This window comes from Stenotrophomonas sp., assembly GCF_059505245.1.
Genome location: NZ_JCACKF010000011.1, coordinates 1 through 112900, shown reverse-complemented (window position 1 = coordinate 112900; position 112900 = coordinate 1). Strand labels below are relative to the sequence as shown.

Sequence of the window (112900 nt, the reverse complement as noted above, 5' to 3'; positions counted from 1 at the left end):
CCTGCGCAACCAGATTGCCTTTGCCACCGAAGGCGATGACACCGCCCTGTTAGAACACGGCATCGCCAGCATCGAGGCCACGACCCGCAAGGCGCAGGCGCAATTCAATCGCTGGCTGGCACTGGACGAAGCTGAGAAGACCCCCACCCAGTTGGTGGAGATGCTGGGCTTTGACTACTTCACCCTGTTGGACCATCTCACCATTGCCCGCTCCAGGCGGCATGTGGAGAAGTACTACGGCACCAGCGAGACCGGCCGTTTCCCTGACCGACTGCCGCCCATCAACATCAAGGCCGACGTAGACCTTGCGGGCGAGTTCCGTGCCATCCGCGACATCAACCAGGAAATCCGTCGACTCACCCTCGCCAGCTACGCGCCGCTGCGCTATGTGCTGCCCCACAAGCAGGCGGCCTACGACGCCAAGTACAGCACCCAGGTGCGTGGCGGCGAAGGTTTCTTCCGGCAGGCGGATCGTGAAGAAAGCCTGATCCATCTGCTGCGTGTGAACGTGCTCAAACGCATGGAAAGCTGTGTGTCGGCCTTCACCCTGACCGTACAGCGCCAACTCAAGGATGTAGAGAACACGCTGGCACGCATCGAGTCCCATGCTGAAGCGCTGGAAGAAATTGACATTGCCGACGTCGATATCGACGACCCGGCGTTTGAGGCCTTGCTGGTAGGCCGCAAAGTCAAGGTGCTGCTGGGCGATGTGGATCTGATTCGCTGGAAGCAGGACCTACTGGAAGACCGCAACCGCTTGGCGACCCTGCTGGCGGCGGCGCGCCAAGTGGATGCCGTGCGCGATGCCAAGCTGGCAGCCTTGCGCGACATGATTGCCCGCAAATGCTCCCAGCCCATCAACACCCACGATGGCAAAGCCAACCGCAAGATCATCGTGTTCACCGCCTTCTCTGACACGGCGCACTATCTCTACGCCCAACTTGCCCCCTGGGCCAGGGACACGCTGGCTGTGCATTCGGCGGTCGTCACAGGCAGCGCCGGCATTCAAACCACCATGCCGGGTTTAAGTAAGCGCATGGGCGACGTGCTCTCGGCCTTCGCGCCGCGCGCCAAGGAGCGCCCGCAAGACCTGGCGGATGAAGGCGAAATCGACCTGCTGATCGCCACCGACTGCATCTCCGAAGGGCAGAACCTCCAAGACTGCGACTGGCTGATCAACTACGACATTCACTGGAACCCGGTGCGCATCATCCAGCGCTTCGGGCGTATCGACCGCATCGGCTCGCCCAATCAGCGCATCCAGCTCGTGAATTTCTGGCCCAACATGGAGCTGGAGGAATACATCAACCTGGAGCAGCGCGTCAGCGGCCGCATGGTGCTGCTCGATGTCTCGGCCACTGGCGAAGAAAACCTGATCGAGCAGCAGTCCGGCAACGCCATGAACGACCTAGAGTACCGGCGCAAGCAACTGCTCAAGCTGCAGGACACGGTGATCGACATGGAAGATCTGTCGACTGGCGTGGCGATCACCGATCTCACCCTGACCGACTTCCGCATCGACCTGGCGCAGTACCTGAAAGCGCACCCCGGCAAGCTGGACACCCAGCCGCTGGGTGCTTACGCGGTCACCACCACGCTGGATGCCGACATTCCGCCCGGCGTGATCTTCTGCCTGCAAGCCTGCAGCCCGGCAGCAAAGCCCGCCACAACGTCCGACTACCCGCTCGCACCGCACTACCTGGTGCATGTCAGCGATGACAGCACCGTGTTGCTGCAGTACCCGCAGGCCAAGCGCATCCTGGATCGCCTCAAGCGCCTGGCGCTCGGGCGCGAACGGCCAGATGATAGTGCCTGCGCGCGCTTCGATAAGGCAACCAAAGGCGGCGAGGACATGCGCCACGCCCAGAAGCTGCTCGCTGCGGCGGTGGCCTCCGTCGCCGGGAAGCAAGAGGAACGGGCCGTGGCCAGCCTGTTCACGCCCGGTGGCACGCACGCCATGAAAGGCGAGTTCGCCGGCAGCGGCGACTTTGAGGTGGTGGCATTCCTGGTTGTGCTGCCCGATCAGCAAAGTATTTGATTGCAAGGACCAGCATGAGCTTTCGCACCGCAGAACCTGCATTGAAAGATGTCCTCGATGGAATTGCATCGGGGCAAATCCAGCTTCCTGACTTCCAACGCGGCTGGGTGTGGGACGACAACCATATTCGGTCGTTGATCGCGAGCCTCTCGCTCTCCTACCCGATTGGTGCGGTCATGTTTTTGGAAGCAGGCGGGGTGCCATTCAAACCCCGACTGTTTGCCGGTGTGAACCTGCAGCCTGCGCCTGCTCCTAAGACCCTCGTGCTTGATGGTCAGCAGCGCCTGACCTCCATGTACCTGGCGCTGCGCAGCGGCCAGCCGGTGCCGACACGCACGGAGAAAGGCGCGGATATTCGTCGTCTTTATTTCCTCGACATGAGCAAATGCCTGGATGAATCGGTAGACCGCGAAGAAGCTGTTCTCTCGGTGCCAGAGACGCTGCAAGTCACGTCGGATTTCGGCCGAAAGGTCGATCTGGACGTCAGTACGTATGAATTGCAATTTGCCCAGCGCTTGCTCCCGGTTGCCCTTTTGTTCGATGCCGAGGGCTACATGACCTGGAAGATGGGGTTCGCACAGCAACACGCTCAGAATCCTGAGGCGGCCATGTTCTTGATGCGCTTTGATCAAGCCATCTGGCTGCGCTTCCAACAATTCAAGGTGCCCGCCATCGAACTGACCCATGACACGCCACGCGAAGCCGTGTGCCAAGTCTTCGAGAAGGTCAATACCGGTGGTGTCACACTGACCGTGTTCGAGTTGATGACCGCCACCTTCGCAGCGGATGAATTCAACCTCCGCGATGACTGGGACGCGCGGCAGGAGCGACTAACCGCCAAGCACGATGTGCTTACGGCGGTGGATGGCACCAGCTTTCTCACCGCAGTGACGCTGCTTGCCAGCTATCGGCGGCACAAAGCGCACGGCACATCCGTCAGTTGCAAGCGTGCAGATGTGCTGAAGTTGCCGCTGGCGGACTTCAAGACTCTGGAATCCGATTTGGAGAAAGGCTTCAAGCGGGCTGCCGAGTTGCTGGCAGAGGAGAAAATCTTCGATGACCGAAGCCTGCCGTATGCCACGCAGCTCGTTCCGTTGTCGGCCATCTGTGCGCACCTGGCAGACCGCACGACGCAACATGGCGTCAAGCAAAAGCTGCTGCGCTGGTACTGGAGCGGTGTTCTGGGCGAACTGTATGGCGGCGCCAACGAAACCCGTTTCGGCATGGACATCCAGGATGTGGTCGCCTGGGTCGAAGGCGGCAGCGAACCGCGTACGGTGCGCGACGCCAACTTTGCGCCGACGCGCCTCCTGTCCCTGCAAAGCCGCCTCGCAGCGGCCTACAAGGGGCTGGCCGCCTTGCTCATGAAACACGGTGGTCGGGATTTCGTCAGCGGTACGCCGATCGACCTCAACACCTACTTCAACAACGCCATCGACATCCACCATGTGTTCCCCCGTGCCTGGTGCGAAAAGCAGAAATTGCCCAAGGAGAAGTGGAACAGTGTGGTCAACAAGGCCCCTCTGGCCGCTGGCACCAATCGTTTCATCAGCGGGGATGCGCCCAGCGTGTACCTCGCCCGCATCCAGAAAGCCAAGCAGGTGGCCCCCGATAGCCTGGACGAGTTTCTGCTCTCCCACGTGATTCCGGTGCCTGCGCTGCGATCGGATGATTTCGATGCGTTTGTCCGCCAACGCGCTACCGCACTGTTGGAGCTGATCGAGCAGGCCATGGGCAAAGCCATTGCCGGGCGCGACAGTGAAGAAACGGTCAACGCATTTGGAGCGGCACTCTCGTCATGAACTGGTCGTATGTCGTCAGTGCACTGTGTCTCCCGGATAGCGCGCGGGTGGATCAGCGCGTGCCCAAGAAGCTGTTGCTGGAGAAGGGTGCGCCCACCGCCTCTGACAAGCGCTTGATTACGGATGCGATTGAAGACATACAGTGGCTGGCCGCCCTCAAACCCAACACCATCGGCGTGCCCGAGTACCGCGATACGCAGCGCGAATACCTGGAAGTTGCGGTGCTGGCCGTCACCTTGCGCGGAGCCATCAAGCCAGCCAGCCTTTCACGCCTTGCAGAACTGGTGCACCGGGCCGTGCCTTACCCGGTGCTGTTGCTGCTGGATGAAAAACGGGCTGAAGGGCCAACACTGACCCTCTCGCTGGCGCATAAGCGCTGGGCGCAGAACGAGGCGGGCAAGATCGTGCTCGATGACGATCTCGTGTCGGCCTCGCTGCTTCAAGCAGCCGATGGCACACCTGGAGCTGATGCGAAGGTGGCTTCCGACATCGAGCGGGATTTCATGCAGTCGCTTGCAGTTTCGCGTCAGCCCCAAGCATCGCTACATGCCCTCTATGAGGGCTGGATCGTATGCGTGCAGGCCCTGCACGCCGCGCGGCGGACACGGATTTATCGAGCCGCAGCAACCCCGGAACAGGCTGCCGCGCGACGGCAAGCACTGGCTGATTGCCAGCGGCTGGAAGGCGAAATCAGTCGCCTGCGGGCCGAGGCGGCCAAAGAAAAACAACTGGCGCGCCAGGTGGAGCTGAACCTGATGTTCAAGCGCCTCCGGGCCGAACTGGCCGCCGCACAACAGCAGCTTTGAAGATTGAACGAATGACGGAGAAGACCATGGAAAAGTTCACGGCAGCTAGCCCCGAAGCCCAGTCCACCGATCTGGTGGCGGGCAACATCGAGCAACTCAAGGCGCTGTTTCCTGAACTGATTACCGAGGGAGCGGGCGGTCCGGCAGTGAATGTGGACGTGCTGAAGGCTTTGGTGGGTGATGCCAGCGTCACCGATGCCGATGAGAAGTATGGCCTCAACTGGCACGGCAAGCGCCGTGCCCGCCAACTGGCGCTCAGGCCCAGCACAGGCACACTGCGCCCCTGCCCGGGAGAAAGTGTGGACTGGGATACCACCAAGAATCTGATGATTGAGGGCGACAACCTTGAAGTGCTCAAGCTGCTGCAAAAAAGCTACGCCGGCAAGGTCAAGCTGATCTACATCGACCCGCCGTACAACACCGGCAAGGATTTTGTGTACCCGGACAACTTTCAGGACAACATTAGAAACTATCTGGAGTTGACCGGCCAGATGGAAGGTGGGCAGAAGATCAGCAGCAATACCGAGGCCAGTGGGCGATTTCATACCGACTGGTTGAATATGATGTATTCGCGCTTGAAGGTGGCGAAAGTCATGCTTCATCCGGCAGGAGTAGTCATGGTGTCCTGTGACGACAATGAACTGTCTCGACTCCTGCTTGTGATGGATGAGTTGTTTGGCGAAGAAAATTTCGTTGCTCAAGTTATTTGGCAGCGATCAAAGAAAGGCGACGCCAAGCTCATAGCTGCTGTGCACGAGTACATCGTCTGCTATGTGCGTGACAAGGCGGCAGTCCTTGAGAAAGGCGTGTGGCGTCGACCGAAGGAGGGAGCAGATGAGGTGCTGGCGAAGTACGTAGAATTGAAAACTGCGCTGAATTCAGATCATCAGGCAATCAGAACCGCCATGATGGAGTGGTATCGCCAACTGCCAGATGGCGATCCACGAAAGTCGCATAAGCATTACAGTTGGTCCGATGACCGAGGTCTGTACTTTGCGGCTGACTTCGCTGGTCCGGATGATGGGCGTGAGTCACGTCCCCGACACGACATACTGCACCCGACAACTGGGAAGTCGTGCAAAAAGCCATCCACTGGTTGGCGATGGGACGAAGAAAAGACGAACTGGGCATTGGCCCAAGTGCCGCCGCGCATTCACTTCGGATCAGACGAAACCACGATTCCGACTCGTAAAAGCTATCTTTTTGAGATTGATAGCGAGCCATTCTCGTCTGTTTTTTATAGAGATGGCCGCTCGGCGACGCTCGAAGTGGAAGATCTCGTTGGCAAAGGATGGTTCCAGTTCCCCAAGAATACCGATGTACTGGCTGAGCTGATCGAGTTGACTACGAAATCCGACGACATCATTATGGATTTCTTCGCTGGTTCGGGTAGCACGGGTCATGCGGTTTACAAGGTGAACGCGGCCCAGGGATCAAGGCGGCGATTCTTACTCGTCCAGTTGCCAGAGCCAACGGGTAAAGATCAGTTCAAAACCATCGCGGACATTACTCGCAAGCGTTTGCGGGAGGCGAGTGCCAAGATCGGGAAAGCTGGTGATGCGGAGGCTGGCAAAACCGGCTTTCGCGCGTTCAAGCTAGACACCTCTAATATCCGTGCCTGGAATCCGAAACCGGACGATCTGGAAGCCACGCTGTTCGACCATCAGGATCACCTGCTCGAAGGCCGCAGCGAGGCCGATGTGCTTTATGAGCTATTGCTCAAGCTCGGCCTCGACCTGTGCGTGCCCATCGAAAAACGCTGCATCGAAGGGCTTGATGTGCATGCCGTTGGCGGCGGTGTGCTGCTGGCTTGCCTGGCCGAAAAGATCACCCGTGAGCAGGTGGAGTCACTTGCCCAAGGCATCATCGCCTGGCACAAGGAGTTGGCGCCCGCTGGCCCGGCTGGAAAAGAATGCACCTGCGTGTTCCGCGACGGCGCGTTTGTCGACGACGTGGCCAAAACCAATCTCGCCGCCATTCTGGAGCAGCACGGCATCCAGAACGTGCGCAGCTTGTAAGGGAGGGCTCGCCATGAAACTGCACTTCGAGCCCAATCTCGACTACCAGATGCAGGCCATCGAGGCTGTATGCGATCTTTTCCGTGGTCAGGAGGTCTGCCGCACCGAATTCACGGTGACCATGAAATTGCCTGAGGACGCGCAGATGTCATTGGGTGTGGCACAGTCCGACCTTGGCGTTGGCAATCGCTTGACGCTTTTGGACGATGAACTGCTCAAGAACCTCGCGGAAATCCAGTTGCGCGGTGGTCTGCCGCCTTCCAGCTCGCTGACTTCGGGCGACTTCACGGTGGAAATGGAGACCGGCACCGGCAAGACCTATGTGTACCTGCGCTCGATTTTCGAGATGAACAAGCGTTACGGCTTCACCAAGTTCGTGATCGTGGTGCCGTCGGTGGCGATCAAGGAAGGCGTTTACAAGACCCTGCAAGTCACCGAGGAGCATTTCAAGGGGTTGTATGCGGGCGTGCCCTTCGATTACTTCCTGTACGACTCGGCCAAGCCCGGACCGGTGCGCAACTTCGCCACCAGCGCCAACATCCAGATCATGGTGGTGACGGTGGGCGCCATCAACAAGAAGGATGTGAACAACCTCTACAAAGAGAGCGAGAAGACCGGCGGCGAGAAGCCTATTGATCTGATCAAGGCTACCCGGCCGATCATCATCGTGGATGAACCGCAAAGCGTGGACGGCGGCCTGGAAGGCCGTGGCAAGGAAGCACTGGATGCCATGAACCCGCTCTGCACGCTGCGCTACTCCGCCACCCATGTGGACAAGCACCACATGGTGTTCCGCCTGGATGCCGTGGATGCGTATGAGCGCAGGCTGGTCAAGCAGATCGAGGTGGCATCGGCCACAGTAGAGGACGGGCACAACAAGCCTTTCGTGCGCCTGGTGAAGGTGGAGAACAAGCGTGGGCGCATCAGCGCCAAGGTCGAGCTGGATAGACAAGCCGCCACTGGCGTGCAACGGGTGGAGGTGACGGTCAGCGATGGTGACGACCTCCAGCAGAGTGCCTGTGGCCGTGCGATCTACGCCGATTTTCGGGTTGGTGAGATCAGTACGGCCAAGGGCGAAGAGTTCATGGAGCTGCGTTACCCCGGCGGCGAAGTGTTTTTGAAGCCCGGCCAAGCCCACGGTGATGTGGATGCGCTGGCCGTGCAACGCGAGATGATTCGTCGCACGATCAAGGAACACCTGGACAAAGAAAAGCACCTGCGTCCATTGGGCATCAAGGTGTTGAGCCTGTTCTTCATCGACGCGGTGGACAAGTATCGTCAGTACGATGCGGACGGCCAGCCGGTCAAGGGCGTGTATGCACAGATGTTCGAGGAGGAATATCGCCGTGCTGCCAAGTTGCCGGCTTACCAGAGCTTGTTTGCCGAGATCGACCTCGCGTCCGCTGCCGAGGAGGTGCACAACGGCTATTTCTCCATCGACAAGAAGGGCGGCTGGACCGACACCGCCGAGAACAATGCAGGTAACCGGGAGAACGCCGAGCGGGCCTATAACCTGATCATGAGGGAGAAGGAGAAGCTGCTGTCCTTCAGCACGCCGCTAAAGTTCATCTTCTCCCATTCCGCCCTCAAGGAAGGCTGGGACAACCCCAACGTGTTCCAGATTTGCACCTTGCGCGACATTCAGACCGAGCGCGAGCGCCGCCAGACCATTGGCCGCGGCCTACGCCTTTGCGTCAACCAAGATGGCGAGCGGGTGCGCGGTTTCGAGGTCAACACCCTGACTGTGGTAGCTACGGAAAACTACGAACAGTTTGCTGAGAACCTGCAGAAGGAAATCGAGAAAGACACGGGCATCCGCTTTGGCATTGTGGAGCCGCACCAATTTGCCGCCATTGCCGTGACCGGCGCTGAGGGACATGTCGCACCGTTGGGCATGGTGCAATCGAAGGCACTGTGGGAGCACCTGAAAGCTGCCGGACATATCGATGCCAAGGGCAAGGTGCAGGATTCACTGAAAACGGCGCTGAAGAATGGCGTCCTGGGACTGCCGGCCGAGTTTGATGCGCAGAAGGCCCAGATTGCCGAAGTGCTGCGCAGGCTGTCTGGCCGGCTGGACATCAAGAATGCCGATGAGCGCAGGCAAGTGCCGGTGCGCAAGGGCAAAGATGGCAAGGCCGTTTATCTGAGCGACGAGTTCAAGGCACTGTGGGACCGGATCAAGCACCAGACAACGTACCGCGTGCAGTTCGATAACGCCAAGCTGGTGGCGGATTGCATCGCAGCGTTGCAGAAGGCCCCGGTGATTGCCAAGGCACGGCTGCAATGGCGCAAGGCCGACATCTCTATCGGCCAGTCAGGTGTCGCCGCGACAGAGAAGGGGGGCGCGGCGACCGTGGTGCTGGACGAGGCGGATATCGAGCTGCCGGATTTGCTGACCGACCTGCAGGACCGCACCCAGCTCACCCGGCGCAGCCTCGTCAGCATCCTGACGGGAAGCGGCCGCCTTGACGACTTCAAGCGCAATCCGCAGCAGTTCATCGAATTGACCGCCGAAACCATCAACCGCTGCAAGCGCTTGGCCCTGGTCGATGGCATCAAGTACCAGAAGCTGGGTGACCAGCATGTCTATGCGCAGGAGCTGTTCGAGAAGGAAGTGCTCACCGGCTATCTCAAGAACATGTTGCTGGATACACAGAAGTCGGTCTATGAGCATGTGGTATACGACTCGACCACCGAACGCGACTTCGCCGATGGGCTGGAGAAGAACGACGCCATCAAGCTCTACGCCAAGCTGCCAGGCTGGTTCAAAGTGCCCACGCCGCTGGGTACCTACAACCCCGATTGGGCCGTGTTGGTAGAAGAAGACGGAACTCAGCACCTGTACTTTGTGGTGGAAACCAAGAGCAGCCTGTTCACCGATGACCTGCGCGACAAGGAAAGCGCCAAAATCGAATGCGGCAAGGCGCATTTCACTGCGCTGGGGGTTGGGGAGAACCCAGCCCGGTATGTGGTTGCGCGCTCGGTTGGTGATCTTTTGACCGAAGCGGCAAAGGGCTAGTATTTCGCTGCCACGCAAGGGATCAGAAAGGTCGATTAGTATGCGTCTCAAGCGTCCTTCGATGGATGCTTGAGACGCTGATTCTCTAGCTGCTGGACTGGAAGAATGAGCGTTACAGGCCTGAATCTAACCTGGATCGAATGCTATTTGTCGACGGGTCTTAGTGTCTTGGAAGCGCACTAGCCACGTCCCGGCGGCTGTTAGTCTGGTCGAATTTCCCGACAAGCCCACTCAACCAACCCCCGGCAAGCCAGAAACAACCCATCAACCACTCCTTCATCCAAATGCCGCTCCGGCTCCGCTGCCACACGGCAGCGATCCGCCGCGTGCAGCAGCTCCAGGACCGTCAGCGCCCCCACCATCGCGCGCTCGCTCCGCGCCAGGCTCACGCGGCGGCCGGGTGACACATCGGTTTCTGGCCACGGATGCCCATCAGCCCCCTCGCAACCGCGCATGCGCTTGAGGATGCCGAGCAAGGAGTTCAGGTCGGGCAGGGGAGTGTCGTCGTTGATGGGCTCAACAACGGTGTACGAGGTGAAGGTATCGGATTCGTTCATGGCGTCGGCTTCCGTGGCTGTGCTTAACAGCGCCACCGCAAAGAGGTGGCGGACGGTGCGGGTTCCAAACCGGGACAGACAGTTGTCAATAACCGGCGGGTCCGAAGACCCCCACGCACCGTCCGCCATAAAGGCCGACGGATTGCCCGCCGGCACCGGTTAAGGACGGTGCCGACGGGCAAGCGTAAACAACTATCTGTCTCGGGTTTGGACGCCCGCTGCCACCCGTTGTCGGTGGCGCGCCATGGTGTTTACGCAGCCGCTTCGAATGCCAATAGAAATTCGCTAAGGAATCTCTGAATCCGAGAGCGAAGAACTATTGTTGCACGCACCATTCGTGCAGCACGCGACGCCAGCAGACGCATTCGCGCAGCTACTCTGTTAGTTGCGAACCAAAGTGGCGTAATCGCCCTTGCCACAAGCGAATAGCGCGACAGCCTTCTTTGCAACAGTTCTTAATTCGCACCGAGTGGCAACGGCGCGCGGCCAGCCGCACGCGCCCAAAAGCGGTTCAAACCCGACATCGCCAGTGCGCCTCGCGGCCTCAACAAGTGCGATCCTCAGCCGCATTCCCCACCAGCAACTCAATCATCGCCCGTGCCGCCGCCGACTGCCGCCGATGCGGCGCATAGATCACCGAGAACGGCCTTGACCGCCCTCGCAGCTGCGGCAGCACTTCCACCAGCTGCCCGCGCTGCAGTCGCTCGCGCACGATGAACTCATAGCTCTGGCAGATGCCAATACCCTGTTCGGCCAGCGACACCACGCCCAGCACATCGTCGGAGGTCTCGATGGACGAACGCGGCAGCCAGTCCACGTCGCGTCCACCGTCGCGGAAGATCCACGGCGCCAGCCGCCCGGTGCGCGGCCTCACAAACGGCAGGCACAGGTGCTGCTGCAGGTCGTCCAGCGTCTGCGGCGTGCCGCGGCGCTGCAGGTAGTCCGGCGCGGCCACCAGCAACAGCGGCGCGTCTTCCAGCTTTCGCGCCACCAGCCCACTGTCCGGCAGCTGGCCCAGGCGGATGGCCAGGTCGAAGCCTTCGGCCACCAGGTCCACATTGCGGTTCGTGATGTTCAGTTCCACCTGTACCTGCGGGTACTGCTGCGCAAAGCGCGCCAGCACGGGCGGCAGCCGGTAGTGGCCATAGGTGGTGGGCACGCTCAGGCGCACGCGGCCGGCCAGCGCGCCGTCCTGGGCCAGTACGTCGCGCTCGGCGTCGTCCAGCAGGCCGAAGGCGGTGCGCACCTGTTCCAGATAGAGCCGCCCGGCGTCGGTCAGGCCCACGCGGCGGGTGGTCCGCTGCAGCAGCTGTCGGCCCAGCCGCGCTTCCAGGCGGGTGACCGCGCGGCTCAGCACCGAGGGCGTGGTGGACAGCGCCACCGCGCCAGCGGTGAACGAGCCGTGCTCGACCACCGCCAGGAACACCTCCACATCGCCCAGGTAGTCGAACTTGCGGCTCATTTGGCTCTCCGGGGAACAGATGTTTTGCGATGGGGCCAATTTATCGCCGCTGGGGCGATGAATAAAGTGGCGGCCATTCCCCAATAGGAGCTACCCCATGAACCTGATGACCCGGCTGGCCGCAGCGCTGGCCCTGACCCTGGCCGCCAGCGGCGCGCAGGCCGCCAACGTGCTGGTGGTGCTGTCCGACGAGAACCACCTGGACCTGAAGGGCGGCAAGGTGCTGTCCACCGGCTTCTATCTCAACGAGCTGATGCAGCCGGTGAAGCTGCTGCTGGACGCGGGCCACGAAGTGACCTTCGCCACGCCGCAGGGGCGGGCGCCGACGGTGGATGCGTCTTCGGTGACGCCGGCCTACTTCGGCAACGACGCCGCGCAGCTGAAGCTGCACAAGGATCTGCTGGAGAAGCTGGCGCTGACCTCGCCGACGGCCTCGCCGGTGGTCAGCCTGGCGCGCATCGAGCAGCAGGGCTACGCGCGTTTCGATGCGGTTTACATTCCCGGTGGCCACGCGCCGATGCAGGACCTGCTGAAGAGCCCGGCGCTGGGCCGGCTGCTGGCCGACTTCCATCAGCGCAGCAAGACCACCGCGCTGGTCTGCCACGGACCGATCGCGCTGCTGTCCACGCTGCCGGATGCGGCGGGTTTCGTGGCGAAGCTGGAGGCGGGTGGGATGCCGGCCGCGCCGAAGTGGATCTACAGCGGCTACCAGATGACGGTGATCAGCAACCAGGAAGAAGAGCAGGCCAAGCCGCTGCTGGGCGGCGGTGAGATGAAGTTCTACCCGCAGACGGCGCTGCAGCAGGCGGGGGCGAAGTTCAGCAGCAATACCACGCCGTGGACCGGGCATGTGGTGGTGGACCGCGAGCTTATTACCGGCCAGAACCCGGCCTCGGCGCTTGAGGTGGGGCAGCGGTTGGTGGAGCGGTTGAAGTAAGGGGGCTACGAAGCAGGGTGCCGGCCTTGTGGGCCGAGGGGGCCAGCGCCTCGGCCTGTCTGTGGAGGTGCCAGCGTGGTCGGCAGAGCGGGCATCAGCCCTTCGCGAGCGCTGCCCCTGACAGATCTTCAATCTGGGAAAGCGCGTGACGCGTCGCGGCCCAATCGCCGGCGTGCCTGATTGCTACGCCTCCGGCCGCTGTCCAGGCGTCACAGTTCTCTTTGAAATCATCGATCAGAACATCGCCCGGCTGGTGCATGAAGAGCGGCTTGTGCCTCCCGCCAAGCACAGGCAGCACCAGGCAGGTCGCCGACAGGTGTTCGCGAACCCACAGCCGCTTCTGGATGGCAGCGAGCGGATAGTTTGATTTCGGGCAGGCGGTGAGAATCACCGGGTTCAAGTGGTGGATGCTGTGGAAAAACTCCACTGCACCTTGCATCGGCGGAAGGTCGCGGAAGAATGACGGGTGGTTGTTGATGTGCCCCCACATTTCATCGTCGGCAAGCACGCGGTGGTCCAGGCCAAACACGGCGGGGAATGCCGCGTCGAAGTCGGCCATGACACCATCAAGGTCTACGTAGATGGTGCGTCTGGATGCACTCGATCCATCTGTGCACCGCTTCGCATGCGGGCCCATCATCGGTTTCGACTCCACATCATCAGCGTTCATTAACGCGTTCTCCTCTCAAGAGTGGGCTTTCTTCTTCATCGGTTCCCCAGTAGCGGGGCAAAGTGCTTGGTGATTGCGACAGATATGGCAGCAATCGCGATGCTGCCGGCGTCGGTCCAGGGCGAAAGAGTGATGGCCTGCAACCCCGCCAATGCGGAACGCCAGAGTGCCTTTTGAGTCCATCAGGCGCTGTTGCAGCGGAACGGTGCACCGCGCCGTAACAACACAATACGGGCACCGCCAACCAGAATTGAAACTGAGATGGGCATCGCCTCACGGCGATGCCGCCCGGCAGATGCCGTAATCGGCACGCTTGAAATGCGGTATATATCGCGGCGATTCTTCAAAGGCGTGCCGAGTGGCTGCTCTGGCCGTTGCCCAAGACGCATGGCCCCAGCCACTGGCTCATCTCGCGAACCAAGGAGCAATCTGGCGCGCTGGTGATTGGATAATCCCAACGCGCTACGGAAAGGCCGAACGGGGATATGCCTGTGGCGCTCGTTCCAGACTGATCCAGGAACGTCACTGAACATGCATGTCCAAGCGCACTCAATATATCACGCCGACCAGCGCCAGCGGCTTGAACCCGCTCGATCTCCAGCAGTTTGATTGGGCAGGGCAAGGCTGGCATGGCACCATGATGGGCTGGCCTCGTCCTTCCGGCCGGGGCCGTTTTCCCAGGGAAGCCCACCAACACGACATGCGAACGTCCATCCTCTTCACCTTCTCCGCCCTGTGCCTTGGTCTGCTGTCCGGCTGTGCCAGTGGCCCGGAGGAGCACGCCTCAAGCCGCGAGATCACCAGTGCGTTCGTGGCCGACGACGGCCAGCTGTACCTGTTGCCGCGCTATGACGAGCCGATGCGCTTCAATGCCGCGCCGTTCCGCGAGTACCGCGCGCTGATGGATAGCCCGCTGCGCGAGGCGGTGGCCTGCGCGCAGATGTACTTCCATGAAGACTGGCGCGACCCGGCCAACAAGGCCAAGGTGCACGGCAGCTATGCGCTGCTGCTGCGGCCGGAGCAGGTGACGGCGGAACAGGCCGCGCAGTTCAAGCTGGAGCGGATTGAGGTGCTCCCGCGTGAGGCCAAGGCCGTGGAGGAGCGGGCGCGCTACTACCTGCCGATGGACCGGACCCGTTACGCGCTGGCGTTTGACCGCGCCTGCAATCTTTCAAGGAAGGGCGGCAGCTATTACAGCGCGCTGTTCGAGGGCGACGGCGAGCGGGTGCAGTTGCCGGATGCTGCGGCGCTGGCAGAGAAGGGGAAGCTGGCACAGCCGATCAATGCACGGGCCCAGCGGATCCTGCCGGAGAGGGAGGACAGGCCGGGTGTGGGTTCGGCGGCGGGCAAGGTGCTGGGCGCCGCGTTGATCCCTGTGGCGGTTCCGGTGTTTGTGCTGAGCTTGCCGTTCCTGGGGCCGGATCATTGGAAGTGAAAAGGCGTTGAGGGAGAGCCATCCACGCGTGGCGTGGATCTACTTGGGTATCGCCTGAAAGTTCATCCTGGAGATCTGTGTGCCCAGCACGCTGGAAACTGTTTTGAAGACCGTAGGTTTCATTGTCCTCGCGGCACTTCCGTTGGTGATCCTCTGGTTCACCCTTCGGCGAATGTCAGCAACTGCTCGCTCGTCCGTGAAATCGGGGCTGCGTTTGGATCCCCCTCGCCGGATCTCCGGTACATCCATGACCTTGGTGATGGTGGATGGGAAAGAGGATCGCGAGCACTACTTCTTTGATACAGAATCCTTCTACCTGCGGCGGGGCCCGGTGCCTACGGCCGTTCCGCTCTCGCAGATCACCTCGGTCACACGAACGTCCGACAGGATCTACGGGCGCTATGTCTGGCAGGTGTGCTTCAGCAAGGCATCGGGCAGAAAATGCGTGACGTTCACCAATAACCTGACGCTGTTCAACCGCGATTTCCTGCTGTTCCTGGAGGCGGTGCGGAAGGCCAATCCACTGGCGACTGTGGATCAGGCGGGTCTGTTCTTCTGATTGCGCGGGGACATCAGCGGCGCTGATTGGCAAATGGAGGGGCCAGGGGGGCGGGTTGCCTTGGACACGGTGCTGGGCGATTCAGTCGTGCGGGCGTTGAGGGAGTGAATCCACGAATGGCGTGGATCTACTGGCACCTCTGCCTGCCGCCAGCCACACAGCTTGCCCGCCAGTGCTCCCAGGTCTTGCCATCGATGCCGGCCTTCAGCGCAATGCCCTGCAGCTCGGCCCAGTTCCTCGGCGACGGCGCGGCCAGCAGCCCGCGCATGAAGGCCTGCATCTTCGCCTCACCCACTTGCTTTTCCAGCGAGAGCAACAGCAAGGGGGCATAGACGTAGCGATACATCTCGCCCAGATCGGAGCTGCCGTCGATGGCATCGAATGCGGGCAGCGGCTTGTCCTGCGTGTCGATGGCCGATTGCAGTCGCGCAATATAGCGATCGGCCGCGGCATCGCCACTGATCTCACGCAGCGCCTTGATCGACAGGAACTCGGCGCTGGACTCCAGCAGCACCCAGAAATACGGCCCCTGCGGACGGTTCAGTGTGCCGAAATAGTAATGGCCCATTTCGTGTGCGATGTACTGCACGCGCCGCTCGGCCTGCTCGCCCCCGGCCTGCAGCGAGTCGGCCACATTGCCGATGCTGCCGCTCATGGCGATGGTCGGCCAGGTGGCAAAGCCCCATTCGCTGCCTTCGCGGTCGCGCTCGATCTGGTTGAGCGTGACCATGCGCAGGAAGGTGGGGCGGTCGGCCAGCGGCGCGCCCATGTAGCGGCTGTGCACGTCGGCAACCTTCTGCACCGTGCTGGACAATGCATCGACCTTGGCCGTGGGCAGGGTCTCGTTGAGGATGGTGACCTGCGCAGTGCGGGTGATCGGGCCGCTGCCGCCGAACAGCAGGATCGGTCGGGCGGTGTCGCTGCGGAATCGCCCCTGCGCGCCTTCGATGGCCGGGCTGCCGTTGAGATACAGGAAGCGGCAGCCGGCGCAGTCCACCTGCAGGTCGTAGCGGCTCTCGCTGCTGCGCACGCGCGCCTTGGGATCGAACGCCTGCGGCAGCCATGCGGACTGCTCGGTGAAGCGGGCGCTGTCGCCGTTGAAGGCCATCATGCCCTTGAAGTCGCCCAGGGCATCGTGCTTCGGGTACAGCGGGAACGCGCCCACATACTGCACGCAGAGCGCGGCGGCGGGCTCTGCCAGGGTATAGACACGCGCTTCGCCATCCACACCCGGGTCGTACCAGCCATCGAACCCTACCGGCTTGCCGTCATCGTCGGAGACCCGCGCGACGTTCAGACCGGCGTTGAGTACGAACGCGCCCCTTGATTCGGCTGGGAGGTTGGACATGCAGACCTCGCCCTCGACGCGGCCACTGGCAATGTCCAGCCGCACGCTGCCGGTGGTGAGCGGTGTGGCCGGTTGTGCGGCCGGTGCGGCCACGCTGGTAGCGGGAGCGAGCAGCGCGATCAGGGCGGCAGGCAGTAGGGCGTTGCAGGGGTTCATCGGGCCATCCTTGGGTGGATGGCGTTGACTATAGGGCCAACATCGATGGACGCGGAGAGCCTTCTGGTCACCCGGTCTTGTGGGGCTGGCGCAACGCCCTGGCCTGGTGCAGGCATACTGTCAGCCGGGCGAACGGATGCCCGCAAACAGGAAGGAAGCCTGCGCCATGACGAACATGCCAACCCAGCTCACAACTGACTTCGATGCGGTGCTCGACCGTGGTGACATTGCCGAGGCGCGGCGGCTGTTGGCTCCGCAGCTTGCAAGCGGCTGTGCCGAAGCGCTGTTCCTCTCTTCCTCGATGCCTGTGGGGGAGGACCACGCCCATGCCGAGGCGGACAGCTTCGCGACCCTCAAGCAGGCCGCAGAGAAGGGCTATATGCCGGCGATCCATGCGGTAGGGCTGTGCCTGCTGACCGGTGACCGCGTCGAGCAGGACTTCATGCGGGCGGCCGCGCATTTTGAGCGGGCATCGGAGGCCGGCTATCCGTCGGCCATGTACGAGTTTGGCCTGGCGCTGTTCCATGGCAAGGGTGTCCCCAGCGACGTGCCACGTGCGGTGTACCTGATCCGCGCTTCGGCGCAGGCTGGGAATGAGTACGCCAGGGAGTTCCTGCTGGCGTACTCGTTGGACGTGGGCACATAGGAGGAGGGTGCGGAGGCCGATAACGCTACACTGGCGTCCTACCCCCGATGGAAGCTCACCCATGTTCAGTGGCAAGGTTGCGGTGGTCACCGGCTCCACCAGCGGTATCGGTCTTGGCATTGCGACCGCGCTGGCCCGGCAAGGCGCGGACATCGTGCTGAACGGCTTCGGCGATGCGGCGGAAATCGAACGCATCCGTTCCAAACTGGAAGCCGAGTTCGGCGTGCGCGTGGCGCATGACGGCGCCGACCTTTCCCATGGCGAGGCGGTGCGCGGGATGATCGATCGCGCCGTCGCGACGATGGGCCGCATCGACATCCTGGTAAACAACGCGGGCATCCAGCACACCGCGTCGATCGAGGAATTCCCGGTCGAAAAGTGGGATGCGATTCTGGCGCTGAATCTCTCGGCGGTGTTCCATGCAACGGCGGCGGCCTTGCCCCACATGAAGCAGCAGGGCGCCGGCCGCATCATCAACATTGCGTCGGTGCACGGGCTGGTGGGCTCGGTGAACAAGTCGGCCTACGTGGCGGCCAAGCATGGCGTGGTGGGGTTCACCAAGGTGACCGCGCTGGAGAATGCGGGTACGGGCATTACCGCCAATGCGATCTGCCCGGGCTGGGCGCGGACGGCGCTGGTCGAGCAGCAGATCACCGCGTTGGCCGAGCGCGAAGGCACGGATCAGGAGTCCGCCGCGCGTGCGCTGCTGGCTGAGAAGCAGCCGTCGTTGCAGTTTGTGACGCCCGATCAGCTGGGTGAGATGGTGGTGTTCCTGGCTTCGGACGCTGCGGCGCAGATCACCGGCACGGCGCTGCCGGTGGATGGGGGATGGACGGCGCGCTAGCTGGCTAGCTGCGCTTTGCGCTGCAACATCGGCAGTGCCACGAGTGTGGCGAGAATGGTGAACAGCACCAGCGACGAACCTACCGTGCCGAAGCCCAGGCCGCCCTTTTCCAGCGGCTTGGTGAGCAGGTCGCCGAAGGTGGCGCCGAACGGGCGGGTGAGCACGAAGGCGATCCAGAACAGGATGACCCGGTTGATGCCCTTGATGCGGCTGGCCAATGCGGTGAGCGCGATGAGGCTGCCGATCAGCAGCGCGCCACCGGTGAAGCCCAGTCCGGAATCGTCGGCGAGGAAGTCGCCCAGCGCGGTGCCGAGCGTGTTGGAGAACAGCACGGCGGTCCAGTAAAAGCCTTCGGCGCGGCGCGATGCGATGTTGCTGACCGAGATCGACTTTTCCGACATGCGCCAGGCCAGCAGCACCAGCGCCAGGCAGCCGGCCAGCAGACTGGCGCCGGTGGCGTAGCCCAGGCCGAGCGTGCGGTCGATCAGGTCCGACAGGGTCGTGCCGGCGGTGCTGGTGGCCAGCACCACCGACCAGAACAGCACCGGATGGAAGCGCCGCGCCGACACCTGCATGCCCAGCAGGCCGGCAAAGATCGCCAGCAGGATGGCCGAGCTGGCCACGTAGCCGAGGTTGAGCGTCATCGACAGCAGGTCACCCGCAGTCTCGCCGAGGGTGGTGGCGGCGATCTTCATCACCCAGAAACCGAGGGTGACCGCCGCCACTTTGCTGTGCAGGGAATCTGCGTCTGAAGCGCGCATCGAACGTCGCCTGGGGAGCCCGCGGGTGATGCTGTGGCGGGCGGCGTCGGAGTGCAGTCGGAACCAGGTTTGGCGAGGGTGAGCGTGGGGGCGGCGTTCAGCCGGCGCTGGCGGGGGCCGAAAGGCGCGGCAGCAGGGCGCCCCAGTCGGCCACGAAGCAGCCGTCGCGGCCGCGGTTGCATTCGGTGATCCACGCGTCCAGCGATTCGCTCTGTGCGCGGTAGGCGCTGACATCGCCCAGGACGGCGAAGTGCAGGCGGTAGTTCACCAGCATCTGCAGCCATTGCCCGGCCATGCCGGAGCGCAGCTCGAAGAAGTCTGCCGAAAGGCGCTGCACCGGCACGGCGATCCACTCGGCCTGGTGCCCAAGGGCATCGCCGACCAGGTCGTGCAAGGCGTTGCCATCCAGCAGCGGGCCTGTATCGGCGCTGCGCAGGACGCGGGTGCTGCCGATCTGTTCGAGATGTGTGTGCATGGTGCGCTCTGAAGTCCGCATCGTCCGCCCAGTATGGCCATGGGAGAGGCCGACAGTAAGCAGATGCAGCATGAATCTGGCGAACGAACGCGCTAGGCTGCGCCGGGCGCCCGCACGAGGCGGGTTCACGATACCGGGGAAGGGCATGGCAGGGTGGAGGAGTCGTTCGTTGTTGAGCGCGGTGCTGGTGTGTTCTGGCCTGCCGGTTGCAGCCGCCGAGCTGTGCACGGTCAGTGCCTACGGTGACGGGCAGGGCAACATCGTGGTGCTGGGCGCACCCGCTGCGGCGCCGGCCACAGGCCAGCGCTATCTGATGCTGGACGGGCGACGTGGCGCCACCGGTGATGCCAACGCGCAGGTGAGCTGCAGCGACGATGTGGTCAGCTTCAGGTCGCCTGCGGGAGCGACGCAGCGCTGGCAGCGACTGCCGACCCGCGATACCGAGACGACCTTCAGCAGTGCCGGAACAAAACTGGCCGGGCAGCTGATCGAACCAGCCGGTCCGGCCGACCCCAAACGGCCGTTGGTGGTGCTGGTGCACGGCTCGGAACGCACGATGGCGGTGGCGGCGATCTACCAGCGCATGCTGGTGGCGCAGGGTATTTCGGTGTTCGCTTACCAGAAGCGTGGCACCGGCGATTCGGAAGGCGAGTACACACAGAACTTCGAGCTGCTGGCCGACGACGCGGCGGCGGCGCTTGCCAAGGCGCGCGAACTGGCGAGAGGCCGGTTCGGCCGCGCCGGCTACTTCGGTGGCAGCCAGGGCGGGTGGATCGCACCGCTTGCGGCGACGCGCTCGCAGGCGGATTTCGTGGCGATCGGTTTCGGGCTGGTGGTGTCGCCGATCGAGGAGGACCGCGAGCAGCTGTTCGACGAGGCACGCCGCATGCAGCTGGATGCAACGGCGATGAAGCAGGTCGGCCAGCTTTCAGACGCGACCGCGCAGTTGATGCGCACGCATTTCAATGAAGGGTTCGAGGCGCTGGCGAAGGTGCGTACGCAGATCGGTGCCGCACCGTGGGCAAAGAACATCAGCGGCGAATACAGCGGCGACATGCTGCGCATGAGTGACGCTGACCTGCGCCGGATCGGTCGCGCGCGATTCGACAACCTGGAACTGATCTGGGACTACGACGCCGAGGCCGCGCTGCGCCGCCTGAAGGTGCCGTTGCTGTGGGTGCTGGCCGAGCAGGACCACGCCGCGCCGATTGCCGCCACGCGTTCGATCCTGTCGCGCCTGCGCGCGTCGGGGCAACCGATCGACACCTACCTGTTCCCGGATACCGACCACGGCATGGTCGAGTTCCGCACCGATGCCGAGGGCAACCGGGTGTCGACACGGATCACCGACGGCTACCTGCGCCTGCTGGCCGATTGGATCAAGCAGGATGTGCATGGCAGTTATGGACGTTCGCGCAGATTGAGCGATTGACCGGCCAGGGAGCGCTGGCGGCGGATGGCGCTCCGCCGCCGATTGCGGCACGACTCAGTTCGGCTTCGCAAACACATCCAGCCCCTTGCCCGTCTCCAGCAGCGACTTCAGGCTGGACAGCACGATCGGCCAGCCCTGGCGGATGCCGGTATCCATGCCGCTGCCGGGTTCCAGTTCCTCATGGGTAACCGTCAGCCGCACCATGTCCTGGTAGGGCACGATGTCGAAGGTGACGCGGCTGTAGGCAGCGGGATTGTCGGCCTGCGAGGCGGCGGCCCAGGTGATGACCAGGCGCGAGGGCGGGGTGCTCTCCACCACTTCGCCGACCAGCTCGACCGAGCGCGTTTCATTTGCACGCACGTGCTGCCAGCGCGAGCCCGGTTTCCAGTCCGAGACGTTCTCGTGGCCCCAGTAGCGACTGGCGATCTCGGGGCGGGTGATGGCCTCGAACACCTTCTGTGGCGTGGACGCGATATAGATCACGTGGATGAAGCGGGTTGACTCTGCAGACATCGTCATTCTCCTTCCAGTTCGCGTTTCAGGTCATGCAGCAGGCTCAGGCGCTGCTGCTCGAACTTGCGTACCCAGCGTTCGTAGACTTCATGCAGGGGGACCGGGTTGATGAAGTGCAGCTTCTCGCGGCCACGGCGCACGGTGCTGATCAGGTTGGCGTCTTCCAGCAGGCCCAGGTGCTGGGTGACCGATTGCCGGGCCATCTCCAGGTGTTCGCACAGCTGGCCCAGCGTCTGCCCGTTGTCCTTGCAGAGCAGATCCAGCAGCGTCCGGCGCGTGGGATCGGCCAGTGCCTTGAACACCTTGTCTGCGTCGCGTACGTGGTCTACCGCCATGGGGAGGTCTTCAATTCCAGTTGTCGATCCTGACGTCGTGTGGGTTGGGCTGGCCCTTGCCGGTTTCCAGCAGTGCCTTCAGGCTCATCAGGAACACCGCCCACTTGGTGCTGCAGTGGGAGGTGAACTCGACACGTTCCTTCCAGCCTTCGTGCGTGAACAGCACGATGCAGTAGTCGCCTTCCTGCTTCAGCGCGAAGCGCGCGTGGGTGCCGATCCATTCGGCGGGGCCGGCGTGGAACCGCCACAGCACGAGCTCGCCTGGAACAAGCTGCTCAAGCTTCATCTCCATGGCGCCGATTTCCTGGCCGTTGTTGGTGAAACGGACCTTGACCGTGCCGCCGGCTTCGCGGTCGCCGTGCGCGTCTTCGGCCCACCAGGCGGCCACGCCTTCGGGGGTGGCCAGCGCCTGGTACACCTGGCTTGCGGGGGCCTTGATGCCGACCCTGTGTGCGATATCCACCATTGCAGTTTCCTCGCGATGGGCTGGCAGGCGCCGCCCTCGAGTGGACTATATGCAGGTAAATGCCTGCATGTCAAACCCGCCACGAACGCCCGGGCGTGGTAGTGCCGGCCGCTGGCCGGCATCCCGGTGGCGTTGGGTGCGTGCAGTTGCCGGCCAGCGGCCGGCACTACCGGGGCGATGGCTCAGTTCTCCGCGTCCTGAAGGGCGGCATGCAGTTTGTCGGTGATCCGCTGCAGTGCGGCACGATCATCCGCGGAGAGATGGTCGAGAAAATACCGGCGGACACCGGCGGCGTGTACCGGCCGTGCCGCGCGCAGCTGCGCGTGACCTTCTGTGGTCATGCGGATCACTACGACGTTTTCGCTGTCGGTATCGCGTTCGATCAGGCCACGGCCCGCCATGCGGGTCAGCTGGTGCGAGAGGCGCGTCTTGTCCCATTCCAGGTAGTCCAGCAGTTCGCGCTGGCGGCGGCAGCGATCCTTGGACTGGTTCAGCTCCATCAGCACGATGAAGTCGGCCCTTGAGAGCCCGGTGCTACGGGTGATGTCCTGGACGATGCGGCCGGAGGTGATTTCTGCCATGCGCCGGAAGCCGCGCCAGGCGGCCCATTCGTCGGGTGTGATGCTGGGGGAGGTCATGGCCGAACGTTGCCGGGCAAGGGTTGACATGTCAACCCTTGCGGCATACGGTTGACGTATCAACTCACCTGGATCGCGCCATGCAGCACCCTCCTCGTATTGCCGTCATCGGCGCAGGCCCCGCTGGCCTCACCGCTGCGCTCATCCTGCATCGCGGCGGTCACCCCGTGAGCGTGTACGAGGGCGAAGCATCCGGGCAGCAGCGCACACAGGGCGGCACGCTGGATCTGCACGACGATTCCGGGCAGGTGGCGCTGCAGCGCGCGGGCCTGCTGGAGGCCTTCCGTGCGGTCGCACGGCATGAGGGGCAGGAGGCGCGGATGGGCGACCCGTGGTCCGGGGAGATCACCACCGGCGGGTTCGGGCCGGAAGGGAGCAAGGACAAGCCGGAGATCGACCGCGGCGACCTGCGCCAGCTGCTGCTGGACGCGCTGCCGGCGGACACGGTGCAGTGGGGCCACAGCCTGACCGCGCTGGTATCTGCACAGGCGAACGGGCACGGCCTGCGATTCGCCAACGGCGTGCAGCGCGAGGCGGACATCGTGATCGGTGCCGATGGTGCGTGGTCGAAAGTGCGCGCGGCCTTGAGTACGTGCCAGCCGGTGCCCACCGGCATTACCTTCTTCGAAGGTTGGATCGCACAGCCTGCTGCGGACATCGCAGCGATGGTCGGGCAGGGCAGCCTGTTCTGCTTTGGCGGCGAGGAGGCCTTGTTCGTGCAACGCAACAGCCGCGATCGGCTCTGCGTGTATGCGGCGCTGAAGCGCTCTTCCGAGTGGCTTGATGCGCAGATCGCGCAGCACGGCATACGGACGCTGGTGACAGGCTGCTATACCGGGTGGGCCACGAACCTTCGGCGCCTGCTGGAGGCCTGCACGGACTTCGTGCGGCGGCCGATCTACAGCCTGCCAGCGGATTTTTGCTGGACCCCGCGCGATGGCGTGACCTTGATCGGCGATGCGGCGCATCTGATGCCTCCGGTGGGCGTGGGCGTGAACCTGGCGATGCTGGACGCGTCGGATGTGGCGATGGCGTTGTGCGCGCGGCCGGATGCGATCAGCGCGATGCGCGACGCCGAAGTGCTGGTGCGTGAACGCGCCCGCGCCCTGATGCCGGATGCGATCGAGGGGTTCCAGCGCTGGTTCATTGCCGGAGGGGATGCTCCACGCGGTTGATGAAGCATCGAGTCTGTACGCACCTGCGACACTGGGAACAGCAGCAGATTCCTGGCGGCGCGCTGGAAGTCACATGGACTTCCGACTGCTTTGGTCCGGTACAGGTGGCCACGCTGGGGTACGCGCTAGACTGGTTGAACCGGCCGATGCTCCCCCTGTTTTCCAGGGTTGGGGAGCGTGGTATGACAGGAGCGGAACGCATGACTGAAACCGGAAAGGACGCCTTGAACATCCGCCGCGCCAGCGCGGCCGATGCCCCTGCAGTGTTGGGGCTCTTTGACGAGGTGATCGAGTGGTTCGTGTCGATCGGCAATGTGCAGCAATGGGGCAGCGAACCGTGGTCGACGATGCCGCGCCGGATTGCCCAGGTCACCGAGGCGTGTGCACTGCCAGGCGCATGGGTGGCGCAGAACGAGCAGGGCGACGTGCGGGCGTTCCTGGCACTGGGCGAGTCGATGCCCTATGTGCCGGCGCCCACCGGGCCGGAGCTGTATGTGCGGGTTCTGGTGGCCTCGCGTGATGTGCGCGTGCGTGGCATCGGCCGCCGACTGATGGCGTTTGCCGACGAGCAGGCGCGCGCTGCCGGTGTCGACCATCTGCGTGTGGACTGCTACGCCGGAGGCAGCGGCGACCTGGTGCGCTTCTATGAATCCTGCGGGTATACGCGCATCGCGCCGTTCAACGTGGACGGCTGGCCAGGCATGCTGTTGGGAAGGACGCTCTGACGCGGCTGCGTCATTCCGTCGCAGCCTGCGCGCAGGAAACGATACATCGGATCGGCGCTAGAGTAGGGTCATGACCTGCATCGGATGGCTGTGTCATTCCGCTGCCGGTTCCTGATGACCCCTCCAGGAAGGTGCAACGCATGTATTACAGCAGTGGCAACTACGAAGCTTTCGCGCGCCCGCGCAAGCCGGCCGGTGTGGATGGCAAGCGCGCCTGGTTTGTGGGCTCGGGCCTGGCCTCGCTGGCCGGCGCCGCGTTCCTGGTGCGCGACGGGCGCATGGCCGGTGAACGCATCACCATCCTTGAACAGCAGCAGATTCCTGGCGGCGCGCTGGATGGCCTGAAGGTGCCGGAGAAGGGCTTCGTGATCCGCGGCGGCCGCGAGATGGAAGACCACTTCGAGTGCCTGTGGGACCTGTTCCGCTCAATTCCGTCGCTGGAGATTGAAGATGCCAGCGTGCTGGACGAGTTCTACTGGTTGAACAAGGACGACCCGAACTATTCGCTGCAGCGTGCCACCATCAATCGCGGCGAAGATGCGCACACTGATGGCCTGTTCACGCTGACCGAGCAGGCCCAGAAGGACATCATCGCGCTGTTCCTGGCCACCCGGAAGGAGATGGAGAACAAGCGGATCGACGAGGTGCTGGGCCGCGACTTCCTGGACAGCAACTTCTGGCTGTACTGGCGCACCATGTTCGCGTTCGAGGAATGGCATTCGGCGCTGGAGATGAAGCTGTACCTGCATCGCTTCATCCACCACATCGGCGGCCTGCCGGATTTCTCGGCGTTGAAGTTCACCCGGTACAACCAGTATGAATCGCTGGTGCTGCCGCTGGTGAAGTGGTTGCAGGAGCAGGGCGTGGTGTTCCAGTACGGCACCGAGGTGACCGACGTCGACTTCGATCTGCAGCCGGGCCGCAAGCAGGCCACGCGTATCCACTGGATGCGTGATGGTGTAGCCGATGGCGTGGATCTGGGCGCGGATGATCTTGTTTTCATGACAATCGGTTCGCTGACCGAAAACTCGGATAATGGCGATCACTACACCGCGGCGCGTTTGAACGAAGGACCGGCGCCGGCCTGGGACCTGTGGCGTCGCATCGCCGCGAAGGATGCGGCGTTCGGTCGCCCGGACGTGTTCGGCGCGCATATCCCGCAGACCAAGTGGGAATCGGCGACAGTGACGACGCTGGATGCGCGCATTCCGGCTTACATCCAGAAGATCGCCAAGCGCGACCCGTTCAGTGGCAAGGTAGTGACCGGCGGCATCGTCAGCGTGCGCGACTCGCGCTGGCTGATGAGCTGGACGGTGAACCGCCAGCCGCATTTCAAGAACCAGCCCAGGGACCAGATCGTGGTCTGGGTGTACTCGCTGTTTGTGGATACGCCGGGCGACTATGTGAAAAAGCCGATGCAGGAGTGCACCGGCGAGGAGATCACCCGCGAGTGGCTGTACCACCTGGGCGTGCCGGTGGAAGAGATTGATGCGCTGGCCGCGACCGGTGCGAAGACGGTGCCGGTGATGATGCCGTACATCACGGCGTTCTTCATGCCACGCCAGGCCGGTGACCGCCCGGACGTGGTGCCGGACGGTGCGGTGAACTTCGCCTTCATCGGCCAGTTTGCCGAATCGAAGCAGCGCGACTGCATCTTCACCACCGAGTATTCGGTGCGCACGCCGATGGAAGCGGTGTACACCCTGCTGGGGATCGAGCGCGGCGTGCCGGAGGTGTTCAATTCCACGTATGACGTGCGCTCGCTGCTGGCCGCCACCGGCCGCCTGCGCGATGGCAAGGAACTGGATATTCCCGGGCCTGCGTTCCTGCGCAATCTGCTGATGAACAAGCTGGACAAGACCCAGATCGGTGGCCTGCTGCGCGAGTTCAAGCTGGTGCAGGAAGACTGAGCGGGCAGGGGGAGGCCGCCGGTGAGGGCATCGGCGGCCTCAAGATCTCACGCTACGCCGTCGGTCGAACGGCTCAGCTGTTCCCACGCGTCGATGCTACCGGCCATCGATGCCAGCTTTGCCCTCACCAGCTGCAGTGCATCACTGCCCAGCAGCAAGTGGCGGGGAGGAGCGTCGCTGTCGATGACCTGCAGCATGGCCTGCGCAGCCTTCACTGGATCACCGGGCTGGTGACCACTCTTCGCCTCACGCGCGTTGCGGATGGGATCGAACAATGCGTCGTAGTCGTCAATGCTGCGCGGTGCCCGCACCATCGAGCGGCCTGCCCAGTCGGTGCGGAAGGAACCCGGCGCGACGGCCGTGACGTGGATACCAAACGGCGCGACTTCCTTGCCAAGCACTTCACTGATGCCCTCCAGCGCGAACTTGCTGCCGCAGTACCACGCGATGCCCGGCATCGTGATGAAACCGCCCATGGAGGTGATGTTGAGGATATGGCCGCGGCGCCGGGCGCGCATGTGCGGCAGCACGGCCTTGATCAGCGCGGCCGGAGCGAACACGTTCACCTCGAATTGCTGCCGCAGCTCGGCGAGCGTGGATTCTTCGAGGATGCCTTCGTGGCCGTAGCCAGCGTTGTTGACCAGCACGTCGATGCTTCCGATGTTGGTTTCGATATCGGCGACGAGCGCATTGATGGCGGCGGTATCGGTTACGTCCAGCAGGCGACCGAATGCGCGGCCGGGAGCGAGCGCTTCGAGTACCTGGCGGTCGGTTTCGTTGCGCACGGTGCCGACCACGCGGTGGCCGGCCAGCAGGGCCTGCTGGGCAAGGGCGCGGCCGAATCCACTGCTGACACCGGTGATGAGGAGAAAGCGGGAAGGGGGCATGAGGGGGCGTTCGTGGTGGGCAGGGCTTGCACGTTAGTTCTTGAACGACCGGGGTCACAGGCCTAGGATTCGGCCATTCTTGCCTATTCCTCTGGAGTGCCTGTGCCTGTGGTCGATTCCCTGCAACGGCAGGTGCAGGCGCGCATGGTCGGCCTGCTGAAGACGCTGGCGGTGGAGGAGGGCTATACGCTCACGCGCCTGCCGGGGGTGCGGTTGCTGCGATCGGACCGGCCACTGGCGCGCACGCCGGTGTTGTACGACCCCGGCATCGTGATCGTCTGCCAGGGCGTGAAGCGTGGCTATCTGGGCGGGCAGGTCTACCAGTACGACGCGCAGCACTATCTGGCAGTGTCGGTGCCGGTGCCGTTCACGATGGAAACCGATGCGTCGGCCCAGGCGCCGCTGCTGGCGATCTACCTGCATCTGGATCTGCAGCTGGCGGCGGATCTGCTGATCGAACTGGGTGAACAGGAGGGCACCCCGGCGACACCGGCGCAGGGCATGATGTCCAGCCCGATGCAGGCGCCGATGCAGTCCACGGTGCTGCGCCTGCTGGAGGCACTGGCTGAACCGTTGGAGGCTGCCGTGCTCGGCCCTGCGTTGGTGCGTGAGGTGTACTTCCGCGTGCTGACGGGTGCACAGGGCGGCGCAATGCGCGAGGCGCTGGCCATGCGCGGGCGCTTCGGCAGCATCGGCAGAGTGCTGCGGACGATCCATGCCGGATATGCCACCGCCCTGGACGTGGGGCAACTGGCCACCGAAGCGGGCATGAGTGTGGCGACCTTCCACGACCACTTCCGCGCGATTACCGGCACGTCGCCGATGCAGTACGTGAAGTCGACCCGCCTGCACCAGGCACGGTTGCTGATGCTGCGGCAGGGGATGACTGCCGAAGCGGCATCGCTGGCGGTGGGGTATGCCAGCCCATCGCAGTTCAGCCGTGAGTTCAAGCGCCTGTTCGCGTTGCCGCCGGCGGCCGAGGTCGCGCGGATGCGGCGCAGTTTCGCGCTGCCACCTCCGCCAGCCGATGCGGTGTACGTATCTTCGCATTGAGGGGCAATCAAAGGTCACGTTGCCAGCAAGCCGGCCAGCGGCCGGCTCTGCCGGGAATGATGCCTGGCGGGTGCAGCAGAGAGGGGTTGACAGGGTGTCTACCTACTAGTAGGTTTATTGCCATGAAAGAGTCGCTCTCGCCCAAGGCGCAGGAAATCCTGGCCCATGCCCGTGCGCTGCTGGAAGCCGGTGGCTACAACGGCTTCAGCTACGCCGACGTGTCGGCGCGGGTGAACATCAGCAAGGCCAGCATCCATCACCACTTCCCCAGCAAGGCGGAGCTGGTGCGCACGGTGGTCGAGCTGTACCGGGCCGAGGCGCGCGAAGGTCTGGCGTTGCTGGATCGCCAGCTCGACGACCCGCTGCAGGAACTCAACGCGTATGTGGAGTACTGGTCCAGCTGTATTGCAGGGGGTACGTCCTCGTTCTGCATCTGCGCGATGCTGGCCGCCGAAGCGCCGATGATTCCGGCAGAGATCGCTGAGGAAGTGCGCGGCCATTTCGAGGACTTGAGCGGCTGGCTGGCAGTGACGCTGGAGAAGGGCGTTTCGATGGGCCAGCTGCAGTTGCAGGGCTCGGCGGCCGATGAGGCCAAGGCGTTCATGTCATCGGTGCACGGCGCGATGCTGGCCGCGCGCGGTTTCGGTGATGCGGCGACCTTCGCGGCACTGGCGCGGTTGGCGATCGCGCGGGTGAGCGCGGCGTCCTGAGAGATGTGTGGTGGGCCTGCGGCGACGCGGGCCTTCTTTTTGAGTCCAATGCCTGCCTACTAGTAGGTTCATTCTGTCCCTGGAGATGTCCCATGTCCCACCCTCTGTCCACACTTGGCGTGATCCATACCGCTGTCAGCCTGATCCCGGTGTTGAGTGGCCTGTATGCCTTCATTCGCCACCGCGCAATCGATCTCGCCACGCGCGCGGGCAAGCTGTACCTGGTTGGGCTGGTGCTATCGGTGGCCACCTCGTTCACCGTGTCCAGCACGGGCGGGATCAACCCCGGCCACGCATTCGGGGTGATCGTGCTGCTGGTGGCATTCGGCGGCATGCTGGCCGCGCGGCTGCGCTGGCTGGGGCGCGCCGCGCGTTACCTGTCGACCTTCGCACTGTCGTTCAGCTTCCTGCTCTCGTTGGTGCCCGGCGTCAACGAAACGCTGACCCGCTTGCCGGCAGCGCATCCGATTGCGGCGGCGCCGATGGCCCCGGTGGTGCTGCACACGCTGCTGGCCTGCCTGGTGGTGTTTTTGATCGGCTTTGCCGCGCAGTGCTGGAGGCTGCGAAACCGTGCCTTTGCAGGACGATCCTGAGACGCCGCCGGTCACCCCGGCGCGGCAAGTGCGCCCAGCAGTGCCGCCGGTTCGATCAGTGCAGCCGAGCGCGCCGGATCGAGTTGAATGTGCCGGCTGCAGAAGCAGAACGATTGGCCCGCTGCAGGCTCGGGGGTGTTCGCGCTCGCGTCCGGCGTCTCGATCTCCAGCACTTCGTCCACGGCCAGCGCCAGGGTTGCGGTGCCGGCGTTGATCAACAGCATGGCCGGGCTGCCACCCTCGAATGCCGGTTGGCCGCTCATGCGGCGCAGGTCGACGACGGGTAATGGCTGCCCACGGACCTCCAGGGTCGGCCTGCCGTTGCGGTCTGCAGGGCCGAATGCCTCCGGACCGCGGATTTCGACCGCCGCCTGGATGTCGATGGCGAACAGGACGGTGCCTGCACGCACGACGACGATCTCGAACAGGTCGGCAGGCGATGCGCGTGTTTCCGTTGCAGGGTGGGCGGGTACGGGCATGCGATGGGCGTGGCGAAGACGATGGGAAAGGAGATCTGGATGATGACGCCTGAACGCAGCGCGCGGCCGCGTCGGCGTGCGCGTGCAAGGCGATGGTTCAGTGTCTATCAGGCGGCTGCGCGTGGCGCGCCGACGCTGCCGACGCGTGGAAAATGCGGACGCAGCAGGCCGACGAGCTGGTCCATGCCCGGAATGGAATGGCCGAACTCGTCCCAGCGCGCATTCACCAGGCCGGACACCACGATCTGCCCGGTCTCGATGTGGGTCATTGCCCAGTACGGAACGGCACGCGCGCTGATGGACATGTCCAGTACCGGCACGACGGCAGCATGCGAGCGGCTGTCATGGATGCGGCGCTTGACTGCTTCCAGGGCGTCGGGCGGGCCTTCGATGTACTGGAAAAACCGCTGCCCGTCGACGATCAGCGCACCGGTAACGTCCACCCGGCGATTGAACGTGGCAGATTGCGAGACGATCTGGTGGAGGGCTTGATTGGACAGCCCAGCCGACATGCGGCTGGAGTAAGCAAATGCATGGAGCATGGAAGGGGCTTCTTGTGACGCACGTCACTATACGCACGCAAGCCCGGACCGTCGTGAGGCTTTGCTCACGCCACGCCTGGCTCCGCGCACTGGATCAACAGCCCACCAACCGGTCGGCACCGAGACCGCCGCGATGCTGGCTGCGGTACTCGGTAGGGCTCGCGTCGACCTGACCGCGGAAGTGCCGACGGAACGATTCCTGCGAACCAAAGCCGGCCTGTTCTGCAATCCACTGCAGCGGCCGGTCAGTGGTTTCCAGCAGCTCGCGCGCGAAAGCCACGCGCTCGCGGATCAGCCAGTCGATCGGCGACAGGCCGGTGGCGTCCAGGAACTGCCGCTGCAGCGTGCGTTGGCTGAGCGCGGCCTGCTCGGCGAGGCTGCCCAGTGAGTGGGGCTCGCGCAGGTTGCGGCGCATCCATTCCATCAGCTTTGCCAAGCGGGTGGGCTCGCCGTGGGGAATGGCGCGGCTGACGCGCTGGCTGCGCTCGGCATCACGCCATGGTGCCAGGACCAGCCGTTCGGCCACCAGGTTGGCCACGCGCGCGCCGTAGTCCTTGCGCACCATGTGCAGCATCATGTCCATGCCGGTGGCCGAGCCGGCCGAAGTGATGATGCTGCCGATATCCACGTACAGCGCATCTTCCCGCACATCGATGCGTGGGAACTCGCGTGCCAGCGCTTCGGTGAGGCGCCAGTGGGTGGTGGCCTGGCGGCCATCGAGCAGCCCGGCCCAGGCGAGTACGAACGCACCGGAGCAGATCGAGGCGATGCGCGCGCCGCGTGCGTGGGCACGGATCAGTGCATCGAGCAGTGCCTGCGGTGGGCGCTCGCTGGGTTCGCGCCAACCGGGGATGACGATGATGTCGGCGTCATCAACCGCGCTGAGATCGTAGGGAAGCTGCACCTGCGCATTGCCGAGCATGCGCAGCGCACCGGGTTCGCCTGCGCACAGCTGGGTGCGGTACCAGGCCACGCCGAGTTCCGGCCGCACCGGCGCGAACAGGCCGACCGCGCAGCCGAATTCGAACAGCCCCTGGCCGTGGCAGGCGACGATGGCAACGAGCGGCGCGGTGGGATCGGCGGGTGGGGTGGGCATGGCTTGATGCTACGGGTGGCGGTGCGTGGCGTTGCGTGATGCGCGGGCATGAGGTGATGCCGGGCGGGCATATGGGAACCGGGGTCGGATCCCTTCCGCAGGAAGGGCTGTGACCCCGTGGTGGGGAGGCGTGCGTGGGGTCAGAGCCCTTTCCTATGGAAAGGGATCCGACTCCGTGGGGGACCCCGTGCGTGTGCGCCGCCTAACGTCATTACCAGCGGTCATGTGGGTGGCCGGATGTTACGGCTGGGTGACGCGATCCCGCCTGTCGCACCAGGTGAACAGGCCCTTGAATGGAAGCGTGTTTCCGGCCCACCCCCACGAGCCCCCATGCCTGCCGCCCAAGCCCCTGTCCTGAGCACTCTCGCTGTTCTGATCACAGCCATCCTTGCCGCCTCGCCCAGCCATGCGGCTGAAGCAGACGCAGATCCTGCTGCCACCGCCGCGACGGCCAACGTGGCCGCGTCCACGCTGGATGCGGTGGTGGTGACCGGTTCGCGTACCAGCACGCGCACGGTGAAGAACAGTTCCACGCCCATCGATGTGATCTCTGCAGAGGACCTCGCCGCGACCGGGCAGGGCAACCTGCTGGAAGCGCTGCAGCGCAGCCTGCCGTCGCTGAGCCAGATCGGCGGCTACCAGAGCGACCAGGAGAGCCTGATCCGTGGCTACCAGCTGCGCAACCTGTCACCGGGCTACACGCTGGTGCTGGTGAACGGCAAGCGCCGCAATGCCAGTGCCTATGTGAGCGGTGCCAATGGGGGCGGCTTCCCAGGCCATGCGTGGGCGGACCTGGCGTTGATTCCGGTGTCGGCCATCGACCACGTGGAAGTGCTGCGTGATGGTGCGTCGGCCATCTATGGCTCGGACGCGATCACCGGCGTGGTCAACGTGATCCTGAAATCGCAGGCGCACGGTGGCGATGTGTCGGTGGAGAGCGGGCAGAGCATCGATGGTGATGGTTCGCGTACCAGCGTGCGCGCCAATGTCGGCCTGCCGTGGGGCCAGGATGGCTTCGTCAACCTGTCCGGCGAGAACACGCGGCAGCACCACGCGATCCGCACCCGTCGCTACATCGATGGCTACCTGAGCTATCCGGCAGTAGATGCCAACGGCAACCGGGTCGCACTGCGCCCGAACAATCGCTTGCCGGCGGGTGCATCGCCGAACCCGGCCGAGGCCAACCGCGATGCCGAGGCCAACACCATCCTCAGCTCGCCGTCGTACGCGTTGAAGGCTTTCGCAGTGAATGCAGACCATGGCCTGGGCGAGAGCGCGCAGTTCTACGCCAACGCCACGGCCAGTGACCGCACCGCGCAGGCGATCCAGAACTTCCGCCTGCCGGCGACCATCTTCACCACCTACAAGGCACCCGGCGTGCTGAGCGTGTTTCCCGATGGCTTCCTGCCGGTGCTGGAGACCAAGGAAAAGCAGTACACCGGCACTGCGGGCGTGAAGGGGCAGATCGCGGGCTGGGATTACGACGCCAGCCTGACCGGCAACCGCAGCACGGTGCGCACCTATACCCGCAATTCGGTGAACTACTCGCTGCCGTATCCCGGTTCGCCCACTGACTTCTATGACGGCAAGCTGGACTACCAGCAGGGGATCGCCAACCTCGACCTGCGCCGTGGCTTCGAGGTGGCCGCCTTTGCGTCGCCGCTGGAAGTGAGCGCAGGCGCCGAGTACCAGCACGAACAGTACGAACGCGGGGCCGGGCAGTGGGAGTCGTACACCGGCTTCGGTGCAGCCGCGTTCGTGGGCTACTCCACCGCCGATGCGGTGAAGGCGACGCGCAACAGCAAGGCGGTCTATGTGGGCGCGGCCAGCAACATCACCTCGCGCTGGTATCTGGATGCAGCGGCGCGCTGGGAAGATCATTCCGACTTCGGCAGTGTCTCCACTGGCCGCCTGACCACGCGCTTCGACTTCACCGACGCGTTGGGTGTACGCGCGACGGTCAGCAACGGCTTCCATGCGCCCAGCCTGGGCGCACAGTTCTACCAGGCCACGGGCAGCTGCCCTTGCGGGACCACGCTGGTGGCGCAGGTGTCTTCACCGGCGGCGGTTGCGCTGGGTGCTACGCCGCTGAAGCCCGAGAAAGCCACCAACTACAGCCTGGGCGTGACCTGGGACCCGAGCCCCGCATTCCATCTGGCCGTGGATGCGTACCAGATCGACATCCGTGGCCAGCTGGGCCAGTCCAGCCAGATCGGCTACAACGCGCAGGATCCGGCGCGCATCACCGACAACAGCGGTACGGTGTTGAGCGCGGCGCAGAAGAACACCATCGATGCGCTGCTGGGTTCCGCCGGCATCAGCATCCTGCCGGGTGATGCGTTCTACGCCAGCTACTTCACCAATGTAGGCAATACCCGCACGCGCGGTGTCGAGCTGACCCTGGAAGCCAACCAGGACACTGCGTGGGGCAAGCTGCGCTGGAGCTACGCGGCCAACGTCGGCCGTACCACCATCCAGAAAGTGAGCGACATTCCGGCGGCGCTGCAGGGGCTGCCGAACATCAACCTGCTGACCAAGAGCAGCGAATACGCGCTGCGCTTCCGCACGCCCAGCTACACCCAGGTAGCCGGGCTGGGCTGGCAGAACGGGCGCTGGCGCTCGAACGTCGATTTCACCTACTACGGACCGATCAAGCGCCTGAACAACGGCGTGGAGTACAAGCAGCCGCCGGTGCTGGTGACCAACCTGTCCGGCGGCGTGGAGCTGGGAGCGGGCTGGAGCGCGGCGCTGGGGATCAACAATGTGTTCGACAAGCGCACGCGCAAGGTGCCCGGGTATGCGCGCAGTGCCACCGATGTGGCCAGCATCGAGACGACTTGGGATAGCGGCGATGTGCTGGGCAATGTGGGCGCCTACTGGTACGGGCGGGTCAATTACCGGTTCTGAGGTTCACGCCAAAGGCAGCCGAGCATGGCTCGGCTCTACACGGGAACAGTTCATGTCTTCTGCATTGAAGGTGGTTGCATTGGTGGGGTCGCCGACCAGTTCGGCGACATCGCGCACGTTGCTGCTGGTGCGGCATCTGCTGGCGTCGCTGCAGCAACGCGTGCATGCCAGCGTGGAGCTGGTGGAGCTGGCGCCGATCGCGCGCTCGCTGGGCCAGTCGTTGTCGCGCGATGAGGCGGGGCCGGAGGTGGAGCAGGCGCTGCAGAGCATCGAGGCCGCAGAGCTGCTGGTGGTGGCCGCGCCGGTCTATCGCGGCTCGTATCCCGGGTTGTTCAAGCACCTGGTCGACTTCGTCGGGCTGGAGGCGCTGGTGGATACGCCTGTGCTGCTGGCAGCGACCGGTGGCAGCGAGCGCCATGCGCTGGTGATCGACCACCAGTTGCGGCCGTTGTTCAGTTTCCTGCAGGCGCACACGCTGCCGATCGGGGTGTATGCCACGCCTGCCGACTTCGATGGCGAGCAGATCAACAGTGCAGCCTTGCAGGCACGCATCGCGCTGGCAGCCGAGCGTGCGGCCGGCCACCTGGCGACGCAGGCGCTGGCGGTAGCGGCGCCGCTGCGACGCATCGCCTGACGCCATAACCGGCGGCGCTTTGCTTATGGCCACGCCGCATCTGCATGGCCGGATCTGACCGCCGATTGTCGCCAGGCGTCGCTGCCGCAGCCGTCGGCATCTCTAGCATCGATATCGAAGCGGCATCGCATTGCCGGCCCAGATGAGGACCCCCCAGTGACGCTCGACGCAGCAAGCAAACCCATCCTGTTCCTGCTCGATCGCGAGTTCGAGGACGGCCAGATTCCCGGCCAGCGCTTCTTCTGCCGGCACAGCCTGTTGCTGGAAGGTGCACTGTCGAGCATCGACGGCCTTGATGCGCAGCTGGACGTACGTCGCATCGGCTTCGCGCGGCCACGCCGCGAGGTGATCGCCGAGATCGGCGAGCAGGACCAGTCGTTGCCCAAGCTGGTGCTGCCGCAGGGCGTACGCAGCGACCTGGCCAGTGGCGCGCACCAGGACCGGCAGTACATCTCCGGTGCCGAACCGATCCTGGCCGCACTGAACGGATTGCTCGGCATTCCCGTGGCCCACCCCTGAGCGAGGACGCGACCGTGAGCTATCAGATCAGCGTGCTGGACAAGAGCCCGGTGGCCGAGGGCGCTTCGCCGGAGCAGGCGCTGCGCAACAGCCTGCAGCTGGCGCAGCGCGCCGAACAGCTGGGCTATCACCGCTACTGGTTTGCCGAGCACCATGCCGCACCGACGTTGGCCAGCCCTGCACCGGAAGTGCTGGCGGCCTGGGTGCTGGCGCAGACCCGGCGCATCCGCATCGGCAGTGGCGGGGTGATGCTGCGCCACTACGCGCCGTACAAGGTGGCGGAGAACTTCAACCTGCTGGCGGCGCTGGCGCCGGGGCGCGTCGATCTGGGCGTGGGCAAGGCCCCCGGCGGCCTGCCGGCCTCGACTGCCGCGCTGGCAGCCGGGCGTCCGCCGTTCGCCGACTTCGACCAGCAACTGCGCGACCTGGAGGGTTATCTGGCCGGCGCCGAAAGCGAGGCGCTGGCGCGGCCGGTTCCGCAGCAGGCGCCGGAGCGTTTCCTGCTCGGCGCAAGTCCACAGAGCGCAAAGCAGGCGGCCGAACTGGGCTGGCGCTTCGTCTACGCCGCGCACTTCGATGGTGACCCGAAGCACATCGAGGCCGCGTTCGATGCCTACCGCAGCGTCGCCTCGCAGCCGCCGCTGCTGGCCACGGTGGCCTTCGCCGCACCGACTGCGGAAGCCGCTTCGCGTCATATCGGTGCGCTGCGCGTCTACAAGCTGCACCTCGGTCCCGGGCAGGCGGTGAACCTGCCCAGCGCCGAGGCAGCTGCCGAGTACGCGCGCCAGGTGGGGGTAGCCGACTTCCGCATCGAGGAAACGCGCCCCAGCGTGCTGTCCGGTGATGCGCAGCACGTGCGTGACGAACTGGATGCGCTGCACCGGCGTTTCGGCGTGGGCGAGTTCATCCTCGATGCGCCGGTGGCCGACCTCGACGCACGCCTGACATCCCTTGAACTGCTGTCGCCCGCGCCGCGCGCGGCGGTGGCCTGACCTGCAGGAGCGTTTCCCATGAGCACGACCCCGCGCCACATTCCGTTCGGCATCATGCTGCAGGGCCCCGGCAGCCACATGCATGCCTGGAAGCACCCGTCCAACCCGGCCGATGCCAGCGTCAACCTGCAGTTCTACATCGACATCGCGCGCACCGCCGAAGACAATGGCATCGCCTTCGGCTTCGTGGCCGATGGCCTGTACATCAACGAGAAGTCGATCCCGCATTTCCTCAACCGCTTCGAGCCGATCTCGCTGCTGTCGGCGTTGGCCACGGCCACGAAGAAGATCGGCCTGGCCGGCACGCTGTCGACGTCCTACAGCGACCCATTCACCGTCGCCCGCCAGTTCGCCTCGCTGGATCTGCTCAGCGGCGGCCGCGCCGGCTGGAACGTGGTGACGTCGCCGTTGGAGGGCTCGGGTCGCAATTATGGCCGCCCACATCCCGAGCATGCACTGCGCTACCAGATCGCCGACGAGTACCTGGAGGTGGTGCAGGGGCTGTGGGATTCCTGGGATGACGATGCCTTCGTGCGCGAGCGCGACAGCGGTACGTTCTTCGCGCCGGAAAAGTTCCGCCGCCTCGACCACAAGGGCCGCTTCTTCCAGGTGGAAGGCCCGCTCAACATCCAGCGTTCGCCACAGGGCCAGCCGGTGATCTTCCAGGCCGGTTCGTCCGACGATGGCATCGCGCTGGCCGGCAAGTACGCCGATGCGGTGTTCACCCATTCGCCGTCGCTGGAAGAAACCCGCGCGTTCACCCAGAAGGTGAAGAACTCGGCGATCGCGCATGGCCGCAGCGGCAACGACGTGAAGATCTTCCCGGGCATCGGCCCCATCGTTGGTCGTACCGCAGAGGAGGCTGAAGCCAAGTACCAGGCGATCGCCGCACTGGCCACGCTGGAGGATGCACTGGCCTACCTGGGACGCTTCTTCGACCACCACGATTTCAGCCAGTACGATCCGGATGCTCCCTTCCCGGACCTGGGTGAGATCGGCAGCAACTCGTTCCGTTCCACCACCGATCGCATCAAGCAGGATGCGCGGGAGAAGGGGCTGAGCCTGCGCCAGGTGGCACTGGAAGCAGTGAGCCCACGACCGAACTTCATCGGCACGCCGGAGCACGTGGCCGATGAGCTGATCCGCTGGTTCGATGCCGGTGCCAGCGACGGCTTCATCCTCGGTTTTGCGGCGCAGCGCGAAGGCCTGGACGATTTCGTGACCCAGGTGCTGCCGATCCTGCAGGCGCGCGGCTACCACCAGCGCGAGCTGGAGGGGCAGACCCTGCGCGAACATCTGGGCCTGCCGTACAAGGCCAGCCGCCATTCGACCGATGCCGAGCCGGCGCGGAAGGCGGGGTAGGGCAATGAGCGGAGAAACTGCGGCAGCACCGGGCCATGTCCGGCGGGATTCCCAATCGACGGGCATATTGCCCGAGATCGCGGCACGCGCCGAGGCCACCATCGCGATCCGCCATGACCTGCACCGCCACCCGGAGCTGGCCTTCGAGGAGCACCGCACCAGCGCCCGTGTGGCCGAGTTGCTGCAGCAGTGGGGCTATGAGGTGACCACCGGTCTCGGCGGCACCGGCGTGGTCGGCACATTGCAGCGTGGGCAGGGGGGCCGTCGGCTGGGGCTGCGTGCGGACATCGATGCCTTGCCGATCCACGAAGATTCGGGGCTGGCCTACGCCAGCCAGACCGACGGCCTGATGCATGCCTGCGGCCATGATGGTCACACCGCCATCCTGTTGTCCGCCGCGCATTACCTCGCCCATCACGGCACTATCGACGGCACCTTGCAGCTGGTGTTCCAGCCAGCCGAGGAAACCGGCTCGGGTGCATCGAAGATGATTGCCGACGGCCTGTTCGAGCGCTTCCCGGTGGATGCGATCTATGGGCTGCACAACTGGCCCGGCGTACCGGTCGGCCACTTCGGCTTCGTCGACGGCCCGGCGATGGCGTCGGTCGACTGGGCGCGGCTGAAGGTGATCGGCAAGGGCGGCCACGGTGCCGAGCCGCAGGGCAGCGTGGATCCGATCCTGGTCGCCGCGCACATCATCACTGCATTGCAGAGTGTGGTGTCGCGCAATGTCGACCCGCGGCAGATGGGCGTGGTCACCGTCGGTTCGATCCACGGTGGACAGGCCGCCAATGTGATTCCCGACGTGGTCGAGCTGAAGCTGACCGTGCGCGCCTACCTGCCCGAGGTGCGCGACACGCTGCGCCGCCGGGTGACCGGGATTGCCGAGCAGACCGCTGCCGCTTTCGGGGCACGCGCCGAAATCGAGTTCCCGCGTGGCTTCCCCAGCGTGATCAACCACCCGCAGCAGACTGCCTACATCCGCGACGTGGCCATACAGGGCTTCGGCCACGAACAGGTGGTGCCGGAGTTCGCGCCGCGCACCGCCAGCGAGGACTTCGCTTTCCTGTTGCAGGCACGGCCCGGGAGTTTCGTGTTCGTCGGCAACGGCGACAGCGCACCGTTGCACAGCCCGCGCTATGTGTTCAACGACGCCGCCATTGCACCCGCTGCCAGCCTGTGGGCGCGGCTGGCCGAAGACTATCTGGTGAAGGACGTGGCATGAGCAACAACGAACGCTTCCTCTATACCTCGGTGGATGATCCATTGGCGCGGCCGCTTTTCGATGGCCTGGAACAGGAGTACGACAGCCGCTATGCCGACGTGCGCCGACGCATCGGCGGCAGCGCCCGCGAGGAGCTGCAACGCTATCCGGCGCAGGCCTTCGCGGCGCCGGTAGGCGCGTTCGTGCTGCTGCTGCGCGATGGTGTGGCGATCTCCGGCGGCGCCTTCATGCCGCACCGCGATCCGGACACCGCCGAATTCAAGCGCATCTGGACGCTGCCCGGGCTGCGCCGGCAGGGCATCGCGCGTCGCGTGCTTCAGGAACTGGAAGACCAGGCGGCGCGGCAAGGGTATCGGCGGGTGTTCCTGACCACCGGCTTCCGCCAGCCTGAAGCCGTCGGCCTGTACCTCAGCCACGGCTACACCGCGCTGTTCGACCTGCAGGCCGACCCGGAAACCATCGCGCATATGCCGTTCGAGAAGCACCTGAGCGTATCGGCGCCGGTCGTTGTGCCATCACAGGCCATGCTGCACGGAGCCCACGCATGAGCACGCCTTCGACTGCGCTGGATGGCATTGCCGCACCCCCCGCGCCAGCACCGGCGTTGAAGATCGTGCCGGCCCGGCATCCGCTGCAGGTGGTCGGAACCCTTCTGGCGTTGGCGTTGATCCTGATCGGGCTGCAATCGGTGCTGGGCAATCCGCGCTGGGGCTGGGGCACGTTCGCCGAGTGGTTCTTCGCGCGCCCGGTGCTGGAAGGCCTGGGTCGCACGCTGCTGCTGACCGCACTCGGTACTGGCCTCGGTTTCGCGCTGGGCACCTTGCTGGCGTTGGCCCGCGTGTCCGGCTCGCCGCTGCTGTCGGCGGTGTCGTGGGGCTATGTATGGCTGTTCCGTTCGATCCCGCTGCTGGTGCTGTTGCTGCTGCTGAACAACCTGGGCTACCTGTACAGCACCATCGAACTGGGCGTGCCGTTCACCGGCATCAGCCTGTTCTCGTACCCGACCACGCAGCTGATCGGCGTGTTCACCGCCGCAGTGCTGGGCCTCACCTTGAATCAGGCCGCGTTCTCGGCCGAAGTGATCCGCGGTGGCATCCTCTCGGTCGACCATGGCCAGTACGAGGCGGCAGCGGCACTTGGCCTGCCGCGTAGCCGCCAGGTGCGCCGCATCATCCTGCCGCAGGCGATGCGTTCGATCCTGCCGGCCGCGTTCAACGATGTGATCGGCCTGGCCAAGAGCACCTCGGTGGTCTACGTGCTGGCGCTGCCGGAGCTGTTCTACACCGTGCAGGTGATCTACCGCCGCAATCTGGAGGTGGTACCGCTGCTGATGGTGGCCACGGTCTGGTACCTGGTGATCCTGACCGTGCTGTCTCTGTTGCAGCGGCGCGTGGAGCAGCGCTTCGCGCGCGGCCAGCTGCAGCGCGAGCGCTCGGTGTCGCGGGTGTCATCGCCCCCGCGTGTGCAGAGCGAAGCCGCACCGCGCGTGGCCAGCCGCCCGCGTATCGCCACCCAGGTTGAAGCGGGCGAGGGCGCGGCGGTGTCGCTGCATGGCGTAGGCAAGGTGTTTGGCGACCAGCCGGTGCTGGAAGACGTGAACCTGGACCTGCGCGCCGGCAGCGTGACCGTGCTGATCGGCCCTTCGGGCGCGGGCAAGTCCACGCTGCTGCGGCTGATCAACCACCTGGAACGCGCCGACGGCGGTTACGTGACTGTCGGCGGCCAGCTGATCGGCTACCGCCGCGAGGGCGACACCCTGTACGAGCTGCCCGAGCGCGAGATCCGACGCCGCCGTGCGGAAGTGGGCATGGTGTTCCAGGGCTTCAACCTGTTCCCGCACCTGACCGCGCTGGAGAACATCATCGAGGCACCGATCGCGGTGCGTGGCGTGCCGCGCGCGCAGGCCGAGCAGCAGGCGCGCACGCTGCTGGAACGGGTCGGCCTGGCCGACAAGGCCGATGCCTTCCCGCGCCAGCTGTCCGGTGGCCAGCAGCAGCGCATCGCAATTGCCCGCGCGCTGGCCCTGCAGCCGAAGGTGCTGTTGTTCGATGAACCGACCTCGGCGCTGGACCCGGAGCTGGTAGCCGAGGTGCTGAGCGTGATCGAGGAGCTGGCCCGCTCCGGCACCACGCTGGTGATCGTCACCCATGAGCTGAGCTTCGCCCGCCGCGTAGCCGACCACGTGGTGATGATGGACCAGGGCCGGGTGATCGAGCAGGGCACGCCCGAGGTGCTGTTCGAACGCCCGCGCCAGCAGCGCACCGCCGATTTCCTGGCCAAGACCCTGTAACCGAGAAGGGAACACCATGAGCCCTGCAGCACCGCGTCGTCCCTCACGCAGCACCCTGTTGATCGTGGGCGTGTTGGTCATCGGCATCACCGGTATCGTCTATTCGCGCGTGCGGCAGGCACCGGATGCCGGCACCGTGGCCGCGACCAGCCTGGCCGGTGCGAACACGGCGGTGTTGAAAGGCACGTTCGATCCAGAGGCGCAGTCATTGATCCCCAAGGGGTATCGCTTCGTCACGCCCGGGTCGTTCACCGTGGCCACCCATCCAGGGCAGCTGCCGCTGGCCGACTACGGGGCCGACAGCAAGGACGTTGTGGGCATCGAGCCCGACATCGCGCGCCTGATCGCCGATGCGCTGGGCCTGAAGCTGGTGATCGTGCCGGTGGCCTGGGCCGACTGGCCGCTGGGTCTGGAATCAGGCAAGTACGATGCGGTGCTGTCGAACGTGACGGTTACCGAAGAGCGCAAGAAGAAGTTCGATTTCTCCAGCTACCGTTTCGACCTGCTGGGCATCTACACGCGCGCAGACGGGCCGATCCAGAAGATCGAGAAGCCGGCCGATGTGGCCGGGCTGAAGGTGGTGGTGGGTGCCAGCACCAACCAGGACCAGATCCTGCGGCAGTGGGACCAGCAGAACATCGCGGCGGGATTGAAACCGGTGGAGTACCAGTACTTCGATGACGCCGTGGTCGGGCGGCTGGCGGTGATCACCGGCCGTGCCGATGTGTCGTTCGAGCCCAACGCCACCGGAGCCTATTCCGCACGCGACGGTAAGGTGCGGCGCGTCGGCCTGTTCCCCGGTGGCTGGCCGAACGCTGCGGCGATCTCGGTGACCACGCGCAAGGGCAGCGGCCTGGCTGATGCAGTGACGCAGGCGCTGAACACCCAGATCGCCAGTGGCACCTACGCGCAGGCGCTGAAACGGTGGAATGTGGCCGAGGAAGCCGTGCCGCAGTCGCAGACCAACCCGCCGGGATTGCCGACGTTGCAATGACACCGGGCGTGGCCCGGCGCGACCTCCGCTTTTGTAGAGCCGAGCCATGCTCGGCTGCAGTTCGCGCGGTGCGCGATGAGTCGAGCATGGCTCGACTCCACAGAAGGCAGACACCGCGAGTAGATCCACGCCATGAGTGGATGCTCCTGTAGAGCCGAGCTATGCTCGGCTGCTTTACCAATGCGCCTCCAGCGTTCTGAACGGTTTCGCCAGGCGCACGCCCTCGGCGTCGAAGTCGGAAATGCTGCGTCCGTCCACACGCACCGTCTTCGGCATCGTGCGCGCCGGCCACCAGATCTTCACCGCCGTTCCGCCGCGCAGCCCTTTGCCAAGCCCCACCGTCAGCACCCCGTCGCGCTGCCGCGCCTGCATCTGCAATGTGCCATACGCCGTCGGCAGGCGTTCCACCGCCAATCCATCCCCCGCCACCCACGAGGGCGGTGTGCCCGGCAGCAGCGAGAGCGCATCATCGTCTTCGCGCATCAGCATGCCGAACAGGGTGCGGCCGTATTCGGCGCCGATCCAGGTATGCGGCATGTCGCCGAGGTAGCGCGGGAAGCGCAGCCGTGAATGCACTACTTCGGCCAGCACCTGCCATTCAAGCGGGCGCCGGTCATGAAGCAGGCCCTGCAGCAGCTCGTCAGCCACGTCTGGCTGGCCCAGGTGCACATAGCTCAGCACGTTGCGGATCTCGTACGGCGTGTAGGCATACAGCGCACCGGGCTGGCTGCGCTTGCGCACGTCTTCCAGGTAGCGGGCGAAGGTGGTCCGCAACGCATCTGCCGGCAACACGCTCTGCGCGCCGGTCGGGTCCAGGGCGATCGACACGCCCGTGGGGTCACCATCGCCAAGATCGGCCGATGACGGAATGAAGTCGATGCCCTTCCACGCCATCGTTGCGCGGATCGAGGCACGCAATGCGTCGTACAGCGCTTTGTACTGCTCGCGCGCCCAACGGGCGGTTTCGTGGTCGCCCAGCGCCTCGGCCAGCCACGCGCCGTCGTGCCACCCCTTCAGGCCCCAGTAGTCATCCCAATAGCTGTGGGTGGGTGATGGATAGCCCTCATGGCTGATCGATGGTGCAAGGATGCCCGCAAAGCGTTCCGGGGCAGGCTGGTCAGCCTTGTAACCGGGCACCAGCGTGCGCTCGCGCAGTTCCTGCAGGAAGTGCAGCGCGGCCTTCACCTTCGGCAGGTAGTCACGCACCGACTCGGGTCCGCCATCCAGCCGTGCAACGTCGGCGACCAGCGCCACGTACTGGCCCTGGCTGTCGTACTCGATGTCCGAACCGAAGCCGGTGTTGACGCTGCCATCGTCATTGAGGATCGGCGAGACCAGGCCGTTGGCATGTACGCCGTGTTCGCTGTACCAGGCCAGGTAGTCGCGCGCGACCTTGGCCTCGCCCATGCGCAGCAGCACGGCCGAGGTGGCCATGCCGTCGCGGATGAAGGAGCGGTTGTAGTTGCGCGGGCCGGGCTGCATCGCCGGGCCGGTCTGGTTGATCAGCATGTAGGCGGCCTGCGCGCGCAGCATGTCCACCAGTGATGGGTCGGGCAGGCGCAGGCCGACCTGGCCCAGCCGTGCCTGCCAGTCCGCGGACGCCTGCGTGGCCAGTGAATCGAACGCCGCATTGGCATCGCGGGGAAGCGTGGCCAGATCCAGCGCAGGCGCTTCGGGCAGCACGCCATGGGCATCGGCGGCGGTGGTGCCCAACGGGAACGCGACCACGATGGCATCGCTGGTTCCCGGCGCCAACGAGACGCGGTAGTCCAACGCAGCCGAGGCAAGACCCTGGTCATCATGCGCCTGTTGCGCGGAAGGCAGTTGGCCGGCAGCGATGTCCGCGGTGATTTCCGTTGCGCCATCCCTGCCGAACGGCGCCGCGCCGGACGCAGCCACAGGCGTGAGCGAGTGCAGCAGCGTGCGCCCATTGATGCGCACGGATTGCCTGTCGATGGCCACATCGCGGATCGGCGACAGCCCGCCGTTCTGCCATGGCGGGTTCATCTGCATCGGGCGCACGACCAGGCTGAGCGTGCCGTCGATCCGGGTTTTTCCGGTGTTGTGCAGGCGATGGCGCAGGAACGTTACCGGCTGGCCGTTGCGCTCGATGGCGAATACCTCGCTGCGCAACTCCAGCCCGGGCTGCGGTGACCACGTAGCGGAGGGCATCGGCTTCCAGCCATCCCGCAGCGCGTGCTGTATCGGCTGTCCTGCCGCGCCAGCGGCGCGGCCGTCAGCACTTCGCCAGATCGGCTGCACCAACGGCGCGCCCTTGAAGGCTTCCAGATTGCCGTATTCGTCGAAGATCGACTTCTGCCGGCCCGCATGCACGCCCACTGCGGTCCAATAGGTCTGCTGCATCTGCAACGACGCCGGGAACAACGCGCGCTGCGCACCGCTGGCGGCGATCTGGTAGCGCTTCATCGGCGTCATCACGGCCTTCGGGCCGAGCAGGCGCAGGCGCGCGATCTGCGGTGCAGCGCCGTCCACGCTCAGGCGGAATGTACGTAAGGGTTGTGCTGCAGTGGCGGCCAGCCAGCTTTGTCGATGATTGGCCGCTTGTGCATCGTGTGCGAGGTCCTGCCAACGGACCTGTGCATCCTGCACCTGCAGTCGCGCGGCGCCGCGCGCGCCATCGGCCCAGTCGACGACCAGGCCAGCCGTTGATTGGGCCCGCGGCAGCGTGATCTCGAACGTATGGGATCCATTTGCCCCGGCCGGCATCGCGACGGTGCCGCCCCCTTGCCAGAGCGCCGCTGCCTGCGTTGCATCGATACCGCTGATGCGTGCGCTGAGCGTGCTGTCCAGTGGCTCCATCTCGAAGATCGACACGCCCCAATCGGAGGTGCGCTGCGGGCTGGCCAGCCGCAGGTAGCGTGCCTGCCGCGGCGCGAAGTACAGCGTTTCCACGTCGCCCAGCGAATCGGCCATCGTGTACGCGGTCTGCCACTGCGTGCCGTCCAGCGAGGTCTGCAGTGAATAGCCTTCCGGGTTGGAGACATCCCAGGTAAGGCGCGCACCGGCCAGCAGGGTGGGCGCGCCCAGATCGATCTGGAACCAGTGGCCCGGACTGAAGGCGCCGCCGGTCACGGTCTTCGGGTCGCCGTCGATCAGGTGGCCGATCGCCATCGCCGGTACCTGCTGCGAGGAACTGCTGGCCTGCCATTGGTTGCGCGGGGGGAGGGTCTGTGCCTGTGCGCTGGAGGCCAGGGCGGCCAACAGCAGGGCGGCGGCAGATCGCCATGGGATAGCTGAGCGGGAGACCTTGGAGCGTTCGGCGCGCAACGTCATTACAGACTGCCTCGCAGGTTCGACCGGAATCGGGCGAGCGCTACGCTAGCAAGGGATGTAATCGGTTACATGACGCACTGCAGCGCCGCAGGCCGCTTCTGTGGTCGACGCAGCCGAGCATGGCTCGGCTCTACATGGTTTCCGGCAGGTCAAGCGCACCGCACGCTACAGCTCCACCGTCTCCCACCATCGCGTACCCGCCTGCGGCGCCTGCATGTCCAGTGCTTCGCCCATCATCGGCGTGGCCACCGGCACGTTCTTCGCGGCCGCCAATGCCGTGATGCGCTCGAACGGTTGCTGCCATGCGTGCAGGGCCAGGTCGAAGGTGCCGTTGTGGATCGGCAGCAGCCACTTGCCGCGCAGGTCCAGGTGCGCCTGCAGGGTCTGTTCCGGCTGCATGTGCACGAACGCCCAGCGCGGATCATAGGCACCGGTCTCGATCATGGTCAGGTCGAACGGTCCGTACTTCTCGCCGATGGTCTTGAAGCCATCGAAGTAGCCGGTGTCGCCGCTGAAGAAGATGCGGAAGTCGCCGTCCTGGATCACCCATGACGCCCACAGGCTGCGGTCGCTGTCACCCAGCCCGCGGCCGGAGAAGTGCTGGCCCGGGGTCGCGGTCAAGCGCAGGCCACTGGCTTCAGTCGACTGCCACCAGTCCAGCTGTTCCACCTTGCTGGCGTCCACACCCCATGCAATCAGCTGGTCGCCGACGCCGAGCGGTGCGATGAAGCGCGCGGTCTTGCCGGCAAGCTGCATTACCGCGGCATGGTCGAGATGGTCATAGTGGTTGTGCGAGAGGATCACGCCGGCGATGGGCGGCAGTTCGTCGATGCTGATCGGCGGTGCGTGGAAGCGCGCCGGCCCCATCCACTGCACCGGTGAGGCGCGCTCGGAGAACACCGGGTCGGTCAGCCAGTACTGGCCACGCAGCTTCAGCAGGATCGTGGAGTGCCCAAGCCGGAACAGGCTGCGATCCGGCGCAGCATCCAGGGAGGCGCGGTCCAGCGGCTGCACCGGAATCGGGTGGGCGGGCACGGTCCCCTTGGGCTTGTTGAACAGGAACGTCCACCAGATCTCCGCACCGTCGCGCAGGCCCATCGCCGGACGGGGCAGGGCATTGCGGAACTTGCCGTCGCGGTACTGCGGCGAATCGGGGAAGTCGGGGAGGGACCAGGACTTGCAGAAGGTGTAGGCGGTCACGGCGAGGATTCCAAGCAGGAGGACAAGGAGCAGGCGCTTCATGGGTGACGTCCGCTGGGTACACTGCACAGTGTAGTTTCGCATTTTTCAAAAGTACACTACTGGGTGTAAAATGGTGGCGTCCGTTCAGCTATCCGGTCTCCGCCATGCCCCGTGCCCCACAACGCCTGACCGACCGCAAACGCGAGGCCATCGTGCGCGCGGCGGTGGAGGAGTTCCGTGCATCGGGTTACGAGGCGACCAGCATGGACCGCATCGCCGAGGTGGCCGGGGTCTCCAAGCGCACCGTCTACAACCACTTCCCGAGCAAGGAAGCGCTGTTTTCGATGATCCTGGAGGAGCTGTGGGAACGCAGCGTGGCCAGCGACGCACTGCCGTATCGCGCGGACCAGCCGTTGCAGGCGCAGCTGCTGCAGTTGCTGGGCCAGAAGCTGGAACTGCTCAGCGATGCCAACTTCATCGACCTGGCACGGGTGGCGATGGCCGAGGTCATCCACTCACCGGAGCGGGCGCAGGCCATCGTCTGCCGCATGGGCGAGAAGGAAAGTGGCGAGAGTGCGTGGATCCGCGCAGCGATCGCCGATGGCCGGTTGCGAGAGGTTGATCCGGAATTCGCCGGCCACCAGCTGCATGGGCTGGTGAAGAGCTTCGCGTTCTGGCCGCAGGTGACGATGGGGCAGCCACCATTGACCGCGCAGGAACGCGCACGCGTCGCCGAATCGGCGGTGGCCATGTTCCTGGGTTTCTACGCGGTCTAGCTGGCGGCGAAGCGACGGAACTCGTCGGCCGGCAGTGCGGCCGAGTACAGATAGCCCTGGCCGACATCCACGCCCAGCGCGCGCAGGTGCTGTTCCTGCGCCAGGGTTTCGGTCCCCTCGGCCACCACGATCGCGCCGCAGCGGTGCGCGACTTCGACGATGAAGCGAACGATCGACTGCGACTTGGCGTCGGACAGCGTGGCGATCAACGCCTGCTCGATCTTGACCTCGGCGATGGCCAGCTGCGAAAGCAGGATCAGGGTCGAATAGCCCGCGCCGAAATCATCCAGCGACAGGGTGACTCCGGCCGCCAGCAGCTGTGCGATGTTGGCATCGACCAGGTCACGCTCGACGATCTCGGTCCACTCGACGATTTCCAGCCGCAGCATCGCGCCGGGGATGTCGTGCAGCTGCAGCAGTTCCTGCAGGCGCAGGCCGAAGTCGGGCAGGCGCAGGGATTCGGCTGACACATTGACTGCGATGGTCAGCGCCGCGCCGTCCTGCCGGCAGTGCTGCAGGAAGTGCACCGCCGACTGCAGCGTGGCCCATTCCAGGTCTGCCAGCCGGCCCTGCCGGCGCAGCAGCGAGATCACCCGCATCGGTGCAATCGGCCGGCCTTCGCCATCGCGCATGCGCAGCAGCGCTTCGGCGCCGACCAGCTGGCGGTCCTGCAGGCGATGCTTGGGCTGGTAGCACAGCGGTGCGTCGCCCTGCTGCAGCCAGCGTTCGAGGGCGAATTCGATCAGGGCGTCGATCTCGCCGTCGCGCTGGATCGGGTCGTCGAAGAACACGACGCCGGATTCGATCGCGCTCAGTGCCACGGTGATCGCGCGGAACGGAAGATGTCCTTCGTCGGCATCAACGGGGGGCTTCAATTCAACCACCGCACAACGGAACAGTGGCCGGAAGCCAGGCCAATCGCGGCCGACCCGATCGGCCAGGTTGCTGGCCAGCTCGGTGATCTGCGGTTGTATGCGCAGTTCGGACAAGGTCATGCCGCGCACCAGGATCGCCAGCGCGGCATCACCGAACTGGTAGACCTCCACGTCGTCCACCGCCAGCGATGGCAGCAACCGGTGGACGTCGGCCGGTGTATCGCGCTGCCACAGGCCGTTGTCCTGCAATGGCCCGTAGCGCAGGCGCAGATCGCGCAGGTTGCCCATCTCGGCCACGATCAGGCAGGCCTTGCCGATGCCGTCGTTGTCGCGCCAGTACCGCTGCAGGCGTTCACCGAGCGCACGCATGTTGGGCAGGCCGCTGATCGGATCGATGCGCAGCCACGCCTGTTCGCGCTGGCGCTGCGCATCGATCTGGGCATCGTTGTAGACCAGCGCGAACACTGCGCCGAGTACCAGCAGCGAGACCGGCAGTGCCAGCACACGCTGGATCGCCAGTTCGGCCACCGGTAGTTGATCGGCCCCAATGATCGCCACACCCAGCGCCAGGCCCAGAGCGGTCATCCCGATACGCACGGACCACGCCTGCAGGATCATGCGTGGCGAGAGTTCGTTGAGCATGCGCGGGTGCAGGCGCCTGCGCAGCCAGACGCCGGCCACCATCTGCAACACGGCCTCGAGGCTGGCAGGCAGGAAGAACTGGGTGCCGACGAACTGGTAGCGGGCGAGCAGGGCGGCGGCCAGGCAGGCCAAGCCGCCGCGCCAGCCACCGAGCAGGCCACTGACCAGCAGGATGTCGAAGCCGAGGTGCAGCTTGACCACTCCCTGGGTGTAACGGGCCACGAACCAGGAATTGAACAGGTAGATCAGGCCCAGCGCTACGCCGACATACAGGCGCCGTCCTTCAATGGCGTGCCCGGCGCGACGGGTGGCGATCAGCAGCACGCCGATCATGCCGATCACCGCCGTGGCCTGCAGCAGGTACAGCGGCAGGCTGGGCAGGGCGCTGTCCAGGACCTGGGCCGAGACCCGTGAAAGCGCATCCATAGCAGGTTCCCGCCTGTGACCGACGGCCAGTGACGAGCAGGGTAAACCACAGGCGCCTGTGCGGCCACCAAGGGCCAGGCCAAGGTCCCTGCGGTCAGTAGCGCGGGTCGGCGATGGCGGGCAGCACCAGTTCGCGCACGAAGGAGGACGGTGACAGCTGCAGCAGGGCGCGTACCATCGCCACGACATCATGGACCGGCACCAGTGCGCCGTCGCCGCGCGCTGCGGCGTCCGCTACCGGCACTGACAGTGCATCGTCGGTGTTGAGGTAGCCCAGCTGCAGGCTGGTTACCGCCAGGCGCCGATCCCGGAAACCTTCGCGCAGCGCATCGGCGATGCCGTTGAGCGCGAACTTGGATGCGCCGAACGCCACTTCCGGGCGGCCGCTGCGCGGCAGCGCCGAGGTCGAGCCGGTCAGCACCAGCTGTGGGCGTGCTGCGCCCAGTACCCTCGGCAGCAGGCGCCGCAGCAGCACCAGCGTCGCGGTGATGTTGACGTCGACGAGCTGGGCAAGCGCGGCATCGCTTTCGTCGAGGAAGGCGTACTCGTCGCTGAAGGCCGTCTCTTCCCAGATGCCCAGGTTGTGGATGAGCACATCCAGATCGGCCGGCGCCTGCGCTGCGATGTGATTGGCAGCAAGGGTGGGCTGGGACAGATCCGCTTCGATCCACTGCAGGGTGACGCCCTCGGGGCATTCGAGGTCGTGCGGGCGGCTGCGCGAAACGCCGATGACGGTGTCGCCCGCACTGCACAGGCCTTCGACGAACGCTCGACCGAGGCCCCTGCTGGCGCCGATGACCATCAATTTCATGTGGCATCCTTGTTGTGCTGCGGCGGCCTCAGTCGGCCGCCAGAATGGTGTCCCAATCGGCGAACGCGCGCAGGCCGCTGCGTCCGGCGGTGATGATCGAGGCGGTGTTGTCGAGCTGGCAACGGTATTGCGGCTGCAGCCCGGACGCCCGCGCGGACACGGCCATGGCGTGTACCAGCTGTCGCGCGTGACCGCGACCGCGGGCCTCGGGCAGGGTCAGTACGCCCATATCGGCGAAGGCTGGATCCAGGCTCCAGGGGTACATGCTTCCCGCAGCGACCAGGCGCTCGCCGTCGAAGGCACCGAACACCTGCCAGTGATCCAGCTCGACCCAAGCGGCATCGAGATCGTCCTCGCTGGCCGTGGCCTGGAACGCGTTGAACGCTGCCGCGTCGGTCGCGCCGAGGCGGCGGATATGCGGTGGGGCAGGGTGTTCGGCGAGGGCGGCGAGTGTTGCGGTGGGGAAATAGAAGACACGATCCGCGCCGTGCGTATGCTGGCCGAGCTGCTGCAAGCGCTGTTGCAGCTGCGCCAGTGTCCAGTGCGGTTGCGCACGCAGTTGCAGGCGAGCGGCCAGGGCAGGACGCAACAGCGCTCGGGCGGGGCCCGCGACCGGCTGTAACAGCATGCCGTCCTCACCCTCATCGACATCATCGCTGCACGCCAGGTGCAGCTGCGGCCCCTGCTGCAACGTGCGCTGGCCGGCGAACACGCGCAGCCAGGCAGCATCGATCAACGGGGAAATCGCATCATCCATGACAAACGGTTCGCTCAGTGTCGGGGCAGTTCAACCTGCAGGCCTGCGGCCTTCCATTCGGGATAGCCGGCGGCCAGTCGCTGCGCGCTGAGGCCGGCTTCGCGCAGCATCATCACTGCATCGTTGGACAGCACGCAGTAGGGCCCGCGGCAGTACGCGACAATGTGGACGGCGCGCGGCAGTTCGTCCATCCGCGCGTGCAGTTCCGTAGCGGGAATGTTCAGCGCGCCGGGCAGGTGGCCCAGATCGAATTCCTCGCGCGGCCGCACGTCCAGCAGTACCACGCTGTCGCGTTGCTCCAGCAGCTGCTCGACGGTCAGCCCTTCCAGTGCATCGCGGCGCTGCAGGCTGTCGGTGAGGACGCCCTGCATTTCGCTGCGCTGGTGGTCGGCATAGTCGCGCAGCGCGGCCAGCAGGTTGGCCAGTGGGCCGTCAGCGCTGCGGTAGAGGATGCGCTTGCCGTCACGGCGGGTCTGCACCAGGCCGGCACGACGCAGCTGCTGCAGGTGCTGGGAGGTATTGGCCACCGACAGGCCGCTCAGTTCGGCCAGGCGCTCGACCGCACGCTCGCCCTGGGCGATGTGCTCCAGCAAGGCCAGGCGGTGCGGGTGGCCCAGGGTGCGGGCGATCTCGGCCAGCGCTTCCAGCGGGGACGGCGGCAGCTCGGTTGCAGCGTTCATGCCGGGCACGCTAGCATCGCTCCATCATTCAAGCAAATAATTGAAGGTAAGCGGAATGAGTGGCTGGGCGACGACATTGGTGATCGATGCGGTAGCGATCGGCGTGGGCGCGACCGCGCTGATGGATCTGTGGGCGTTGCTGCAGCGCAGGCTGCTCGGCATTCCGTCGCTGGATTTTGCGATGGTCGGCCGCTGGCTCGGCCACCTGCGGCGTGGGCGCTTCCGCCATGATGGCATTGGTCGTTCGCTGCCGGTGGCCGGCGAGCGCGCGCTGGGGTGGACCGCGCATTACGTGATCGGTGTGGTCTTCGCCGTGTTGTTGCTGGCCGTGGTCGGGAACGGTTGGGTGCAGGCACCGACCCTGTGGCCGGCGCTGGCCTTCGGCATTCTCAGCGTTGCCGCGCCGTTCTTCATCCTGCAGCCGGGCATGGGCGCCGGCATTGCCGCTTCGAAGACCCCGGCGCCTGGCAAGGCGCGGCTGCGCAGCCTGGTGGCACACAGCGTGTTCGGCGCAGGCATGTACCTTTCCGCGCTGCTGTTGGCCGGGGTCCGTGCAGGATGAGCGAGAATCCGTGGGTCACCGGCAACAGGAACATCCCCGCATGGAAGCACCCGATCCCTTCACTGACGGCATGCCGCTGCCGTGGGCGTGGCGGGAAACATTGGCCGATGCGCGCATCGAGCGACAGTCGATCGGCGTATCGCGCGCAGACGTCGCCCGTGTGCATCGCCCGGGACAGGCTGATGCCTTCCTGAAATCGGAAGTGATCGATGCCTTCAGTGAGCTGGGCGATGAGATCGCGCGCCTGCGCTGGCTGCAGGGCCAGGGGCAGCCGGCGCCTGCAGTGATTGCCACCGCCGAAGAAGCGGGCCGGCGCTGGTTGCTGATGAGCGCGCTGCCCGGCCGCGACCTGGCTTCGTCGCCTGAGCTTCCGCCCCAGCGCCTGGTGGAACTGCTGGCCGATGCGCTGCGGGGCCTGCATGCCATACCGGTGGCGGCCTGTCCGTTCGACCAGCGGCTGGCCTCGCGCCTGCAGGCCGCGCAGGCACGGGTCGAGGCGGGCCTGGTCGACGCCGATGACTTCGATGACGAGCGCCTGGGGCAGAGCGCACAGCAGGTGTTCGCCGAACTGCGCGCCACCCGGCCCGATCACGAGGATCTGGTGGTCAGCCACGGCGACGCCTGCCTGCCGAACCTTTTGGCAGCCGAAGGCCGTTTCAGCGGCTTCATCGACTGTGGCCGGCTGGGTGTGGCCGATCGCTACCAGGATCTGGCGCTCGCCGCGCGCAGCCTGGTCCACAACTTCGGCGACACGCGTTGGGTCGCGCCGCTGTTCCGGCGCTATGGCGTTGTGCCCGACGAACGGCGGCTGGCGTTCTACCGTCTTCTCGACGAGTTCTTCTGAAACCGCACAGGGCAGCGTAGGGCAGGGCTGAACGGCGCCCTGCTAGCGGATCCGCGCGCCCTTAAAAATGGACGAACGTTCGTTCACTATTTGTGGCATGAACCGGACTGACCGCAACGAGCAACGCATCGCGCAGATCCTGCAGGCCGCCCTGCAGTGTTTCCTCGTCAAGGGCTTCCACCAGACCAGCATGCGTGACATCGCGCAGGCGGCCGGCGTCAGCCTCGGCAATCTCTACAACCACTTCCCGGGCAAGGAGGCGATCATCCTTGCGGTGGCCGTGGCCGAAGGCGAGGAACTGGCACCGTTGCTGCAGCGACTGGCCGCGTCCGATGGCGAGCGCGCACGGGTGCTGGTTTTCCTTCAGGACTTCCACGCACTGTGCCGGCAACCGGAGTGGGCAACGCTCGCCGTCGAAGTGCTGGCCGAGAGCGCACGCAATCCGGCCGTGGCCGAGGCATTTGCGGCCAATCGCAGGCAATTGCAGGCGACGCTGGCCGAAGCCCTGCAGCAGGTGGCACAGCGCGAACGTCGGCGCCCCGTGCTGGCCCCGGCACTGCAGGCACAGGTGCTTCTGGATGCCATCGAAAGCGATGCCCTGCGCCGAGGGCTGGGCGAAGCCGGGGGCACCGATGAGGCATCGCTGGATCTCGGCCTGCTTGCGCTGCTGCTGGGCGCACGCGCATGAGCGCCGTCGACCGGCGACTGCACGGCGTTGATCTGGCGCGTTACCTGGCCTTGGCCGGCATGGTGCTGGTCAACTTCCGCCTGGCGATGGCCGTCCCAGCAGAGGGCGCCGGATGGTTGGCAGGCGTCTTCCACTTTCTGGAAGGCAAGGCTTCGGCGACGTTCGTTACGCTGGCAGGGTTGGGCCTGGTACTGGGCACGCAGCGGCAGGGTTGGTGGCCGGCCAGTGTGCAGACCTGGCGGCGCGCGCTGTTCCTGCTGGTGCTGGGCCTGCTCAACCTGACCCTGTTCCCGGCCGATATCCTGCATTACTACGCGGTGTATTTCGCGCTGGCCGTGCTGTGGCTCCGGGCCTCGCCGCGGGTGTTGCTGGCCAGTATCGTGGGGATCGCGGCCTGTTCGTTCTGGGCGTTGCTGCACTGGGACTACAGCCAGGGATGGAACTGGCAGACGCTGGAATACGCCGGTCTGTGGCAATGGCCGGGCGCGGCCCGCAACCTGCTGTTCAATGGGTTCCATCCACTGCTGCCGTGGCTGTGCTTCTTCCTGCTGGGCATGCTGCTGGCGCGGCTGCAACTGTCGCAACCGCGGGTCCAGCGCGCGCTGCTGGTGCTGGGCCTGATGCTGATGGTGGCTGGACATGGCGTGCAGCAGCTTGCGCAGGGAACGCCCTGGCAGGCGTGGCTGGGAACGCAGCCGATGCCACCGGGACCGGCCTACGTACTCACGGGTGCGGGCGCGGCCTGCAGTGTCATTGCCGCCTGCCTGTGGCTGACGCGTGTGCGACCGGGTGACTGGCTGGAACCGTTCACCGCGGCCGGGCGCATGACCCTGACCCTGTACGTCGGCCACATCCTGCTGGGCATGGGCACGCTGGAAGGCCTGGGCCTGCTCGATGGCAGTGCGTCGCTGCCGGCCGTGCTGCTGTGGGCATTGTTGTTCCTGATGCTGGCCACGGGCGCAGCGTGGCTGTGGTCCTGGCGGTTCGCGCGGGGCCCATTGGAAGCGGTGATGCGACGCGTCGCCGGCTAGCACTTTGGTCGCGCAGGCACGATGTTGTGACGGACATGTCTGTGTCGCGGCCCGCGCATCTGCGATAGTGGCGGCAGGTAATACTTTCCGCTTGCATCCATGTCATTCGCTTCGGCGCAGCATCTCGGCGAAGTCCTTCAGCAGTCCTATGGCATCACCGCCAATGCCGTGGTGCCACGCCCGGTTGGCGCCGATGCCAACGCCAGCGTGTATCGCATCGATGCACGGCGCGGGCAATGGTGGTTGAAATGCCGCAGTTACCAGGTTGCCCCTGCCGTCTGGGACACCCTGCATTGGCTGCGCGGCACGCTGGGCATCGAGGAAATCGTCGCGCCATGGCCGGCGCTGACCGGTGGAGCGTCAGTGCAGCGCTGGGGCCTGCAGTTCACCCTGTTCCCGTATGTGGAAGGCCAGTCCGGCTTCGAGGCGGCGTTGAGCCGCACGCAGTGGCAACGATTGGGCGAGGTGCTGCGGCGCCTGCACGAGGCGTGCCCGCCACCGGCGCTGCAGGAGGCGCTGCCGAGCCTGCGGATGGAAACCGCGGCGCTTGATACGGTCGGGCAATGGCTGGCCGGCGAGGGCCTGGCGGCCGCCAGGGATGGGCTGGGCCGGGCCTTCGTATCCGTCTGGGACCAGCAGCATGCGCGCATCGCGGCGCTGCATGCGCAGGCACTGCAGCTGCACGCGGCGTTGCAGGATGTCCCGGTGCGGCTGCACCTGTGCCACACCGACCTGCATGCCGGCAATCTGCTGATGGGCAATGACGGGAGCCTGCACCTGATCGATTGGGATGGCCTGTCGCTGGCCCCGCGCGAGCGCGACCTGATGTTCATCGGTGGCGCGGTCGGTGGGCGCTGGGGGCGCGAGAACCCGTTGGGATTCGAGGAAGGCTATGGCAGTGACCGCGGCGATCCACGCTGGATCGCCTGGTACCGGCACTGGCGCATCCTGCAGGACCTGATCGAGTTCCAGCAGGTCCTGCTGGGCAGCGATGGAGAGGACCGGTCGCCGCAGCTGCGCCGGCAGTCGCTGCATTTCCTCAGCGAACAGTTTGCACCGGGCAATGTATTCGACGCGGCAGAGCGGGTGTATCGCGCGCTGTAGATCCACGCCATGCGTGCATGGCATTTTCTACGATGAACCCTCACGCTGCGCGATGAGTCGAGCATGGCTCGGCTCTACAGGGGGCCGCGGTGTCTGCGCGCGGTGTGGAGCTACTCTGCGGGCTTGGCCGCTGCAGAGGCCGCCGCGCTTGCAGCGCGGCGTGACAGCACGGCTTCGCGGTGGGCGATGTAGGCGTTGGCGGCGAGGATGATGCCGGCACCGATGATCGTCCAGCGGTCCACCGTTTCGTTGAACAGCAGCCAGCCGAACAGCGTTACCAGTGGCAGCTGCAGGAAGCTGATCGGGGTCAGGGCGGAGACTTCGCCCAGCCGTAGCGCGCGGGTCCACAACAGCTGGCCGACGGTGCCAAGCACGCCGGTGGCCAGCAGCCACAGCCAGGCCGACCCGGTCGGCCAGACCCAGACGAACAGCGCCGGCACCAGCGACAGCGGCACCCAGAACACGTAGGTATAGAGCACCACGGTATCGGCACTGTCGACGCGGGTCAGCTGCTTGATCTGGATCGCCACCAGCGAGCTGAGTACCGCCGCACCCACCGCGACCAGGCTGCCGGCGGTGAAGCCGGCGGTGCCGGGACGCACGATCACCAGCACGCCGATGAAGCCGACCACGACCGCGGCCCAGCGGCGCACGCGCACGGTTTCACCCAGCCACAGCACGGCGGCAATGGTGACGAACAGCGGCGTGGAATAGGAGAGCGAAACCGCCTGCGCCAACGGCAGGTGACCCAGCGCCCAGAACGCGCACAGCATCGAGCCCAGGCCGATTGCACTGCGCACGAAATAGCGTGGCAGCTGCTGCGTCCTCAAGGGCGCACGGCCGGGCCGCAGCAGCATCGGCAGCAGCGCCAGCAGGCCGAAGGCGTTGCGGAAGAACGCCACTTCCTGGGTGGGCACGTAGCGCGTGGCATAGCGGATCGCCACCGCCATCAGGCCGAACGCCATCGTGCTGCCGAGCATCAGCAGCGCCGCCCGCATCGGGGTGGCGCTGGGGGAAAGGGTGGGGCTGTTCACCACTGTGCGCCGAGCAGGCGGGGCTCCGGTTCGATCGGCACGCCGAACTTCTCCAGCACCGAGGCCGAGATGCGGCGCGCCAGCGCCAGCAGTTCAGCGCCGCTGGCATTGCCGTGGTTGACCAGCACCAGCGCGTGGCTGGGGGCCACGCCGGCATCGCCGTCGCGGAAGCCCTTCCAGCCGCAGGATTCGATCATCCAGGCTGCCGAGACCTTGCGCTTGTCGTCCTGCTCGGCCGGGAACACCGGCAGGTCGGGGAAGTGCTGCAGCAGCACGTCGACCTGCTCCAGTGGCAGCACCGGGTTCTTGAAGAAGCTGCCGGCATTGCCGAGTACCTCCGGGTCGGGCAGCTTGCGGCGGCGGATCGCGATCACCGCATTGGCCACGTCCACCGCGCCCGGCAGCACCACGCCCTGCGCCTGCAGCTCTTCGCGGATGCCGGCGTAGTCCATGCGCAGATCGTGCAGCAGTGGCAGTTTCAGTTCGATGGCGGTGATCAGGTAGCGATCGGGCTGTTGCTTGAACACGCTGTCGCGGTAGGCGAAACCACACTGTTCGTTATCCAGGCGCACCCAGGCCTGCTCCTGACAGTCCCAGGCTTCGACCGCCTGGATGAACTCGCCGACCTGCGCGCCATAGGCGCCGATGTTCTGGATCGGTGCGGCACCGGCGGTGCCGGGAATCAGCGCCAGGTTTTCCAGGCCGGACAGGCCTTCCTGCAGCGACCACATCACCAGGCCATGCCAGGGCACGCCGGCGCCGGCGCGGATCACCGCGTGGTCGGCGCGGTGTTCAAGGAAACTGATGTCGCGGTTGCCGAACACCAGCACGGTACCGGGCAGGTCCTCGGCGATCAGCACGTTGCTGCCGGCGCCCAGCACCAGCAGCGGGCCGTTGGCCACCTCGGGCAGTGCCAGCACCTCCGGCAGCAGCGCGGCATCGTGCAGTTCGAGCAGCTGTTCCGCATTGGCCTGCACGTGGAAGGTATTCAGTGCCTGCAGCGGCGCATTGCGGGTGAGTGTCCAGCGCAGCGGGGCGTTGCCGTCGGTGGTGTCCATGGGCGCGCTCACAGTGGGGCCACCGCGCCGCGGCTCGGCGCTTCGCGGCGGCGACGGATCGCCTCCACGCATTCGGAAACCAGCGCCGGCCCACGGAAGATCAGGCCGCTGTAGCACTGCACCAGCGCGGCACCGGCCGCCATCTTGGCCACCGCGTCGGCACCGGACAGGATGCCGCCGACGCCGACCAAGGGCACCGACTCGGGCAGGCGCGAGCGCAGGCGGCGCAGCACCAGCGTGGACTGCTCCAGCACCGGCGCACCGGACAGGCCACCGGCCTCGTTGGCCAGCGGATCGCCGGCCACCTTGCTGTGGTCGATGGTGGTGTTGGTGGCGATCACGCCGTCCACCTGCAGCTCGCCCAGCACGCGGGCGGCGGCATCGATGTCGCGCTCGCTGAGGTCCGGCGCCACCTTCACCAGCATCGGTACGCGGCGGCCGTGGCGGGCCGCGAGCTCTTCCTGGCGGTCACGCAGCTGGCTGACCAGCTGGCGCAGCGCGGTTTCTTCCTGCAGTTCACGCAGGCCGGCGGTGTTGGGCGAGGAAATGTTGACAGTGATGTAGTCGGCCAGCGCGTACACCTTGTCCAGGCAGGCGATGTAATCGTCCACGGCCTGTTCGTTGGGGGTGTCCTTGTTCTTGCCGATGTTGATGCCGAGCAGGCCGCGGCGGTTGCGCGCGCGCTCGACGTTGCGCACCAGCGCGTCCACGCCCGCATTGTTGAAGCCCATGCGGTTGATGATCGCGTTGTGTTCCGGCAGGCGGAACAGGCGCGGCTGCGGATTGCCGGCCTGCGGGCGCGGGGTGATCGTGCCGATTTCGACGAAGCCGAAGCCGAGCGCGAACAATGCATCGATGTGCTCCCCGTTCTTGTCCAGGCCGGCGGCCAGGCCGACCGGGTTGGGGAACGTCAGCCCGAACACCGTGCTGGGCATCGGCGCGATGCGTGCGGCCAGCAGCGGCGTGGTGCCGGTGCGATAGGCCAGGTCCAGTGCGGACAGGCCAAGGCCGTGGGCGCGCTCGGCGTCGAGCGAGAACAGGAAGGGGCGGGCAAGCGAATACATGCGTCGGTTCAGTCCAGCGTGCCGAGGAAGGCTCGGGTTCGATATTCAAAAGCAACCTGGCCGTCGACCGCGTGGGCGGCGAACAGGTGCTGCAGAGCGTCGATCATCGGTGCGTGGCGCGGATGACCGGGTTGAGGGGCGTAGGAGGAGGACAGCAGGCGCCCGCGCAGGGCGTCGAAGTCCAGGTGCTGCACGTTCGGCAGCTCCACCCTGCCGCGCAGGCCAGCGCCGAACCAGGCCTGCATGGTGGCGTCGTCCTGGTAGCGCTCGGCCACGGCGGTATAGTCGGTGCCGTAGTCCAGCAGCAGCTGTTCGTAGCCGACCAGGAACGGGCTGGCATCGAGCAGGCGAGAATTCCAGTAGATGAGGGCCTGGCCGCCGGGGCGCAGGATGCGCTGCCACTCGGCGCGTACCGCCACGGTGTCGAACCAATGGAAGGCCTGCGCGACGCTGACCAGGTCGATGCTGGCATCGTCCAGCGCGGTGGCCTCGGCGCGGCCATCCACCGCACGGAACTGCGGGTACTGCGGTGCCAGCCATTCTTCGGCCGCGCCGCGCATGGCCGCATTGGGCTCAACCGCGACAACAGGATGGCCGCTGGCCAGGAAAAGGCGGCTGGAAATGCCGGTACCGGCGCCGATGTCAGCCACACGCGCCTGCTGGCTGACACCCATCGGGCCATGCAGCCACTCCAGCAGCGCGGGTGGGTAGTCGGGCCGGTAGCGGACGTAGTCGGCGACTCGGCTGCTGAAGCGTTCAGTGCTGTCGGAGGCGGTCATGGCGTCAGTTCGACACCGCCGCCAGCCACGCCAGGCCGCCGAAGAACAGGATGAAGACCACGATGGCGGCAAGTGCCGCGCCGACCATGACCCAGCCCAGCACCAGGCCGGTGACGGCCAGGCCATCGCCTTCCAGTTCGTGCGGGCGGCGGCGGATTTCGGCGCGGGCCATGTGGCCGGTGATGATGGCGACGATGCTGGCCACGAAGGGCAGGACGGTCCAGCTGGCGATGCCCATGACCAGGCTGACCACGGCCAGGGCGCTTGTCTGTCGGGGTGCCACGCTCATCGGGGTCCTCCTTGGCAGTGTGCACATGATAGTGCCTCTGCCCCGGCAATCCCATGCCCGGCGGATGCGATGGCAGGCGTCGCCCCTGGCCGGCGAAAGGGATTTCGGCCCTGGTCGGCGTCGACCTTGGTCGACGAAAGGGATATCGGCCTTGGTAGGCGTCGACCTTGGTCGACGAAGGGATTTCGGCCCTGGTAGGCGTCGACCTTGGTCGACGAAGGGATTTCGGCCCTGGTAGGCGTCGACCTTGGTCGACGAAAGGCATGCCAACCAAGGTTGGCGGCTACCGAAGTGCCGGTATCAGCCCATCAACACCTGGCCGCCATCCACATTGAGCACGCTACCGGTGACCCAGCGCGCCAGTGGCGAGCACAGGAACAGTGCGGCGTCGGCGATCTCGCGCGGGTGGCCGAAGCGGCCGAACGGAATCTTCGCCAGGGTGCCGTGGTACAGCGCGGGGTCCTCGACGCGACGACGGTCCCAGAGGCCGTCATCGAACTCGATCGAGCCCGGGGCGATGGCATTGACCCGGATCCGGTCCTTGGCCAGCGCCAGCGCCTGTGACGTGGTGTAGTGCGAAAGCGCCGCTTTGGCCGCGGCGTACGGCGCGCCACCGGGGCGCGGCTGCTGCGCGGCAATCGACGACAGATTGAGGATGCAGGCGTCGCTGGAGGCACGCAGCCATGGCAATGCCAGGCGCGAGGCACGCACGGCCGCCATCAGGTCGATCTGCAGGCTGGCGGCCCAGCCGTCCTCGTCGTCGGCCATGCCGTAGCCGGTGGCATTGTTGACCAACACATCGATGCCACCGCGGGCGTCGGCGGCGGCCTGTAGCCAGGCCTGGATCTGGCCGGTGTCGGCCAGATCGGTGGAAAACGCGTGCAGTTCGAAGCCCTGCGCTCGTGCATCGGCACGCAGGGCATCCAGGCCGGCCTGGCCGCGGGCGCAGACCGAGACCTGTGCGCCGGCGCCGGCAAAGGCCAGCGCCATTTCACGGCCAATGCCCTTGCTGCCGCCGGCGATGAGCACGCGGCGGCCGCTGAAATCGAGGGTCGGAGCCCCTGCGGGGATCCGACCCCTCGCTGGGGCCAGATCCCCGGAGGGGCTCTGACCCACGGACGTGTCCTCGTCGTTCGCCATCACAGGTCGAACTTGATGCCCTGGGCCAGCGGCAGCGAATCCGAGTAGTTGATGGTGTTGGTCTGGCGGCGCATGTAGACCTTCCACGCATCCGAACCGGACTCGCGGCCACCGCCGGTGTCCTTCTCGCCACCGAAGGCGCCGCCGATCTCCGCACCGGACGTGCCGATGTTGATGTTGGCGATGCCGCAGTCGCTGCCGGCGGCCGACAGGAACTTCTCGGCAGTCTTCAGGTTCTGGGTGAAGATCGAGGACGACAGGCCCTGCGGCACGCCGTTCTGCATGTCGATGGCTTCATCGAGGGTGTCGTACGGCATCACGTACAGGATCGGCGCGAAGGTCTCGTGCTGGACCACGGCGTCGCTGTTCTTCAGGCCGGAGACGATGGCCGGCAACACGAAGTTGCCCGGGCGGTCGATGCGGCTGCCACCGGTTTCGATGGTGCCGCCGGCCGCCTTGGCCTGGGCGATCGCATCGAGGAACTGCTGCACGGCGCCTTCGCTGTTCAGCGGGCCCATCAGGTTGGCCGCATCGGTCGGGTCGCCGATCTTGCCTTCCACCTGCTTGTAGGCCTTGACCAGGGTGGCCAGCACGTCGGCGTAGATCGAGCGGTGCACGATCAGGCGGCGGGTGGTGGTGCAGCGCTGGCCGGCGGTGCCGACGGCGCCGAACACGATGCCCGGCACGGCCAGCTTCAGGTCGGCGGTTTCGTCCAGGATGATGGCGTTGTTGCCGCCGAGTTCCAGCAGGCAGCGGCCGAGGCGGCGCGCGACCTTCTCGTTGACGGTGCGGCCCACCTGGGTCGAGCCGGTGAAGCTTATCAGCGGCACGCGTCGGTCATCGACCATCTTTTCCGACAGCGCGGTGCCGGCATCGTTGATCAGGAAGAAAATGTCCGGGAAGCCGGCTTCGCGCAGGGCGTCGTTGCAGATCTTCAGCGAGGCGATGGCGGTCAGCGGCGTCTTGTTGGACGGCTTCCAGATGCATACGTCGCCACAGATGGCGGCCAGGAACGAGTTCCAGCTCCACACCGCGACCGGGAAGTTGAAGGCCGAGATGATGCCGACCAGGCCCAGCGGGTGGTACTGCTCGTACATGCGGTGGCCGGGGCGCTCGGAATGCATGGTGTAGCCGTACAGCATGCGGCTCTGGCCGACGGCGAAATCGGCGATGTCGATCATCTCCTGCACTTCGCCATCGCCTTCCGGCTTGCTCTTGCCCATTTCCAGCGCAACCAGCGAACCCAGGGCGTCTTTGTGCCTGCGCAGTGCTTCACCGCACAGGCGCACGGCTTCACCGCGGCGCGGGGCCGGCGTGGTGCGCCAGACCTTGAAGGCTTCCTGGGCGCGGGCAACGACGGTCTCGTACTCGGCCTCGGTGGTCGCGCGGACCTGCGCGATAGGCTCGCCGGTGGTCGGGTTGACCGGGGTGATCAGCTCACCGCTGGTCGCGCTCGACCACTCCCCGTTGCCCAGGTACGTGCCAGCGTTGATCGCGTCCAGGCCAAGGGACTTGAGCAGCTCGGAAGACATGCAGACTCCTGTATTTCGTTACGTTGTTTGGCGCCATCGCGGGCAGGTGGGGGACGCGATGAACTGAATCGCCGATGGTAGCAGAGCGCCCCGGCCGACCATGGTGCAACGCGCCAGCCAGGCCTGGCCGAACATGAATGCTTGGAGGGCAGGGCCCGTTGCCTGTAAACTTCCCGGCTGCATGGCCCCGTAGCTCAGCTGGATAGAGCGTCCCCCTCCTAAGGGGAAGGTCGCCCGTTCGAATCGGGCCGGGGTCACCAGAATCAATAACTTGCGGCAGCTGCTGCGCTGCCATGGGCCATATCGGGCCATCAAAAGGTACTAATTGGTCACAGTGGTCACAGTAGCGAATCAATAGGTTAGCTTCGCCACCGCGCCATCATCGCCCTCAGGGGTGAGGTGTGCGTAGTACTTCTCTGTAGTGGCGTAATCAGCATGACCGGCCAGGAGCTGCACGCACCGCAATGGCACGCCAGCCATAACCATATGGGCGCAGAACGTGTGCCTCAGGCGGTGAAGACTCCCGCCAACGCCTGCCGCGGTCGCATCATCCTTGGACCAGTCGCTCACGGTGTCCTTGTGAACGCTTACCAGCGGATCGAGAAGGGTGGCTAGAGGTGCAGCGGCATGGGCGTTCAACGGCACCTCTCGCCAATTCCCTGACTTCGTGCGTCCGTCGCCGTCCTCGTCCGGATCGCTCTCGACCAGCAGGCGACCAGTAACCACGTTCTCGTGCCTCAGGTGCATCAGATCGCCGCGCCGGATTCCGGTGTGTGCCATGAACCGCCATAGGTTGGCCCGGGAGGCATTGGCCGCGTAGAGCTGCTGCATGGCATCAGCTGTATAGAACCGGACGGCAATGCTTCGCACCCCTCTTGGTGCCTGGATCCCCTCAAACGGGTTCGCATCCATTCCTTCCACTGCACGCCACGGCGGAGCGCGGCCTGCAGCCTGCGAACTTCCTTCCCCACAGTCTCCAAGCAAGCAAGCCAGGTCCACGCCTTCCACCTCGGGCAGAGCGTGCAACCTACCCGGAAGAGACCGAAGTCGATCAGTCTTGAGATTCTTCGCGTTCTTACTGAGAAGCTCGCGTGAACTGATGCTTCCGACGAAAGCGTCTTCGCAGAAATCCGCTCCCAGCCCCATAAACCCATATATCACCATCGTCCGCAGCTGCAACTCCTTAAGTTCCACGTTGCAATAGGCCAAAGCAACTGCTTTCTCACGGTGCCAAGAAAGATGGTCGCAGACACCGCTACTACGGCGACGACAACCGAAGCGTGCAAATGAGGTCGCAAGAAACTACTCGGATATGGCAGCCGAAGCCATTGGAGAACATGCTGCTAGTCCTGGACGCTGAAGTGGTTGCCGGCTTGTGGAAATCTCGCCGACTGCGCCGGCCGGGCGGTTGCTCGGTGCGTGTCGTCGGCGGGCAGCGGTGTTCGTGCTTTCTCTGCCGAGCGCTGCCGCATCTCCTCGCAGAACGCGGGCCATCCGGGCGGCGCCGCAGCACAGGTGATCTCAGTACCTGGCATTGGCTGTGGTTATCGCGATCGCGATGGAATTGCCGACCTTTTTTCTTACCAAGCGATTGGGATAGCATGGACTTGGCTTTCGAGGGGAAGAAGCCTCGATCGCCGATCGGTCTAACATGGAGATGGACAGTGCTTTTGAAATACGCTCTTGCTGGGATGCTTGGATTTGTTGGCTTAGGCGCTCTTGTCGCAGACGTGAATGCTGCCGCTGTCCGATGCGACACCTGTCGAATTGATGGTGACTATCGCGCTGAGGCCGTTCGTCAAGGGCCCGGGACTCACCTGATTTTTAATGTTACTGACAACCAGATTCAGCAGTACTACGTTGGTACAAGCTCCGGTGGCGGCGGTGGTGGCATTGAGCCGAGAGCCGCAGGACCTCTGGTTGTGCGGGAGACTCCACCGGCGGGTGCCGTTGAAGAGGTGAACCGAGCTCATCGCGTACAAGTCGTTGGTGGTGGCACACTTCGTCCCACGTTCATCGTGCCAATCGCGACGCTCGGCCTCAATCCGAGCGCAAGTGCTATGACGGCTTACGAGTACGTATCGGACTACAACCTCCGTGCAATGGTCGAAACTGCGACGGGTAGCACGGATGTCATTTCCAAGGTGGTCGGAACCGACGTTTTCACGGCAATGGCCGACCTACTCCAGCACGTTACGAACTACACAGGCCTGCGCGATCAAGCGAGGATCATAATGAAGGTCGTGTTTAAGGACGGTTCCTCGGTTGTTGTCGTCGTCAACCTCGAGCATCAGAATGGACAGTCCGAAGTCGGTAGTGAGCGTACCGCCGCAGGGCAGTTGATTCCGACCGATATTCAGCAGGTGAATGGTACTTGGACTGACTACGGCGGAGAGAATCTTGCAAGGATGGTCACCCATCTTCAAGGTCTCGGTGCAACGATGTCGGCATCTGGCCCGTCGTCGACGGGTAGTGTCAAGGCAATTACCTGTAGTGGCGCCGGGGTCGCTAAGGTTTGCAACGTCGAATATATGATCCGCTGATGGCGTGTTGGGCGACTTGCAATAGGCAAATGGGGCCGTTTTAGCGGCCCCATTTTGTTTGAACTCTCAATTGGCTTCTTATTTCTTGCGGCGACTGAGCGCAAGGACTATCGCAATAATCGCTACTGGGATCAGGATAACCGCCAGTAGGATGATCCAATGCCAGATGCTGAAACCACCCATGCTTTATATCCCTATGAAGTGACGCTTGGATGGTAGCATCTCGAAGTCGATGCCTCTAAAGCGTGATTCGTATCGAATGACACAGATCAACCTCGCTGCCGCACGCTAGGATGCAGCACGACCGTGGTGCTTGAGCGGCGCCGTGCGAAGGAGCTGAGTCGAGCACGCCCATCGAGTCCACGCCAGCGGCTGCGAGTCGCTCGACCATCCCAGCGAAGGCGTGCAGGTCGATGCCCGATTCGGTCACCGGCGTAAGAGGCAAGGCGCTGAGGCCGTGGATCATGCCGGATCCCGAGGGCAGAAGGAAAAGAGTGGTTGTCAGGTGTGGCGGCGGTGGACGATCGGCATTGCTTACTGCCCTGGGACAAAATTCAAGCGCTGCCGTGCAACGTGATCCGGCCACCGGGATCGCGCACCATGGTGGCCATCCTTCCTTGCGCGCACGCCATGAGTGAGTACCTTCGCCCCGTGCAGCCTCCGCACTTCGCCGCCATCGGCGCGTGGCTGGATTCGGCCAGCGCAACCCGGCGCTGGGCCGGTCCCGGCGTGGCGTATCCGCTCGTGCCGGACGCATTCGCGCAGGCACTGCAACTGCAGCAGCGCCCGGGTTGGGTGCTGTTGGATGCGCATGGCCACTGCCTTGGTTTCGGCCAGTACTGGCCAACGACCTCCGGCACGCTGCACCTGGGCCGCATCATCGTTTCGCCGCGGGCACGCGGGCGTGGACTGGGACGTGTACTGATGCAGGCGCTGATGGCGCAGGCGTTGCAGTCGGCCGGGGCGGAGCGGCTGACCCTGCGTGTCTATCGTGACAACGTCGCGGCGGTGACCCTGTATCGCGACCTGGGCTTTCAGCCGATGGAAGACGCTTCGACGCCGGAACTGCTGTTCATGCAGCACCGTGCCGGCTGAGTGGTGATCACGCGCGCAGCACGGAAGCCTGTTGCGCCTGCCATTGCTCGCGGGTGATGCGGCTGATGTGTTCGGTGCGGTAGTCGCCGAGGAAGCTGTTGAACTTGTTCACTTCGGTATGGTGATGCTGGAAACCGCATTTGCTCTGTACGCTCAGGGACTGCAGGTTGTCGGCGAAGTAGCCGCACCACAGTGCGTCCAGACGCAGGCCGAGGAAGGCGTGCCGCATCACTTCGCGCACTGCTTCGGGCACCAGGCCGCGCCCCCAGTACGGTACGCCGATCCAGTAGGCGATCTCGCCTTCGCGCTCGCCGATCTCGAAGTTGCTGTCGGCACCGATCAGGATGCCGACGCAGCCGATGGCGCGGCCATCTTCGCGGCTCTGCAGGGCATAGACCTCCGGCCGGTTGAACACGGTGCGGATGATCTCGGTACTTTCCTTGACGCTGGTGTGGGCTGGCCATCCGGCGATGGGCCCGACGCGCAGGTCGCGGGCGTATTCGTACAGGTCGGCGGCGTCGGTGTCGCGCCAGGGGCGCAGGATCAAGCGTTCGGTATGCAGCGGCATGGCCGTTCCAGGGACAGGAAGAGAGCGCACAGGCTAGGCCGTGCCTCGTTATCGGCACAGGGCGCGACCTTGATGGTTTCGGTACTTTTCGCAACTGCCTCGTTGGCGCAGGTATGCTGGGCCCCGGAATGCAGCCGGATCGGCCAATGGACCGCATACCCCAGCTTCTGGATCAGGACGAATCGATGCGCCTGGAGGTCAGTACGCTGGCCGAGGGGCAGGGGGTTCCGCTGTCGTTCGGGCACGCGTATCTGGCGGTACTGGTGTGCGTGTCCGTGCGTGCGCGCTTCGCGCTGAACTTCCGTGAGGTGGCGGTGCAGCGGCACGACGTGCTGGTGCTGGCCGAGGACACGCTGGCGCTGCTGCGGAAGCGATCGCGTGGCTTCCTGGCGGTGGTCTGCCTGATGCCGAAGGCGCTGGCGTCGGAGGTGGCCTACGTATTGCCCAACGCGCTGTTCAAGTTCCTGCATGAGCATCCCCATTGCGTGCCGTCGCCGCTGGAGGTGCCGCTCCTGCAGGGCTGGCTGCAGCAGCTGATGGACGCGCAGCATACTGGGGGCCGCTATCGGCACGTGATGCTGCGCAATCTACTGCAGACCTTTTTCCTGAAATTCGCCACGCTGTTGCCGGCACAGAAGGGGGCCGCAGCGCCGGTCAGCCGGCGCGAGCGCCTGGCCTGGACTTTCTGGGAACTGGTCGGCCAGCGCAGTACCCGCCAGCGCGACGTGCAGTCCTATGCCGATGCGTTGTGCATCACGCCGTTCTATCTTTCGCAGCTGACCCGCGAGTGCTTCGGTGAAACACCCAAGGCGTTGATCGACCGCCAGGTGGTGCTGGAGATCAAGGCGCTGCTGAGCTACAGCGAGCTGCCGATCGGGCGCATCGCCGAGCGATTGTGCTTCGAGGATGCGTCCTACCTGTGCCGCTACTTCCGGCGGCACACCGGGCAGTCGCTGACCGGCTACCGCCGTGCGGGGCAGGGCGGCGCTAGTGGGGTACGAACAGCGGTGCCGGCACTTCGGACAGCAGATCCTCGGTAGCCCCGCCCAGCACGCGTTCGACCACGCAGTCGCGGCGGTAGGGCCCCAGCACCCGCAGATCGGCTTCGCCAGGCCTGGCGAAAGGTCAATCCTGCTTCAACAGCTCGACCAGCTGGCGCAGGCGATAGGGCTTGGGCAGGAACTCCACCTGCTCCGGCAGCGGCGGCAGCTGCGAGCGCGCATAGCCGGAGGACAGGATCATGCGTGCCTGCGGCTGTTCGCGGGCGACGTGCTCGCTCAGTTCGATGCCGGACATGCCGTTGGGCATGCTGACATCGCTGAACACCACGTCAAAACGCGCCTCGCCCTTGAGCAGCTCCGCCGCCTCGTGACCATCGGCGGTGGTGGCGACCTCGATGCCGAAATCGCGCAGGGCCAGGCCGATCATCTCGCGCAGATCGTTCTGGTCCTCCACCATCAGTACGCGGATCGGTTCATCGGTCATGGGTTGCTTCCTCTGATGCGGGTAACAGCAGGCTTACCGTCGTGCCGACACCGGGCGTGGTGGACACATCGACGAAGCCGCCGCTCTGGGTAGTGAATCCGAACACCTGGCTCAGGCCCAGGCCGCTGCCCTTGCCGATGTCCTTGGTGGTGAAGAAGGGCTCGCTGGCGCGCTCGGCGATGTCGGCCGCCATGCCATGGCCTTCGTCACAGACGCTGAGGGTGACATAGCCGCGTTGCAGCGTAGTGTCCGCATCCGGGTCGAGTCGATGTTCCAGCGCGGTGCCGATCAGGATGCGCCCGCCATCGATGGTGGCCTCTACGGCATTTGCCACCAGGTTGGCCAGGGCAGCCTGCAGCTGCATCGCGTCGGTGCACACCTGCGGCAGGCCCGGCGTGAGGCAGGCGTCCAGCGTCACCGTGGGTGGGCAGGCGCGCTGCAGGCCCGGCAGCCATTGCTGTACCAGCGTGTTGATGTCCAGCGGTTCGCGGATCAGGGTCTGGCCCGTGCTGAAGGCCAGCAGCTGGCGGGTCAGCAGGGCGCCGCGGTCGGTGGCCGCCTGCGCAGCGTCCAGCAGCTCGGCGGCGCGTGCATCGTCACCGCGGACGCGTAGCGACAGCAGGTCCAGCGCGTTGCCGATGGTGGTCAGCAGGTTGTTGAACTCGTGCGACAGGCCGCGGCTGAGCCGGCCGACCGTCTCGAACTGCTGGGTGTTGCGCAGCGCACGCTGGGCATCGCGCAGCAGTCGCTGTGCCTGCCATTGCTCGGTGATGTCGCGGGTGATCTTGACGAAGCCAAGCAGTTCGCCCGCTTCAACGACCGGCTCGATGACCACGCTGGCGCGGAACGAGGAGCCGTCGCGGCGTACCCGCCAGCCCTCGCTGGCAACATGGCCCTGCTGCGCCGCGAGGCGGAGCAGGCGCTGCGGTTCGCCGGCCTCGCGCTCGGTGGCCAGGTAGAAACGACCGAAGTGCGTACCCACCACTTCATCGGCTGAATAGCCCTTGATGCGCTCGGCGCCCGGGTTCCAGCTGCAGACGATGCCTTCAGGATCAAGCAGGTACAGCGCATGGTCGCGCACGCTGTCGATCAGCAATCGCAGTTGTCGGGAAGGGTCCGTCAGCACGGACGTCGTAGAGGCAGCTGCGTCCACGTGTAGATAAGTGTTACCCCTGTGAGGGACGTGAAGCTAGGCATTCAAGTGTGAAGGATGCGTGCACACCTGACACGTGCCATTTGTCCTGTGCGGCTGAATGCGACACGGAGTACCATCTTCCACCCTTTGCCTTCTGGAACCGACCTGCATGCGTCCTGGTGCGACTACGCGTGACCGCTGGATCTGGATGACCTCTGCCGTATTGCTGGCGGCGACCATCGCGCTGGAACTGGTGGTGCCGCTGGGATACGCGGTCTGGCTGGCCTATTTCCTGGCCGTGGGCGTCACGGTGTTCCAGCGCAGTGCGCGCGCGCCGTTCGTGGTCGCGATGATCGCCTGTGTCCTGCTGGTGATCGGCTTCAACGTGGCGCCCGCCAGCAACAACTCGTCGTTCTCGTTCGTCAACCGCACCATCGGTGGCTGCGCCTTCCTGATGATCGCGCTGATCGTCTCGCGCGCCATCCAGGCCCGCCGCCAGGCCATGCGCGCGCTCTGGCTGCAGGAGGCCGAGAACGCGGTGGCGTCGAGCCTGCGCGGTGACCTGGGGCCGGAGCAGATCGCCGAGGCGGCTGCGACGAGCCTGGCCGGGCAGCTGGACGCGGAGGTCGGTGCGGTCTATCGGCTGGAAGGCGGACGGCTGCAGCTGACCGGTGGCATGGCGCTGCCTTCGGGCGCGCCGGCCTCGCTGGCCCTGCACGAAGGGCTGGCCGGGCAGGTCGCTCGTGATGAACGGATCCGCCACCTGCATGGCGACGATGCCGCGGTGCTTGAACTGCAGACCAGCCTGGGCCGGCTGCCGGTGCGCGAGCGCATCCTGGCGCCGCTCAGCAGCGACGGCGCCGTGGTCGGCATCATCGAACTGGGCCGCGCCCGGGTCGGTGAACAGCGTGATCTGGATCGCGAGCTGCTGGAGCGCTGTGCCGAGACCATCGGCATGGCGCTGCGCGCATCGCTGTTGCGTGCGCAACTGGTGGTGCTGCTGGAAGAGTCGCAGCGCCAGGGCGAGGAGCTGCAGGCCCAGCAGGAAGAGCTGCGCGTGGCCAACGAGGAACTGGAAGAGCAGAGCCGCAGCCTGCTGCAGTCGCAGAGCCACCTGGAAGAACAGCAGGCCGAGCTGGAACAGAGCAACGTGCAGCTGGAAGAGCGCACCCACGAGCTGGAGGCGCAGAAGCAGGCGCTGCTGGTCGCGCAGAGCCAGCTGGTGCGCAACAGCAACGAACTGGCCGCGACATCGCGCTACAAGTCCGAGTTCCTGGCCAACATGTCGCACGAACTGCGCACGCCGCTGAACAGCTCGCTGATCCTGGCCAAGCTGCTGGCCGACAACAAGGACGGCACGCTCACCGAGGAACAGGTGAAGTACGCCCGTGCGATCCTCTCGTCCAACAACGATCTGTTGGCACTGATCAACGACATCCTCGACCTGTCGCGCATCGAGGCCGGCCATGTCGAACTGTCCGATGAAGTGGTGGTGGTCGACAGCGCGCTGCAGCGCCTGCGCGAGACCTTCGAGCCGATGGCGCGGCAGAAGGGCCTGGCCCTGCAGATCGAAGCCGATGCGCTGGCACCGAGCCAGCTGGTGGTCGACAGCCAGCGGCTGCAGCAGATCCTGAAGAACCTGCTGGCCAATGCGGTGAAGTTCACCGAGCACGGAAAGGTCAGCCTGCACGTGCGTGCGGCCGGCAATGGCCGCATCCGGTTCGAGGTCTGCGACACCGGCATCGGCATCGCCCGCGAGCAGCTGGACGTCATCTTTGAAGCCTTCCGCCAAGCCGACGGCAGCACCCGCCGTCGCTACGGCGGTACCGGCCTGGGCCTGTCGATCTCGCGCGACCTGGCCGAGCGCATGGGCGGCCAGATCCAGGTCGACAGCGAGCCCGGGCGCGGCAGCTGCTTCATCCTGGAGCTGCCATTGCAGGGCGCCCCCGCGGCGAGCGCAGCCGAGGCTGCCGAGGCCCCCGTGGCAGTGCCGGCGCCGGCACGGACACCGGCCGTGCTGCCGCCCGCGCCGGTGCGCGCTGCCACTGCGTCGGCGCCGGCCACTGTGTCGGCCGGCGTGGCCGACGACCGCGGCCGCCGCCAGCGCGCCGGGCGCCTGATCCTGGCGGTCGAGGACGATGCCACGTTCGCCGAAGCACTGGTGGCCCTGGCCCATGAACTGGACTTCGACTGCGTGGTGGCGGGTACGGCGGAAGAAGCGCTGACACTTGCCAGTGAGCTGCGTCCAAACGGCGTCCTGCTTGATATCGGCCTGCCGGACGTGTCGGGCCTGAGCGTGCTGGAGCGCCTGAAGCGCAACCCCGAAACCCGCCACATCCCGGTGCATGTGGTCTCGGCAACGGACCGCAGCCAGGTGGCGCGCGAGCTGGGCGCGATCGGCTTCGCGATCAAGCCGACCACGCGCGAGCGGCTGGTGACGGCCATCGAGCAGCTGGAACAGACCAGCCAGCGCGACGTGCGGCGCCTGCTGATCGTCGAGGACGACAGCGAGCTGCGCAGCAACCTGGAACTGCTGCTGGGCCGCGACCAGCTGCAGATCGTCGCGGTGGGCACCCTGGCCGGTGCACTGGAACAGCTCAGCACGGTCACGTTCGACTGCATGGTGATGGACCTGTCGCTGCCCGACGGCAGCGGCTACGACCTGCTTGAACACATGGCCGGCAACGATGAGGTCGGTTTCCCGCCGGTGATCGTCTATACCGGCCGCGCGCTCAGCCGCGAGGAAGAGCAGCGCCTGCGCCGCTATTCCAAGAGCATCATCATCAAGGGTGCGCGTTCGCCGGAACGCCTGCTGGATGAAGTGACCCTGTTCCTGCACAGCGTCGAGGCCAGCCTGCCGACCGACCAGCAGCGCCTGCTGCGCGAAGCGCGCCGTCGCGACACCGTGCTCGATGGCCGTACCGTGCTGCTGGCCGAAGACGATGTCCGCAACATCTTCGCGCTGTCCAGCGTGCTCGAACCGCTCGGCGTCACGCTGGAGATCGCGCGCAATGGCCAGGAAGCGGTGGATCGCCTGGCCGAGCGTGAGGTCGATCTGGTGCTGATGGACATCATGATGCCGGAGAAGGATGGGCTGGCCGCGATGCGCGAGATCCGCGCGCAGCGCCACCTGCAGGACCTGCCGATCATCGCGCTGACCGCCAAGGCCATGCCGGACGACCGTGAGCGATGCCTGCAGGCCGGTGCCAACGATTACATCGCCAAGCCCATCGATGTCGACAAGCTGGTCTCGTTGTGCCGTGTCTGGTGCTCGCGGCAATGAACGAGCAGGCGCTGTTCGACCTGGAACTGAAGGTGCTGCTGGAAGCGCTGTACCAGCGCTACCACTACGACTTCCGCAGCTACGCGGTATCGTCGCTGCGGCGGCGCATCCGCCAGGCCATGCAGCGCTACGAGTGCGAGCGGCTGGCCGACCTGCAGCACCGCCTGCTGCACGAGCCGGACCTGTTCGCGCAGGCGATGCAGTTCTTCACCGTGCAGGTCTCGGAGATGTTCCGTGACCCGGCCTATTTCCGTGAGCTGCGCGAGCAGGTGGTGCCGGTGCTGCGCACCTATCCCTCGGTGAAGCTGTGGGTGGCTGGCTGCAGTACGGGCGAGGAAGTGTGGTCACTGGCGATCCTGCTGCACGAGGAAGACCTGCTCGAGCGCAGCATCGTTTACGCCACCGACATCAATCCGGCAGCGCTGGCCACCGCCGAAGCCGGCGCCTATGGCATCGACCGCATGGCCCAGTTCAGCCGCAACTACCTGGCGGCCGGCGGCACCGCTTCGCTCTCCGACTACTACGCCACGGCCTACGATGGCGCGGTGTTCAACCGCCAGCTGCGCCGCAACGTGGTGTTCGCCGACCACAGCCTGGCCACCGACACCGTGTTCTCCGAAGTGCACCTGGTGTCGTGCCGCAACGTGCTGATCTATTTCAACCGCGACCTGCAGGATCGCGCGGTGGGCCTGTTCCGTGATGCGCTGGTGCATCGCGGCTTCCTTGGCCTGGGCAGCAAGGAGTCGCTGCAGTTCGGGCGCCACCACGGTGCGTTCGAGGTCTGCTCGCGCGAGCATCGCCTGTACCGGAAAGTCGCCTGATGAGCCTGCCGATACGACCGGCCGTGCTGGTGATCGGGGCCTCTGCGGGTGGGGTCGCAGCGCTGCAGACGGTGCTTGGCGCGCTGCCTGCGGCACTGCCGGCGCCGGTGCTGGCAGTGCTGCACCTGCCACGCGATCGCAGCAGCCGCATCGCCGAAGTGCTGGCGCCGTACTGCGCGCTGCCGGTGCGCGAGGCCGAAGACAAGCAGCCGCTGCAGCCTGGCACGGTGACCTTTGCGCCACCGGACTATCACCTGCTGGTGGAAGACGCCGGTTCGCTGGCGCTGTCGGTGGACGCCCCGGTGCTGTTTTCTCGCCCGGCCATCGATCCGCTGTTCGAGTCGGCGGCAGCGGTGTTCGGCGCGCAGGTGCTGGCCTTGCTGCTGACCGGTGCCAGCAGTGATGGCAGCGAAGGCGTGGCCGCCGTGCGCGCCGCTGGTGGCCGCGCCTGGCTGCAATGTCCCGAGGAGGCCGAGGCATCGATGATGCCGGCCTCCGCCCTGCAGCACGCTGGCGCCGATGCCGTGCTGCCCCTTGAACTGATGTGCCGTCGCCTGAAGGAGTTGTTTGCATGAACCTGTTGCCACCGGACCCTGCGCAGTCGCAGACCCCGGTCAACCTGCTGATCGTCGATGACGTGCCGCAGAACCTGGTAGCCATGCAGGCGCTGCTGCAGCGCGAGGGCGTGAACCTGCTGCTTGCGGGCTCGGGTGCGCAGGCGCTGGAGCTGCTGCTGGAGCACGAGGTGGCGCTGGCATTGCTGGATGTGCACATGCCGGAGATCGATGGCTTCACCCTGGCCGAGCTGATGCGCGGTTCGCACCGCAGCCGCGATGTGCCGATCATCTTCCTGACCGCCTCGCCGGATGACCCGGTGCGTGCCTTCAAGGGCTACGAAACAGGTGCGGTCGATTTCCTGCACAAGCCGGTCGCACCGCAGGTGATCCTGAGCAAGGTCAACGTCTTCATCGAGCTCTACCAGCAGCGCCAGCTGCTGAAGGCGCGCAACGAGGCGCTGGAACGTTCGCTCAAGCTCAACGAGACGATGGCGGCCGTGCTCACCCATGACCTGCGCACGCCGCTGTCGGCGATCCTGCTGTGTGCCGACAAGCTGGCGCTGGAGCTTCCAGAGGACAATGCCGGTGCGCAGCAGACCCTGAAGCACCTGGAAGCCAGCACCCTGCGCATGGCGCGGATGGTCGAGCAGCTGCTGGACTTTTCGCGGATCCGCAGCGGCGGCCTGCGCCTGCAGGCAAGTGCCTGCGATCTTGCGGAAGTGACGCGTGCCGTGGTGGCCGAAGCGGGCAGCGCCCACGGCCACGCACGGGTGCATCTCGACATGCAGGGCGATACCCGCCTGCAGGGTGATCTGGATCGGCTTGGCCAGGTCGCCGCGAACCTGGTCGGCAACGCGCTTACCCATGGCAGCGAGGCGAGGGTGGAGGTGGACGGCCGCGATCCGCGCAGCGTGCTGCTGCGGGTAAGCAACGCCGGGCGGATCGACGACGCGCTGCTGCCGCGATTGTTCGAGCCGTTCAAGGCCAGTTTCCACCCCAGCAATGGCCTGGGGCTGGGCCTGTACATCGTTGATCAGTTCGTCCGCGCGCACGGCGGCCACATCGGCGCGCGCAACGAGGCGGGGCAGGTGGTGTTCGAGGCGACGCTGCCACGGCGCTCTGAAAGCCCGGCAACGGCGGCCAGCTGAATCCTTCAGCAAGCGACGCGTGGATCTGAGACGGGCTCGTCCGCAACTGCTACCGTGGCGGCAGATATTGCCAAGGAAGCACCATGCCACTGCGTGCGATCGCCTATGTCAGCCGGGCGCTGCCGGATCTCTCCGCTCGACGGCTGCAGGCGCTGGTCGACGATGCGGCCCGCTTCAACAAGATGGCCGGCGTGACCGGCGTGCTGCTGCACGACGGCGGGCGTTTCCTGCAGTACATCGAAGGGCCGCCGGATGGCATCGGTTCGGTCTACGAACGCATCCTGCAGGCCGGCAGCCATATCGACATCATTGAACTGGCGCGCGGCCGCCTGGGCCAGCGCCAGTTTCCGTACTGGTCGATGCGCGCGCTGGCGGTGGAGGAGGCGCTGTTGCGCCAGCTGTCATCCAGTGACTGGTCGGGCTTTACCCGTACGCTGCAGGGTGATCGCTCCGCGCCGACGCCGGTGGACCTGCTCGACAACGTTGTGCAGCCAGCACTGCACGCCGGCTGAGCGTCAGCCCGAGGTGCCGCCGCCGCAATAGGCGGCATGCAGCGCCTGCAGCACGCCCAATGCGGGCCCTTCCTGCATGCGGTAGTGGATGGCCTGTGCTTCGCGCCGGGTCGCCACGATGTCCATATCGCGCAGCACAGCCAGGTGCTGCGACAGCGCGGACGCACTCAATCCGGTCAGCGCCTGCAGCTCCGGCACCGGCGCTTCGCCTTCGACCAGGCGGCACAGCACGCGCAGGCGGGCAGGATGGGCCAGGCGCTTGAGCAGGGCAGCGGCCTGCGCGGCGTGCTTGCCCATCGCGGCACTGTCGAGCGGGGTGCTGGGCATGGTTGACCTTTTTGTTTAGACGTGTCTAATTTAGATAAATCTAAATAAAAGGGCAATCCCATGAAGGGCGTGAATGAGGGCAGGGCATGAACCTGCCGTGGACTGCGGTAGCCGGCGGTGGGTTGATCGGCGCCGCCGCAGTGCTGTTGCTCGCCACCCTCGGGCGTGTGGCCGGTATCAGCGGGATCGCCGCAGGCAGCCTGCGCGCAGCGGAAGGCGAGCGCGGATGGCGCTGGGCCTTCCTGTCTGGCCTGCTCGCGGCGGCCGGGCTGGTGCTGTGGTGGCAGTCGCTGCCCGACGGGTTGCCGCGGGTACAGTTGCGCGATGCCTTGCCTGCCTGGCAGTTGATCGGCGCCGGCCTGCTGGTGGGCTTCGGCACCCGCTTGGGCAGTGGCTGTACCAGTGGTCACGGCGTCTGTGGCATGGCTCGCGGCTCGAAGCGCTCGCTGCTGGCGGTGCTGGTGTTCATGGCCTGCGCGATGCTGACGACGTTCCTGATCCGCCACGGCGGAGGCCTGGCATGAGCCGCGCGACAGGGGCCGCGGCAGCGGCGGGTGCGCTGTTCGGTGCGGGGCTGGCGCTTTCGGGGATGACCGACGCGCGCCGTGTGCTCGGCTTCCTCGACATTGCGGGTGATTTCGATCCCACCCTGGTGTGGGTGCTGGGCGCGGCGCTGCTGGTCAGTGCGGTCGGCCAGCGCTGGGTGTTGCGCCGCGCGCAGCCGTGGTTCGCGCTGCGCTTCCAACTGCCCAGTGCGCGTGATGTCGATGCGCGCCTGCTGCTGGGTGCCGCTCTGTTCGGTATCGGCTGGGGATGGGCTGGCTATTGCCCGGGACCGGCCATCGCCGGGCTGGCAGTCGCATCGCGTGAAGCGCTGTGGTTCGTGCCTGCGATGCTTGCAGGTTTCTGGCTGCACGATCGGGTCGTACGCTGAGGCTTCACCCCTGTGTCACCCTGCGTGCGGTCAGATCCGGGGTTCACGGGGAAAGGAGCACAACGACATGGTACGGATGAAGTGGACGGGCAGGGCAATGCTGGCGGTCGCACTGGCCGCTGCGGTGGCACCGGCGCTGGCCTGCACGCGCGCGGTGTACCTGGGTGACAACGGTGATGTGATCACCGCACGCTCGATGGACTGGAAGGTCGACGTGGCGACCAACCTCTATGTGCTGCCGCGCGGCATCGCGCGCACCGGCCAGGCCGGACCGAAGTCGCTGGCCTGGACAGCGCGCTATGGTTCGGTGGTGGCCACCGGCTACGACGTGTCGACCACCGATGGCATGAACGAGAAGGGCCTGGTGGCCAACCTGCTGTGGCTGGTCGAATCGGAGTATCCGCAGCAGCGCGGCAACAAGCCGGGACTGGCGATTTCGCTGTGGGCGCAGTATGTGCTGGACAATTTCGCGACCGTGGACGAGGCGGTGGCGGCGCTGAAGCGTGAGCCGTACTCGATCGTCACCGACAAGGTGCCGGGCGAGGACCGCCAGGCAACGCTGCATCTGTCGCTGTCCGACGCGAGCGGCGACAGTGCCATCGTCGAGTACATCGGGGGGCGCCAGGTGATCCACCATGACCGGCGCTACCAGGTGATGACCAACTCGCCGATCTTCGAGCAGCAGCTGGCACTCAACAGCTACTGGCAGCAGATCGGTGGCACGGTGATGCTGCCAGGTACCAACCGCTCGTCCGACCGCTTCGCGCGTGCGTCGTTCTACATCAATGCCATTCCCAAGGCCGAGGACCCGGTGGAAGCGCTTGCCAGCGTGTTCAGCGTGATCCGCAATGCGTCGGTGCCGTATGGCATCACCACGCCGGGCGAGCCGAACATCTCATCGACGCGCTGGCGCACGGTGGCCGACCACAAGCGGCGGTTGTACTTCTTCGAATCGGCGCTGACCCCCAACACCTTCTGGATCGATCTGAACAAGGTCGATTTCGGCGGCCAGGTGCTCAAGCTCGACCTTGGCAAGGACCAGCGCAACACGTTCGCCGGCGATGCATTGGGTCACTTCGTACCCAGTGCACCGTTCGCCTTCCTCGGCGTGAACGGCTAGCGCGAGGCCTGGTCCGGCGCGTCCTTCGGATAGACCGCCAGCACGCTGCAGCCCGGGCGGGCGAAGCGCGGCGTGCTGGCGCGCATGTCGCCGGGGATTCCGGACGGCGTCTCCACGATGCGATCGCCCGGATTGCCACAGATCAGGCCGTTCTGGAAACCGGACTGGAATTCCACCGAGGTCGCCCCGGCCAGGATCGAGCAGCTGCCGGCCAGTTCGACGCGGTAGTAGCGATTGCCGCCATTGCGGCGCGGATTGGTCTCCACCACCACGCCTTGCGGATCCTCGTTCCAGCTGCGCACATGGCGGGTGGCGAAGCAGAACGCTGGCGAGGCCTGGAAGGTATGGCGCGGGCTGCTGCCGCCACGGCTGGGCTTGCCTGTGGCGGTCACGTTCACCCGCGGCAGGGTGGCCGCGTACAGTCGGCTGCTCTGGCGTGCGGTGCTGGCGAACTCCCGGTTGTCGATGGGGGTGACACTGCCGACGCCGCAGCGGCGGCCATCCACCATCACCTGTTCACTGGGACGGCCGCAGGCCCAGCCCGAAGGCGCCTCCAGCCGCAGTGCGCTGGCTTCGTTGACGCCCGGGCAGGCTGCGCTGAAGTCGATGCGGAAGGCCTGGCCCCTGCCATCACGGACCGCGATGGCGGTCGGCGTCTCCTGCTCGACCTGGCGTACGTCACGTGCGTCCAGGCAGTGCGGTGCAGGTGCGATGCGCTCGGCGGCCGATGGCGCGGATGGCGCCTGGGCCAGGGCGGCCAGGGGTAAGGCGCTGGCCAGTGCCAGCGGAAGCAATCGGATCATGCTGTTCATCCTGCCATCCCTGCGTCTGTAACTGGCTGGAACATAGCATGGCCGGTGCCGGGGCCGCGTTGCAGGGAAATGCCAGCACGCGCACACTCGTCATATGGGCGCGATCTTCCACCTGCGGCACTACGGCCAGGCCACCGGCCTGGACCGTCATGACTACGCGCAGTGGGTGCTGCCGCTGCAGGGCGAACTGCAGTTCGAGATGCAAGGCCGCGGTGGTCGCTTGGACCTGCTGCAGGGGGCCTTCGTCGCGGCTGGCGAGGCACACGACCAGATGGCCGATGGCCCGAATGCTTTCGTGATCGTCGACTGCCCCCCGGGTGTGCTCGATGACGGTACCCAGGAACACCTGTGCCGCCAGCGCTGGCTGCATCTGCCACTGGCGCTGCGACAGCGCCTGGCGCAGGTGTGTGAGGGCCAGGCACTGCCGGCCCTGTTGCCGCAGCTGCTCCAGGTGTTCGCACCGGCGGGCAGTGGTGCGCGCCTGCAGGGCCTGTGCGCGGCGGTGCAGGTTGATCCGGGCCAGGCGTGGCCGGTAGCACGCATGGCCGCCTTCGTCGGTGTCAGCGAAAGCCGGTTGCATGCGCTGTTCCAGCGGGAGTTCGGGCTGAGCCCGCAGGCCTGGCTCAGTGCAAGCCGTTTGCGTTGGGCCAAGCACCAGCTGCGTACCAGTGCGGCGCCGATCAGCGATATCGCGCTGGCGGCAGGCTATTCCGAGCAGAGTGCACTGACCCGTGCGCTGCGTCGTGAGTGCGGGCAGACGCCGGCCGCCTGGCGCAGGGGCGCCATATGACCTGTAGAGCCGAGCCCACGCTCGGCTGCCCTTATCTGCACAGCGGCCAATCGCAGCCGAGCATTGGCTCGGCTCTACAGAGATGACAAGGCAATAGCCTCGGTCAAGAGCGCCCGCTGGCCAGCGCTTACACTGCGCGGCCCGTTCTCTTCCCCCGAAGAACCCGAATGCGCAACAACCCGATGGCCCTGGGCATCGCCAATGGCGTTGCCGCTGGCGCGCTGTGGGGCGTGGTCTTTCTCGCGCCCGCCATGCTGCAGTCGTTCAATGCCCTGCAACTGTCCGCCGGTCGCTACCTGGTCTATGGCCTGATTGCCATCGCTCTGCTGCTGCCGCGCTGGAAGCGGCTGGCACCGCGGCTGGGCCGCGCCGAATGGTTCGGGCTGCTGTGGCTGAGCCTGGCCGGCAACCTGGTGTACTTCCTGCTGCTGGCCACGGCAGTGCAGTGGGCCGGTGGCGCGGCGGCGTCATTGATTGTCGGCCTGATTCCGGTGGTGGTCACTGTGGTTGGCGTGCGCGAGCAGGGCGCGGTGCCGTTGAAGCAGCTGCTGCCGGCGCTGGGCCTGTGCGTGCTCGGCGTGGCGCTGGTGGGCTGGGAAGCATTGATGTCCGAACACCTCGCAACACCGTGGCGGCAGCGCCTGATCGGCCTGCTCTGTGCGTTCGGCGCGCTCTTCTCGTGGGCGCTGTACTCGATCGGCAACAGTCGCTGGCTGGCACGCCGGCCGGACCTGTCCAGCCACGACTGGTCGTTGCTGACCGGCGTCACCACTGGCGGCCTGGCCCTGCTGCTGGTGCCGACGGCCTTCATCGGCCACACCGGCAATCACACCGCGGCACAGTGGGGGGGCTTCTGGGTGATCAGCGCCGGCGTGGCAGTGGTGGCCTCGATCCTCGGCAACGCGTTCTGGAACCGCGCCAGCCGCCTGCTGCCGCTGACCCTGACCGGGCAGATGATCGTGTTCGAGACGCTGTTCGCGCTGGCGTATGCCTTCGCCTGGCAGCAGCGCTGGCCCTCGCTGCTGGAGGCGCTGGCGATCGTGTTCCTGGTGGCCGGCGTGATGCTGTGCGCGCATGCCCATCGCTCGCCACGGGCGATCGCCGAACATGCAGGCTGAATGTGGGCGTCAAGGGTGCTGATGCCGGCTTGGTCTCAGATGCAACCAAATGCCGTCACGTTGGCCGATGATCGCCGCAATGATTTTTTGCATCGCAGCACTTGACAGCGGACCGGCGCACAGTGTTTTCTGTGCGTCATGGTCCTTGATGCCGCCCACGCCAGCCTGATCGCCCCCGCCATTGCGGGCCGTCCGACTGCGCCGGTCGCCACCACCACCATTACCACCACCACCGTCACCACTGCCCTGGTGCGGCCCGTCGTCTTCGTGTAACTCCCGAAAACCACGGCCCCGCACCATCCAGGTGGCGGGGAAACTCGACACCTGCATGCGACGGGGCCTCCTAACGAGGTCTGCATGTCTTCCCACGCCCCCGCCCATCCCGTTGCCCCGGCCGATCTGGCTGCACCGTCCACTGTCGTGCACAAGTTCGGCGGCACCTCGGTGGCCGATGCCGAACGCTATCGCCATGTTGCCGGCCTGCTGCTGGCCCGTCCTGAGTCGCTGCAGGTCACTGTCGTCTCGGCGATGAAGGGGGTCACCGACGCGCTGATCGATCTGGCGCAGCTGGCGGCAAAGGGTGACCAGGGTTGGCGCGAGGCCTGGCATGCCCTGCGCGCGCGCCACCGTGGCGCCGCCGTGGCGCTGCTGGGCGAGCAGGTCGGCGAGACGGTCGAATGGATCGACGCCCGCTTCGATCAGCTGGCCGAAGTGCTGGCGGCGCTGGCGGTGATCGGCGAGCTGCCGCGCGAGGTGCTGGACCGCGTGCAGGGCCTGGGCGAAGTGTTCTCCGCGCAGCTGCTTGGCACCCACCTGCGTGCCTTGGGCGAAGACTGTGCGGTGCTCGATGCGCGCGACGTGCTGGTGGTCGGGCATGGCGAGCTGGGCGTCGATGTCGACTGGGAAGCCAGCGCCGACCGCCTCGCGCAATGGCGCCTGCAGCATCCGCAGCCGCGCCTGGTCGCCACCGGTTTCGTCGCGCGTGACCGTGATGACCGCATCACCACCCTGGGCCGCAACGGCAGTGACTACTCCGGCGCGATCTTCGCCGCGCTGTTCAATGCCGATGAACTGCACATCTGGACCGACGTCGACGGCGTGCTGTCAGCCGACCCGCGGCTGGTACCCGAAGCCGTGCAGCTCGAATCGCTCAGCTACGACGAGGCCTGCGAACTGGCCTACTTCGGCGCCAAAGTGGTGCACCCGCAGACGATGTCGCCGGCGATCCGCCTGGGCCTGCCGATCTTCATCCGCAATACGTTCCAACCGGCGCATCCGGGTACGCGCATCAGTGCCGAGCGCTCGCCGCGTGGGCCGGTAAAGGGCCTGACCCTGAGCCCGGGCCTGGCCCTGTTGAACCTGGAAGGCACCGGCCTGATCGGCGTGCCAGGCACTGCAGAGCGCGTATTCGCTGCCCTGCGCCAGGCGCAGGTGTCGGTGGTGATGATCTCGCAGGGTTCGTCGGAACATTCGATCTGCTGCGTGGTGCGCGCCGCCGAAGCTGCACGTGGCCGCGAGGCGCTGCTGCATGCGTTTGCGCATGAGCTGTCGGTGGGCCAGGTGCAGCGCGTGCAGGTCAGCGAGGGCGTCAGCGTTCTGGCGGCGGTGGGCGACGGCATGGCCGGTCAACCCGGCGTGGCGGCACGCCTGTTCGAGGCGCTGGGCCGCGCACAGGTGAACATCCTGGCAATCGCGCAGGGCTCGTCCGAGCGCAACATTTCGGTGGCGGTGGACAGTGCTGATGCCACCCGCGCCCTGCGCGCCGCGCATGCTGGCTTCTGGCTGTCGCCGCAGACCTTCGCGGTGGGTGTGATCGGGCCTGGCAACGTCGGTGCCGCGCTGCTGGACCAGCTGCTGGCCGCGCGCCCGCAGTTGCTGGCCAAGGCCAATGTCGACCTGCGCCTGCGCGCACTGGCCTCGCGTTCGCGCATGCGGCTGGATGCGGATGGGCTGCATGCCGACTGGCGCGAAGCCCTTCAGCAGGCGGGTGAGCCCAGCGATCTGGATCGCTTCACCGAACACCTGCTGGCCGCGCACCTGCCGCATGCGGTGGTGATCGACTGCAGTGGCAGTGCCGAGGTGGCCGAGCGCTATGAGGGCTGGCTGGCAGCCGGCATCCACGTGGTCACCCCGAACAAACAGGCCGGCGCCGGGCCGCTGCCGCGCTACCAGCGCATCCGCGCCGCGGCGGCGGCCAGTGGTGCGCGTTTCCGCTACGAGGCCACGGTGGGCGCGGGCCTGCCGGTGATCACCACGCTGCGTGACCTGGTCGATACCGGTGACGAGGTGCTGGCCATCGAAGGCATCTTCTCCGGCACGCTGGCCTGGCTGTTCAACCGCTTCGATGGCAGCCAGCCGTTCTCGCAGCTGGTCGCGCAGGCGCGGTCGATGGGCTACACCGAGCCGGACCCGCGTGACGATCTTTCGGGCGTGGACGTGGCGCGCAAGCTGGTGATCCTGGCCCGCGAAGCCGGCCACCCGCTCAGTCTTGAGCAGGTGGAAGTGGAAAGCCTGGTGCCGGCGCTGCTGCGCGAGGGCAGCGTGGATGACTTCATGGCGCGGCTGGGCGAGTCCGACGCCATCCTGCTGCAACGCCTGCAGGATGCGCGGGCGCGTGGTGCGGTGCTGCGCTATGTGGCACGGCTGGGTGCCGACGGCGCCTCGGTGGGGCTGCAGGAACTGCCGGCCGATCATGCCTTCGCCAACCTGCGGCTGACCGACAACGTGGTGCAGTTCCGCACCCGTCGCTACTGCGACAACCCGTTGGTGGTGCAGGGGCCGGGTGCGGGTCCGGAGGTGACGGCAGCGGGTGTGTTCGCGGACCTGCTGCGGGTCGCCGCCGGTGAAGGAGCGCGGCTGTGATCGCACGTGCGTTCGCGCCTGCCTCGGTGGCCAACGTGGCAGTGGGCTTCGACATTCTCGGCCATGCCATTGCCGGTATCGGCGATACCGTGAGCGTGCGCCGCATCGACGAGCCGGCGGTGCGGATCGATGCGATCCGTGGCAGTGCTGTCGCGCTGCCACTGGACGCCGCCGGCAACACCGCCGGGGCTGCGCTGATGTCGCTGCGCGCAGGGCTGGGCCTGGATTTCGGATTCGCGGTGGAGATCGACAAGGGCATTCCGTTCGGTTCCGGCATGGGCGGTTCGGCAGCGTCGAGTGTCGCGGCGCTGGTCGCCGCCAATGCGCTGCTGCAGGCCCCGTTGCCGCGCGAGGCGCTGTACCCCTACGCGCTGGATGGTGAGGCGGTGGCCAGTGGTGGCCGTCACGGTGACAACGTCGGCCCGCTGCTGCTGGGTGGCCTGGCGCTGTGTACGGCCGATCGCCTGTTGCCGGTCCCGGTGCCTGCCAGCTGGCACAGCCTGCTGGTGCATCCGCACGCGGTGCTGGAAACGCGCCGTGCCCGCCAGGCCCTGCAGGGCAGCTATGCGCTGGGCGAGTTCGTGGCCCAGAGCGCGAACCTCGCGCTGGTGCTCAGTGGTTGCCATCGCAGTGATGCGACGCTGGTACGCGCGGGGCTGCGCGATGTGCTGGTCGAACCGCGACGGGCCGGATTGATTGCCGGCTTCGAGGCCGCCCGTGATGCAGCGCTGTCGGCCCATGCAATGGGCGCGGGCATCTCCGGTGCCGGACCCAGTGTGTTCGCCTGGTTCGAGGATGCCGACCAGGCCCGTGCCGCCGTGGCGCCGGTGCAGGCAGCGTTCGCTGCGGCCGGCTTCGACAGTGACGCCTGGGTATCGCCGCTGGATGCGCCGGGAGCCCGGCTGTGCTGAATCCTTCCCCTTCTCTGGAAACCGATCCCATGCAATTTGTTTCGACACGCGGGCAGTCTCCCGCCGTTGGCCTCAGCGCGGCGATCGCCGCTGGATTGGCGCCCGATGGCGGGCTGTATGTTCCCGCGCATCTGCCGGCCGCGCGCAAGCTGCAGGCCGGGGCGACCCTGGCCGATACCGCCGCCGATCTGCTGGCACCGTTGTTTGCGGGCGACGCACTTGAGACTGCGCTTCCGGGGATCTGCCGCGAAGCGTTCGACTTCCCGGTGCCGCTGCGTGCACTCGGCGAGGGTGACCATGTGCTGGAGCTGTTCCATGGGCCGACGGCGGCATTCAAGGATATCGGCGCGCGCTTCCTGGCCGGTACGCTGTCGCGGCTGCAGGGCGGCAAGGATCGCGATCTGACGATCGTCGTCGCCACGTCCGGCGATACGGGTGCCGCCGTTGCGGCGGCCTTCCATCGCCAGCCGGGCGTGCGCGTGGTGGTGCTGTATCCGGAGGGTCGCGTGTCTCCGCGCCAGGCGCATCAGCTCGGTTGTTTCGGCGACAACATCCAGGCCCTGCGCGTGACGGGCGCATTCGACGATTGCCAGGCGATGGTCAAGCAGGCGCTGGCCGACCGCGAACTGCAGGCGCAGGTGCCGTTGAGCTCGGCCAACAGCATCAGCCTGGGCCGACTGCTGCCGCAGATGAGCTACTACGCGCATGCAGCGTTGACCCACTACGTCGCGCATCGTCGCCGGCTCAACCTGGTGGTGCCGACCGGCAATCTGGGCAACGCGATGGCGGCCGTGCTGGCGCGCGCGCTGGGCGTGCCGATCGGCCAGATCGTGCTGGCCACCAATGCCAATGTCGTGCTGCCGGCGTACTTCAATGGTGGCGACTACCAGCCGCAGGCCAGTGTGGCGACGGTGGCCAATGCAATGGACGTGGGTGCGCCGAGCAACTTCGAGCGACTGCGCTGGCTCTACCACGGCGACGACGCAGAGCTGCGTGCAGCTTTCCGCGCGTTCGCGGTGGATGACGTGACCATCCGCGCGACGATTGCCGCAGCGCATGCCAGCCGCGGCGAGCTGTTCTGCCCGCACACGGCGACGGCGGTGAAGGTGCTGCAGGATCTGCGCGCGCGCGGTGCCAAGGGCGACTGGGCGGCGGTGGCTACGGCGCATCCAGCCAAGTTCGAGGCTGTGGTCGAGCCGCTGATCGGCGAAACGGTGGCGGTGCCACCTGCGCTGGATGCCTTGCTGCAGCGACCAGCGCACGCCGAACCATTGGCGGCAGATTACGCGGCCTTGCGCGAGGTGTTGCTGCGTTGATCGCAGATGGAGGCGGTTGCCGGCCAGCGGCCGGCACTACCCGTGTTGCATCCGTCCGGTAGTGCCGGCCGCTGGCCGGCAACCCAACCAACCGCGATGCGGTCAGATCAACCCTTCACCGGCCAGCGTGCGCAGACCATCCTCGTCGAGGATCTCCACCACGTTCAGGTGGGGCAGGGCGATCAGCCCCTGCTGGCGCAGCTTGGTGAAGGTGCGGCTGACCGTTTCCATGGTCAGGCCCAGATGGTCGGCGATATCGCCGCGGCCCATCGGCAGCGACACGCGCAGGCCGTCGCCCCCCAGCTTGGCCTCGCGCGCGGCCAGGCGCAGCAGGAAATCGGCCAGCTTCTCGGCCGGCTGCAGGCGTGCCAGCGCCAGCGCAGCATCCTGTGCGGCATCCAGTTCCTGGCAGGCGCGCTGCAGCAGCTTGCGCTCCAGGTGCGGGAAGCGGCTGCGCAGGGCCTTCATCTGTGGCAGCGCGACACGGCACACGCGGCTGTCGGCGATGGCCTCGATGTCGTAGCGATGGTGGTCGCTGCCGCTCAGGCCCAGGTAGTCGCCGGGCAGCACGAAACCGTTGATCTGGCGCCGGCCGTCGGCCAGGGTGCGCACCAGGCGCAGTGCGCCGGCGGTCAATGTATAGACATGGTCGCGCTCTTCGCCGGTGCGGGCCAGCGTGCTGCCCATGCTGACCTGCTGCGAGACGGTGACCTGTTCCAGCGCCTGCACTTCGTCTGGCGACAGCGCCGAGCACACCGCAAGGTGCCGAACCGAGCAGTGCAGGCAGTCCAGCGTGGTGCAGGACGGCGAGGCGGGATCGTTGGTGGCGGGCGGAGCGCCGGAAGGCCGTGACATGTTGCGGGGGGCGTATCGCGGGCGGGGAGGGCCTTATGATACTTCAAGCGGCCGTTCGACCCTGCCGGAGGCGGGGGCGCTAGAATGTTGCCCCCTCCCACGTCCCGTTCCAGCAGGAGTTCCGCCCGTGATCAAGCCCCGTACCCCGCCCGGCACCCTTGAGCTGCTGCCGCGCGAGCAGATTGCGTTCCAGCGCATGCTGGACGTCATCCGCCGCAACTACGAGCGCTTCGGGTTCCTGCCGGTGGAGACGCCGGTGTTCGAGCTGTCCGACGTGCTGCTGACCAAGTCCGGTGGTGAGACCGAGCGCCAGGTGTATTTCGTGCAGTCCACCGGCGCGCTGGCCAACGCGGCCGAGTCGGGCGACCGTTCGCTGCCGGAAATGGCGCTGCGCTTCGACCTGACCGTGCCGCTGGCACGCTACGTGGCCGAGCACGAACACGAACTGACCTTCCCGTTCCGCCGTTACCAGATGCAGCGCGTGTACCGCGGCGAGCGTGCCCAGCGCGGTCGTTTCCGCGAGTTCTACCAGTGCGACATCGACGTGATCGGCAAGGACAGCCTGAGCGTGCGGTACGACGCTGAAGTGCTGGCGGTCATCCATGCGGTGTTCTCGGAACTGCGCATCGGTGACTTCAGCATCCAGCTGAACAACCGCAAGCTGATGCGCGGCTTCTTCGAGAGCCTGGGCGTGGCTGAAGGCGAGCGCCAGCTGGCGGTGCTGCGCGAAGTGGACAAGCTGGACAAGCGTGGCGCCGATTACGTTCGCGAGACGCTGGTGGGCGAGGGCTTCAACATCCCGGCAGAACAGGTCGAGAAGATCCTGGCCTTCGTCGCTGTGCGTTCGCAGGGCCATGCCGATGCGCTGGCGCAGCTGGCCACGCTGGAAGCCGACGCCGGTTCTTCGGAGATCCTGCGTACCGGCGTCGCCGAACTGCGCGAAGTGCTGCAGCTGGTGCAGGCGCTGGGCGTGCCGGAAACCGCATACTGCCTGAACTTCTCCATTGCGCGCGGCCTGGACTATTACACCGGCACCGTCTACGAGACCACGCTGACCGACCACCCGCAGATCGGCTCGATCTGTTCGGGCGGCCGTTACGAAGACCTGGCCAGCCACTACAGCAAGTCGAAGCTGCCGGGCGTGGGTATCTCCATCGGCCTGTCGCGCCTGTTCTGGCAGCTGCGCGAGGCGGGCCTGATCGACGGCATCGAAGCCAGCAGCGTGCAGGCGCTGGTGGCGCTGATGGACGAGCAGGGCATGCCGCAGTCGCTGGACATCGCGCGCCGCCTGCGCGCCGGTGGCATCAATACCGAAGTGCAGATGGAGCCGAAGAAGATCGGCAAGCAGTTCCAGTACGCGGCCAAGGCCGGCATCCGCTTCGTGGTGCTGGCCGGTGAAGACGAGCTCGCGCGCGGCGTGGTGGCGGTGAAGGACCTGCTGCGTGAACAGCAGTTCGAAGTGTCGCGCGACGAGCTGGCCAGCACCCTGCTGGTGGAGCTGGAGCAGTCCAGGGCGATGGTGTGAAGCCGGCCGTCGCAGGGGTACTCACCGTGCTCCTGTTGGCGGGCTGCCAGAGTGACCCGGTGCTGCGCAGTGATCGGCTGGGCCCGGCGCAGTACCGGCTGCAGGTTGATCGCTGTCACGTGATCGACCGCGCGGAGCTTGAGGGCGACCTGCGGGCCCTGGCCTCGCGGACGTGCCCGGCGGGTGCAGGGGCGTTGCAGAACATCCAGTCCCTGCCGAGCCGGCAGGGCAGCCTGTTCGGGGAGTGCCCGCGGCGCGGGACGCTGCAGGCGGAGGTGCGTTGCCTGCCCTGAGTCGAGCCAGGTTGTTGATTTGAAAGCAGAACGCCCGCCCTTTGGTGGGCGTTCTGCATTTCCGGCATCCGGTCCAGGGGTCAGATCCGTTTTCCTTTGGAAAACGGATCTGACCCCATGAGGCTCCGATTTGACGCACTGCGAAAGAATGCGCTAATGTACTAACGCGCTATTACATTGATGCATGGAACCGACCCCGTGAAAGCCCGCCCCGAGATTGCCGCCAAAGACCCGAAGGCCGACCTGGAAGCCCTGGCCCGGGCCTTTGCCGCGCTGCGCGAGCCGGAGCAGGTCGAGGCATTCCTGCGCGACCTGTGCACCCCGGCCGAGCTGGAGGCCATGGCCGACCGCTGGAAGGTGGTGCCGCTGCTGCAGCAGGGCGTGCCGTACCGCGAGATCCACGAGCGCACCGGCGTCAGCGTGACCACCACCGGACGGGTGGCACGCACGCTCGAGCATGGCCATCGAGGCTATGCCGCCGCCATCGACCGCCTTGCTTCGCGCTGATCCGCGCCCCGTTCCGAACTTCGAGACCTCCCCCATGAGTGCAACCCAGGCAGCGCCGGCACGAGACCGGCTGCGTATCGCCATCCAGAAGAGTGGCCGGCTGGCCGAGCCCGCCCGCAACCTGCTCAGCGCCTGTGGTCTGAGCTGGCGCGAAAGCCGCGACAAGCTGTTCTGCTACGGCGAATCGCTGCCGGTGGACCTGTTGCTGGTGCGCGACGACGACATCCCCGGCCTGATCGCCGATGGCGTCTGCGACCTCGGCATCGTCGGTCGCAATGAACTGGACGAGCAGGCCGCAGCGCGTCGCCAGATCGGCCTGCCGGACGCCTACCAGGCGCTGCGCGGGCTGGGCTTCGGCCAGTGCCGGCTGATGCTGGCGGTGCCCGAGGAATGGCAGTGGCAGGGTCCGGCGCAGCTGGCCGGCACCCGCATCGCCACCAGCTACCCGGCCATCCTCAAGCAGTGGCTGGCGGAGCAGGGCGTGGACGCGCAGGTGGTCGAGCTGTCCGGGTCGGTGGAAATCGCCCCGCGCCTGGGTACCGCCGACCTGATCTGCGATCTGGTCTCCAGCGGCGCCACGCTGCGTGCCAACCAGTTGACCCCGGTACACAACCTGCTCGACAGCGAGGCGGTGCTGGCTGGTGCGATGCGCGTGCCGGATGACGCACGTGCATCGCTGCGCGCGATGCTGCTGCGCCGCCTCGACGGCGTGGTGCAGCGCCAGGACCGCAAGCTGCTGATGTTCCGTGCCAGCGAAGATCGCGTCGACGCGCTGGCGCAGCTGCTGGCCGATGCCGAGCCGCTGGTGCGGCTGCCGGCCGATGGTGGCGCGCTGCGCCTGCAGACCATGTGCCCCGGCCCGCTGAGCTGGCAGCGCATGGAAGAACTCGAGCGCGCGGGCGCGCAGGGCCTGATGGTACTGAGCGTGGAGCGATCGCTGGCATGAACCGTCTGATCTGGTCCCGACTTGATGAGGCCGCGCGCAGCGCGGCATTGACCCGCCCGGTGCAGGCCGTGGCGCAGCAGACCCGCGATGCCGTAGCGGCCCTGATCGCGCAGGTGCGTGCACAGGGCGACGATGCGCTGCGTGCGATTACGGCGCGTTTCGATGGCGTCGAGCTGGCCTCGTTTGAAGTTTCCGAAGCCGAATTCGCCGCTGCCGAAGCCGCCGTGCCCGCCGAACTGCGACAGGCGATGGTGGACGCCGCCGAACGCATTGCGCGCTTCCACGCCGCTGGCATGGGCAAAGGCTATGCAGTTGAAACCGCGCCGGGCGTGGTCTGCGAACGCATGCTGCGCCCGATCGGCCGGGTGGGCCTGTACGTACCGGCTGGCAGCGCGCCGTTGCCGTCCACCGCGTTGATGCTGGGCGTTCCGGCGCAGCTGGCCGGTTGCCCGCAGGTGGTGCTGTGCACCCCGCCGCGCGCCGACGGCAGTGCCGATCCGGCAGTGCTGGTAGCCGCCCGCCTGACCGGCGTGCAGCGCGTGTTCAAGCTGGGCGGCGCGCAGGCGATCGCGGCGATGGCCTATGGCACGGCCAGCATTCCGGCCTGCGACAAGCTGTTCGGGCCGGGCAACAGCTTCGTTACCGAAGCCAAGCAGCAGGTCGCACAGGACGGCGCCGCCGCCATCGACATGCCTGCCGGTCCTTCGGAGGTGCTGGTGATTGCCGATGCTGGCGCCAATCCGGCGTTCGTCGCCGCCGACCTGCTGTCGCAGGCCGAGCACGGTCCGGATTCGCAGGTGCTGCTGCTGACCGACGACGCCGTGATGCTGGCGGCGGTCGAAGCCGAGGTTGAGCGCCAGGTGGCCCTGCTGCCGCGCCAGCAGATCGCGCGCCAGGCACTGTCGGCATCGCGGCTGGTGCAGGTCGATGCGTTGGACGAGGCGTTCGCGATCAGCAACCGCTATGCACCAGAGCACCTGATCCTGGCCCTGCGTGATCCGCGCGCATGGCTGGACAAGGTGCAGGCGGCCGGCTCGGTGTTCCTGGGCGATTACACCCCCGAAGCACTGGGTGACTACTGCAGCGGCACCAACCACGTATTGCCCACCGCCGGTGCCGCGCGTGCCTACAGCGGCGTGAGCGTTGCCAGCTTCCAGAACCTGATCAGCGTGCAGAGCGCCAGCGCCGCCGGCCTGGCCGCGATCGGCGGCTGCGCGCGCATCATCGCCCGTGCCGAAGGCCTGGATGCGCACGAGCGTGCCGTTGCGTTGCGCATGGAGGTGGCGGCATGAGCGCGGCGATCGATGAGGTGCTGGCACTGGTGCGCCCGGACCTGCAGGCCTTCGCCGGCTACAGCTCGGCACGCAGCGCGGCGGTGCAGGGCGAGGTCTGGTTGAATGCCAATGAGTCGGCCTGGGCCAATGCGGCCGATCCCGCAGGCAGCAGCCGGCGCTATCCGGAGCCGCAGCCGCTCGCGCTGCGCGAGGGACTGGCGGCGCTGTACGGCGTGACGCCACAGCAGCTGCTGATCGGTCGCGGCAGCGACGAAGCCATTGATCTGCTGGTGCGCGCGCTGTGCGTGCCGGGTCGCGATGGCGTGCTGGTCACGCCGCCGGTGTTTGGCATGTACGCCGTCTGCGCACGCCTGCAGGGTGCCGCCTTGATTGAAGTGCCGCTGGTGGACAGCGAGGATGGACTGCGCACCGATCTGGATGCGGTGATCGACGCGGCCAAGGCGCAGGGTGCCAAGCTGGTGTTCCTGTGTGCGCCGTCGAACCCGGCCGGCAGTGACATCGCCCTGGATGAGGTCGAGCGCGTGGCGGTTGCGCTGCGCGGGCAGGCGCTGGTCGTGGTGGATGAGGCCTATGTCGAGTATGCACAACGGCCGTCGGCGACCACGTTGCTGGCCGCGCACGCCAATCTGGCGGTGCTGCGCACGCTGTCGAAGGCGCACGCGCTCGCGGCCGCCCGCGTTGGCACGCTGATCGCTGCCCCGGAGCTGATTGCCCTGCTGCGTCGCTGCCAGGCGCCGTACCCGGTGCCGACGCCGTGCGCGGAACTGGCCGTGCAGGCACTGCAGCCGGCCGCGCTGGCGCGCACCGCCGAGCGCGTGACCACGGTGATCGCCGAGCGCGAGCGCCTGCGTGCAGCCCTGGCCGGCCTGCCCGGCGTGTGCCGGGTGTATGCCTCGGCCGGCAACTACCTGCTGGTCCGCTTCGCCGATCCCCAGTCCGCGTTCGATACGCTGCTGGCTGCGGGCGTGGTGGTGCGCGACCAGCGCGCTGCGCCGCAGCTGGGTGATGCGCTGCGCATCAGCATCGGCAGCCCCGAAGAGAATGACCGCGTGCTTGCGGCCCTGTCGGCGCGGAGGGCCGCAGCATGACCCCGATCCTGTTCATTGACCGCGACGGCACTCTCATCGAGGAGCCGTCCGACTTCCAGATCGACGCCTACGAAAAGCTGCGCTTCGTGCCGCAGGTGATCCCGGCGCTGCTGAAGCTGCGTGATGCCGGCTACCAGTTCGTGATCGTCACCAACCAGGACGGCCTCGGCAGCGACAGCTACCCGCGCGCCAGCTTCGATGGCCCCAACGACCTGATGCTGCAGATCTTCGAGAGCCAGGGCATCACCTTCCGTGACGTGCTGATCGATTCCAGCTGGCCGCAGGACAATGCGCCGACCCGCAAGCCGGGCATCGGCCTGATGACCGCCTACCTGCAGGACCGCAGCATCGACTGGGCACGCTCGGGCATGGTCGGTGACCGGATCACCGACCTGCAGTTTGCCGCCAACCTCAACATCCGTGGTTTCCAGCTGCGCACCGCGCAGTTTGGTGGGCAGTGGGACTGGCCGGGAATCGCCCATGCGCTGGCCGACGCGCCGCGCACCGCCGTTGTCCAGCGCAACACCAAAGAAACGAAGATCCGCGTTGAGCTGGACCTGGACCGCGCGGGCGATGCACGCATTGCCACCGGCCTGCCGTTCTTCGACCACATGCTGGAGCAGATCGGCAAGCACGGCGGCTTCGCGCTGGACATCCAGGCCGAGGGTGACCTGCACATCGACGAGCACCACACCATCGAGGACACCGGGCTGGCCCTGGGCCAGGCCCTGCGCGAGGCGTTGGGCGACAAGCGCGGCATTGGCCGTTACGGCTTCACCCTGCCCATGGACGAGACCCTGGCCAGCGCTGCGCTGGACTTCAGCGGCCGCCCCTATTTCGTGTTCGAGGGCGAGTTCAAGCGCGAGCGCGTGGGCGATATGCCGACCGAGCTGGTGCCGCACTTCTTCCGTTCGCTGTGCGATGCCAGCGGTTTGAACCTCAACCTGCAGGTGCGCGGCGACAACGATCACCACAAGGTGGAGGCCTGCTTCAAGGCGCTGGCGCGCGCGCTGCGTCCGGCGCTGGCCCGGCAGGGCACGGCACTGCCGAGTACCAAGGGGGCGTTGTGAGCGATGTTGCGCTGATCGATGCCGGTGGCGCCAACCTGGGCTCGGTGCGCTACGCACTGGAGCGCCTGGGCGCGACGGTGCGGCTGGTGCGCGATGCGGACGGCCTGGTTGGTGCGCGGCGGGTGATCCTGCCCGGCGTCGGCGCCGCCGGTCCCGGCATGCAGCGCCTGCACGCTCAGGGCCTGGTGGAACCGCTGCAGCGACTGGAGGTGCCGTTGATGGGCATCTGCCTTGGCATGCAGCTGCTGTTCGAACGCTCCGAGGAAGCGGGCGTAGAGACACTGGGACTGATTCCGGGCGTGGTACGCAAGCTGGTGCCGGCCTGTGGCATCCGCGTGCCGCACATGGGCTGGAACCGCCTGCTGCCGCTGCGCGAATCGCTGTTGCTGCAGGGCGTGCCGGAACGCGCCAGCGCCTACTTCGTGCACAGCTATGCGGCGCCGCTCAATACCCACACCGTCGCTGCCTGCGACCACGGTGGCCTGTTCACCGCCGTGGTGGAGCAGGGGCGCTACTACGGCGCACAGTTCCATCCCGAGCGCTCCGGCGAGACCGGCTCGCTGATGCTGCGCAACTTCCTCGAGGGCACTGCTGCATGAGTTTCATCGTCTACCCCGCGCTGGATATCCGCGACGGCCGCGTGGTGCGGCTGCGCCAGGGCGACTACGCGCAGGAAACCTCCTATGGGGATGACCCTGTGCCGCGCGCGCAGGCCTTCGCCGCGCAGGGCGCGCAGTGGATGCACCTGGTCGACCTGGATGCCGCACGGGCCGGTGGCTACACGCTGGCGCCGCTGTTGGCATCCATTCGCGCGCAGACCCCGCTGCAGGTGCAGACCGGCGGTGGCGTGCGCGGCCGCGACGATGTGGCGCGCATCCTCGAAGCTGGCGCCGGCCGCGTGGTGGTGGGTTCGCTGGCGGTGCGTCGTCCCGATGAAGTGGTCGGCTGGCTGGAGGAATTCGGCGCCGATCGCATCACGATTGCGCTGGACGCGCGCCAGGACGCCCAGGGGCAATGGCAGCTGCCGGTGCACGGATGGACCAAGAATGCCGGGGTGACCCTGGATGACCTGGCCCGGCGCTACGCACGCGCCGGCATGCGCCATCTGCTGTGCACCGACATCGCCCGCGACGGCATGCTGGCCGGGCCCAACATCAGCCTGTACCAGCACCTGTCGGCGCTGTTGCCGGGTGTGGCGGTGCAGGCGTCCGGTGGCATCCGTGACGTGGCCGATGTGGCCGAGGCGCGTGCTGCCGGCTGCGGCGGTGCCATCCTCGGCAAGGCACTGCTGGAGCAGCGCATGGACCTGAGCGAGGCGTTGGCATGTTGAGCCGCCGCATCATTCCGTGCCTGGACGTGCGCGATGGCCGCGTGGTCAAGGGCGTGCGCTTCCGCGATCACGTCGACATGGGCGACATCGCCGAGTTGGCGCAGCGCTATCGCGACCAGGGCGCGGACGAGCTGGTGTTCTATGACATCGGCGCCAGTCCCGAAGCGCGTTCGGTGGACGTGGCGTGGATCGAGCGCATCGCGCGCCTGATCGACATTCCGTTCTGCGTGGCCGGTGGCATCGACAGCGTGGAAACCGCGCGCCGCGTGCTGTTCGCCGGTGCCGACAAGGTGTCGATCAATTCGCCGGCGCTGGGCCGGCCGGAGCTGATCACCGAGCTGGCGGACGAGTTCGGCGTGCAGTGCGTTGTGGTGGGGGTCGATTCGGTGCGCGAGGCCGACGGGCAATGGCGGGTGCGTCGTTTCAGCGGCGATCCGGACAAGACCCAGGCGGTGCCGCTGCGCACGCTCGACTGGATCGTCGAAGCGCAACGGCGTGGAGCCGGTGAGATCGTGCTGAACTGCATGGACAGCGACGGTGTGCGCCGTGGCTACGATGTCGTGCAGCTGCAGCAGGCGCGGGCGCTGTGCCAGGTGCCGCTGATTGCATCCGGTGGTGCCGGAGCGATGGAGCACTTCGCCGACGCCTTCGACCAGGCCGACGTCGACGGTGCGTTGGCGGCCAGTGTGTTCCACAGCGGCACCATCGCCATTCCAGAATTGAAGCGCTACCTGCGCGGACAGCAGATCGAGGTGCGGGATGTCTATTGAAGTGAGGCCATCGCTGGATGCGCTGCAGGCGCTGGACTGGGGCAAGGGCGACGGCCTGCTGCCGGCCGTGGTGCAGGATGCCGATACCCTGCAGGTGCTGATGCTGGGCTATGTCAGCGCCGAATCGCTGGCGGCTACGCTGGCCATCGGCCACATGACCTTTTTCAGCCGCAGCAAGCAGCGGTTGTGGACCAAGGGCGAGCAGTCCGGCAACGTGCTGGTGGTGCAGTCGATCCGTGTCGACTGCGACGCCGATACGCTGCTGGTGATGGCGCGCCCGGCCGGGCCGACCTGCCACACCGGTGCCGAGAGCTGTTTCGACCAGGCGCCGAAGGATTTCCTGGGTGGGCTGGGCCAGCTGGTGGCCATGCGTGACGCGCAGCGCCCTCCCGGCAGCTACACCACCAGCCTGTTTGAAGGCGGCATCCGCCGCATCGCGCAGAAGGTGGGTGAGGAGGGCGTGGAGACCGCATTGGCCGCCGTGGCGCAGGATGATGAGGCATTGCTGGGCGAGGCGTCGGACCTGCTGTACCACCTGCTGGTGCTGCTGCGCGCGCGCGGGCTGTCGCTGGATGATGCGCGCGCGGTGCTGGAAAAACGCCATCGTTGAAGCGTGGTAGTGCCGGCCGCTGGCCGGCAACCAGCCGATGCCCGACGATCATGAGGTTGCCGGCCAGCGGCCGGCACTACCGGGAATGCGTCACCGCGTGCGCGATGTCATCAACGGAATCTACAATAGGCGGTCTTTCTTTCCCGGACCGCCCATGAAACTGCCTGCCGCCTGGCTGTGCTGCCTGTTGCTGACCTCGCCGGCCTGGGCCGCGGACACCGTGGTCAGCGGCAAGGTCTATCTGGAGCGTGACGGCAAGCCCGGCCGCGGTGCGACCGATCCGGGCCTGGCCGGGGTGCAGGTTTCCAACGGCGAGACCATCGTCAAGACTGCCGCTGACGGCAGCTACAGCCTGCCGGTGCGCGACGGCCAGACCGTATTCGTGATCAAGCCCGATGCCTACGCCTTCCCGAAGGCGGCGGACGGCCTGCCTTCGTTCTGGCGCCACTACCGCCCGAACGGCTCGCCGGCGCTGAAGTACGGCGGCATCGCCGCGACCAGCGACGTCACCCGCAACTGGGACTTCGCCCTGCAGTCGGATCGGCATGACAGCCGTCGTGGTTTCCAGATGCTGGTATTCACCGATTCGCAGACCGCCAGCCTGAGGGACATCGGCTACTACCAGCAGTCGATCGTGGCGCCACTGGTCGGCCAGACCAGGGCACGCATGGGCACCACCCTGGGCGACATCGTCAACGACGACCTGACCCTGTACCCGGCGATCAACAAGGTCACCACCGAACTCGGCGTGCCGTGGTTCCACGTGCCGGGCAACCATGACCTCGACTTCGATGCGGCCAGCGACGAACACTCACTGGACAGCTGGCGCAACATCTACGGCCCGGACACCTACGCGGTGGAAGAGGGCGGCGCCAGTTTCGTGTTCCTGGACGACGTGGTGTACGACCCCAAGGCCAGGCCGAAGTACATCGGCGGCCTGCGCGAAGACCAGTTCGCCTTCCTCGCCAGCTACCTGAAGGGCCTGCACAAGGACCGCCTGCTGGTGCTGGGCATGCACATTCCGCTGTTCGACGCGGCGCCGGGGCGCGAGACCTTCCGCCATGCTGACCGCCAGCGCCTGTTCGACCTGCTGAAGGACTTCCGCAACGTACTGGTGCTCAGCGGCCACAGCCACACCCAGCAGCACGTCTACCACGGCAAGGCCGAGGGCTGGAACGGCGACAAGCCACTGCACGAATACAACGTCGGTGCCAACTGCGGTGCGTTCTGGTCGGGCGTGAAGAATGCCGCTGGCGTGCCGGACAGCACCATGAGCGACGGCACGCCGAAGGGCTATGCATTGCTCGACGTGGCCGGCAACGGCAGCTATCGCCTGCAGTACCGCGTGGCCGGCAGGCCGGCCAGCGAGCAGATCGGCCTGCACGCGCCGAAGGTGCTGCGCCAGGGGGCCTACCCGGCGTGGGGTGTCTACGCCAACGTCTACATGGGCGAGGATCGGAGCGTGGTCGAGTACCGTGTCGATGGCGGCGCCTGGCAGCCGATGAAGCAGGTCAGCCAGCCCGACCCGCGCCTGATGGTGGAGAACGTGGCCGATGATCTGGCCAGCAGCCTGCGCGGCTACGACCGTTCGCCGGAGGCCACTGCGTCGCCGCACCTGTGGCGTGGCGCGCTGCCGACCGATCTTGCAGTGGGCAGCCATAAGGTCGAGGTACGCTCCACCCAGCCTGATGGCGCAGTGTTCACCGCCACCACCAGCTACAGCCTGCAGACTGCCCAGCCCTGACCCCCGCGCACCAGCGCTCCAGCGAAAGGCCCCCGCATGGATATCCGCTTCATGGCCGGCACCACGCCGGTGACCCTCAGCCGCCACTGGTTCACCGGCGCGATGCTGCTGCAGAGCGCCACCGAGAAGGTCTGGGTGCAGCACCCGCTGCATCCGGGCACCCACTTCTCGTTCTCGCTGGTACAGTCGTGGCTGCGCCACATCGCCGGCCACGAAGTGCTGGTCGAGCGCACCCGGCCGCTGTTGTTCGCCGGCTTCCGCCCACAGCGCCTGCGCGTGCTGGTGGATGGGGTGCAGGTGGCCGAACAGGAAGGCATGTAGGTTCACCTGAACCACCGGCGCGCTAGGCAAAGCCGTCCCGATGCCTGAGAATCGGGGCGATTCAATCGATCCAAGCAGGCCAGCGTGACCATCGCAGCAGCGTCAACGGTTTCCTCCGACTCCGCCCGCGGCGGTCTTCCGCGCCGTCTGGTCGTCGCCGATGTCGGCGGCACCTTTGCCCGGCTCGCGCTGGCAGAAACCCGACCCGGCCAGACGCCGCTGCTGGGCAGCCACCGTACCTATGCCTGTGCCGAGCATTCCAGCCTGGCCGCGATCCTGGCCGATTTCACCGCCGGCCTCGGCCAACCGGTGCAGACCGCGGTGGTCGCCATCGCTGGCCTGCTGGATGGCGATGTGCTGATCAACTCGAACCTGCCGTGGACGGTCTCGCTGTCGGCCACCCGCGCGCAGTCCGGGCTGCACGAACTGCAGCTGATCAATGATTTCGAAGCGGTGGCGCTGGCCATCCCCTACCTGCAGCCGGAAACCCTGGTGCCACTGAACGGCGACGCCGATCCGGCGCAGGCCTTCCCGGCGCTGGTGCTGGGCGCGGGTACCGGGCTGGGCGCCGCGCTGCGTTTCGCTGATGGCGAGCGTCCGGTGCTGGCCAGCGAGATCGGTCATGCCGCGCTGGGCGCCGGCAACGCGCTGGAACTGCAGGTGCTGGGCCGTCTGCTGCAGCGTTGGCCGCACGTGGACAACGAGCGCGTGCTGTCCGGCAGCGGCCTGATGAACCTGTATCCGTGCCTGTGCGAACTGCGCGGCGTCACCCCGGTGTGGAACAGTACGGAGGCGCTGATCGGCGCCGCGCGTGGCGGTGAGGATGCACTGGCGGTGGAAACGTTGCAGGTCTTCTGTGCGTGGCTGGGCAGCCTGGCCGGCGACGCGGCGATCGCCGTCGGCGCGCGCTCGGTGTACCTGGCCGGTGGCATTTCCGCGCATGTGCAGGATTTCCTGGCCGATGGCCGCTTCCGTGAGCGCTTCCTCAACAAGGGCGTGCTGACCGAGGTGCTGCGCCAGGTGCCGGTGTGGCGCGTGGAGCATGGCCAGCTGGGCGTGCTCGGCGCAGCGGTCTGGCACGCCGCACGGCAGCCCACGCACGACTGATCGGCAGGGTTGGCATCGGGCCGGCCGTGCATTGCAGACTGGGAGGGGAAAATGGTGGATCGCAGGCAGTTCCTGCAGGCCGGTGCACTGGCCGCAGGCATGGCGGCATTGCCGGGCGTGCAGGCGCGCACGCAGGGTGGGGCCCGGGTGGTCTCCACCTGGGACTTCGGCGTACCGGCCAACCAGGCCGCGTGGAAGGTGCTGGCGCAGGGTGGCAGCGCGCTGGATGCGGTGGAGGCGGGCGCACGCTGGGCCGAGAGCGAGCTGTGCAACCCTACCGTTGGCCATTGCGGCAATCCGGATCGCGACGGCGTGCTGAGCCTGGATGCGAGCATCATGGACGGCGATGGCCGTTGTGGTGCAGTGGCCGCGCTGGTGGACATCCTGCATCCGGTGTCGGTGGCCCGCAAAGTGATGGAGAACAGCCCGCATGTGCTGCTGGTCGGCGAGGGCGCGCAGCAGTTCGCGGTGCAGCAGGGGTTCGAGCGCAAGCATCTGCTGACGCCGCAGGCCGAAGCGGCCTGGCGCGAGTGGCTGAAGACCGAGAAGTACCAGCCGCAGATCAATGCCGAGCGCCGTGGCATTCCCGGCAACAGCGACAACCACGACACCATCGGCATGCTGGCACTGGATGCCAAGGGCCAGCTGGCCGGTGCCTGCACCACCAGCGGCATGGCGTGGAAACTGCACGGTCGCGTTGGCGACAGTCCGATCATCGGCGCCGGCCTGTACGTCGACAACGACGTCGGCGCGGCAACTGCTTCGGGGGTGGGTGAAGAGATGATCCGCAACGCGGCTTCGTTCCTGGTGGTCGAGCTGATGCGCCAGGGGCGTTCACCGGCGCAGGCCTGCCGTGAAGCCATCGACCGCGTGGTGCGCAAGCGCCCGGAAGCGAGCAGAACGTTGCAGGTGTGCTTCCTGGCCATGAACAAGCAGGGCGAGGTCGGCGCCTATGCGCTGCATCGTGGCTTCGTCTATGCGGTGTGCGATGCGCAGCGCCAGGATGACCTGCGTGACTCGCCGTCGATCTACACGAGCACCCAGGCGTGAGTACGCGGCTGACCCTGGAGATCGCCAGCAACTCGCTGGCCTCGGCGCTGGCTGCGCAGGCTGGCGGCGCCGACCGCATCGAACTGTTCGACAACCTGGCCGAGGGCGGCACCACGCCGTCGTTCGCCAGCATCGCGATGGCCCGCGAGCGCCTGTCGATTCCGCTGTTCGTGCTGGTGCGGCCACGCCCGGGCGACTTCCACTACGACGCGCTGGAAACCGAACTGATGCTGCGTGACATCGCGCAGTGCCGCGCGCTGGGTTGCGATGGCGTGGTGATCGGCGCGCTGGACGTGCAGGGCGGCATCGACCTGGCGCTGTGCCGGGAACTGGTGCAGGCCGCCGGGCCGTTGCAGGTGACCTTCCATCGCGCCTTCGACGCCGCCCGCGATCTGCCGGCGGCGCTGGAGCAGGTGATCGGGCTGGGCTGCCAGCGCGTGCTGACCTCGGGCGGGCAGGCCAGCGCCGAGGCCGGTGCCGATGTGCTGGCGGGCCTGGTCACCCAGGCGGCGGGGCGCATCACGGTGATGGCTGGCGCCGGATTGGCCCCGGGCAACATCGCAACCGTCGCGCGGCAGACCGGCTGTACCGAACTGCACGCCTCCGCAAAAGGCCTGCGCCGCTCGGCGATGCAGTTCCAGAACCCGGCGCTGCGCGGTCTGGACCCGGACTGGAGCCAGACCGCCACCGCTACCGTGGCCGCGCTGCGGCAGGCGCTGGACGGCTGATCGAATCCGTCGGGCATGGCCCGGGGTCATGGCCCGGGGTCAGATCCCTTCTGCGAAGGGATCTGACCCCTGTCGCAACCCCGGCCGCAGGCACGCGACGGACAAAACCGTTCCGCGCGCGGTTGTCGTGATCGTGTCACTACTTCGTGCGCCGTTCTCTCAGCGATGTTTCGCAACTCTTTGATTGTTCTGGACACCGGCAGCCGATAGCGGCAATCCGCCGGCTGTTGCTGCGTTGCCGCATGCCGGGCGTGGTTCAGCTGTGCTTTAGTTTGGATCGATCCACAGGGGAGGTGCCATATCGGTCGTGAACCGATCCAAGCGCCTGGATCCGTCGTAGTGCCGCGCCACCGTCCGCCCGTGCGTCCACATCTTCGAAGAGCAACCACCCATGGCTCAGATCGTCCACAAGCGTCGCCACCTGCTGTCCCAGGCCCTGATCCTGGCCCTGTTGCCGCTGGCAGCCAGCGCGCAGGAAGCTGCCAGTTCGTCCACCAAGGATCTGGACGCGGTCACCGTCACCGGCTCGCGCATCAAGCGCGCCAGCGTCGAGGGCCCGGCGCCGGTCAACGTGATCACCGCCGCGCAGATCCAGAAGGAAGGCTTTGTCAGCGTGTACGACGCGCTGAAGACCCTCACCGAGGCCACAGGCACGGTTGAGGCCGCATCGCAATGGGGCTCGCATACGCCCAATGCCAGCGGCCTGAACCTGCGCGGGATGGGCCCGAACCGCTCGCTGCTGCTGGTCAATGGCCGTCGTGTAGCGGATTACCCGCTGCCCTACGGTGGCGAAACCAACTTCTCCAACTACGGCAACATTCCGGCCGCGGCGGTGGAGCGCATTGAAGTGCTGACCGGTGGCGCCTCGGCCATCTACGGTTCGGATGCGATCGCCGGCGTGGTCAACGTCATCCTCAAAACCAACTACGACGGCGACGAAGTGCGCGTGCGCGGCGGCACTTCCACCGAAGGCGGACGTGATACCTGGGATCTGTCCTGGGCCGGTGGCAAGACCGGCGACAACTGGAGCGTGACCTACGCGCTGCAGTACACCAAGCGCGACCCGCTGTTCGGGCGTGATCGCCCGCAGATGGACGATGCCGACGATGCGCCGTACCCGTCCTGGAACATGGAACAACGCAAGGTCGGCTTCCGTCCCACCGCCGGTCTGGCGCTGATCGATCCGACCACGGGCCAGCGCCTGGCGCCGCCCACCGGCACCTGCGAGAAATTCGACGGCGAGTATTACACCGCCGATCGATTGGTCTACAACTACGCCGCCAACCGCATCACCAACACCGGCCGCCTGTGCGGCATGAGCGCCGACTACGCCAACTGGTTGCTTACCGGCGGCGCCGAGAACGTGTCCGGAAACCTGTACGCCACCTTCGATTTCAGCAATGACCTGCAGGCCTGGACCAACCTGGCGGTGTATCGCTCCGAAGCGATCTGGGGCACCAAGCCGCCCGGCGTGTCGCTGATCGACGATGACAACGGCTATTACTGGGATGCCAACCGCAACCGGCCGATCCTGGGCGTGCGCCAGTTCACCCCGAACGAAGTCGGGGGCCTGGATACGCTGCGCAACACCAACCGCGAACTGTCCTGGGACTGGAGCGCGGGCCTGCGCGGGCGCCTGGCCGACCGTTTTGACTGGAGTGCCACGGTGGGGCGTTCCTATTACCGCGTGGAAGAACGGCAGAACGTGGTCGACAAGCAGAAGTCGTATGACTACTTCCTTGGCCCGCGCCTGGGCACCACCGCCGATGGCGAGGCGATCTATGCGTTGAACGAATCGCGCTGGTGGAACCCGCTGACGCCGGACCAGTACTGGCAGATGGGGACCGTGGCGAAGAACCGCGCGGCGTCATGGGTCAACCAGGCGTCGGCGGATATCACCGGCGAGCTGTTCCAGGGCTGGGCCGGCCCGATTTCGTTTGCGGCGGTGGCTGAAGTCGCGCAGCAGGGCTATCACCTCAGTCCGGACCCTCGCGCTGGCATCGACTTCGACCTGCAGAATGTCGATCGCGGCGGCGGTGAGCGTACCCGCTACTCGGCCGGCGTCGAGTTCAAGATCCCGCTGCTGGACAGCGTGACCGCCACTGCGGCCGCGCGCTACGACCGCTATGGCAACTACAAGGCCGACGACAGCAGCGAAACGCTGGACATCGGCAGCCAGAAGGAAACCACCTGGAACGTCGGCCTGGAATGGCGCCCGGTCGAATCGCTGCTGGTGCGTGGCTCGTACGCCACCAGCTTCCATGCGCCGGACATGCATTACCTGCTGGGCCAGCCGAGCAGTTCGGAAGTGCAGACCTATGACCGCCTGCGCTGCATCCAGAGCGGCGCGTACCTGGTCAACAACTGTGGTGTGGGCAACACCGACGTCTGGTACACGTTCGACGTGAACCGGCGTGGGACGCCGCTGCTGCGCTCGGAGACCGGTGATTCGTGGACGGTCGGCTTCGTCTGGGACGCGCTGCCGAACCTGTCGGTCAGTGCCGACTACTGGGCGATCAAGCTGGAAGACATGATCGTCGACGTCGGCGCCGATGAGGTGCTGGCCAGCGAGGCCGGCTGCCTGACCGGCAAGAACATGGACGGTACGCCATGGGCCAACCCGGCCGGTGGCGAGTACTGCACCGGCATCCTGGCCCGCGTGAACCGTGACAGCAACGGTCGCCTGGTATCGATCGAGCGCGGCCCGTTCAACCTGGCCAGCCGCGAGGTGCGCGGCATCGACCTGACCGCGCGCTATCGCCTGGAAACCGCGCAATGGGGCAGCTTCCAGCTGGGCGTGAACTACACCAACCAGATCTCGACCAAGGAGCAACGCTACGCCGCCGACCCGAATCCGGAACGCCGCGATCGCGACCTGCGCAGCAAGCTGCGCGCGAGCCTGGCCTGGCAGCGCGGCAACTGGAACGCCAACGTCTATGCCGACCGCATCGGTTCGGTGCCGGGCGTGCGCTACCACTGGGGTACCGACCGCCTGGACAACCCTGGTGGCTGCCTGCCGTTCGCCGATGGCTACGTGCCCAGTGACAGCCCGTCGCTGAACTGCCTGGAGCCGGCACGGCTGCCGGATGGTTCGGTGAACCCGAACCCCAACGCCGGGCAGCAGACGGCGCGCTACTACGGTCGAGTGGGGCCGTTCATCACCTGGAACTTCAACGTGGGCTACCAGGTGACCGAACACGCGAAGGTAAACGTGTACGTCAACAACGCCTTCAACGCCGCCAGCTGGAACCACAAGGACCCGTACAAGCTGGATTACGACTTCGCTCCGACCCGCCTGCTTGGCGCGGTCGGCCGCGAGTTCGCGTTGGAGTATGTGTTCACCTTCTGAGGTGACCTGCCTCCGCCGGTAGGTCCACGTCATGCGTGGATATGGACGCCCGGGCGCCCATTCAGGAACTGCGGACAGGCTGGATTTGACCTTCCCACGATGGCAAGGTTTAGCCTGTCCGCATCCAGAAGGAACCCCGGGAATCGGATCATGAGCACGCCCCGCGCCACTGCAGCCCCCGCAAGCCCTGCCACCATCAGCCTGCCCATCGAGGGCATGACCTGTGCCAGCTGTGTCGGCCGGGTCGAGGCGGCGCTGTCCAGGGTCGAAGGTGTGGGCAGTGTTTCGGTCAATCTGGCCACCGAGCGCGCGGATATCCGCCCGTCCGGTCCGGTCGATCGGGCCGCGTTGATCCAGGCGGTGGAGCGGGTGGGCTACGACGTGCCCGCTGCCACCACCGAGCTGTCGGTCGAGGGCATGACCTGTGCGTCCTGCGTGGGCCGAGTCGAACGTGCGCTGTTGGCCGTGCCCGGCGTCAGCCAGGCCAGCGTGAACCTGGCCACGGAACGCGCCACCGTGCGTGGCGTGGCGGAAGTTGCAGCGCTGGTCGCCGCGATCGACAAGGCCGGCTATGACGCACGCGTGATTGAAGCCGGCGTGCAGTCCGATGGCGAGGCCGCGGAAAAGAAGGATGCCGAGCGCGCCGAACTGAAGCGCGACCTGATCGTGGCCTCCGCGCTGGCGCTGCCGGTGTTCGTGCTGGAGATGGGGTCGCACCTGATCCCCGGCATACACGAATGGGTGATGTCCACCATCGGCATGCAGGCCAGCTGGTACCTGCAGTTCGTGCTGACCGCGCTGGTGCTCGCCATCCCGGGCCGCCGCTTCTACCAGAAGGGCATCCCCGCGCTGCTGCGGCTGGCGCCGGACATGAATTCGCTGGTGGCGGTGGGCACTGCTGCAGCGTTTGGCTACTCGGTGGTGGCGACGTTCCTGCCGACGCTGTTGCCGGCGGGCACGGTGAACGTCTACTACGAAGCAGCGGCGGTGATCGTCGCGCTGATCCTGCTCGGCCGCTTCCTTGAGGCCCGGGCCAAGGGCCGCACCTCCGAGGCGATCAAGCGACTGGTCAATCTGCAGGCGAAGGTTGCCCACGTGGTCCGTGACGGCCGGACGGTGGATGTCCCGGTCAATGAAGTGCTGAGCGGCGACGTGGTGGAAGTGCGCCCGGGCGAGCGCGTGCCGGTCGACGGCGAGGTGGTCGAGGGCCGCAGCTACATCGACGAGTCAATGATCAGCGGCGAGCCGATCCCGGTCGAGAAGCAGCCGGGCAGCAGCGTGGTGGGCGGTACGGTCAACCAGAAGGGCGCACTGACGGTACGTGCCACGGCGGTGGGCGCGCAGACCATGCTGGCGCAGATCATCCGCATGGTCGAACAGGCGCAGGGCTCGAAGCTGCCGATCCAGGCGGTGGTCGACAAGGTCACCCTGTGGTTCGTGCCGGCGGTGATGCTGGCCGCGCTGGCGACCTTCGCAGTCTGGCTGATCTTCGGGCCCTCGCCAGCGCTGAGCTTCGCGCTGGTCAATGCGGTGGCGGTGCTGATCATTGCCTGCCCGTGCGCGATGGGGTTGGCGACGCCGACCTCGATCATGGTCGGGACCGGCCGTGGCGCTGAAATGGGCGTGCTGTTCCGCAAGGGCGAGGCGCTGCAGCTGCTGAAGGACGCGCAGGTGGTGGCGGTGGACAAGACCGGTACGCTGACCGAGGGCCGCCCGCGCTTGACCGATCTGGAGATCGCCAGCGGTTTTGATCACGGCACGGTGCTGGCGGCGGTGGCGGCGGTGGAGTCGCGCTCGGAGCATCCGATTGCCCGCGCCATCGTCGATGCAGCCACCGAGCAGGGCATCGCGCTGCCGTCGATGGTCGATTTCGAATCGGTCACCGGCATGGGCGTGCGTGCCAACGTTGATGGTGCGCGGGTGGAGGTCGGTGCCGATCGCTTCATGCGCGACCTGGGCGTGGACATCACTTTGTTTGCGACGCTGGCGGCAGAACTGGGCACCCAGGGCAAGTCGCCGCTGTATGCCGCCATCGACGGCCGCCTGGCCGCAATCATCGCGGTATCCGATCCGATCAAGCCGAGCACGCCGGCCGCAATCGCGGCACTGCATCAGCTTGGCCTTAAGGTGGCGATGATCACCGGTGACAATGCTGGTACCGCGCAGGCGATCGCGCGCCAGCTCGGCATCGACGAAGTGGTGGCCGAGGTGCTGCCGGAAGGCAAGGTCGAGGCGGTGCGCCGCTTTAAGGCCACACATGGCCATGTCGCCTTCGTCGGCGACGGCATCAACGATGCGCCGGCGCTGGCCGAGGCCGATGTCGGCCTGGCCATCGGCACCGGCACCGATATCGCGGTCGAGTCGGCCGATGTGGTGCTGATGTCGGGCAACCTGCAGGGCGTGCCGAATGCCATTGCACTATCGAAGGCAACGCTGGGCAACATCCGCCAGAACCTGTTCTGGGCCTTCGCTTACAACACCGCATTGATTCCGGTGGCGGCCGGCGTGCTGTATCCGGTCTGGGGCGTGCTGCTGTCGCCGGTGTTCGCGGCCGGTGCGATGGCACTGTCCAGCGTGTTCGTGCTGGGCAACGCGCTGCGCCTGCGCCGCTTCCAGCCGCCGATGGCGGACGCCCCCGCCGCGATCCATTGAGGGAGAACCGCATGAATATCGGTGAAGCCGCCAAGGCCTCCAGCGTGTCGGCGAAAATGATCCGCTACTACGAACAGATCGGCCTGATTCCTGCGGCTGATCGCACCGAGTCGGGCTACCGGGCGTACTCGCAGGCGGACATCCACCGCCTGCGCTTCATCCGCCGCGCGCGCGATCTCGGCTTCCAGGTTGCCGAGATCACCGATCTGCTGGGCCTGTGGAACGACACCTCGCGGCACAGCGCCGACGTCAAGCACCTGGCCGAACAGCACATTGCCGACCTGGAGCAACGCATCGAGCACATGCGGCAGATGGCCGACACGCTGAAATCGCTGATCAGCTGCTGCGCGGGCGACGAGCGACCGGAGTGCCCGATCCTGCAGCGGCTGGGTGAGGATGATCAGACGCCGGTGCCGGTCGATACCGCGAAGACCGGTGCGGTGCGGCGGCGTACGCACAAGCATTGACTCGATATCGCATGCATGAAAAAGCCCGCCGGGTGCAGCAGCACCGGGCGGGCTTTTCTGTGTGAGACGGGGGCAGGGAATCAGGCAGTGCGAGGCGGGAAGCCGGCATCGTTCACCGCGGCGAACACCTGTTCCTGCGACGCGGTGGTCTGCACCTTGACCAGCCCGGTCGGCGGATCGGCCACCACGCTGGCGTTCGGATCGATCTGCTGGATCGCACGGGTCACGCTGCGCGCACAGCCGCCGCAGGTCATGCCGTCGACATGGAATTCCATCTGTAGCTCCTTCGCTGCTCTTGGGATGCGACCAGTGTGCACCTTCCAACGATGGCAGGGTCAAGCGCCGGGCTGAACGACAGGCAAGGCGCCGACAAAAAACGGCAGCCACCTGTACCAGCGCGGCTGCCGTGGAGGAACGTCCCCGCCAGGGCGGGGCGTGGGGTGCACCGGGGCGCGCCCGGGCAACCCGGTGTTGCCTTAGAACTTCCAGGTAGCGCCGAAGTACAGCTGGCGGCCTGCATAGGTATTGGAGATCAGGCGTGCCTTGGTGTCGCTTCCCAGGTGCACGCGCTGCTCCGACTTGGTGGCATTGATCACCGAGGCGGTCAGGGTCCAGTCCGGGGTCAGGTTGTAGGCCACGTTCAGGTCCAGCTGGTCATACGGCTCGGTGTAGACGGTGAGGCCATTGTTGAGCCCACCGACCACCTGGCCGCGACGGTTGAACGAGGCGCGCGCGAGGAACTTCTCGTTCTCGTAGAAGACCGTCACGTTGGCCTGGTTCTTGGCGCTGCCGACCAGCGGCGAGGAGCCGATTTCCTGCCCGTCCAGAACAATGGAAGCCAGGTTGGTGTCGTTGTAGGTGTAGTTGGCCTGCACGCCGAAGCCGAAATCGAAGGTGTACTGGCCATACAGCTCGACGCCCTGCGACACACCATCGCGGCCATTGGCCTGGGTCTCGTAGCGCTGCACGTTCACCGCTTCACCGTTGATGACCATGGGCGTGTCGCGCACCACCGGCAGGGTGAAGTTGTCCACGTTCTTGCGGAACAGGCTGACGCCGGCGACCGCGCCCGGCTGGAAGTACCACTCCAGGCCCAGGTCGAACTGGGTGGCCTTGAACGGCTCCAGCTGCTTGTTGCTGCCCTGGCCGACCCAGCCTGCGGTCGATGCGCCACCGGCAACGCGGCGATCATTGACGTACTCCTCGCTGTAGTAGCTCAGTGCGCCCGGTGCTGCGATGTCGGTGTAGCCAGGGCGGGCGATCACCTTCGATGCGGCACCACGCAGCACCAGCGTGTCGGTGATGTCCCATGCAATGTTGAAACTCGGCAGCACGTCGGTGTAGGTGCGGTCCACGCCGATCAGGCTGTAGGTCTTGCTCTGCGCAAGGTCATGCGGCAGGCGCACGAAGCCGCTCTCGCAGCTGTAGGTCGGGTAGGCCGCAGCGGCGGGGTCGGTGCACGCCATCGGCGCGCCGGACGCGTTGTCCAGGAAGTAGTCGTTGAACTTCTCGATCGAGTCGGAAGACTGCGCGAACTGCTTGGTGCGCACCACACGCACGCCGACATTGCCGCGCAGGCGTTCGGTGCGGAAGTTGGCCTGGAAGTAGCCGGAGTAGATCTTCTCGTTGACGTTGTAGACGAAGTCTTCCTCGGTACGGTTGTGCGAACCACCGTAGGTCTTGTTCAGATAGTCGATGTACGCCGGGTAGTTGATGCCCGGGAACACGTTGGCATTGAAGCCACCGGCAATGTTGCTGATCGGGTTCGACAGGAAGAAGCCGGGCTGCGCATCGCCGGCAGTCGGATCGCAGCCACTCTGGTAGCGGCTGTTGTCATAGTCGGCCGGGTCACGGCCCGGGCATACCCAGTAGGTGTTGCCCGTGTTGCGGTGGACCTTGCCATCACGGTATTTGGCACCGAACTGGATCGAATCCAGCCAACCGGACTCGAACAGCTTGGTCACGTCGGCCTGGAAGTAGTTCTGCTTGACCTCGGTGCGCTTCCACGACGAATCGGTCGAGCCGGTGTCGACTTCGGCGATGCCGTTCATCAATTGCTGCTGCAGGTCGGGCGAGAAGGTGGCAGACGGCGTGCCGGTCAGGTCCCATGCGCTGTACTGGTTACCGGACAGGTAGTCGTTGCCGACCTTGCGGCGCGGCTTGGCCGACATGCGGAAGTTCATCGACGGACCACCTTCGGACCAGGTGCGGCCACCGGTGAACGAGGCCTTCCACAGCGGGCTGATGTCCCAGTCGATGGTCAGGTCGGCGGTCTGCGACAGCGCCTTTTCCTTGCTGTAGCCACCGGTCAGCTGCGGTGTCGGAATCGTGCAGTCGTCCGGGCCCCAGCCGCCGGGCTTGAGGCCGGCGGCCTTGGCCTGGTCTTCGCTGCAGTAGTAGGTCTTTCCAGCCAGCTTTTCGAATTGGGCACCCGTGACGGTGTTGCCGCTGGCATCGAAGTCCAGGCCATTGAGAAGGCGGCCTCCGGCCCAGTTGCCGTCCTGGTTGTAGCGCGCCATGCTCCATTCCGGAATCTTCAGCATGTTCTGGGTGTAGTCACCCTGCAGCTCGAAGCGGAAGTAGTTGGCGGTCATCGTGACGTTGTCGACCGGCTTGAACTGGAAGGTCAGCTGGCCGCCCTTGCGCTCGCGCTTTTCTTCCTTCACCGCGAAGTTCACCGAGGTCGGCATGAAGAAGTCGCTGTAGTTGCCGCCGGTCTGGTTGTTGAAACCGGACTTGCCCCACCAGTAGTGGATGCCATCCTGCTGCTGCACGTTGCCATAGGCGTCGCGTGCCTTGCCGGCGCCGTACCACTGGTAGTCCTCGGTGCTGGCCTCCATGGTGCGGGTGGTGCGCTTCTGCTGGGTGACGCCGACCAGCACGCCGAAACGCTCATCCTTGCTGTGCCACGAATACAGGGCCGAGGCCTGCGGGTCGATATCGTGGTGGGTATCGGAGGAGGTGCCCTCGAGCGTGACGAAGCCCGAGTTGGACTCCATGTCCAGCGGACGGCGCGTGTGCAGGATGACCGTGCCGCCGATGCCGCCTTCGTCGATGCGGGCTTCCGGCGACTTGAACAGCTCGGCGCTGGACAGCATGTTCGACGGCAGCAGGGTGTAGTTGAACGAACGGGTGGCTTCGTCGTTGGTTTCCGACGTGGCCACGTAGTTGCCATTCAACTGGGTCAGGGTCAGGTCCGGCGCAAGGCCGCGCACGCTGACACTCTTGCCTTCACCACCGCTGCGGGTGATGACCACGCCGGGCACGCGCTGCAGTGCGTCGGCCACGTTCTTGTCGGGGAACTTGCCGACGTCCTCGGCGGTGATCACTTCGACAACGGCGTTGGCGTCGCGCTTCTGCTCAAGGCTCTTTTCGATGGCGTAGCGGTAGCCGGTGACCTGGACGCTGTCCAGAGTCGTGGCATCCTGCGAGCCGGTGGACGCGGCCTGCTGCGCGGCGGCGCCTGCCGGAATGACGGCGGCAGCCAGGGCCAGCGCGATGGCCAGCGACAATGCGTCCTGGCCGTGCGTACGTGTTGAATGCTTCATTCCCATCTCTCCCTCTCTCCTGGATTGATCCGGTGACGTGGCACGGACAACTTGAATCGATCTAATTTGAAGTGAATTTGTCGCTGTCGCCATGCAGTGGCAGTAGCACCGCACGCGTGGCCTGGTGTACGTCCTGTTGCTGCTCCCCCAACTCCCGGCCATCGCAGCGTCGTCTTGGATCGATCTAAGCGATGGGCGGGCGATTTTTAGCATGGGTCGCCCTTGGGCGCATGCTGCTCCGCAATATGGTACTGGCGTGGCGTAGGGATGACGGTTTGCTGAAAACAGTGAAATCGTTTTCGTGCGCAGGGGAGGGTGGGTCGGCAGGGCTGCGCCCTGCACCTGCGGGTAGTGCCGGCCGCTGGCCGGCAAGAGCCAAAGCCAAAGCGGCTCTGGGTTGTCTGGGTTTGGCGGTGCGGTGTGGACTGGCAGGACACGCCGTAGACCCTTCCATGGGGGCTCGATGGCGCCATCCATGGCGCCAACGGTCCTGCCAGCCCACACCGCCCCACCTTTGACAGTTTCCCGGTGACGGTTGGACTGATCCTGGAACGACATGGGGTCCTGGGGTCAGATCCGTTTTCCAAAGGAAAACGGATCTGACCCCAATCGATTTCGTTGTCTGACAGAGATTCATCCACGCATGGCGTGGATCCATCCACAGATCGCGGAAATCTGTCGAAGGCGGGGTGGGTCCGGTTGCGGGGGTGTCCGCGGCATGGATGCCGCG

The 112900-nt window shown here is 66.1% G+C and carries 104 protein-coding genes and 1 tRNA gene (1 of these 105 cut by a window edge); 68 read left to right on the top strand and 37 right to left on the bottom strand.

The window, feature by feature from the left end:
• The 5 genes in view from AC5JLE_RS04375 to AC5JLE_RS04355 are tightly spaced (at most 26 nt apart) and all read left to right on the top strand, a layout consistent with a single transcriptional unit that may run on beyond the window.
• Positions 1–2038: the 3' portion of a helicase-related protein gene (locus AC5JLE_RS04375; protein WP_414613856.1), read on the top strand. Its footprint begins 1157 nt before the window's first position; only the last 2038 of its 3195 coding nucleotides appear in the window; its start codon lies beyond the left edge, outside the window; its stop codon occupies positions 2036–2038.
• A 14-nt stretch (positions 2039–2052) separates the two neighbouring features.
• Positions 2053–3840, top strand: a complete 1788-nt coding sequence (locus AC5JLE_RS04370; protein ID WP_164166724.1) for a GmrSD restriction endonuclease domain-containing protein — start codon at positions 2053–2055, stop codon at positions 3838–3840.
• On the top strand, positions 3837–4646 hold the full coding sequence (locus tag AC5JLE_RS04365; RefSeq protein WP_462458801.1) for a DUF4391 domain-containing protein: 810 nt from the start codon (positions 3837–3839) through the stop codon (positions 4644–4646). Before AC5JLE_RS04370 ends, AC5JLE_RS04365 begins: the two co-directional genes overlap by 4 nt.
• Positions 4647–4672: 26 nt before the next feature.
• Positions 4673–6664, top strand: a complete 1992-nt coding sequence (locus tag AC5JLE_RS04360; RefSeq protein WP_414613858.1) for a site-specific DNA-methyltransferase — start codon at positions 4673–4675, stop codon at positions 6662–6664.
• 13 nt (positions 6665–6677) lie between these two features.
• On the top strand, positions 6678–9683 hold the full coding sequence (locus AC5JLE_RS04355; RefSeq protein ID WP_414613859.1) for a type III restriction-modification system endonuclease: 3006 nt from the start codon (positions 6678–6680) through the stop codon (positions 9681–9683).
• Between the two features lie 200 nt (positions 9684–9883).
• On the opposite strand, the gene AC5JLE_RS04350 is transcribed toward AC5JLE_RS04355, so the two are convergent.
• The gene (locus AC5JLE_RS04350; protein ID WP_414613860.1) at positions 9884–10240 is read right to left on the bottom strand and encodes a hypothetical protein; all 357 of its coding nucleotides are present in this window, start codon (positions 10238–10240) and stop codon (positions 9884–9886) included.
• Positions 10241–10784: 544 nt separating this feature from the next.
• The gene (locus tag AC5JLE_RS04345) at positions 10785–11702 is read right to left on the bottom strand and encodes a LysR family transcriptional regulator (protein ID WP_496065074.1); all 918 of its coding nucleotides are present in this window, start codon (positions 11700–11702) and stop codon (positions 10785–10787) included.
• Positions 11703–11799: 97 nt separating this feature from the next.
• On the opposite strand from AC5JLE_RS04345, the gene AC5JLE_RS04340 reads away from it, so the two are divergent.
• Positions 11800–12639, top strand: coding sequence for a type 1 glutamine amidotransferase domain-containing protein (locus AC5JLE_RS04340; protein ID WP_414613862.1), 840 nt, complete (start codon positions 11800–11802; stop codon positions 12637–12639).
• A gap of 94 nt (positions 12640–12733) precedes the next feature.
• Here the strand turns inward: AC5JLE_RS04340 and AC5JLE_RS04335 are convergent, their stop codons facing one another.
• Positions 12734–13309: a 5' nucleotidase, NT5C type gene (locus AC5JLE_RS04335; RefSeq protein ID WP_414613863.1), complete on the bottom strand. Its 576-nt coding sequence runs from the start codon at positions 13307–13309 to the stop codon at positions 12734–12736.
• Positions 13310–14009: 700 nt separating this feature from the next.
• Between AC5JLE_RS04335 and AC5JLE_RS04330 the strand changes: the two genes are divergently transcribed.
• Positions 14010–14744 carry a hypothetical protein gene (locus AC5JLE_RS04330; RefSeq protein ID WP_414613885.1) on the top strand — a complete coding sequence of 245 codons (735 nt, stop codon included), beginning with the start codon at positions 14010–14012 and terminating at the stop codon, positions 14742–14744.
• 79 nt (positions 14745–14823) lie between these two features.
• Positions 14824–15303 carry a hypothetical protein gene (locus AC5JLE_RS04325; RefSeq protein ID WP_414613864.1) on the top strand — a complete coding sequence of 160 codons (480 nt, stop codon included), beginning with the start codon at positions 14824–14826 and terminating at the stop codon, positions 15301–15303.
• A 127-nt stretch (positions 15304–15430) separates the two neighbouring features.
• Here the strand turns inward: AC5JLE_RS04325 and AC5JLE_RS04320 are convergent, their stop codons facing one another.
• Complete coding sequence (locus tag AC5JLE_RS04320; protein WP_414613865.1) at positions 15431–16807, bottom strand: hypothetical protein; 1377 nt, start codon at positions 16805–16807, stop codon at positions 15431–15433.
• Positions 16808–16973: 166 nt separating this feature from the next.
• Here AC5JLE_RS04320 and AC5JLE_RS04315 point away from each other — a divergent pair, with 166 nt between their 5' ends.
• Both AC5JLE_RS04315 and AC5JLE_RS04310 read left to right on the top strand, forming a co-directional pair.
• On the top strand, positions 16974–17453 hold the full coding sequence (locus AC5JLE_RS04315) for a tetratricopeptide repeat protein (RefSeq protein ID WP_496065073.1): 480 nt from the start codon (positions 16974–16976) through the stop codon (positions 17451–17453).
• A 61-nt stretch (positions 17454–17514) separates the two neighbouring features.
• The gene (locus AC5JLE_RS04310) at positions 17515–18297 is read left to right on the top strand and encodes a 3-hydroxybutyrate dehydrogenase (RefSeq protein WP_241884817.1); all 783 of its coding nucleotides are present in this window, start codon (positions 17515–17517) and stop codon (positions 18295–18297) included.
• Here AC5JLE_RS04310 and AC5JLE_RS04305 read toward each other — a convergent pair.
• Together AC5JLE_RS04305 and AC5JLE_RS04300 are read right to left on the bottom strand one after the other, a co-directional pair.
• The gene (locus AC5JLE_RS04305; protein WP_496065072.1) at positions 18294–19058 is read right to left on the bottom strand and encodes a COG4705 family protein; all 765 of its coding nucleotides are present in this window, start codon (positions 19056–19058) and stop codon (positions 18294–18296) included. The genes AC5JLE_RS04310 and AC5JLE_RS04305 overlap by 4 nt on opposite strands.
• Positions 19059–19155: 97 nt before the next feature.
• Positions 19156–19533 carry a DUF4180 domain-containing protein gene (locus AC5JLE_RS04300; RefSeq protein WP_414613868.1) on the bottom strand — a complete coding sequence of 126 codons (378 nt, stop codon included), beginning with the start codon at positions 19531–19533 and terminating at the stop codon, positions 19156–19158.
• Positions 19534–19714: 181 nt separating this feature from the next.
• On the opposite strand from AC5JLE_RS04300, the gene AC5JLE_RS04295 reads away from it, so the two are divergent.
• Positions 19715–20965, top strand: coding sequence for an alpha/beta hydrolase family protein (locus AC5JLE_RS04295; RefSeq protein ID WP_414613886.1), 1251 nt, complete (start codon positions 19715–19717; stop codon positions 20963–20965).
• A 54-nt stretch (positions 20966–21019) separates the two neighbouring features.
• Here the strand turns inward: AC5JLE_RS04295 and AC5JLE_RS04290 are convergent, their stop codons facing one another.
• The 4 genes from AC5JLE_RS04290 to AC5JLE_RS04275 all read right to left on the bottom strand — a co-directional run bounded on the left by AC5JLE_RS04290 (position 21020) and on the right by AC5JLE_RS04275 (position 22917).
• A complete protein-coding gene (locus AC5JLE_RS04290) occupies positions 21020–21478 on the bottom strand; it encodes an SRPBCC family protein (protein WP_069117095.1) in 459 nt (152 codons plus the stop codon).
• 2 nt (positions 21479–21480) lie between these two features.
• Complete coding sequence (locus AC5JLE_RS04285) at positions 21481–21813, bottom strand: ArsR/SmtB family transcription factor (protein ID WP_100449912.1); 333 nt, start codon at positions 21811–21813, stop codon at positions 21481–21483.
• A gap of 10 nt (positions 21814–21823) precedes the next feature.
• Positions 21824–22279, bottom strand: a complete 456-nt coding sequence (locus tag AC5JLE_RS04280; RefSeq protein WP_197561650.1) for an SRPBCC family protein — start codon at positions 22277–22279, stop codon at positions 21824–21826.
• Between the two features lie 182 nt (positions 22280–22461).
• Positions 22462–22917 (bottom strand): MarR family winged helix-turn-helix transcriptional regulator, encoded by a 456-nt coding sequence (locus AC5JLE_RS04275; RefSeq protein WP_496065071.1) that lies wholly within the window; start codon positions 22915–22917, stop codon positions 22462–22464.
• A gap of 80 nt (positions 22918–22997) precedes the next feature.
• Here AC5JLE_RS04275 and AC5JLE_RS04270 point away from each other — a divergent pair, with 80 nt between their 5' ends.
• From AC5JLE_RS04270 to AC5JLE_RS04260, 3 genes are all read left to right on the top strand, one after another.
• Entirely contained in the window at positions 22998–24092 is a 1095-nt protein-coding gene (locus AC5JLE_RS04270) for an FAD-dependent oxidoreductase (protein ID WP_164110220.1), read from the top strand.
• Positions 24093–24292: 200 nt separating this feature from the next.
• Positions 24293–24817: a GNAT family N-acetyltransferase gene (locus AC5JLE_RS04265; protein WP_014646887.1), complete on the top strand. Its 525-nt coding sequence runs from the start codon at positions 24293–24295 to the stop codon at positions 24815–24817.
• Positions 24818–24957: 140 nt separating this feature from the next.
• Positions 24958–26727 carry an oleate hydratase gene (locus AC5JLE_RS04260; RefSeq protein ID WP_496065070.1) on the top strand — a complete coding sequence of 590 codons (1770 nt, stop codon included), beginning with the start codon at positions 24958–24960 and terminating at the stop codon, positions 26725–26727.
• Between the two features lie 47 nt (positions 26728–26774).
• Here AC5JLE_RS04260 and AC5JLE_RS04255 read toward each other — a convergent pair whose 3' ends face one another.
• Positions 26775–27614 (bottom strand): oxidoreductase, encoded by an 840-nt coding sequence (locus AC5JLE_RS04255; protein WP_134966714.1) that lies wholly within the window; start codon positions 27612–27614, stop codon positions 26775–26777.
• A 108-nt stretch (positions 27615–27722) separates the two neighbouring features.
• Here AC5JLE_RS04255 and AC5JLE_RS04250 point away from each other — a divergent pair, with 108 nt between their 5' ends.
• From AC5JLE_RS04250 to AC5JLE_RS04240, 3 genes are all read left to right on the top strand, one after another.
• The gene (locus AC5JLE_RS04250; protein ID WP_496065069.1) at positions 27723–28667 is read left to right on the top strand and encodes an AraC family transcriptional regulator; all 945 of its coding nucleotides are present in this window, start codon (positions 27723–27725) and stop codon (positions 28665–28667) included.
• Positions 28668–28789: 122 nt separating this feature from the next.
• Positions 28790–29377 carry a TetR/AcrR family transcriptional regulator gene (locus tag AC5JLE_RS04245; protein WP_496065068.1) on the top strand — a complete coding sequence of 196 codons (588 nt, stop codon included), beginning with the start codon at positions 28790–28792 and terminating at the stop codon, positions 29375–29377.
• Between the two features lie 92 nt (positions 29378–29469).
• Positions 29470–29970, top strand: coding sequence for a hypothetical protein (locus AC5JLE_RS04240; RefSeq protein WP_496065067.1), 501 nt, complete (start codon positions 29470–29472; stop codon positions 29968–29970).
• An 11-nt stretch (positions 29971–29981) separates the two neighbouring features.
• On the opposite strand, the gene AC5JLE_RS04235 is transcribed toward AC5JLE_RS04240, so the two are convergent.
• From AC5JLE_RS04235 to AC5JLE_RS04225, 3 genes are all read right to left on the bottom strand, one after another.
• Positions 29982–30449, bottom strand: a complete 468-nt coding sequence (locus AC5JLE_RS04235; protein ID WP_053494833.1) for a chemotaxis protein CheW — start codon at positions 30447–30449, stop codon at positions 29982–29984.
• Between the two features lie 107 nt (positions 30450–30556).
• Positions 30557–30991, bottom strand: coding sequence for a BLUF domain-containing protein (locus AC5JLE_RS04230; protein ID WP_100449920.1), 435 nt, complete (start codon positions 30989–30991; stop codon positions 30557–30559).
• A gap of 94 nt (positions 30992–31085) precedes the next feature.
• The gene (locus tag AC5JLE_RS04225; protein ID WP_496065066.1) at positions 31086–32087 is read right to left on the bottom strand and encodes a helix-turn-helix domain-containing protein; all 1002 of its coding nucleotides are present in this window, start codon (positions 32085–32087) and stop codon (positions 31086–31088) included.
• 330 nt (positions 32088–32417) lie between these two features.
• On the opposite strand from AC5JLE_RS04225, the gene AC5JLE_RS04220 reads away from it, so the two are divergent.
• The 9 genes from AC5JLE_RS04220 to AC5JLE_RS04180 all read left to right on the top strand — a co-directional run bounded on the left by AC5JLE_RS04220 (position 32418) and on the right by AC5JLE_RS04180 (position 43010).
• On the top strand, positions 32418–34994 hold the full coding sequence (locus AC5JLE_RS04220) for a TonB-dependent receptor plug domain-containing protein (protein WP_496065065.1): 2577 nt from the start codon (positions 32418–32420) through the stop codon (positions 34992–34994).
• A 52-nt stretch (positions 34995–35046) separates the two neighbouring features.
• Entirely contained in the window at positions 35047–35628 is a 582-nt protein-coding gene (gene msuE, locus AC5JLE_RS04215; protein ID WP_100449923.1) for an FMN reductase, read from the top strand.
• A gap of 156 nt (positions 35629–35784) precedes the next feature.
• On the top strand, positions 35785–36147 hold the full coding sequence (locus AC5JLE_RS04210; protein WP_032960011.1) for a DUF3088 family protein: 363 nt from the start codon (positions 35785–35787) through the stop codon (positions 36145–36147).
• A 14-nt stretch (positions 36148–36161) separates the two neighbouring features.
• Entirely contained in the window at positions 36162–37139 is a 978-nt protein-coding gene (locus tag AC5JLE_RS04205; protein WP_032960009.1) for an MsnO8 family LLM class oxidoreductase, read from the top strand.
• 18 nt (positions 37140–37157) lie between these two features.
• Positions 37158–38501, top strand: a complete 1344-nt coding sequence (locus AC5JLE_RS04200; protein ID WP_069117069.1) for an LLM class flavin-dependent oxidoreductase — start codon at positions 37158–37160, stop codon at positions 38499–38501.
• Between the two features lie 4 nt (positions 38502–38505).
• Positions 38506–39726: an amidohydrolase gene (locus AC5JLE_RS04195; RefSeq protein WP_197561187.1), complete on the top strand. Its 1221-nt coding sequence runs from the start codon at positions 38506–38508 to the stop codon at positions 39724–39726.
• The gene (locus AC5JLE_RS04190) at positions 39723–40274 is read left to right on the top strand and encodes a GNAT family N-acetyltransferase (protein WP_262217190.1); all 552 of its coding nucleotides are present in this window, start codon (positions 39723–39725) and stop codon (positions 40272–40274) included. The genes AC5JLE_RS04195 and AC5JLE_RS04190 overlap by 4 nt, the downstream gene beginning before the upstream one ends.
• Positions 40271–42016 (top strand): ABC transporter permease subunit, encoded by a 1746-nt coding sequence (locus tag AC5JLE_RS04185; protein ID WP_197561186.1) that lies wholly within the window; start codon positions 40271–40273, stop codon positions 42014–42016. Before AC5JLE_RS04190 ends, AC5JLE_RS04185 begins: the two co-directional genes overlap by 4 nt.
• Positions 42017–42032: 16 nt before the next feature.
• On the top strand, positions 42033–43010 hold the full coding sequence (locus AC5JLE_RS04180; RefSeq protein ID WP_014646904.1) for an ABC transporter substrate-binding protein: 978 nt from the start codon (positions 42033–42035) through the stop codon (positions 43008–43010).
• A gap of 174 nt (positions 43011–43184) precedes the next feature.
• On the opposite strand, the gene AC5JLE_RS04175 is transcribed toward AC5JLE_RS04180, so the two are convergent.
• Both AC5JLE_RS04175 and AC5JLE_RS04170 read right to left on the bottom strand, forming a co-directional pair.
• Positions 43185–46304, bottom strand: a complete 3120-nt coding sequence (locus AC5JLE_RS04175; RefSeq protein WP_496065064.1) for a galactose-binding domain-containing protein — start codon at positions 46302–46304, stop codon at positions 43185–43187.
• 165 nt (positions 46305–46469) lie between these two features.
• Positions 46470–47546, bottom strand: coding sequence for an MBL fold metallo-hydrolase (locus AC5JLE_RS04170; protein ID WP_197561184.1), 1077 nt, complete (start codon positions 47544–47546; stop codon positions 46470–46472).
• Between the two features lie 104 nt (positions 47547–47650).
• Here AC5JLE_RS04170 and AC5JLE_RS04165 point away from each other — a divergent pair, with 104 nt between their 5' ends.
• Positions 47651–48262 (top strand): TetR/AcrR family transcriptional regulator, encoded by a 612-nt coding sequence (locus tag AC5JLE_RS04165; RefSeq protein WP_014646907.1) that lies wholly within the window; start codon positions 47651–47653, stop codon positions 48260–48262.
• Here AC5JLE_RS04165 and AC5JLE_RS04160 read toward each other — a convergent pair.
• From AC5JLE_RS04160 to AC5JLE_RS04145, 4 genes are all read right to left on the bottom strand, one after another.
• Entirely contained in the window at positions 48259–50205 is a 1947-nt protein-coding gene (locus AC5JLE_RS04160; RefSeq protein WP_075076794.1) for an EAL domain-containing protein, read from the bottom strand. The two genes, AC5JLE_RS04165 and AC5JLE_RS04160, sit on opposite strands and share 4 nt — an antisense overlap.
• A gap of 94 nt (positions 50206–50299) precedes the next feature.
• Complete coding sequence (locus AC5JLE_RS04155) at positions 50300–51016, bottom strand: SDR family NAD(P)-dependent oxidoreductase (protein ID WP_049406437.1); 717 nt, start codon at positions 51014–51016, stop codon at positions 50300–50302.
• Between the two features lie 28 nt (positions 51017–51044).
• Positions 51045–51773 carry a GNAT family N-acetyltransferase gene (locus AC5JLE_RS04150; protein WP_164110578.1) on the bottom strand — a complete coding sequence of 243 codons (729 nt, stop codon included), beginning with the start codon at positions 51771–51773 and terminating at the stop codon, positions 51045–51047.
• 14 nt (positions 51774–51787) lie between these two features.
• Complete coding sequence (locus tag AC5JLE_RS04145; protein WP_032959997.1) at positions 51788–52453, bottom strand: ArsR/SmtB family transcription factor; 666 nt, start codon at positions 52451–52453, stop codon at positions 51788–51790.
• A gap of 55 nt (positions 52454–52508) precedes the next feature.
• On the opposite strand from AC5JLE_RS04145, the gene AC5JLE_RS04140 reads away from it, so the two are divergent.
• The 5 genes from AC5JLE_RS04140 (at position 52509) to AC5JLE_RS04120 (ending at position 56682) form a co-directional block, all read left to right on the top strand.
• Positions 52509–53015, top strand: a complete 507-nt coding sequence (locus tag AC5JLE_RS04140) for a DUF2938 family protein (protein ID WP_197561183.1) — start codon at positions 52509–52511, stop codon at positions 53013–53015.
• 40 nt (positions 53016–53055) lie between these two features.
• Positions 53056–53859, top strand: coding sequence for an APH(3')-II family aminoglycoside O-phosphotransferase (locus AC5JLE_RS04135; RefSeq protein ID WP_197561182.1), 804 nt, complete (start codon positions 53056–53058; stop codon positions 53857–53859).
• 97 nt (positions 53860–53956) lie between these two features.
• On the top strand, positions 53957–54547 hold the full coding sequence (locus AC5JLE_RS04130) for a TetR family transcriptional regulator (RefSeq protein ID WP_197561181.1): 591 nt from the start codon (positions 53957–53959) through the stop codon (positions 54545–54547).
• A complete protein-coding gene (locus AC5JLE_RS04125; protein WP_197561180.1) occupies positions 54544–55578 on the top strand; it encodes a DUF418 domain-containing protein in 1035 nt (344 codons plus the stop codon). Before AC5JLE_RS04130 ends, AC5JLE_RS04125 begins: the two co-directional genes overlap by 4 nt.
• A gap of 99 nt (positions 55579–55677) precedes the next feature.
• Positions 55678–56682: an aminoglycoside phosphotransferase family protein gene (locus AC5JLE_RS04120; RefSeq protein ID WP_032959991.1), complete on the top strand. Its 1005-nt coding sequence runs from the start codon at positions 55678–55680 to the stop codon at positions 56680–56682.
• A 110-nt stretch (positions 56683–56792) separates the two neighbouring features.
• Here the strand turns inward: AC5JLE_RS04120 and AC5JLE_RS04115 are convergent, their stop codons facing one another.
• The 7 genes from AC5JLE_RS04115 to amaB form a co-directional block, all read right to left on the bottom strand.
• Positions 56793–57680 (bottom strand): DMT family transporter, encoded by an 888-nt coding sequence (locus AC5JLE_RS04115; protein ID WP_032959989.1) that lies wholly within the window; start codon positions 57678–57680, stop codon positions 56793–56795.
• A gap of 32 nt (positions 57681–57712) precedes the next feature.
• Positions 57713–58774: a UDP-N-acetylmuramate dehydrogenase gene (murB, locus tag AC5JLE_RS04110; protein WP_262217180.1), complete on the bottom strand. Its 1062-nt coding sequence runs from the start codon at positions 58772–58774 to the stop codon at positions 57713–57715.
• An 8-nt stretch (positions 58775–58782) separates the two neighbouring features.
• Positions 58783–59838 (bottom strand): quinone-dependent dihydroorotate dehydrogenase, encoded by a 1056-nt coding sequence (locus AC5JLE_RS04105; protein ID WP_032962331.1) that lies wholly within the window; start codon positions 59836–59838, stop codon positions 58783–58785.
• Positions 59839–59846: 8 nt separating this feature from the next.
• Positions 59847–60617: a class I SAM-dependent methyltransferase gene (locus AC5JLE_RS04100; RefSeq protein ID WP_100449938.1), complete on the bottom strand. Its 771-nt coding sequence runs from the start codon at positions 60615–60617 to the stop codon at positions 59847–59849.
• A gap of 4 nt (positions 60618–60621) precedes the next feature.
• Positions 60622–60906: a DUF4190 domain-containing protein gene (locus AC5JLE_RS04095; protein ID WP_014646921.1), complete on the bottom strand. Its 285-nt coding sequence runs from the start codon at positions 60904–60906 to the stop codon at positions 60622–60624.
• Between the two features lie 300 nt (positions 60907–61206).
• Positions 61207–62046, bottom strand: coding sequence for an SDR family NAD(P)-dependent oxidoreductase (locus tag AC5JLE_RS04090; protein ID WP_262217178.1), 840 nt, complete (start codon positions 62044–62046; stop codon positions 61207–61209).
• On the bottom strand, positions 62046–63578 hold the full coding sequence (gene amaB / locus AC5JLE_RS04085) for an L-piperidine-6-carboxylate dehydrogenase (RefSeq protein WP_014646923.1): 1533 nt from the start codon (positions 63576–63578) through the stop codon (positions 62046–62048). Before amaB ends, AC5JLE_RS04090 begins: the two co-directional genes overlap by 1 nt.
• Positions 63579–63761: 183 nt before the next feature.
• Here amaB and AC5JLE_RS04080 point away from each other — a divergent pair.
• Positions 63762–63838, top strand: a tRNA-Arg gene (locus AC5JLE_RS04080).
• A gap of 91 nt (positions 63839–63929) precedes the next feature.
• Here the strand turns inward: AC5JLE_RS04080 and AC5JLE_RS04075 are convergent.
• A complete protein-coding gene (locus tag AC5JLE_RS04075; protein ID WP_239517629.1) occupies positions 63930–64409 on the bottom strand; it encodes a tyrosine-type recombinase/integrase in 480 nt (159 codons plus the stop codon).
• An 833-nt stretch (positions 64410–65242) separates the two neighbouring features.
• On the opposite strand from AC5JLE_RS04075, the gene AC5JLE_RS04070 reads away from it, so the two are divergent.
• Together AC5JLE_RS04070 and AC5JLE_RS04065 are read left to right on the top strand one after the other, a co-directional pair.
• Positions 65243–66121, top strand: a complete 879-nt coding sequence (locus AC5JLE_RS04070) for a hypothetical protein (protein WP_229767324.1) — start codon at positions 65243–65245, stop codon at positions 66119–66121.
• A gap of 630 nt (positions 66122–66751) precedes the next feature.
• A complete protein-coding gene (locus AC5JLE_RS04065) occupies positions 66752–67216 on the top strand; it encodes a GNAT family N-acetyltransferase (protein ID WP_197561178.1) in 465 nt (154 codons plus the stop codon).
• Between the two features lie 7 nt (positions 67217–67223).
• Here AC5JLE_RS04065 and AC5JLE_RS04060 read toward each other — a convergent pair whose 3' ends face one another.
• Positions 67224–67784, bottom strand: coding sequence for a GNAT family N-acetyltransferase (locus tag AC5JLE_RS04060; RefSeq protein WP_496065063.1), 561 nt, complete (start codon positions 67782–67784; stop codon positions 67224–67226).
• Between the two features lie 146 nt (positions 67785–67930).
• On the opposite strand from AC5JLE_RS04060, the gene AC5JLE_RS04055 reads away from it, so the two are divergent.
• Entirely contained in the window at positions 67931–68824 is an 894-nt protein-coding gene (locus tag AC5JLE_RS04055) for a helix-turn-helix domain-containing protein (RefSeq protein ID WP_414613882.1), read from the top strand.
• An 85-nt stretch (positions 68825–68909) separates the two neighbouring features.
• On the opposite strand, the gene AC5JLE_RS04050 is transcribed toward AC5JLE_RS04055, so the two are convergent.
• The gene (locus AC5JLE_RS04050) at positions 68910–69269 is read right to left on the bottom strand and encodes a response regulator (protein ID WP_014646927.1); all 360 of its coding nucleotides are present in this window, start codon (positions 69267–69269) and stop codon (positions 68910–68912) included.
• Positions 69259–70422 carry a two-component system sensor histidine kinase NtrB gene (locus tag AC5JLE_RS04045; RefSeq protein ID WP_401730139.1) on the bottom strand — a complete coding sequence of 388 codons (1164 nt, stop codon included), beginning with the start codon at positions 70420–70422 and terminating at the stop codon, positions 69259–69261. The genes AC5JLE_RS04050 and AC5JLE_RS04045 overlap by 11 nt, the downstream gene beginning before the upstream one ends.
• Before the next feature lie 151 nt (positions 70423–70573).
• Between AC5JLE_RS04045 and AC5JLE_RS04040 the strand changes: the two genes are divergently transcribed.
• From AC5JLE_RS04040 to AC5JLE_RS04020, 5 genes are all read left to right on the top strand, one after another.
• Positions 70574–73687 carry a response regulator gene (locus AC5JLE_RS04040; protein WP_164110594.1) on the top strand — a complete coding sequence of 1038 codons (3114 nt, stop codon included), beginning with the start codon at positions 70574–70576 and terminating at the stop codon, positions 73685–73687.
• A complete protein-coding gene (locus tag AC5JLE_RS04035) occupies positions 73684–74508 on the top strand; it encodes a CheR family methyltransferase (RefSeq protein ID WP_075076806.1) in 825 nt (274 codons plus the stop codon). Before AC5JLE_RS04040 ends, AC5JLE_RS04035 begins: the two co-directional genes overlap by 4 nt.
• Positions 74508–75083, top strand: coding sequence for a chemotaxis protein CheB (locus AC5JLE_RS04030; protein WP_046430340.1), 576 nt, complete (start codon positions 74508–74510; stop codon positions 75081–75083). The genes AC5JLE_RS04035 and AC5JLE_RS04030 overlap by 1 nt, the downstream gene beginning before the upstream one ends.
• Positions 75080–76213, top strand: a complete 1134-nt coding sequence (locus AC5JLE_RS04025) for a hybrid sensor histidine kinase/response regulator (RefSeq protein WP_032957670.1) — start codon at positions 75080–75082, stop codon at positions 76211–76213. Before AC5JLE_RS04030 ends, AC5JLE_RS04025 begins: the two co-directional genes overlap by 4 nt.
• Before the next feature lie 83 nt (positions 76214–76296).
• Entirely contained in the window at positions 76297–76725 is a 429-nt protein-coding gene (locus AC5JLE_RS04020; RefSeq protein WP_496065062.1) for a BLUF domain-containing protein, read from the top strand.
• A gap of 3 nt (positions 76726–76728) precedes the next feature.
• On the opposite strand, the gene AC5JLE_RS04015 is transcribed toward AC5JLE_RS04020, so the two are convergent.
• On the bottom strand, positions 76729–77052 hold the full coding sequence (locus AC5JLE_RS04015; protein ID WP_164110596.1) for an ArsR/SmtB family transcription factor: 324 nt from the start codon (positions 77050–77052) through the stop codon (positions 76729–76731).
• Positions 77053–77138: 86 nt separating this feature from the next.
• Here AC5JLE_RS04015 and AC5JLE_RS04010 point away from each other — a divergent pair, with 86 nt between their 5' ends.
• The 3 genes from AC5JLE_RS04010 (at position 77139) to AC5JLE_RS04000 (ending at position 79106) form a co-directional block, all read left to right on the top strand.
• Positions 77139–77576, top strand: coding sequence for a YeeE/YedE family protein (locus AC5JLE_RS04010; RefSeq protein ID WP_032957673.1), 438 nt, complete (start codon positions 77139–77141; stop codon positions 77574–77576).
• On the top strand, positions 77573–77986 hold the full coding sequence (locus AC5JLE_RS04005) for a DUF6691 family protein (RefSeq protein ID WP_164166259.1): 414 nt from the start codon (positions 77573–77575) through the stop codon (positions 77984–77986). The genes AC5JLE_RS04010 and AC5JLE_RS04005 overlap by 4 nt, the downstream gene beginning before the upstream one ends.
• Before the next feature lie 67 nt (positions 77987–78053).
• Positions 78054–79106, top strand: coding sequence for a linear amide C-N hydrolase (locus tag AC5JLE_RS04000; RefSeq protein WP_164110599.1), 1053 nt, complete (start codon positions 78054–78056; stop codon positions 79104–79106).
• On the opposite strand, the gene AC5JLE_RS03995 is transcribed toward AC5JLE_RS04000, so the two are convergent.
• Positions 79103–79909 carry a DUF6491 family protein gene (locus AC5JLE_RS03995; RefSeq protein ID WP_496065061.1) on the bottom strand — a complete coding sequence of 269 codons (807 nt, stop codon included), beginning with the start codon at positions 79907–79909 and terminating at the stop codon, positions 79103–79105. The genes AC5JLE_RS04000 and AC5JLE_RS03995 overlap by 4 nt on opposite strands.
• A 103-nt stretch (positions 79910–80012) precedes the next feature.
• On the opposite strand from AC5JLE_RS03995, the gene AC5JLE_RS03990 reads away from it, so the two are divergent.
• Positions 80013–80708 (top strand): helix-turn-helix transcriptional regulator, encoded by a 696-nt coding sequence (locus AC5JLE_RS03990; RefSeq protein ID WP_014646939.1) that lies wholly within the window; start codon positions 80013–80015, stop codon positions 80706–80708.
• Between the two features lie 167 nt (positions 80709–80875).
• Positions 80876–81826: a DMT family transporter gene (locus AC5JLE_RS03985; protein ID WP_496065060.1), complete on the top strand. Its 951-nt coding sequence runs from the start codon at positions 80876–80878 to the stop codon at positions 81824–81826.
• Positions 81827–81835: 9 nt separating this feature from the next.
• On the opposite strand, the gene AC5JLE_RS03980 is transcribed toward AC5JLE_RS03985, so the two are convergent.
• Positions 81836–82156, bottom strand: coding sequence for a hypothetical protein (locus AC5JLE_RS03980; RefSeq protein ID WP_496065059.1), 321 nt, complete (start codon positions 82154–82156; stop codon positions 81836–81838).
• A gap of 27 nt (positions 82157–82183) precedes the next feature.
• Between AC5JLE_RS03980 and thrA the strand changes: the two genes are divergently transcribed.
• Genes thrA through thrC form a run of 3 tightly spaced genes read left to right on the top strand, consistent with a single transcriptional unit; the run spans position 82184 to position 86915 of the window.
• Complete coding sequence (gene thrA / locus AC5JLE_RS03975; protein ID WP_496065058.1) at positions 82184–84688, top strand: bifunctional aspartate kinase/homoserine dehydrogenase I; 2505 nt, start codon at positions 82184–82186, stop codon at positions 84686–84688.
• The gene (locus AC5JLE_RS03970) at positions 84685–85599 is read left to right on the top strand and encodes a homoserine kinase (RefSeq protein ID WP_032957682.1); all 915 of its coding nucleotides are present in this window, start codon (positions 84685–84687) and stop codon (positions 85597–85599) included. The genes thrA and AC5JLE_RS03970 overlap by 4 nt, the downstream gene beginning before the upstream one ends.
• 29 nt (positions 85600–85628) lie before the next feature.
• A complete protein-coding gene (gene thrC, locus AC5JLE_RS03965) occupies positions 85629–86915 on the top strand; it encodes a threonine synthase (RefSeq protein WP_496065057.1) in 1287 nt (428 codons plus the stop codon).
• Between the two features lie 102 nt (positions 86916–87017).
• Here the strand turns inward: thrC and AC5JLE_RS03960 are convergent, their stop codons facing one another.
• Positions 87018–87770: a Crp/Fnr family transcriptional regulator gene (locus AC5JLE_RS03960; RefSeq protein WP_010482595.1), complete on the bottom strand. Its 753-nt coding sequence runs from the start codon at positions 87768–87770 to the stop codon at positions 87018–87020.
• Between the two features lie 127 nt (positions 87771–87897).
• Here AC5JLE_RS03960 and hisS point away from each other — a divergent pair, with 127 nt between their 5' ends.
• The 19 genes from hisS to cueR all read left to right on the top strand — a co-directional run bounded on the left by hisS (position 87898) and on the right by cueR (position 108622).
• Positions 87898–89295: a histidine--tRNA ligase gene (gene hisS, locus AC5JLE_RS03955; protein ID WP_032958002.1), complete on the top strand. Its 1398-nt coding sequence runs from the start codon at positions 87898–87900 to the stop codon at positions 89293–89295.
• Positions 89292–89588, top strand: coding sequence for a hypothetical protein (locus AC5JLE_RS03950; RefSeq protein WP_164110608.1), 297 nt, complete (start codon positions 89292–89294; stop codon positions 89586–89588). Before hisS ends, AC5JLE_RS03950 begins: the two co-directional genes overlap by 4 nt.
• Before the next feature lie 198 nt (positions 89589–89786).
• Positions 89787–90095, top strand: a complete 309-nt coding sequence (locus AC5JLE_RS03945) for a YerC/YecD family TrpR-related protein (RefSeq protein ID WP_005416326.1) — start codon at positions 89787–89789, stop codon at positions 90093–90095.
• 34 nt (positions 90096–90129) lie between these two features.
• Positions 90130–91041, top strand: coding sequence for an ATP phosphoribosyltransferase (hisG, locus tag AC5JLE_RS03940; RefSeq protein ID WP_032957997.1), 912 nt, complete (start codon positions 90130–90132; stop codon positions 91039–91041).
• On the top strand, positions 91038–92333 hold the full coding sequence (gene hisD, locus AC5JLE_RS03935; protein WP_032957995.1) for a histidinol dehydrogenase: 1296 nt from the start codon (positions 91038–91040) through the stop codon (positions 92331–92333). The genes hisG and hisD overlap by 4 nt, the downstream gene beginning before the upstream one ends.
• Entirely contained in the window at positions 92330–93424 is a 1095-nt protein-coding gene (gene hisC, locus AC5JLE_RS03930) for a histidinol-phosphate transaminase (RefSeq protein ID WP_069118396.1), read from the top strand. The genes hisD and hisC overlap by 4 nt, the downstream gene beginning before the upstream one ends.
• Positions 93421–94494, top strand: coding sequence for a bifunctional histidinol-phosphatase/imidazoleglycerol-phosphate dehydratase HisB (hisB, locus tag AC5JLE_RS03925; protein ID WP_053494372.1), 1074 nt, complete (start codon positions 93421–93423; stop codon positions 94492–94494). The genes hisC and hisB overlap by 4 nt, the downstream gene beginning before the upstream one ends.
• On the top strand, positions 94491–95093 hold the full coding sequence (hisH, locus tag AC5JLE_RS03920; protein WP_032957991.1) for an imidazole glycerol phosphate synthase subunit HisH: 603 nt from the start codon (positions 94491–94493) through the stop codon (positions 95091–95093). The genes hisB and hisH overlap by 4 nt, the downstream gene beginning before the upstream one ends.
• Complete coding sequence (gene hisA, locus AC5JLE_RS03915; protein ID WP_164110610.1) at positions 95090–95824, top strand: 1-(5-phosphoribosyl)-5-[(5-phosphoribosylamino)methylideneamino]imidazole-4-carboxamide isomerase; 735 nt, start codon at positions 95090–95092, stop codon at positions 95822–95824. Before hisH ends, hisA begins: the two co-directional genes overlap by 4 nt.
• A complete protein-coding gene (gene hisF, locus AC5JLE_RS03910; protein ID WP_164110612.1) occupies positions 95818–96594 on the top strand; it encodes an imidazole glycerol phosphate synthase subunit HisF in 777 nt (258 codons plus the stop codon). Before hisA ends, hisF begins: the two co-directional genes overlap by 7 nt.
• A complete protein-coding gene (gene hisIE / locus AC5JLE_RS03905) occupies positions 96584–97204 on the top strand; it encodes a bifunctional phosphoribosyl-AMP cyclohydrolase/phosphoribosyl-ATP diphosphatase HisIE (protein WP_014646954.1) in 621 nt (206 codons plus the stop codon). Before hisF ends, hisIE begins: the two co-directional genes overlap by 11 nt.
• A gap of 154 nt (positions 97205–97358) precedes the next feature.
• On the top strand, positions 97359–98948 hold the full coding sequence (locus tag AC5JLE_RS03900) for a calcineurin-like phosphoesterase C-terminal domain-containing protein (RefSeq protein ID WP_069118399.1): 1590 nt from the start codon (positions 97359–97361) through the stop codon (positions 98946–98948).
• 36 nt (positions 98949–98984) lie between these two features.
• Complete coding sequence (locus AC5JLE_RS03895; protein WP_005409434.1) at positions 98985–99269, top strand: hypothetical protein; 285 nt, start codon at positions 98985–98987, stop codon at positions 99267–99269.
• An 84-nt stretch (positions 99270–99353) separates the two neighbouring features.
• Positions 99354–100376 (top strand): glucokinase, encoded by a 1023-nt coding sequence (locus AC5JLE_RS03890; RefSeq protein ID WP_032957988.1) that lies wholly within the window; start codon positions 99354–99356, stop codon positions 100374–100376.
• A 51-nt stretch (positions 100377–100427) separates the two neighbouring features.
• Complete coding sequence (locus AC5JLE_RS03885) at positions 100428–101426, top strand: glycosylasparaginase (protein WP_041863371.1); 999 nt, start codon at positions 100428–100430, stop codon at positions 101424–101426.
• Positions 101423–102154: a copper homeostasis protein CutC gene (locus AC5JLE_RS03880; RefSeq protein WP_164167546.1), complete on the top strand. Its 732-nt coding sequence runs from the start codon at positions 101423–101425 to the stop codon at positions 102152–102154. The genes AC5JLE_RS03885 and AC5JLE_RS03880 overlap by 4 nt, the downstream gene beginning before the upstream one ends.
• A gap of 391 nt (positions 102155–102545) precedes the next feature.
• Positions 102546–105503, top strand: coding sequence for a TonB-dependent receptor plug domain-containing protein (locus tag AC5JLE_RS03875; RefSeq protein ID WP_496065056.1), 2958 nt, complete (start codon positions 102546–102548; stop codon positions 105501–105503).
• Positions 105504–105653: 150 nt separating this feature from the next.
• Positions 105654–108155, top strand: coding sequence for a heavy metal translocating P-type ATPase (locus tag AC5JLE_RS03870; protein WP_496065055.1), 2502 nt, complete (start codon positions 105654–105656; stop codon positions 108153–108155).
• An 11-nt stretch (positions 108156–108166) separates the two neighbouring features.
• Complete coding sequence (cueR, locus tag AC5JLE_RS03865) at positions 108167–108622, top strand: Cu(I)-responsive transcriptional regulator (protein ID WP_005409440.1); 456 nt, start codon at positions 108167–108169, stop codon at positions 108620–108622.
• An 80-nt stretch (positions 108623–108702) separates the two neighbouring features.
• On the opposite strand, the gene AC5JLE_RS03860 is transcribed toward cueR, so the two are convergent.
• On the bottom strand, positions 108703–108897 hold the full coding sequence (locus AC5JLE_RS03860) for a heavy-metal-associated domain-containing protein (protein WP_008267227.1): 195 nt from the start codon (positions 108895–108897) through the stop codon (positions 108703–108705).
• A 201-nt stretch (positions 108898–109098) separates the two neighbouring features.
• The gene (locus tag AC5JLE_RS03855) at positions 109099–112176 is read right to left on the bottom strand and encodes a TonB-dependent receptor (RefSeq protein WP_401735337.1); all 3078 of its coding nucleotides are present in this window, start codon (positions 112174–112176) and stop codon (positions 109099–109101) included.
• Between the last annotated feature and the right edge of the window lie 724 nt (positions 112177–112900).

Coding starts and splice junctions, on each gene's coding strand:
- hisA (WP_164110610.1), top strand. CDS start 95,090: ATGAGTTTCATCGTCTACCCCGCGCTGGATATCCGCGACGGCCGCGTG.
- AC5JLE_RS04340 (WP_414613862.1), top strand. CDS start 11,800: ATGAACCTGATGACCCGGCTGGCCGCAGCGCTGGCCCTGACCCTGGCC.
- AC5JLE_RS04050 (WP_014646927.1), bottom strand. CDS start 69,269: ATGACCGATGAACCGATCCGCGTACTGATGGTGGAGGACCAGAACGAT.
- AC5JLE_RS04155 (WP_049406437.1), bottom strand. CDS start 51,016: ATGAAATTGATGGTCATCGGCGCCAGCAGGGGCCTCGGTCGAGCGTTC.
- AC5JLE_RS04240 (WP_496065067.1), top strand. CDS start 29,470: ATGTCCCACCCTCTGTCCACACTTGGCGTGATCCATACCGCTGTCAGC.
- AC5JLE_RS04145 (WP_032959997.1), bottom strand. CDS start 52,453: ATGAACGCTGCAACCGAGCTGCCGCCGTCCCCGCTGGAAGCGCTGGCC.
- AC5JLE_RS04065 (WP_197561178.1), top strand. CDS start 66,752: ATGAGTGAGTACCTTCGCCCCGTGCAGCCTCCGCACTTCGCCGCCATC.
- AC5JLE_RS03870 (WP_496065055.1), top strand. CDS start 105,654: ATGAGCACGCCCCGCGCCACTGCAGCCCCCGCAAGCCCTGCCACCATC.
- AC5JLE_RS04260 (WP_496065070.1), top strand. CDS start 24,958: ATGTATTACAGCAGTGGCAACTACGAAGCTTTCGCGCGCCCGCGCAAG.
- AC5JLE_RS04220 (WP_496065065.1), top strand. CDS start 32,418: ATGCCTGCCGCCCAAGCCCCTGTCCTGAGCACTCTCGCTGTTCTGATC.
- hisC (WP_069118396.1), top strand. CDS start 92,330: ATGAGCGCGGCGATCGATGAGGTGCTGGCACTGGTGCGCCCGGACCTG.
- AC5JLE_RS04360 (WP_414613858.1), top strand. CDS start 4,673: ATGGAAAAGTTCACGGCAGCTAGCCCCGAAGCCCAGTCCACCGATCTG.
- AC5JLE_RS04315 (WP_496065073.1), top strand. CDS start 16,974: ATGACGAACATGCCAACCCAGCTCACAACTGACTTCGATGCGGTGCTC.
- AC5JLE_RS04095 (WP_014646921.1), bottom strand. CDS start 60,906: ATGAGCGTGGCACCCCGACAGACAAGCGCCCTGGCCGTGGTCAGCCTG.
- AC5JLE_RS04355 (WP_414613859.1), top strand. CDS start 6,678: ATGAAACTGCACTTCGAGCCCAATCTCGACTACCAGATGCAGGCCATC.
- AC5JLE_RS04175 (WP_496065064.1), bottom strand. CDS start 46,304: ATGACGTTGCGCGCCGAACGCTCCAAGGTCTCCCGCTCAGCTATCCCA.
- AC5JLE_RS03995 (WP_496065061.1), bottom strand. CDS start 79,909: ATGATCCGATTGCTTCCGCTGGCACTGGCCAGCGCCTTACCCCTGGCC.
- AC5JLE_RS03875 (WP_496065056.1), top strand. CDS start 102,546: ATGGCTCAGATCGTCCACAAGCGTCGCCACCTGCTGTCCCAGGCCCTG.
- AC5JLE_RS04185 (WP_197561186.1), top strand. CDS start 40,271: ATGAGCACGCCTTCGACTGCGCTGGATGGCATTGCCGCACCCCCCGCG.
- AC5JLE_RS04335 (WP_414613863.1), bottom strand. CDS start 13,309: ATGAACGCTGATGATGTGGAGTCGAAACCGATGATGGGCCCGCATGCG.
- thrA (WP_496065058.1), top strand. CDS start 82,184: ATGTCTTCCCACGCCCCCGCCCATCCCGTTGCCCCGGCCGATCTGGCT.
- AC5JLE_RS04005 (WP_164166259.1), top strand. CDS start 77,573: ATGAGCCGCGCGACAGGGGCCGCGGCAGCGGCGGGTGCGCTGTTCGGT.
- AC5JLE_RS03960 (WP_010482595.1), bottom strand. CDS start 87,770: ATGTCACGGCCTTCCGGCGCTCCGCCCGCCACCAACGATCCCGCCTCG.
- AC5JLE_RS04350 (WP_414613860.1), bottom strand. CDS start 10,240: ATGAACGAATCCGATACCTTCACCTCGTACACCGTTGTTGAGCCCATC.
- thrC (WP_496065057.1), top strand. CDS start 85,629: ATGCAATTTGTTTCGACACGCGGGCAGTCTCCCGCCGTTGGCCTCAGC.
- AC5JLE_RS04190 (WP_262217190.1), top strand. CDS start 39,723: ATGAGCAACAACGAACGCTTCCTCTATACCTCGGTGGATGATCCATTG.
- AC5JLE_RS04120 (WP_032959991.1), top strand. CDS start 55,678: ATGTCATTCGCTTCGGCGCAGCATCTCGGCGAAGTCCTTCAGCAGTCC.
- AC5JLE_RS04165 (WP_014646907.1), top strand. CDS start 47,651: ATGCCCCGTGCCCCACAACGCCTGACCGACCGCAAACGCGAGGCCATC.
- AC5JLE_RS04030 (WP_046430340.1), top strand. CDS start 74,508: ATGAGCCTGCCGATACGACCGGCCGTGCTGGTGATCGGGGCCTCTGCG.
- murB (WP_262217180.1), bottom strand. CDS start 58,774: ATGGACACCACCGACGGCAACGCCCCGCTGCGCTGGACACTCACCCGC.
- AC5JLE_RS03900 (WP_069118399.1), top strand. CDS start 97,359: ATGAAACTGCCTGCCGCCTGGCTGTGCTGCCTGTTGCTGACCTCGCCG.
- AC5JLE_RS04305 (WP_496065072.1), bottom strand. CDS start 19,058: ATGCGCGCTTCAGACGCAGATTCCCTGCACAGCAAAGTGGCGGCGGTC.
- AC5JLE_RS04330 (WP_414613885.1), top strand. CDS start 14,010: ATGCGAACGTCCATCCTCTTCACCTTCTCCGCCCTGTGCCTTGGTCTG.
- AC5JLE_RS04230 (WP_100449920.1), bottom strand. CDS start 30,991: ATGCTCCATGCATTTGCTTACTCCAGCCGCATGTCGGCTGGGCTGTCC.
- AC5JLE_RS04265 (WP_014646887.1), top strand. CDS start 24,293: ATGACTGAAACCGGAAAGGACGCCTTGAACATCCGCCGCGCCAGCGCG.
- msuE (WP_100449923.1), top strand. CDS start 35,047: ATGTCTTCTGCATTGAAGGTGGTTGCATTGGTGGGGTCGCCGACCAGT.
- AC5JLE_RS04130 (WP_197561181.1), top strand. CDS start 53,957: ATGAACCGGACTGACCGCAACGAGCAACGCATCGCGCAGATCCTGCAG.
- AC5JLE_RS03985 (WP_496065060.1), top strand. CDS start 80,876: ATGCGCAACAACCCGATGGCCCTGGGCATCGCCAATGGCGTTGCCGCT.
- AC5JLE_RS04035 (WP_075076806.1), top strand. CDS start 73,684: ATGAACGAGCAGGCGCTGTTCGACCTGGAACTGAAGGTGCTGCTGGAA.
- hisB (WP_053494372.1), top strand. CDS start 93,421: ATGACCCCGATCCTGTTCATTGACCGCGACGGCACTCTCATCGAGGAG.
- AC5JLE_RS04170 (WP_197561184.1), bottom strand. CDS start 47,546: ATGAAGCGCCTGCTCCTTGTCCTCCTGCTTGGAATCCTCGCCGTGACC.
- AC5JLE_RS04255 (WP_134966714.1), bottom strand. CDS start 27,614: ATGCCCCCTTCCCGCTTTCTCCTCATCACCGGTGTCAGCAGTGGATTC.
- AC5JLE_RS04015 (WP_164110596.1), bottom strand. CDS start 77,052: ATGCCCAGCACCCCGCTCGACAGTGCCGCGATGGGCAAGCACGCCGCG.
- hisD (WP_032957995.1), top strand. CDS start 91,038: ATGAACCGTCTGATCTGGTCCCGACTTGATGAGGCCGCGCGCAGCGCG.
- AC5JLE_RS04090 (WP_262217178.1), bottom strand. CDS start 62,046: ATGGCGAACGACGAGGACACGTCCGTGGGTCAGAGCCCCTCCGGGGAT.
- AC5JLE_RS04200 (WP_069117069.1), top strand. CDS start 37,158: ATGAGCACGACCCCGCGCCACATTCCGTTCGGCATCATGCTGCAGGGC.
- AC5JLE_RS04275 (WP_496065071.1), bottom strand. CDS start 22,917: ATGACCTCCCCCAGCATCACACCCGACGAATGGGCCGCCTGGCGCGGC.
- AC5JLE_RS04300 (WP_414613868.1), bottom strand. CDS start 19,533: ATGCACACACATCTCGAACAGATCGGCAGCACCCGCGTCCTGCGCAGC.
- AC5JLE_RS04225 (WP_496065066.1), bottom strand. CDS start 32,087: ATGCCCACCCCACCCGCCGATCCCACCGCGCCGCTCGTTGCCATCGTC.
- hisF (WP_164110612.1), top strand. CDS start 95,818: ATGTTGAGCCGCCGCATCATTCCGTGCCTGGACGTGCGCGATGGCCGC.
- AC5JLE_RS04140 (WP_197561183.1), top strand. CDS start 52,509: ATGAGTGGCTGGGCGACGACATTGGTGATCGATGCGGTAGCGATCGGC.
- AC5JLE_RS03980 (WP_496065059.1), bottom strand. CDS start 82,156: ATGCAGGTGTCGAGTTTCCCCGCCACCTGGATGGTGCGGGGCCGTGGT.
- AC5JLE_RS04235 (WP_053494833.1), bottom strand. CDS start 30,449: ATGCCCGTACCCGCCCACCCTGCAACGGAAACACGCGCATCGCCTGCC.
- AC5JLE_RS04320 (WP_414613865.1), bottom strand. CDS start 16,807: ATGAACCCCTGCAACGCCCTACTGCCTGCCGCCCTGATCGCGCTGCTC.
- AC5JLE_RS04100 (WP_100449938.1), bottom strand. CDS start 60,617: ATGACCGCCTCCGACAGCACTGAACGCTTCAGCAGCCGAGTCGCCGAC.
- AC5JLE_RS04270 (WP_164110220.1), top strand. CDS start 22,998: ATGCAGCACCCTCCTCGTATTGCCGTCATCGGCGCAGGCCCCGCTGGC.
- hisG (WP_032957997.1), top strand. CDS start 90,130: ATGAGTGCAACCCAGGCAGCGCCGGCACGAGACCGGCTGCGTATCGCC.
- AC5JLE_RS04365 (WP_462458801.1), top strand. CDS start 3,837: ATGAACTGGTCGTATGTCGTCAGTGCACTGTGTCTCCCGGATAGCGCG.
- AC5JLE_RS04115 (WP_032959989.1), bottom strand. CDS start 57,680: ATGCGGGCGGCGCTGCTGATGCTCGGCAGCACGATGGCGTTCGGCCTG.
- AC5JLE_RS04280 (WP_197561650.1), bottom strand. CDS start 22,279: ATGGTGGATATCGCACACAGGGTCGGCATCAAGGCCCCCGCAAGCCAG.
- AC5JLE_RS04105 (WP_032962331.1), bottom strand. CDS start 59,838: ATGTATTCGCTTGCCCGCCCCTTCCTGTTCTCGCTCGACGCCGAGCGC.
- AC5JLE_RS03860 (WP_008267227.1), bottom strand. CDS start 108,897: ATGGAATTCCATGTCGACGGCATGACCTGCGGCGGCTGTGCGCGCAGC.
- cueR (WP_005409440.1), top strand. CDS start 108,167: ATGAATATCGGTGAAGCCGCCAAGGCCTCCAGCGTGTCGGCGAAAATG.
- AC5JLE_RS04055 (WP_414613882.1), top strand. CDS start 67,931: ATGGACCGCATACCCCAGCTTCTGGATCAGGACGAATCGATGCGCCTG.
- AC5JLE_RS04245 (WP_496065068.1), top strand. CDS start 28,790: ATGAAAGAGTCGCTCTCGCCCAAGGCGCAGGAAATCCTGGCCCATGCC.
- AC5JLE_RS04160 (WP_075076794.1), bottom strand. CDS start 50,205: ATGGATGCGCTTTCACGGGTCTCGGCCCAGGTCCTGGACAGCGCCCTG.
- AC5JLE_RS03895 (WP_005409434.1), top strand. CDS start 98,985: ATGGATATCCGCTTCATGGCCGGCACCACGCCGGTGACCCTCAGCCGC.
- AC5JLE_RS04310 (WP_241884817.1), top strand. CDS start 17,515: ATGTTCAGTGGCAAGGTTGCGGTGGTCACCGGCTCCACCAGCGGTATC.
- AC5JLE_RS04125 (WP_197561180.1), top strand. CDS start 54,544: ATGAGCGCCGTCGACCGGCGACTGCACGGCGTTGATCTGGCGCGTTAC.
- AC5JLE_RS04000 (WP_164110599.1), top strand. CDS start 78,054: ATGGTACGGATGAAGTGGACGGGCAGGGCAATGCTGGCGGTCGCACTG.
- AC5JLE_RS04370 (WP_164166724.1), top strand. CDS start 2,053: ATGAGCTTTCGCACCGCAGAACCTGCATTGAAAGATGTCCTCGATGGA.
- AC5JLE_RS04285 (WP_100449912.1), bottom strand. CDS start 21,813: ATGGCGGTAGACCACGTACGCGACGCAGACAAGGTGTTCAAGGCACTG.
- AC5JLE_RS04135 (WP_197561182.1), top strand. CDS start 53,056: ATGGAAGCACCCGATCCCTTCACTGACGGCATGCCGCTGCCGTGGGCG.
- AC5JLE_RS04025 (WP_032957670.1), top strand. CDS start 75,080: ATGAACCTGTTGCCACCGGACCCTGCGCAGTCGCAGACCCCGGTCAAC.
- AC5JLE_RS03990 (WP_014646939.1), top strand. CDS start 80,013: ATGGGCGCGATCTTCCACCTGCGGCACTACGGCCAGGCCACCGGCCTG.
- amaB (WP_014646923.1), bottom strand. CDS start 63,578: ATGTCTTCCGAGCTGCTCAAGTCCCTTGGCCTGGACGCGATCAACGCT.
- hisIE (WP_014646954.1), top strand. CDS start 96,584: ATGTCTATTGAAGTGAGGCCATCGCTGGATGCGCTGCAGGCGCTGGAC.
- AC5JLE_RS04075 (WP_239517629.1), bottom strand. CDS start 64,409: ATGCAGCAGCTCTACGCGGCCAATGCCTCCCGGGCCAACCTATGGCGG.
- AC5JLE_RS04290 (WP_069117095.1), bottom strand. CDS start 21,478: ATGTCTGCAGAGTCAACCCGCTTCATCCACGTGATCTATATCGCGTCC.
- AC5JLE_RS04345 (WP_496065074.1), bottom strand. CDS start 11,702: ATGAGCCGCAAGTTCGACTACCTGGGCGATGTGGAGGTGTTCCTGGCG.
- AC5JLE_RS04195 (WP_197561187.1), top strand. CDS start 38,506: ATGAGCGGAGAAACTGCGGCAGCACCGGGCCATGTCCGGCGGGATTCC.
- AC5JLE_RS04150 (WP_164110578.1), bottom strand. CDS start 51,773: ATGGATGATGCGATTTCCCCGTTGATCGATGCTGCCTGGCTGCGCGTG.
- AC5JLE_RS03855 (WP_401735337.1), bottom strand. CDS start 112,176: ATGGGAATGAAGCATTCAACACGTACGCACGGCCAGGACGCATTGTCG.
- AC5JLE_RS04060 (WP_496065063.1), bottom strand. CDS start 67,784: ATGCCGCTGCATACCGAACGCTTGATCCTGCGCCCCTGGCGCGACACC.
- AC5JLE_RS04010 (WP_032957673.1), top strand. CDS start 77,139: ATGAACCTGCCGTGGACTGCGGTAGCCGGCGGTGGGTTGATCGGCGCC.
- AC5JLE_RS04040 (WP_164110594.1), top strand. CDS start 70,574: ATGCGTCCTGGTGCGACTACGCGTGACCGCTGGATCTGGATGACCTCT.
- AC5JLE_RS04020 (WP_496065062.1), top strand. CDS start 76,297: ATGCCACTGCGTGCGATCGCCTATGTCAGCCGGGCGCTGCCGGATCTC.
- AC5JLE_RS04180 (WP_014646904.1), top strand. CDS start 42,033: ATGAGCCCTGCAGCACCGCGTCGTCCCTCACGCAGCACCCTGTTGATC.
- AC5JLE_RS03885 (WP_041863371.1), top strand. CDS start 100,428: ATGGTGGATCGCAGGCAGTTCCTGCAGGCCGGTGCACTGGCCGCAGGC.